General features: G+C 71.0%; 113 protein-coding genes and 2 pseudogenes (2 of these 115 cut by a window edge). 56 read left to right on the forward strand and 59 right to left on the reverse strand.

Translation table 11 applies throughout. The annotated features are described in order from the left end of the window. The 3 genes from ASE14_RS09960 to purF form a co-directional block, all read left to right on the forward strand. Positions 1-148, forward strand: the end of a protein-coding gene (locus tag ASE14_RS09960; protein ID WP_056654198.1) for a hypothetical protein. The gene continues 464 nt to the left of window position 1, outside the view; the window shows 148 of its 612 coding nt (coding positions 465-612); the start codon falls outside the window, past its left edge; the stop codon is at positions 146-148. 130 nt (positions 149-278) lie between these two features. Continuing rightward, complete coding sequence (locus ASE14_RS09965; RefSeq protein WP_056654200.1) at positions 279-710, forward strand: hotdog fold thioesterase; 432 nt, start codon at positions 279-281, stop codon at positions 708-710. Positions 711-833: 123 nt separating this feature from the next. Further along, entirely contained in the window at positions 834-2,291 is a 1,458-nt protein-coding gene (gene purF / locus ASE14_RS09970) for an amidophosphoribosyltransferase (RefSeq protein WP_056654203.1), read from the forward strand. A 51-nt stretch (positions 2,292-2,342) separates the two neighbouring features. Here the strand turns inward: purF and ASE14_RS09975 are convergent, their stop codons facing one another. Genes ASE14_RS09975 through ASE14_RS09985 form a run of 3 tightly spaced genes read right to left on the reverse strand, consistent with a single transcriptional unit; the run spans position 2,343 to position 3,748 of the window. Beyond that, positions 2,343-2,711 carry a potassium transporter Trk gene (locus tag ASE14_RS09975; protein ID WP_235511170.1) on the reverse strand — a complete coding sequence of 123 codons (369 nt, stop codon included), beginning with the start codon at positions 2,709-2,711 and terminating at the stop codon, positions 2,343-2,345. Between the two features lie 53 nt (positions 2,712-2,764). After that, the gene (locus ASE14_RS09980; RefSeq protein WP_056654206.1) at positions 2,765-3,148 is read right to left on the reverse strand and encodes a sterol carrier family protein; all 384 of its coding nucleotides are present in this window, start codon (positions 3,146-3,148) and stop codon (positions 2,765-2,767) included. A gap of 33 nt (positions 3,149-3,181) precedes the next feature. Beyond that, on the reverse strand, positions 3,182-3,748 hold the full coding sequence (locus tag ASE14_RS09985) for a signal peptidase II (RefSeq protein WP_235511177.1): 567 nt from the start codon (positions 3,746-3,748) through the stop codon (positions 3,182-3,184). A gap of 73 nt (positions 3,749-3,821) precedes the next feature. Between ASE14_RS09985 and purD the strand changes: the two genes are divergently transcribed. Both purD and ASE14_RS09995 read left to right on the forward strand, forming a co-directional pair. After that, positions 3,822-5,159 (forward strand): phosphoribosylamine--glycine ligase, encoded by a 1,338-nt coding sequence (gene purD / locus ASE14_RS09990; protein WP_056654209.1) that lies wholly within the window; start codon positions 3,822-3,824, stop codon positions 5,157-5,159. A gap of 7 nt (positions 5,160-5,166) precedes the next feature. Then, positions 5,167-6,117, forward strand: a complete 951-nt coding sequence (locus tag ASE14_RS09995) for a phosphoribosylaminoimidazolesuccinocarboxamide synthase (RefSeq protein ID WP_056654213.1) — start codon at positions 5,167-5,169, stop codon at positions 6,115-6,117. 39 nt (positions 6,118-6,156) lie between these two features. Here ASE14_RS09995 and ASE14_RS10000 read toward each other — a convergent pair whose 3' ends face one another. Then, positions 6,157-6,681 (reverse strand): DUF1269 domain-containing protein, encoded by a 525-nt coding sequence (locus tag ASE14_RS10000; protein ID WP_056654216.1) that lies wholly within the window; start codon positions 6,679-6,681, stop codon positions 6,157-6,159. 215 nt (positions 6,682-6,896) lie between these two features. Between ASE14_RS10000 and ASE14_RS10005 the strand changes: the two genes are divergently transcribed. Further along, positions 6,897-7,751 carry a VOC family protein gene (locus ASE14_RS10005; protein ID WP_056654219.1) on the forward strand — a complete coding sequence of 285 codons (855 nt, stop codon included), beginning with the start codon at positions 6,897-6,899 and terminating at the stop codon, positions 7,749-7,751. A gap of 39 nt (positions 7,752-7,790) precedes the next feature. On the opposite strand, the gene ASE14_RS10010 is transcribed toward ASE14_RS10005, so the two are convergent. After that, the gene (locus tag ASE14_RS10010) at positions 7,791-8,441 is read right to left on the reverse strand and encodes a TetR/AcrR family transcriptional regulator (RefSeq protein WP_056654222.1); all 651 of its coding nucleotides are present in this window, start codon (positions 8,439-8,441) and stop codon (positions 7,791-7,793) included. 211 nt (positions 8,442-8,652) lie between these two features. Between ASE14_RS10010 and kynA the strand changes: the two genes are divergently transcribed. The 5 genes and pseudogenes from kynA to purQ form a co-directional block, all read left to right on the forward strand. Then, positions 8,653-9,510, forward strand: coding sequence for a tryptophan 2,3-dioxygenase (kynA, locus tag ASE14_RS10015; RefSeq protein ID WP_056656126.1), 858 nt, complete (start codon positions 8,653-8,655; stop codon positions 9,508-9,510). Between the two features lie 2 nt (positions 9,511-9,512). After that, positions 9,513-10,496 carry a hypothetical protein gene (locus tag ASE14_RS10020; RefSeq protein WP_056654225.1) on the forward strand — a complete coding sequence of 328 codons (984 nt, stop codon included), beginning with the start codon at positions 9,513-9,515 and terminating at the stop codon, positions 10,494-10,496. Between the two features lie 32 nt (positions 10,497-10,528). After that, positions 10,529-11,752 carry a kynureninase gene (locus tag ASE14_RS10025; RefSeq protein WP_082600812.1) on the forward strand — a complete coding sequence of 408 codons (1,224 nt, stop codon included), beginning with the start codon at positions 10,529-10,531 and terminating at the stop codon, positions 11,750-11,752. Positions 11,753-11,843: 91 nt separating this feature from the next. After that, positions 11,844-12,077 (forward strand): annotated as a pseudogene (gene purS / locus ASE14_RS10030) (phosphoribosylformylglycinamidine synthase subunit PurS); the annotation flags it as partial. Positions 12,078-12,187: 110 nt separating this feature from the next. Beyond that, positions 12,188-12,880: pseudogene (gene purQ, locus ASE14_RS20075) on the forward strand (phosphoribosylformylglycinamidine synthase subunit PurQ); the annotation flags it as partial. Positions 12,881-12,931: 51 nt separating this feature from the next. Here the strand turns inward: purQ and ASE14_RS10045 are convergent. The 3 genes from ASE14_RS10045 to ASE14_RS10055 are packed head-to-tail and all read right to left on the reverse strand — an operon-like array spanning position 12,932 to position 17,245. Beyond that, on the reverse strand, positions 12,932-14,575 hold the full coding sequence (locus tag ASE14_RS10045; protein ID WP_056654235.1) for a GMC oxidoreductase: 1,644 nt from the start codon (positions 14,573-14,575) through the stop codon (positions 12,932-12,934). Next, positions 14,572-15,564, reverse strand: coding sequence for a diacylglycerol kinase (locus tag ASE14_RS10050; RefSeq protein ID WP_082600471.1), 993 nt, complete (start codon positions 15,562-15,564; stop codon positions 14,572-14,574). The genes ASE14_RS10045 and ASE14_RS10050 overlap by 4 nt, the downstream gene beginning before the upstream one ends. 1 nt (position 15,565) lies before the next feature. After that, the gene (locus ASE14_RS10055) at positions 15,566-17,245 is read right to left on the reverse strand and encodes an FAD-binding oxidoreductase (RefSeq protein ID WP_235511180.1); all 1,680 of its coding nucleotides are present in this window, start codon (positions 17,243-17,245) and stop codon (positions 15,566-15,568) included. A 20-nt stretch (positions 17,246-17,265) separates the two neighbouring features. On the opposite strand from ASE14_RS10055, the gene ASE14_RS10060 reads away from it, so the two are divergent. Both ASE14_RS10060 and ASE14_RS10065 read left to right on the forward strand, forming a co-directional pair. Next, positions 17,266-17,862, forward strand: coding sequence for a TetR/AcrR family transcriptional regulator (locus ASE14_RS10060; RefSeq protein ID WP_056654237.1), 597 nt, complete (start codon positions 17,266-17,268; stop codon positions 17,860-17,862). Continuing rightward, positions 17,829-19,433 carry a glycerol-3-phosphate dehydrogenase/oxidase gene (locus ASE14_RS10065; RefSeq protein WP_235511184.1) on the forward strand — a complete coding sequence of 535 codons (1,605 nt, stop codon included), beginning with the start codon at positions 17,829-17,831 and terminating at the stop codon, positions 19,431-19,433. Before ASE14_RS10060 ends, ASE14_RS10065 begins: the two co-directional genes overlap by 34 nt. 106 nt (positions 19,434-19,539) lie before the next feature. Here the strand turns inward: ASE14_RS10065 and ASE14_RS10070 are convergent, their stop codons facing one another. Together ASE14_RS10070 and ASE14_RS10075 are read right to left on the reverse strand one after the other, a co-directional pair. Then, complete coding sequence (locus ASE14_RS10070) at positions 19,540-21,120, reverse strand: amino acid permease (RefSeq protein ID WP_082600473.1); 1,581 nt, start codon at positions 21,118-21,120, stop codon at positions 19,540-19,542. Continuing rightward, the gene (locus ASE14_RS10075; protein ID WP_056654241.1) at positions 21,117-22,541 is read right to left on the reverse strand and encodes a cation:dicarboxylate symporter family transporter; all 1,425 of its coding nucleotides are present in this window, start codon (positions 22,539-22,541) and stop codon (positions 21,117-21,119) included. The genes ASE14_RS10070 and ASE14_RS10075 overlap by 4 nt, the downstream gene beginning before the upstream one ends. 168 nt (positions 22,542-22,709) lie before the next feature. On the opposite strand from ASE14_RS10075, the gene ASE14_RS10080 reads away from it, so the two are divergent. The 4 genes from ASE14_RS10080 (at position 22,710) to ASE14_RS10095 (ending at position 27,374) form a co-directional block, all read left to right on the forward strand. Further along, entirely contained in the window at positions 22,710-24,377 is a 1,668-nt protein-coding gene (locus ASE14_RS10080; RefSeq protein WP_082600817.1) for an ATP-binding protein, read from the forward strand. Further along, on the forward strand, positions 24,370-25,068 hold the full coding sequence (locus ASE14_RS10085) for a response regulator (RefSeq protein ID WP_056656139.1): 699 nt from the start codon (positions 24,370-24,372) through the stop codon (positions 25,066-25,068). Before ASE14_RS10080 ends, ASE14_RS10085 begins: the two co-directional genes overlap by 8 nt. A gap of 269 nt (positions 25,069-25,337) precedes the next feature. After that, a complete protein-coding gene (locus ASE14_RS10090) occupies positions 25,338-25,589 on the forward strand; it encodes a DUF4242 domain-containing protein (protein ID WP_082600475.1) in 252 nt (83 codons plus the stop codon). A 33-nt stretch (positions 25,590-25,622) separates the two neighbouring features. Further along, entirely contained in the window at positions 25,623-27,374 is a 1,752-nt protein-coding gene (locus ASE14_RS10095; RefSeq protein WP_056654252.1) for a BTAD domain-containing putative transcriptional regulator, read from the forward strand. Between the two features lie 138 nt (positions 27,375-27,512). On the opposite strand, the gene ASE14_RS10100 is transcribed toward ASE14_RS10095, so the two are convergent. Both ASE14_RS10100 and ASE14_RS10105 read right to left on the reverse strand, forming a co-directional pair. Further along, entirely contained in the window at positions 27,513-28,985 is a 1,473-nt protein-coding gene (locus tag ASE14_RS10100) for a catalase (RefSeq protein WP_056654255.1), read from the reverse strand. A 171-nt stretch (positions 28,986-29,156) separates the two neighbouring features. Further along, complete coding sequence (locus ASE14_RS10105; protein WP_056654258.1) at positions 29,157-29,606, reverse strand: Fur family transcriptional regulator; 450 nt, start codon at positions 29,604-29,606, stop codon at positions 29,157-29,159. A gap of 120 nt (positions 29,607-29,726) precedes the next feature. Here ASE14_RS10105 and ASE14_RS10110 point away from each other — a divergent pair, with 120 nt between their 5' ends. From ASE14_RS10110 to ASE14_RS10125, 4 genes are all read left to right on the forward strand, one after another. After that, positions 29,727-31,322: an AMP-binding protein gene (locus ASE14_RS10110; RefSeq protein ID WP_056654261.1), complete on the forward strand. Its 1,596-nt coding sequence runs from the start codon at positions 29,727-29,729 to the stop codon at positions 31,320-31,322. An 88-nt stretch (positions 31,323-31,410) separates the two neighbouring features. Further along, positions 31,411-31,935 (forward strand): tetratricopeptide repeat protein, encoded by a 525-nt coding sequence (locus tag ASE14_RS10115; RefSeq protein ID WP_056656142.1) that lies wholly within the window; start codon positions 31,411-31,413, stop codon positions 31,933-31,935. 69 nt (positions 31,936-32,004) lie between these two features. Then, positions 32,005-32,433: a hypothetical protein gene (locus ASE14_RS10120; protein ID WP_157372930.1), complete on the forward strand. Its 429-nt coding sequence runs from the start codon at positions 32,005-32,007 to the stop codon at positions 32,431-32,433. Between the two features lie 86 nt (positions 32,434-32,519). Then, positions 32,520-33,200, forward strand: coding sequence for a DNA alkylation repair protein (locus tag ASE14_RS10125; RefSeq protein ID WP_056654267.1), 681 nt, complete (start codon positions 32,520-32,522; stop codon positions 33,198-33,200). A gap of 21 nt (positions 33,201-33,221) precedes the next feature. Here the strand turns inward: ASE14_RS10125 and ASE14_RS10130 are convergent, their stop codons facing one another. After that, positions 33,222-33,536: a hypothetical protein gene (locus ASE14_RS10130; RefSeq protein WP_056654270.1), complete on the reverse strand. Its 315-nt coding sequence runs from the start codon at positions 33,534-33,536 to the stop codon at positions 33,222-33,224. A 105-nt stretch (positions 33,537-33,641) separates the two neighbouring features. Continuing rightward, on the reverse strand, positions 33,642-34,175 hold the full coding sequence (locus ASE14_RS10135) for an adenine phosphoribosyltransferase (protein ID WP_056654273.1): 534 nt from the start codon (positions 34,173-34,175) through the stop codon (positions 33,642-33,644). Between the two features lie 181 nt (positions 34,176-34,356). On the opposite strand from ASE14_RS10135, the gene ASE14_RS10140 reads away from it, so the two are divergent. From ASE14_RS10140 to ASE14_RS10160, 5 genes are all read left to right on the forward strand, one after another. Continuing rightward, the gene (locus ASE14_RS10140; RefSeq protein WP_235511190.1) at positions 34,357-35,217 is read left to right on the forward strand and encodes a MerR family transcriptional regulator; all 861 of its coding nucleotides are present in this window, start codon (positions 34,357-34,359) and stop codon (positions 35,215-35,217) included. Positions 35,218-35,271: 54 nt separating this feature from the next. Next, complete coding sequence (locus ASE14_RS10145; RefSeq protein WP_056654276.1) at positions 35,272-36,099, forward strand: TrmH family RNA methyltransferase; 828 nt, start codon at positions 35,272-35,274, stop codon at positions 36,097-36,099. Positions 36,100-36,203: 104 nt separating this feature from the next. Next, the gene (locus ASE14_RS10150; protein ID WP_056654278.1) at positions 36,204-36,665 is read left to right on the forward strand and encodes a DUF3817 domain-containing protein; all 462 of its coding nucleotides are present in this window, start codon (positions 36,204-36,206) and stop codon (positions 36,663-36,665) included. A 29-nt stretch (positions 36,666-36,694) separates the two neighbouring features. Continuing rightward, the gene (locus ASE14_RS10155; RefSeq protein ID WP_056654281.1) at positions 36,695-37,510 is read left to right on the forward strand and encodes a shikimate 5-dehydrogenase; all 816 of its coding nucleotides are present in this window, start codon (positions 36,695-36,697) and stop codon (positions 37,508-37,510) included. Between the two features lie 160 nt (positions 37,511-37,670). Further along, on the forward strand, positions 37,671-38,651 hold the full coding sequence (locus tag ASE14_RS10160) for a patatin-like phospholipase family protein (RefSeq protein WP_056654284.1): 981 nt from the start codon (positions 37,671-37,673) through the stop codon (positions 38,649-38,651). Positions 38,652-38,739: 88 nt separating this feature from the next. On the opposite strand, the gene ASE14_RS10165 is transcribed toward ASE14_RS10160, so the two are convergent. Next, the gene (locus ASE14_RS10165; RefSeq protein WP_056654287.1) at positions 38,740-39,957 is read right to left on the reverse strand and encodes an MFS transporter; all 1,218 of its coding nucleotides are present in this window, start codon (positions 39,955-39,957) and stop codon (positions 38,740-38,742) included. Between the two features lie 220 nt (positions 39,958-40,177). Between ASE14_RS10165 and ASE14_RS10170 the strand changes: the two genes are divergently transcribed. The 4 genes from ASE14_RS10170 (at position 40,178) to ASE14_RS10185 (ending at position 44,931) form a co-directional block, all read left to right on the forward strand. Beyond that, complete coding sequence (locus ASE14_RS10170; RefSeq protein ID WP_056654290.1) at positions 40,178-41,662, forward strand: DUF222 domain-containing protein; 1,485 nt, start codon at positions 40,178-40,180, stop codon at positions 41,660-41,662. Positions 41,663-41,765: 103 nt separating this feature from the next. Further along, on the forward strand, positions 41,766-44,099 hold the full coding sequence (gene purL, locus ASE14_RS10175; protein ID WP_056654293.1) for a phosphoribosylformylglycinamidine synthase subunit PurL: 2,334 nt from the start codon (positions 41,766-41,768) through the stop codon (positions 44,097-44,099). 32 nt (positions 44,100-44,131) lie between these two features. Continuing rightward, entirely contained in the window at positions 44,132-44,662 is a 531-nt protein-coding gene (locus ASE14_RS10180; protein ID WP_082600480.1) for an NUDIX domain-containing protein, read from the forward strand. 2 nt (positions 44,663-44,664) lie between these two features. Beyond that, positions 44,665-44,931 (forward strand): hypothetical protein, encoded by a 267-nt coding sequence (locus tag ASE14_RS10185; protein ID WP_056654294.1) that lies wholly within the window; start codon positions 44,665-44,667, stop codon positions 44,929-44,931. Positions 44,932-44,945: 14 nt separating this feature from the next. Here the strand turns inward: ASE14_RS10185 and ASE14_RS21420 are convergent, their stop codons facing one another. After that, positions 44,946-45,485, reverse strand: coding sequence for a putative immunity protein (locus ASE14_RS21420; RefSeq protein WP_056654298.1), 540 nt, complete (start codon positions 45,483-45,485; stop codon positions 44,946-44,948). On the opposite strand from ASE14_RS21420, the gene ASE14_RS10195 reads away from it, so the two are divergent. Both ASE14_RS10195 and ASE14_RS10200 read left to right on the forward strand, forming a co-directional pair. Next, positions 45,473-45,730 (forward strand): hypothetical protein, encoded by a 258-nt coding sequence (locus tag ASE14_RS10195; protein WP_056654300.1) that lies wholly within the window; start codon positions 45,473-45,475, stop codon positions 45,728-45,730. The genes ASE14_RS21420 and ASE14_RS10195 overlap by 13 nt on opposite strands. A 63-nt stretch (positions 45,731-45,793) precedes the next feature. After that, positions 45,794-46,021, forward strand: a complete 228-nt coding sequence (locus ASE14_RS10200) for a PLDc N-terminal domain-containing protein (RefSeq protein WP_056654303.1) — start codon at positions 45,794-45,796, stop codon at positions 46,019-46,021. Positions 46,022-46,077: 56 nt separating this feature from the next. Here the strand turns inward: ASE14_RS10200 and ASE14_RS10205 are convergent, their stop codons facing one another. The 12 genes from ASE14_RS10205 to ASE14_RS10255 form a co-directional block, all read right to left on the reverse strand. Beyond that, positions 46,078-46,674, reverse strand: a complete 597-nt coding sequence (locus ASE14_RS10205) for a hypothetical protein (protein WP_056654306.1) — start codon at positions 46,672-46,674, stop codon at positions 46,078-46,080. Positions 46,675-46,834: 160 nt separating this feature from the next. Then, positions 46,835-47,005, reverse strand: a complete 171-nt coding sequence (locus ASE14_RS20555; RefSeq protein WP_157372931.1) for a hypothetical protein — start codon at positions 47,003-47,005, stop codon at positions 46,835-46,837. 247 nt (positions 47,006-47,252) lie between these two features. Next, positions 47,253-48,164 (reverse strand): 23S ribosomal RNA methyltransferase Erm, encoded by a 912-nt coding sequence (erm, locus tag ASE14_RS10210; protein ID WP_235511198.1) that lies wholly within the window; start codon positions 48,162-48,164, stop codon positions 47,253-47,255. A 194-nt stretch (positions 48,165-48,358) separates the two neighbouring features. Then, entirely contained in the window at positions 48,359-48,913 is a 555-nt protein-coding gene (locus ASE14_RS10215) for a hypothetical protein (RefSeq protein ID WP_056654309.1), read from the reverse strand. Further along, complete coding sequence (locus ASE14_RS10220; protein ID WP_056654312.1) at positions 48,910-49,329, reverse strand: hypothetical protein; 420 nt, start codon at positions 49,327-49,329, stop codon at positions 48,910-48,912. The genes ASE14_RS10215 and ASE14_RS10220 overlap by 4 nt, the downstream gene beginning before the upstream one ends. Beyond that, positions 49,326-50,018 (reverse strand): endonuclease/exonuclease/phosphatase family protein, encoded by a 693-nt coding sequence (locus tag ASE14_RS10225; RefSeq protein ID WP_056654315.1) that lies wholly within the window; start codon positions 50,016-50,018, stop codon positions 49,326-49,328. Before ASE14_RS10225 ends, ASE14_RS10220 begins: the two co-directional genes overlap by 4 nt. Positions 50,019-50,069: 51 nt before the next feature. Then, positions 50,070-51,227: an alcohol dehydrogenase catalytic domain-containing protein gene (locus ASE14_RS10230; RefSeq protein WP_056654318.1), complete on the reverse strand. Its 1,158-nt coding sequence runs from the start codon at positions 51,225-51,227 to the stop codon at positions 50,070-50,072. A 9-nt stretch (positions 51,228-51,236) separates the two neighbouring features. After that, positions 51,237-52,091, reverse strand: a complete 855-nt coding sequence (locus ASE14_RS10235) for a phosphonatase-like hydrolase (RefSeq protein ID WP_082600482.1) — start codon at positions 52,089-52,091, stop codon at positions 51,237-51,239. Beyond that, positions 52,088-53,248: a TIGR03364 family FAD-dependent oxidoreductase gene (locus ASE14_RS10240; protein ID WP_056656158.1), complete on the reverse strand. Its 1,161-nt coding sequence runs from the start codon at positions 53,246-53,248 to the stop codon at positions 52,088-52,090. The genes ASE14_RS10235 and ASE14_RS10240 overlap by 4 nt, the downstream gene beginning before the upstream one ends. Before the next feature lie 5 nt (positions 53,249-53,253). Continuing rightward, the gene (gene phnE, locus ASE14_RS10245; RefSeq protein WP_056654321.1) at positions 53,254-55,059 is read right to left on the reverse strand and encodes a phosphonate ABC transporter, permease protein PhnE; all 1,806 of its coding nucleotides are present in this window, start codon (positions 55,057-55,059) and stop codon (positions 53,254-53,256) included. Then, positions 55,056-55,925, reverse strand: a complete 870-nt coding sequence (gene phnC, locus ASE14_RS10250) for a phosphonate ABC transporter ATP-binding protein (RefSeq protein ID WP_056654324.1) — start codon at positions 55,923-55,925, stop codon at positions 55,056-55,058. The genes phnE and phnC overlap by 4 nt, the downstream gene beginning before the upstream one ends. Positions 55,926-55,981: 56 nt before the next feature. Further along, a complete protein-coding gene (locus tag ASE14_RS10255; RefSeq protein WP_056654327.1) occupies positions 55,982-56,908 on the reverse strand; it encodes a phosphate/phosphite/phosphonate ABC transporter substrate-binding protein in 927 nt (308 codons plus the stop codon). A 234-nt stretch (positions 56,909-57,142) separates the two neighbouring features. On the opposite strand from ASE14_RS10255, the gene ASE14_RS10260 reads away from it, so the two are divergent. Continuing rightward, positions 57,143-57,688, forward strand: coding sequence for an OsmC family protein (locus ASE14_RS10260; RefSeq protein ID WP_056654329.1), 546 nt, complete (start codon positions 57,143-57,145; stop codon positions 57,686-57,688). Positions 57,689-57,698: 10 nt separating this feature from the next. Here the strand turns inward: ASE14_RS10260 and ASE14_RS10265 are convergent, their stop codons facing one another. The 6 genes from ASE14_RS10265 to ASE14_RS10290 all read right to left on the reverse strand — a co-directional run bounded on the left by ASE14_RS10265 (position 57,699) and on the right by ASE14_RS10290 (position 61,548). Then, positions 57,699-57,893 carry a hypothetical protein gene (locus ASE14_RS10265; protein WP_056654334.1) on the reverse strand — a complete coding sequence of 65 codons (195 nt, stop codon included), beginning with the start codon at positions 57,891-57,893 and terminating at the stop codon, positions 57,699-57,701. Then, complete coding sequence (locus tag ASE14_RS10270; protein WP_235511215.1) at positions 57,890-58,825, reverse strand: SDR family NAD(P)-dependent oxidoreductase; 936 nt, start codon at positions 58,823-58,825, stop codon at positions 57,890-57,892. Before ASE14_RS10270 ends, ASE14_RS10265 begins: the two co-directional genes overlap by 4 nt. Positions 58,826-58,849: 24 nt before the next feature. Continuing rightward, positions 58,850-59,191, reverse strand: coding sequence for a chorismate mutase (locus ASE14_RS10275; RefSeq protein ID WP_056654337.1), 342 nt, complete (start codon positions 59,189-59,191; stop codon positions 58,850-58,852). Then, positions 59,184-60,449 carry an RNA polymerase sigma factor gene (locus ASE14_RS10280; protein WP_056654340.1) on the reverse strand — a complete coding sequence of 422 codons (1,266 nt, stop codon included), beginning with the start codon at positions 60,447-60,449 and terminating at the stop codon, positions 59,184-59,186. The genes ASE14_RS10275 and ASE14_RS10280 overlap by 8 nt, the downstream gene beginning before the upstream one ends. Beyond that, positions 60,449-60,817, reverse strand: a complete 369-nt coding sequence (locus ASE14_RS10285; protein WP_056654343.1) for a YciI family protein — start codon at positions 60,815-60,817, stop codon at positions 60,449-60,451. The genes ASE14_RS10280 and ASE14_RS10285 overlap by 1 nt, the downstream gene beginning before the upstream one ends. Before the next feature lie 65 nt (positions 60,818-60,882). Further along, positions 60,883-61,548, reverse strand: a complete 666-nt coding sequence (locus tag ASE14_RS10290; protein WP_056654346.1) for a DUF998 domain-containing protein — start codon at positions 61,546-61,548, stop codon at positions 60,883-60,885. A 184-nt stretch (positions 61,549-61,732) separates the two neighbouring features. Between ASE14_RS10290 and ASE14_RS10295 the strand changes: the two genes are divergently transcribed. Next, on the forward strand, positions 61,733-62,212 hold the full coding sequence (locus ASE14_RS10295; RefSeq protein ID WP_056654348.1) for a hypothetical protein: 480 nt from the start codon (positions 61,733-61,735) through the stop codon (positions 62,210-62,212). 108 nt (positions 62,213-62,320) lie between these two features. Here ASE14_RS10295 and ASE14_RS10300 read toward each other — a convergent pair whose 3' ends face one another. The 5 genes from ASE14_RS10300 to ASE14_RS10320 all read right to left on the reverse strand — a co-directional run bounded on the left by ASE14_RS10300 (position 62,321) and on the right by ASE14_RS10320 (position 66,529). Beyond that, on the reverse strand, positions 62,321-63,637 hold the full coding sequence (locus tag ASE14_RS10300; protein ID WP_056654351.1) for an FtsX-like permease family protein: 1,317 nt from the start codon (positions 63,635-63,637) through the stop codon (positions 62,321-62,323). Beyond that, positions 63,634-64,335, reverse strand: a complete 702-nt coding sequence (locus ASE14_RS10305) for an ABC transporter ATP-binding protein (RefSeq protein WP_056654354.1) — start codon at positions 64,333-64,335, stop codon at positions 63,634-63,636. Before ASE14_RS10305 ends, ASE14_RS10300 begins: the two co-directional genes overlap by 4 nt. A gap of 165 nt (positions 64,336-64,500) precedes the next feature. Further along, positions 64,501-65,271, reverse strand: coding sequence for a hypothetical protein (locus tag ASE14_RS10310; RefSeq protein WP_056654356.1), 771 nt, complete (start codon positions 65,269-65,271; stop codon positions 64,501-64,503). Next, positions 65,268-66,173, reverse strand: a complete 906-nt coding sequence (locus ASE14_RS10315; RefSeq protein ID WP_056654359.1) for an ABC transporter ATP-binding protein — start codon at positions 66,171-66,173, stop codon at positions 65,268-65,270. The genes ASE14_RS10310 and ASE14_RS10315 overlap by 4 nt, the downstream gene beginning before the upstream one ends. After that, complete coding sequence (locus ASE14_RS10320) at positions 66,170-66,529, reverse strand: GntR family transcriptional regulator (RefSeq protein WP_056654362.1); 360 nt, start codon at positions 66,527-66,529, stop codon at positions 66,170-66,172. Before ASE14_RS10320 ends, ASE14_RS10315 begins: the two co-directional genes overlap by 4 nt. A 107-nt stretch (positions 66,530-66,636) precedes the next feature. Here ASE14_RS10320 and ASE14_RS10325 point away from each other — a divergent pair, with 107 nt between their 5' ends. Further along, the gene (locus tag ASE14_RS10325) at positions 66,637-67,350 is read left to right on the forward strand and encodes a DUF402 domain-containing protein (protein WP_056654365.1); all 714 of its coding nucleotides are present in this window, start codon (positions 66,637-66,639) and stop codon (positions 67,348-67,350) included. Between the two features lie 28 nt (positions 67,351-67,378). Here the strand turns inward: ASE14_RS10325 and ASE14_RS10330 are convergent, their stop codons facing one another. After that, entirely contained in the window at positions 67,379-68,332 is a 954-nt protein-coding gene (locus tag ASE14_RS10330) for a DMT family transporter (protein WP_157373009.1), read from the reverse strand. Between the two features lie 218 nt (positions 68,333-68,550). On the opposite strand from ASE14_RS10330, the gene lpdA reads away from it, so the two are divergent. Then, a complete protein-coding gene (gene lpdA, locus ASE14_RS10335) occupies positions 68,551-69,951 on the forward strand; it encodes a dihydrolipoyl dehydrogenase (protein WP_056654368.1) in 1,401 nt (466 codons plus the stop codon). 71 nt (positions 69,952-70,022) lie between these two features. Beyond that, positions 70,023-71,021 carry a TIGR00341 family protein gene (locus ASE14_RS10340; RefSeq protein ID WP_056654371.1) on the forward strand — a complete coding sequence of 333 codons (999 nt, stop codon included), beginning with the start codon at positions 70,023-70,025 and terminating at the stop codon, positions 71,019-71,021. Between the two features lie 172 nt (positions 71,022-71,193). Here ASE14_RS10340 and ASE14_RS10345 read toward each other — a convergent pair whose 3' ends face one another. Next, positions 71,194-72,807, reverse strand: a complete 1,614-nt coding sequence (locus ASE14_RS10345) for a cation acetate symporter (protein WP_056654374.1) — start codon at positions 72,805-72,807, stop codon at positions 71,194-71,196. Then, complete coding sequence (locus ASE14_RS10350; protein WP_056654377.1) at positions 72,807-73,181, reverse strand: DUF485 domain-containing protein; 375 nt, start codon at positions 73,179-73,181, stop codon at positions 72,807-72,809. The genes ASE14_RS10345 and ASE14_RS10350 overlap by 1 nt, the downstream gene beginning before the upstream one ends. Positions 73,182-73,388: 207 nt before the next feature. Between ASE14_RS10350 and ASE14_RS10355 the strand changes: the two genes are divergently transcribed. The 5 genes from ASE14_RS10355 to ASE14_RS10375 are packed head-to-tail and all read left to right on the forward strand — an operon-like array spanning position 73,389 to position 77,960. Then, the gene (locus ASE14_RS10355) at positions 73,389-74,600 is read left to right on the forward strand and encodes a sensor histidine kinase (protein ID WP_056654380.1); all 1,212 of its coding nucleotides are present in this window, start codon (positions 73,389-73,391) and stop codon (positions 74,598-74,600) included. After that, positions 74,597-75,343, forward strand: coding sequence for a LytTR family DNA-binding domain-containing protein (locus ASE14_RS10360; protein WP_056654383.1), 747 nt, complete (start codon positions 74,597-74,599; stop codon positions 75,341-75,343). The genes ASE14_RS10355 and ASE14_RS10360 overlap by 4 nt, the downstream gene beginning before the upstream one ends. Next, on the forward strand, positions 75,340-75,744 hold the full coding sequence (locus tag ASE14_RS10365) for a DUF485 domain-containing protein (protein WP_056654386.1): 405 nt from the start codon (positions 75,340-75,342) through the stop codon (positions 75,742-75,744). The genes ASE14_RS10360 and ASE14_RS10365 overlap by 4 nt, the downstream gene beginning before the upstream one ends. Further along, complete coding sequence (locus ASE14_RS10370; protein ID WP_056654389.1) at positions 75,741-77,210, forward strand: cation acetate symporter; 1,470 nt, start codon at positions 75,741-75,743, stop codon at positions 77,208-77,210. The genes ASE14_RS10365 and ASE14_RS10370 overlap by 4 nt, the downstream gene beginning before the upstream one ends. A 9-nt stretch (positions 77,211-77,219) precedes the next feature. Next, positions 77,220-77,960 (forward strand): sulfite exporter TauE/SafE family protein, encoded by a 741-nt coding sequence (locus tag ASE14_RS10375; RefSeq protein WP_082600485.1) that lies wholly within the window; start codon positions 77,220-77,222, stop codon positions 77,958-77,960. 12 nt (positions 77,961-77,972) lie between these two features. Here the strand turns inward: ASE14_RS10375 and ASE14_RS10380 are convergent, their stop codons facing one another. Continuing rightward, complete coding sequence (locus ASE14_RS10380; RefSeq protein ID WP_056654391.1) at positions 77,973-78,617, reverse strand: GNAT family N-acetyltransferase; 645 nt, start codon at positions 78,615-78,617, stop codon at positions 77,973-77,975. Between the two features lie 144 nt (positions 78,618-78,761). Between ASE14_RS10380 and ASE14_RS10385 the strand changes: the two genes are divergently transcribed. Together ASE14_RS10385 and ASE14_RS10390 are read left to right on the forward strand one after the other, a co-directional pair. Further along, the gene (locus ASE14_RS10385) at positions 78,762-78,983 is read left to right on the forward strand and encodes an Rv0909 family putative TA system antitoxin (RefSeq protein ID WP_056654398.1); all 222 of its coding nucleotides are present in this window, start codon (positions 78,762-78,764) and stop codon (positions 78,981-78,983) included. A 159-nt stretch (positions 78,984-79,142) separates the two neighbouring features. Beyond that, on the forward strand, positions 79,143-81,011 hold the full coding sequence (locus ASE14_RS10390; RefSeq protein WP_056654400.1) for an alkyl/aryl-sulfatase: 1,869 nt from the start codon (positions 79,143-79,145) through the stop codon (positions 81,009-81,011). A gap of 99 nt (positions 81,012-81,110) precedes the next feature. Here ASE14_RS10390 and ASE14_RS10395 read toward each other — a convergent pair whose 3' ends face one another. Together ASE14_RS10395 and ASE14_RS10400 are read right to left on the reverse strand one after the other, a co-directional pair. Beyond that, positions 81,111-82,397 (reverse strand): adenylosuccinate synthase, encoded by a 1,287-nt coding sequence (locus tag ASE14_RS10395; RefSeq protein WP_056654402.1) that lies wholly within the window; start codon positions 82,395-82,397, stop codon positions 81,111-81,113. Between the two features lies 1 nt (position 82,398). Further along, complete coding sequence (locus ASE14_RS10400) at positions 82,399-82,959, reverse strand: DUF3151 family protein (RefSeq protein ID WP_157372932.1); 561 nt, start codon at positions 82,957-82,959, stop codon at positions 82,399-82,401. A 72-nt stretch (positions 82,960-83,031) separates the two neighbouring features. On the opposite strand from ASE14_RS10400, the gene argG reads away from it, so the two are divergent. Then, positions 83,032-84,459, forward strand: a complete 1,428-nt coding sequence (gene argG / locus ASE14_RS10405) for an argininosuccinate synthase (RefSeq protein WP_056654406.1) — start codon at positions 83,032-83,034, stop codon at positions 84,457-84,459. 29 nt (positions 84,460-84,488) lie between these two features. Here argG and ASE14_RS20560 read toward each other — a convergent pair whose 3' ends face one another. Continuing rightward, positions 84,489-85,055: a TetR/AcrR family transcriptional regulator gene (locus ASE14_RS20560; RefSeq protein WP_056654407.1), complete on the reverse strand. Its 567-nt coding sequence runs from the start codon at positions 85,053-85,055 to the stop codon at positions 84,489-84,491. A 139-nt stretch (positions 85,056-85,194) separates the two neighbouring features. On the opposite strand from ASE14_RS20560, the gene ASE14_RS10415 reads away from it, so the two are divergent. Beyond that, positions 85,195-86,031 (forward strand): alpha/beta fold hydrolase, encoded by an 837-nt coding sequence (locus tag ASE14_RS10415; RefSeq protein WP_162257727.1) that lies wholly within the window; start codon positions 85,195-85,197, stop codon positions 86,029-86,031. A gap of 281 nt (positions 86,032-86,312) precedes the next feature. On the opposite strand, the gene ASE14_RS10420 is transcribed toward ASE14_RS10415, so the two are convergent. The 3 genes from ASE14_RS10420 to ASE14_RS10430 are packed head-to-tail and all read right to left on the reverse strand — an operon-like array spanning position 86,313 to position 88,411. Beyond that, on the reverse strand, positions 86,313-86,681 hold the full coding sequence (locus ASE14_RS10420; RefSeq protein ID WP_056654410.1) for a nuclear transport factor 2 family protein: 369 nt from the start codon (positions 86,679-86,681) through the stop codon (positions 86,313-86,315). A gap of 55 nt (positions 86,682-86,736) precedes the next feature. Further along, complete coding sequence (locus ASE14_RS10425; protein ID WP_056654413.1) at positions 86,737-87,753, reverse strand: magnesium and cobalt transport protein CorA; 1,017 nt, start codon at positions 87,751-87,753, stop codon at positions 86,737-86,739. A gap of 13 nt (positions 87,754-87,766) precedes the next feature. Further along, positions 87,767-88,411, reverse strand: a complete 645-nt coding sequence (locus tag ASE14_RS10430) for a TrmH family RNA methyltransferase (protein ID WP_056654416.1) — start codon at positions 88,409-88,411, stop codon at positions 87,767-87,769. Between the two features lie 193 nt (positions 88,412-88,604). Between ASE14_RS10430 and ASE14_RS10435 the strand changes: the two genes are divergently transcribed. The 9 genes from ASE14_RS10435 to ASE14_RS10475 all read left to right on the forward strand — a co-directional run bounded on the left by ASE14_RS10435 (position 88,605) and on the right by ASE14_RS10475 (position 101,065). Next, on the forward strand, positions 88,605-90,878 hold the full coding sequence (locus ASE14_RS10435) for an AAA family ATPase (RefSeq protein WP_082600487.1): 2,274 nt from the start codon (positions 88,605-88,607) through the stop codon (positions 90,876-90,878). A gap of 165 nt (positions 90,879-91,043) precedes the next feature. After that, complete coding sequence (locus ASE14_RS10440; RefSeq protein WP_082600490.1) at positions 91,044-92,447, forward strand: Nramp family divalent metal transporter; 1,404 nt, start codon at positions 91,044-91,046, stop codon at positions 92,445-92,447. A 54-nt stretch (positions 92,448-92,501) separates the two neighbouring features. Continuing rightward, positions 92,502-93,161, forward strand: a complete 660-nt coding sequence (locus ASE14_RS10445) for a metal-dependent transcriptional regulator (protein WP_056654419.1) — start codon at positions 92,502-92,504, stop codon at positions 93,159-93,161. Continuing rightward, positions 93,158-94,999: an HSP90 family protein gene (locus tag ASE14_RS10450; protein ID WP_056654422.1), complete on the forward strand. Its 1,842-nt coding sequence runs from the start codon at positions 93,158-93,160 to the stop codon at positions 94,997-94,999. Before ASE14_RS10445 ends, ASE14_RS10450 begins: the two co-directional genes overlap by 4 nt. Positions 95,000-95,055: 56 nt before the next feature. Beyond that, positions 95,056-97,914, forward strand: coding sequence for a tetratricopeptide repeat protein (locus tag ASE14_RS10455; protein ID WP_056654425.1), 2,859 nt, complete (start codon positions 95,056-95,058; stop codon positions 97,912-97,914). 140 nt (positions 97,915-98,054) lie between these two features. After that, entirely contained in the window at positions 98,055-98,852 is a 798-nt protein-coding gene (locus ASE14_RS10460; protein ID WP_056654428.1) for an HAD-IIA family hydrolase, read from the forward strand. 46 nt (positions 98,853-98,898) lie between these two features. Next, a complete protein-coding gene (locus ASE14_RS10465; RefSeq protein WP_056654429.1) occupies positions 98,899-99,420 on the forward strand; it encodes a hypothetical protein in 522 nt (173 codons plus the stop codon). Between the two features lie 248 nt (positions 99,421-99,668). Continuing rightward, the gene (locus tag ASE14_RS10470) at positions 99,669-100,562 is read left to right on the forward strand and encodes a DMT family transporter (protein WP_056654432.1); all 894 of its coding nucleotides are present in this window, start codon (positions 99,669-99,671) and stop codon (positions 100,560-100,562) included. 68 nt (positions 100,563-100,630) lie between these two features. Continuing rightward, positions 100,631-101,065, forward strand: coding sequence for a pyridoxamine 5'-phosphate oxidase family protein (locus tag ASE14_RS10475; protein WP_056654433.1), 435 nt, complete (start codon positions 100,631-100,633; stop codon positions 101,063-101,065). 59 nt (positions 101,066-101,124) lie between these two features. Here ASE14_RS10475 and ASE14_RS10480 read toward each other — a convergent pair whose 3' ends face one another. The 10 genes from ASE14_RS10480 to ASE14_RS21350 all read right to left on the reverse strand — a co-directional run bounded on the left by ASE14_RS10480 (position 101,125) and on the right by ASE14_RS21350 (position 111,150). Beyond that, positions 101,125-101,304 carry a hypothetical protein gene (locus ASE14_RS10480; protein WP_056654435.1) on the reverse strand — a complete coding sequence of 60 codons (180 nt, stop codon included), beginning with the start codon at positions 101,302-101,304 and terminating at the stop codon, positions 101,125-101,127. Between the two features lie 33 nt (positions 101,305-101,337). Beyond that, on the reverse strand, positions 101,338-101,523 hold the full coding sequence (locus tag ASE14_RS10485; protein ID WP_056654437.1) for a hypothetical protein: 186 nt from the start codon (positions 101,521-101,523) through the stop codon (positions 101,338-101,340). A gap of 77 nt (positions 101,524-101,600) precedes the next feature. Further along, complete coding sequence (locus ASE14_RS10490; protein ID WP_056654439.1) at positions 101,601-102,533, reverse strand: nucleoside hydrolase; 933 nt, start codon at positions 102,531-102,533, stop codon at positions 101,601-101,603. 78 nt (positions 102,534-102,611) lie between these two features. Further along, a complete protein-coding gene (locus ASE14_RS10495; protein ID WP_056654441.1) occupies positions 102,612-103,577 on the reverse strand; it encodes a ribokinase in 966 nt (321 codons plus the stop codon). A gap of 3 nt (positions 103,578-103,580) precedes the next feature. Further along, positions 103,581-106,670, reverse strand: a complete 3,090-nt coding sequence (locus ASE14_RS10500; RefSeq protein WP_056654443.1) for a hypothetical protein — start codon at positions 106,668-106,670, stop codon at positions 103,581-103,583. Continuing rightward, positions 106,670-107,242: an orotate phosphoribosyltransferase gene (gene pyrE / locus ASE14_RS10505; protein ID WP_235511218.1), complete on the reverse strand. Its 573-nt coding sequence runs from the start codon at positions 107,240-107,242 to the stop codon at positions 106,670-106,672. Before pyrE ends, ASE14_RS10500 begins: the two co-directional genes overlap by 1 nt. Positions 107,243-107,251: 9 nt before the next feature. Beyond that, positions 107,252-108,676, reverse strand: coding sequence for a threonine/serine exporter ThrE family protein (locus tag ASE14_RS10510; protein ID WP_056654445.1), 1,425 nt, complete (start codon positions 108,674-108,676; stop codon positions 107,252-107,254). Then, complete coding sequence (locus ASE14_RS10515) at positions 108,676-110,031, reverse strand: anaerobic C4-dicarboxylate transporter family protein (protein ID WP_056654447.1); 1,356 nt, start codon at positions 110,029-110,031, stop codon at positions 108,676-108,678. Before ASE14_RS10515 ends, ASE14_RS10510 begins: the two co-directional genes overlap by 1 nt. Continuing rightward, positions 110,028-110,768: a peptidase E gene (locus ASE14_RS10520; protein WP_056654449.1), complete on the reverse strand. Its 741-nt coding sequence runs from the start codon at positions 110,766-110,768 to the stop codon at positions 110,028-110,030. Before ASE14_RS10520 ends, ASE14_RS10515 begins: the two co-directional genes overlap by 4 nt. 259 nt (positions 110,769-111,027) lie before the next feature. Then, on the reverse strand, positions 111,028-111,150 hold the full coding sequence (locus ASE14_RS21350; protein WP_255356079.1) for a hypothetical protein: 123 nt from the start codon (positions 111,148-111,150) through the stop codon (positions 111,028-111,030). A 135-nt stretch (positions 111,151-111,285) separates the two neighbouring features. On the opposite strand from ASE14_RS21350, the gene ASE14_RS10525 reads away from it, so the two are divergent. Continuing rightward, positions 111,286-112,085 carry the 5' portion of a LysR family transcriptional regulator gene (locus ASE14_RS10525; protein ID WP_056654451.1) on the forward strand. It continues 118 nt past the right edge of the window, so 800 of the gene's 918 nt are visible here — the first part of the coding sequence; the start codon lies at positions 111,286-111,288; the stop codon falls past the right edge of the window.

Genomic DNA, 112,085 nt, shown 5'->3' on the forward strand with positions numbered 1-112,085 from the left:
CTTCGAGCTCAACGTCGAGGTCGTGCCGCTCACAGAGCCGGGCGTGTGGTGGATCGGCTCCATGACCGTCGCCGTCACCGATTCGCTGCGGTCGGATGCCTCGGCGTTCGACGACGCCATGCACCCGATCATCGCCGAGCTCGCGTGAGCACTGCGTGTTGAGGAGCGCCCGACGCAGGAGGACGCCACCGAAACCTCGCGTTCGAGCCAGCCGGTTCGAGGCGGCGCTGGCGCGCCTCCTCAACCCACGAGGGGTGGTTGATGCCAGACTCGACGGCATGAGCATCTGGTTCGGCGAGCCCTCATTGGAGTGGGCGAACGCACGCGACGACACCATGATCCGAGCCATCGGCATCGAGATCACCGAGACCACCGACGACTCCCTCAAGGGGCGGATGCCGGTCGACCACCGCACCCGTCAGCCCGGCGGGGTGCTGCACGGCGGAGCATCCGTCGCCCTCGCCGAGACGCTGGCGAGCTGGGGCGCGACCCTCACGGTCGACTCGTCGAAGTACTACTGCGTCGGCATGGAGATCAACGCGAACCATGTGCGTCCGGTCGCCGAGGGCTGGGTCTACGGCGAGGCGAAGCCGCTCACGCGCGGTCGCACCACGCAGGTCTGGGAGATCAGGATCACGGATGCCGCGGACAAGCTCGTGTGCATCTCGCGGTGCACCATGGCCGTGCTCGCGCGGCCGTCGGAGTACTGATTCCGCGCTCGCCTCTGCTCAGCTGAGCACCGGTGTTCACCCAGCCGGCTCACCCGCGCGCGTATGCGAGGATTGATTGTCCTGCTCGGACACTTCCCCCACCTTCGAGGAGCCATCGCTCGCATGTGCGGCATCGTCGGAATCGTCTCAACTGAACCGGCCAACCAGCAGATCTACGACAGCCTGCTGCTGCTGCAGCACCGCGGCCAGGACTCGACCGGAATCGCGACGGCCGACGGCCCCGTGTTCCACATGGCGAAGGCGCGCGGGCAGGTGCGGGAGGCGTTCCGCACCCGCGACATGCGCTCGCTCATCGGCAACATCGGCCTCGGGCATGTGCGCTACACCACGAAGGGCGCCGCGGAACGCGAAGAGGAGGCCCAGCCGTTCTACGTGAACGCGCCGTACGGCATCATCCTCGTGCACAACGGCAACCTCACGAACACGCGCGAGCTGTCGGAGGACCTCTTCCGCATCGACCGCCGCCACGTGAACTCGACGAGCGACACCGAGATGCTGCTGAACGTGCTCGCCACCGAGCTGCAGGGACAGATCACCGGGCTCGACCTCGACCCCGACCAGGTCTTCACGGCCGTCGAGCAGGTGCACGAGCGCGTCGAGGGCTCCTACGCCGTCATCGCGCTGATCGCCGGATACGGGCTCCTCGCGTTCCGCGACCCGTTCGGCATCCGCCCGCTCATCCTCGGCCGCCGCACCGCCGACAACGGCCGCGACGAGTGGATCGTGGCATCCGAATCGCTCGTGCTCGAGTCGGGCGGCTACGAGATCGTGCGCGACGTGCACCCGGGCGAGGCCATCTTCATCGGCCTCGACGGCCAGATGATCTCGCGTCAGTGCGCGAAGAACGCCGTGCTCGTGCCGTGCTCGTTCGAGTACGTCTACCTCGCCCGCCCCGACTCGATCATGAACGGCATCTCGGTCTACGAGGCGCGCCTGCGCATGGGCGACCGGCTCGCGACGACCATCGAGACCCACATGGACAAGGGCGACATCGACGTCGTCATGCCCATCCCCGACTCCTCGCGGCCCGCCGCGATGCAGGTCGCGCAGAAGCTCGGCATCGAGTACCGCGAGGGCTTCTACAAGAACCGCTACGTCGGCCGCACCTTCATCATGCCCGGCCAGGCGGAGCGCAAGCGGTCGGTCAGGCAGAAGCTCAACGCGATGGGCACGGAGTTCAAGGGCAAGAACATCCTCATCGTCGACGACTCGATCGTGCGTGGCACGACGTCGAAGGAGATCGTCGAGATGGCCAGGGCCGCCGGTGCCAACAAGGTCACCTTCACCTCGGCTGCGCCGCCCGTGCGCTTCCCGCACGTCTACGGCATCAACATGCCGAGCCGGCAGGAGCTCATCGCCTTCGGCCGGAAGATCCCCGAGATCGCCTCGGAGCTCAGCGCCGACCACATGATCTACCAGGAGGTCGCCGACCTCCAGGCCGCGATCACCCAGGGCACGTCGATCGACCAGCTCGACCTCTCGTGCTTCACGGGCGAGTACGTCACCGGCACGGTCACCGAGGAGTACCTCGGCTGGGTGGAGCGCACGCAGCTCAGCTGAGCGGATGCCGCGGCGCGGGTACCCGCGCCGGCACCGGCCTCGGGGCGACTGCTACTCGTCCATCGGGTGGATCGTCTCGTGCTCGGCCGTCACGGCCTGCGCGCGGCGCGCGGAGGCCCGGTCGATCACGAGCGCCACGACCGCGCCGAGCGCGACGCCGATCGCGCCGCAGGCCAGCAGCAGGAACCCGAACACCTGCCCCTTGTCGAACTCGTCGTTCGCCGGGAACGCGACCGTGAGGATGAGCGCCACGACGGCGCCGACGAGGGCGCCCAGCGTGAGGAACCGCGAGTATCGCGGAGCGCGTCGCACGGTGACGGTGTCGCGCTCGATCTCGATCTCGAGCGGCGGCACGACCGCTTCCGCACCGGGTTCGGTGCTGCGCTCGTCGGGTTCGGGGGTGTTCGCGGGGTCGGTCACCCCTCCATTGTCCCGCACCTTCGCCGCGACGGCGACGGGAGACCCGGCGAACCTCAGCTGATGACCGGCAGCACTTCGCTGAGATCGGCGCGCTGGCCAGAGGCGTGCACGCGCCCGGCCGCGCGCGCGTCGGCCCACGTGAGCGTGCCCGTCGCGAGGGCGAGCCACGTGGAGACATCCGTCTCGACGACGTTCGGCGGAGTGCCTCTCGTGTGCTTCGGCCCCTCGATGCACTGCACGGCACCGAACGGCGGCACCCGCACCTCGACGGTGCCGCCGGGCGCCTCCTCGGCGAGCAGCTGCAGCGAGTAGCGCACCGCGAGCGCGAGCGTCGAACGGTCGACGGATGTCGCGGCATCCGCGCCCTCGGCGGTCACCGTCTGCACGACGGCCACCGCCGCCCGCCCGATGTCGTCGCCGATCCTCACGCGTGCCATGTGGGCAATTCTGCCACCGACGAGCCGCGGCGGTCAGGCGTCTTGGACGCGCCCGCCCTTGGGCGCGATGCCCATGAACGTCAGGACGAGGATCATCACGGCGCCCGCGAAGATCGCGATGTCGGCGACGTTGCCGATGAACCAGTCGCCGTAGCCGATGAAGTCGACGACGTGGCCGCGGCCGAAGCCGGGATCGCGGAAGAGCCGGTCGCCGAGGTGCGTGACGGCGCCGCCGAGGAGGAGTCCGAGGGCGATCGTCCAGCCGACCGAGCCGACCCGCCAGGCGAACCACGCGACCGCGACCGCGCCGACGGCGGCGAGGATCGCGAAGATCCACGTGTACTCGGTGCCGATCGAGAACGCGGCACCCGGGTTGTAGACGAGCACGAAACGGATGAGGTCGCCGATCACCGGAATGGTGGTTCCGTCGCCGAGTTCGGCCTCGGCCCACCACTTGCTGGCCTGGTCGGCGAGCACCACGAAGGCGGCGATGCCGAGCACCCACCAGAACAGGCGGTGGCCGGATGCGCCGGGCTCCGGCCCGTCGTCGAGGCCGGCCGGGGTCTGCGCGTCGTCGGCGCCGGTCGTGTCTGAGCTCACCCGCACCATTCTCGCAGCACCCGCCCTGCTCGCGACGGCGAAGCCCCGCAGCCCGACGCGGTAGCCTGATCCGGTGAGAATCCTGGTCCTCGGCTCGGGCGCGCGCGAGCACGCCATCATCCTCGCGCTCCTCGATGAGGAGGCCGGCCACGAGATCATCGCGGCGCCGGGCAACGCGGGCATCGCGGCATCCCCCACCTCCTCGGCTCGCGGCAGCGTCACCACCATCGCGCTCGACCCGACCGACCCGACGCTCGTCACCGACTACGTGCTCGACAACGACATCGAGTTCGTCGTCATCGGCCCCGAGGCGCCGCTCGTCGCGGGTGTCGCCGACGCCCTGCGCACCCGCGGCATCGCCGTGTTCGGCCCTGGCAAGGCGGCCGCCGCACTCGAGGGCTCGAAGACCTTCGCGAAGCGCATCATGCAGGAGGCAGGCGTCCCGACGGGCCGCGCGAACCTCGCCGACACCCTCGACGAGGTCGAGGCCACGCTCGACGAGTTCGGCGCCCCCTACGTCGTGAAGGCCGACGGCCTCGCCGCGGGCAAAGGCGTGCTCGTGACCGAAGACCGCGCAGCGGCGATCGCCCACGCCGCCCACTACCTGCAGCAGGGCCCCGTGCTCATCGAGGAGTTCCTCGACGGCCAGGAGGTCTCGCTCTTCCTCCTCTCCGACGGCACGAACGTGCTGCCGCTCTCCCCGGCGCAGGACTACAAGCGCCTGCTCGACGGCGACGCCGGTCCCAACACCGGCGGCATGGGCGCCTACTCCCCGCTCCCCTGGCTCGCCGACGCCGCCGACGGCCGCGGCGGCCGCTTCGGCAGCGAGCAGGCCTTCGTCGACGAGGTCATCGAGACGATCGCGCTGCCCACCGTGCGCAAGCTCGCCGAAGAGCAGACGCCGTTCATCGGGCTCCTCTACGCGGGCCTCATCCTCACCTCGCGCGGCATCCGCGTGATCGAGTTCAACGCGCGTTTCGGCGACCCCGAGACGCAGGTCGTGCTCCCCCGCCTCGAGACCCCGCTCTCCGGCCTGCTCCACGCCGCCGCGACCGGCGGACTCGGCTCGCTCCCGCGTCCGGTCTTCCGAGCGGATGCCGCGGTGACGGTCGTGCTCGCGAGCGAGGGCTACCCCGAGGCGCCGCAGACCGGGCGGCCCATCGAGGGCATCGAGGCCGCGGCATCCGTGCCCGGCGTGCACCTCGCCCATGCCGCGACGGCGATCGGCGCTGCGACCGGTGACGGCACCGACGAGCTGCCGCTCCTCGCGACCGGCGGCCGGGTGCTCAACGTCGTCGCCGTCGGCGGCGGCTTCGCCGAGGCGCGGCGACGCGCCTACGAGGCGCTCGGGCACCTGCGACTCGAGGGCGGCCAGTACCGCACCGACATCGCGGCCCGCGTCGCGGAATAGGGGAACCATGAACGACACGCAGGACTACGCCGGCTGGACCCACGTCTACTCGGGCAAGGTGCGCGATCTGTACGTGCCGAGCAAGCTGCTCATCGACGACGACACCTGGACCGGCGACCCGCTGAGCCTCTCGCCGATCGTGCTCGTCGTCGCGACCGACCGCGTGAGCGCCTACGACCGCGTGCTCTCGCCCGCGATCCCGGGCAAGGGCGTGATGCTCACGAAGCTCACCCGCTGGTGGTTCGACCAGCTGCCCCAGGTGCCGAACCACCTGGCCCACCCGCTCGACGACCGCCTCGAGGCGCTCGAGCTGCCCGACGTGCCGGCCGAGCTCGCCGAACGCGGCACGCTCTGCCGCACGCTCGACATGTTCCCCATCGAGTGCGTCGTGCGCGGCTTCATCACGGGCGGCGGCTGGAAGGAATACCAGGAGACGGGCGCCATCGGCGGCTTCCCGCTGCCCGAGGGACTCCGGAACGGCGACCGCCTGCCCGAGCCGATCTACACGCCCGCGTGGAAGGCCCCGGTCGGCGACCACGACGTCAACGTCTCGTACGAGCGCACCGTCGAACTCGTCGGCGAGGTCGCCGCCGCCCAGCTGCGCGAGCTCTCGCTCGAGATCTTCGCCCGCGCCTCCGAGATCGCCGAGGCCCGCGGCGTCATCCTCGCCGACACGAAGTTCGAGTTCGGCGCCGACCGCGCGACCGGCATCGTGACGCTCGCCGACGAGGTGCTGACGAGCGATTCGAGCCGGTACTGGGATGCCGCGGAGTACGCGACCGCCGCGACGCCCGAGCTGCGCATGGCGAGCTTCGACAAGCAGATCGTGCGCGACTGGCTCGCCGCGAACTGGGACCAGGAGGTCTCCGAGGAGCCGCCGACCCTCCCCCACGAGATCGTGGAGCAGACGGCGGCCCGCTACCGGGAACTGCTCGATCGGCTGGTCGCAGTCGACTGACCGCAGCGGCCCGACCGCGCAGCTCCCGGCTGAGCCGGCCTACGAGGCGATGGCCTTCGCGATCTTGTCGCCGCCCTCGCTGATCGCCTTCTCGAGCTCCTCGTAGTCGTCGCGATCGATGGCCTTGTCGATCTTCTTGCTCGCCTTGGCGAGCGCCGAGCCGATGCGATCGAGGTAGCGGTCGTCGATCACGGCCACGATCGCCGAGGAGCCGACCGGCAGGACCTCCTCGAGGTCGACGCCCATCTTCTTCTCCTCGTGCTTCTTGGCGATCTTCCCGGCGATCGCGCCGACGCCCGCACCGATCGCGGTCGCCGCGAGCAGCGGCGGGGCGAAGAGCCCGACGACGAGTCCGGCGGCACCGCCGATCCAGGCACCGCTGGCGACCTGGCCCGTTCCGTGCTCGTCGACGGCGACCCGGCCGTCGGCGTCGCGATGCATGACCACCGACGACACGATCTCGAGGTCCGCCTCCTGCGCCGCCTTCAGCGTCTCGTAGTCGTCGGCGGCCGCGCCGGCGTCGTCATAGGTCGCCACGTACAGCACCAGGTTGTCCATACCCATGTCTTCGTCCCCTCCGGAAGGCTCCCCGTCGGTCCCCGAGAGCCGTGATGCCTCCATGCTAGGGATCACAGCTCTCGAGCGGCAGGCCCAGTTTCCGGCTGCTCGCGGCGGCACCGGCTCCCGGAATACCCGGCGCAGTCGCGGGGTTATCATTAGTTGTGATTACAACCAATGGTGCGCCGGAAGGCGCGGGACTGCTCGCCGCCGACACCGGCATGGGCGCCGTGACGCTGCGCGTCGGCGACCTCGACGCCATGATCCGCTACTACCGCGACGCCGTCACCCTCGAGCTGCTGAGCCATGACGGCCCCGTCGCGGTACTCGGCCGCGGCACCACGCCGATCGTGATCCTCCAGCACGCTCCCGAGCTGCGCCACGCCTCGCCCCGCGACGCCGGCCTCTTCCACACCGCGATCCTCTTCGACACCCGCGAGGCGCTCGCGACGGCGATCTACGCGATCGCCTCGAAGCATCCGGGCACCTTCACCGGCAGCGCCGACCACCTCGTGAGCGAGGCCTTCTACTTCACCGACCCCGAGGGCAACGGCATCGAGCTCTACTACGACCGCGACCGCTCGCAGTGGAGCTGGGTGCACGGCACGGTCGAGATGGCGACGCTGTACCTCGATCCCAACGAGTACCTGCGCGAGCACCTCACCGAGGGCGGGGCGGATGCCGCGGCATCGGGCACCGGCCTGGGCGACGCCGTCGTGGGCCATGTGCACCTCTCGGTCGGCGACGTCGCGAGCGCCCGCGAGTTCTACGTCGAGCGGCTCGGCTTCGAGACCACGGCGGAGATGGGCGACCAGGCGCTCTTCGTCTCGGCGGGCGGGTACCACCACCACATGGCGATGAACACGTGGAACAGCCGCGGCGCCGGCCGTCGCGGCCTCGCCCTCGGACTCGGCACGGTCGAGATCGTCGTGCCGAGCACCGACGACCTCGGCGCGCTCGACGAGCGGATGTCGCACTACCGGGTCGCGACGCGCGACGACGGCCTCGTGCTCGCCTTCGACGACCCGTGGGCGAACGTCGTCGAGGTGCGCGCGGCCGACCGGCCGACCGGCTGACCCCGCCTGCCGACCCCGTCGGCCGACCTGCCGGCCGCTTCACCGCGAGGCGGGCTTCGGCCCCTTCGCGTGCGACATGTCGTGGAACTCGTCGAACGACTGCCCCTGGCCCGGCAGCGGGGTGAGGCCGGGCCGGGCGCGCAGCCCGTCGAGCACCACGACCAACTGCCTGCGCCAGTACGGCACGTAGGCGACCCCGTACTGGCCGATGGAGCCGAGCATGTCGACGATCACGCTGAGGTCGACGGCGGTGACGTCGGGACGCAGCGACCCCTCGGCGTGCGCTCGGGCGACCACGCTGTCCATCATCGGCGCGAACTGCGCGGCCGGCCGATGGCCGGGGTCGAGTTCGGCGACGCGGATCATGACGGCCGGCAGATGCGGCGACGCGGCGATCCACCCGCCGAGCAGCTCGAGCCAGATCTCGATCGCCCGCCACCCCGTCTCGGCGCCCATGATCTGCGGCGCGAAGTCCTGCAGGTCCGCGACCGCGGCGTCGTAGAGCTCGCGCACGAGCGCGTCGCGATTGGGGAAGTGACGGTAGACCGTGCCGGCGCCGACCCCGGCCCGCAGGGCCAGTTCGTCGAGCGGTGCGTCGATGCCGCGCTCGGCGAAGAGCTGCTTCGCCTCGACGAGCAGTCGTTCATGATTGCGCTTCGCGTCACGGCGGGGCGACAGGGACGAACTCACAGGGTTCACTGTACGCGCGTCCATCGCGTATGATTCGGAGGGTTGTCTCCGTTTACCCGAAGAACGGGGCGACGACCCCTCAGGGGGAGGGGTCACGGCGCGGCGGGCTGCGTGCCGGGTGACCGGCAAGGGGATGCCCGCCGTGTCGGCCCTCCCGCGTGGTTAGGCTGGTGCCGTGACCACTGAGCCAACCGAACCCCGCGAAGGCGCGATCGACGGCGTCGAAGCGAACACCCGCACGATCGAGGCATCCGTCGTCACCGACTTCAGCGATCGCATGAGCTACGGCGGGTACCTCGACCTGCCGACGCTGCTCTCGGCGCAGCGGCCGATCTCGCGGCCCGAGCACCACGACGAGCTGCTGTTCATCATCCAGCACCAGACCACCGAGCTCTGGCTGAAGCTCGTGCTGCACGAGCTCGAGACCGCGCGCGACCTGCTGCGCGCCGATGAGCTCGCCCCGGCGCTCAAGTGCATCGCGCGCGTCAAGCACATCCAGAAGACGCTCACCGAGCAGTGGTCGGTGCTCGCGACCCTCACGCCCACCGAGTACGCGCAGTTCCGCGGCGTGCTCGGCAACGCGAGCGGATTCCAGTCGTACCAGTACCGGGCGGTCGAGTTCGTGCTCGGCAACAAGAACGCGAAGATGATGCAGGTCTTCGAGTCGGATGCCGCGGCGACCGCGATCCTCCGCCACGCCCTCGACTCGCCGAGCCTGTACGACGAGTTCCTCCGCCTCCTCGCCCGCGCCGGCTACCCGATCCCCGCCGAGATCCTCGAGCGCGACGTCACCGAGGCGTGGACGTTCTCCCCCGAGCTCGTACCGGTGTTCGCGTCGATCTACGCCGACACCTCCGAGCACTGGGCCGCCTACGAGACGTGCGAGGAGCTCGTCGACCTGGAGGACAACTTCCAGCTCTGGCGCTTCCGCCACCTGAAGACGGTCGAGCGCATCATCGGCAACAAGACCGGCACCGGCGGATCGAGCGGCGCGAGCTTCCTGCGCCGCGCGCTCGACCTGACGTTCTTCCCCGAGCTGTACGCCGTGCGCACGGAGATCCCGGGCTGACGATGCCCCGGCCCATCGAGCTCGGCCCGCTCGCACGACCCGTGCGGCGCTCGATGAGCGCGCAGCGCCCCGGCGAGACCGGCACGATGCTGCCGCCCCTCATCGACCACCACGTGCACCTCATGATCATCGGGCCCGATGCGCTGCGCGACACCGCGCTCGCGGGCGTCGTCGACCTCGGAGGCCCGCTCGACGCGATCGCGAGCCACGCGCGTCGCGACGGCCTGCCGAAGGTCGCCTTCGCGGGCAGCTTCCTCACCGCGCCGGGCGGGTACCCCGTCGGCCGGCCATGGGCATCGCCCGGCAGTGCCCGCGAGATCGTCGTCGAGGCGGGCGACGAGCGCGCCGCACTGCCGACCGCAGCCGAGACGGCGGTCGGCGAGCAGCTCGCGTTCGGGGCATCCGTCATCAAGGTCGCGCTCAACCGGGCGGCCGGGCCGGTGCTCGACGCCGCCACGCTCGCCGCCGTGGTGACGAGCGCGCACGCCGCCGGCGTTCCGGTGGTCGCTCACGTCGAAGGCGACGGGATGTCGCGGCTCGCGATCGACGCCGGCGTCGACGCCTTCGCCCACACGCCGTTCACCGAGCGGCTCGACGACGAGCTCATCGCACGGGCCGTCGCCGCCGGGCAGTGCTGGATCTCGACCCTCTTCGTGGCGGGCTACGGCGAACCGACCCCCGAGGCCGGGATCGCACTCGACAACCTCGGCCGCTTCCATGCCGCCGGCGGCCGGGTGCTCTACGGCACCGACCTCGGCAACGGCGACCAGCCGCTCGGCGTGAACCCCGCCGAACTCGCGTTGCTCGTGCGCGCGGGGCTCGGGGCAGCCGCCGTGCTGGCATCGCTCACCGACCCGTGGCCGGTCCCCGTCGACGGCGCCGTCGCGACCTTCGTGCCCGGCGAGCCGCCCGCGACCCTCGACGAGTTCCCCGCCTGGCTGGCCTCGGCCTGCCTCTCCCCCGCCGAAGACCTGGAGCAATTGTGAGCCACGACCCGCATCTCGCCTTCGCCCGCCGCATGGATCGCGCCGACGGGCTCGCCCACTACCGCAAGCGCTTCGCGGGCGCGGAGACCGACCTCGTCTACTTCGACGGCAACTCGCTCGGCCGCCCGCCGGTGTCGGCGATCGAGCGCGTCGAGCGGTTCCTCCGCGAGGACTGGGGCGGGCGCCTCATCCGCGGGTGGGACGAGGCCTGGCTGCAACTGCCCACCGAGATCGGCGACCGCATCGGCCGCGCCGTCATCGAGGCGAAGGCCGGCCAGACGATCATCGGCGACTCGACGACCGTGCTGCTCTACAAGCTCGCCCGCGCGGCCGTCGACGCCCAGATCGCCCGCGACCCCGGCCGGCGCGAGATCGTCGTCGACACCGACAACTTCCCGACCGACCGCTACGTGCTCGACGGCATCGCCCGCGAGCGGGGCCTGCGCCTGCGCTGGATCGAGGTCGACACCTCGGCCGGCGTGACGCCGGAGCAGCTCGCCGAGGTGGCCGGGCCCGAGACCGCGCTCGTCGTCATCTCGCACGTCGCCTACCGCTCGGCCTATCTGGCGGATGCCGCCGAGCTCACGCGCATCGCGCACGATGCGGGCGCGCTGATCCTCTGGGATCTCTGCCACTCGGCCGGGTCGGTCCCCGTGAAGGCCGACCTCTGGGGCTTCGACCTCGCCGTCGGGTGCACCTACAAGTACCTGAACGGCGGCCCCGGCTCGCCCGCGTTCGCCTACGTGCGCGACGACCTGCAGGCGGCGATCGCCCAGCCGATCCAGGGCTGGTGGGGCACGACCGACATGTTCGCGATGGGCCCGGAGTACGAGCCCGTTCCCGACATCCGCCGCTTCCTCTCCGGCACGGCCCCGATCGTCGGCATGCTCGCCATGGAGGAGACGCTCGCGATGATCGAGGAGGCCGGCATGCCGGCGCTGCGCGAGAAGTCGGTCGCGCTGACCGAGTTCGCGATCACCCTCGCCGACGACTGGCTCGCGCCCCTCGGAGTGACGCTCGCCTCCCCCGCCGACCCCGAGGAGCGCGGCGGGCACGTGACCTTCCACCACGACGCGATGCGCGAGGTGACCGCCCGGCTCTGGCAGCAGGACGTGATCCCCGACTACCGCGACCCGGGCGGCCTCCGCATCGGACTCTCGCCGCTCTCGACGAGTTTCGAAGAGGTGCACCGGGGCCTCGCGGCCACGCGCGACACCCTGGTGACGGTGCTCACGGAGCGCGCCGGGCTGGCGTAGCCCTCTGCCCGTTCCGCTTGGAGACGCCGGCACCTCGGCGCCCCGGTAGAATCGACCCATCCACACTCTCGACACCGGACGGAGAACCGCGGTGCCCACCATCGTCGTCGACGTGATGCCCAAAGCCGAACTGCTCGACCCCCAGGGGAAGGCCGTCGCCGGCGCCCTCGCCCGCACCGGACGCACCGGGTTCAGCGGCGTGCGCATCGGCAAGCGATTCGAACTGACCGTCGACGGACCCGTCGACGACGCGCTCAAGGCGAGCGTCAAGGAGATCGCCGAGGAGATCCTCTCCAACGGCGTGATCGAGGACGTCGTCGGCATCCACTACGAGGTGACGAACGCCGAACTCGCCGAAGAGGCGTCCGACACGGCGTCCGTGACCGCCGACGGCTTCGGCGCTCCCGCCGGCGAAACGCACTGAGCGGGGTCGTCATGCGCATCGGCGTCATCACCTTCCCCGGCTCGCTCGACGACCGCGACGCCCAGCGCGCCGTGCGCATCGCGGGCGGCGAACCGGTCGCGCTCTGGCACGGCTCGCACGACCTCGAGGGCGTCGACGCGCTCATCCTGCCCGGCGGCTTCAGCTACGGCGACTACCTGCGCTGCGGCGCAATCGCCTCGCTCAGCCCGATCATGACCGAGGTCGTCGCCGCGGCGAACGCCGGCATGCCGGTGCTCGGCATCTGCAACGGCTTCCAGATGCTGACCGAGGCCGGCCTCCTCGAGGGCGGGCTCATCCGCAACGACCACGGCTCCTTCATCTGCCGCGACCAGGTGCTCACGGTCGAGAACACCGCGACCGACTGGACCGGCGAGTTCGAGGCGGGCCAGCAGATCACCATCCCGCTGAAGAACGGCGAGGGCGGCTACATCGCCTCCGATGAGACGCTCGACCGGCTCGAGGGCGAGGGCCGCGTGGTGTTCCGCTACGTCGACGTGAACCCCAACGGCTCGCTCCGCGACATCGCAGGCATCTCCAACGCCCGCGGCAACGTCGTCGGCCTGATGCCGCACCCCGAGCACGCGGTCGAGCCGGGCTTCGGCCCCGACACCGCGGCCGCAATGCGCTCCGGCGTCGACGGGCTCGGCTTCTTCACGAGCGTCGTCAAGCGCGCACTCGTCGAGGAACGGGCGGCCCATCGGGCCGCCCGTTCCTGTTTCCGACTGCGCGTCGCGTCAGCCGCGGCCGAGCAGCTCCTCCTGCGTCGCCCGCTCGTCGGCGGCGCTCCGGCGCGGCCAGTACGACATCGCGCGCTCGGCCATCGCCGTGATCGTGAGCGAGGGGTTCACGCCCGGGTTCGCGGGCATGGCGGTGCCGTCGACGACGTGCAGGCCGGGATGGCCCCACACGCGGTGGTACCGGTCGACGACACCCTGCTCGGGAGTGCCAGAGACGACGGCGCCGCCGAGGAAGTGCGCGGTCAGCGGGATGCCGAACACCTCGGGCCACGAGCCGCGCGCCTCGACGGGCACGCCGCCGGCCGCCTGCATGCGCGCGGCGATCGCCTGGGCCGCGAGGTGCGCGCCCGGCAGGTGGCTCGGGTTGGGCTCGCCCTCGCCCTGGGCGCTCGTGAGCACCGGGCGTCCGAACCGGCGACGGAGCGAGAGCGTGAGCGAGTTGTCGGCCGTCTGCATGACGAGGGCGATGATGCCGCGCTCGCTCCAGCGACGCAGCGAGCTCAGGCGCAGGGTGGTGATCGGATGCCGCAGGGCGCCGCCGACCAGCGCCCCGAGCCGCACGTGGAGCGGACGGTCGCCGGGCACGAGGCCCGTCGCGAGCATGCCCATGAGGTTCGACCCCGGCCCGTACCGCACGTTCTCGACGTGCGTGCGCTCGTCGACGTGGAACGAGGTGGTGATCGCGACGCCGCTCGCGAGGCCGAGCCCCTCGGGCACCGACACCGCGACCGCGCCGTCGAGGGCTTCGGAGTTCGTGCGCGTGAGCCGACCGAGCGAGTCGGAGAGCCTCGGAAGCGCGCCCGCGTCCTTCATGCGGTGCAGGAGCTGCTGCGTGCCCCACGTGCCGGCGCCGAGCACCACCTGCTCCGCGGTCGCCGTGCGGCGATCGCGGCCGAACCACGCACCGCTCCGCACCGTCGTGACCGCGAATCCGCCGCCGGGCAGCTGTCGCACCTCGACGACCGTGCGGAGCGGCTCGATCGTCGTTCCGAGCCGTTCTGCGAGCGCGAGGTAGTTCTTGGCGAGCGTGTTCTTCGCACCGACCCGGCAGCCGACCATGCAGTTGCCGCAGAGCGTGCAGCCGGTGCGGTCGGGGCCCTCGCCGCCGAAGAACGGGTCGGGCACCGTCTCGCCCGGGCGGCCGAACCAGACGCCGACGGGCGCCCGCCGGAACGTGTCGCCGACACCGAGGTCGTTCGCGGCATCCGCCATGATCTGCTCGACCGGCCCCGAGTGCGGGTACTCCTGGACGACACCGAGCATGCGCTTGGCGGTCGCGTAGTGCGGGGCGAGCTCCTGCTCCCAGTCGGCGAGGGCCCGCCACTGCGGATCCTCGAAGAACGCCGGGCCCGGTTCGTAGAGCGTGTTCGCGTAGTTCAGCGATCCCCCGCCGACTCCGGCCCCGGCGAGCACCATGACATGCGGCAGCTTGTGGATGCGCTGCACCCCGAAGCATCCGATCGCCGGCGCCCAGAGGTAGCGCCGCACGTCCCACGAGGTCTTCGCGAAGTCGGCGTCCGCGAAGCGGCGGCCCGCCTCGTAGACGTGCACCCGATAGCCCTTCGACGAGAGCCGCAGCGCCGCGACGGATCCGCCGAAGCCCGAGCCGACGATGACGACGTCGTGGTCGAAGCCGGTCATGCCGCGAGCTCCCCGTCGGGCTCGGGCTCGGGCTCCGCCACGCGGTCCGCGCCTGCTGCGTCGCCGGCAGGGTCCGCCGCGCCGCGCTCGACGGGAACGAGCACCGTGAGCGCGCCGGGCACCACCCGGATGAGCGAACGCCCGGCGCCGACGCGCTCGCCGTCGGCGTAGACCACGAGTCCCGGCGCGGCGACCTCGACGAGCGTGGCCCGCAGCGTCGTCACCTCCGGCCGTTCGACATGCGTGCCGCGCAGCAGCAGCGGGAAGAGGCGCGCGAGTTTCGCCCGTCCGAGCGGCGCGACGTGGGTGACGTCGAGCAGTCCGTCGGCGGGGTCGGCGCCGGGGCAGACCGGCATGCCGCCGCCGTAGCTGCGGGTGCTGCCGACGGCGATGAGGGTGCCCGGCATCGAGCGGACCGCGCCCCCGTCGACCGCGAGCTCGAACGGCATCGGACGCAGGCGCGCGAGTTCGATGAGCAGCGCCAGGTAATAGCGGACGCGCCCGCGCGGCCAGCGCAGGCGATTGGTGCGCTCGCTGACGTGCGCGTCGAAGCCGAGTGCCGCGACGGTGAGGAAGCGAGCGATGCCCGCGTCCGACTCGACCTCGCCGACGTCGATCGCGCGCGGCGTGCCGTGGAGGGCGAGTTCGGCCGCTGCTGCTGCCGCGTCGTGGGCCTCGAACGGCAGGCCGAGTGCGCGCGCGAGGTCGTTGCCCGTGCCGGCGGGCACGAGTGCGATCGGCACGCCCGAACCGACGACCGCGTCGAGCACCGACGAGAGGGTGCCGTCGCCGCCGACCACCACGAGGGCACGCGGCCCGCTCGCGACGGCCTCGCGTGCGAGCCGACGGGTGTCGTCGACCGAGTCGCCGACGTGGACGCGCACCTCGGCGGTGAGCGCTTCGAGGCGTTCGACGGCGCGCTCGGCGGCCGCGGCGCCGCGGCCGCGGCCGGAGCTCGGGTTCACGAGCACGGCGATGTGCCCGGTCATGTCAGCGGCTCCCTGGTTCAGGGTGCGCGCCGGGGAGCGTGCCCGCCTCGAGGAGCGCGCCGGGGTTCATGACGCCCGCAGGGTCGAGCTCGTTCTTCACGGCGCGGAGGATCCGCAGGCCCACCGGCCCGATCTCGCGGTCGAGCCACGGTGCGTGGTCGCGACCGACGCCGTGGTGGTGGCTGATGGTGCCGCCGCCCGCCATGATGGCGTCGTTGACCGAGGCCTTCACCGGCTCCCACGCGTCGAGCTGATCGCCCTTCACCCCGGCGAGGATCGTGAAGTAGAGCGCGGCGCCGGTCGGATAGACGTGCGACACGTGGCAGAGCACGAGCGACTTCGCGCGCTGCGCGGCGAAGCCATCGGTGATCGCGGCGGTGACCTCGCGCTTCAGCCGTTCGAGGTTCGACCAGGTGGTCGACGTCTCGAGGGTCTCGCAGAACACGCCGTGGTCGAGCAGGGCGTCGCGGAGGTACGGCGCGTTGAACCGCCCGTGCACCCACTCCTCGGCGGCGGCGGCGCCTGCGGAGACCCCGCCGGCCTCGCGCAGCACCTGCGCGGTGCGGGCGTGCCGCTCGGCCGCGAGTTCGGCGTCGCCCTCGAAGATCGTCACCGCGCTCGCGCCCTTCGCGAGCGCCTTGCCGATGCGCCCGACCTGGGCGAGCGAGACGCCGGTCTCCGCTTCGTCCGACAGGCGGATGACGGTGGGGCCGGTGCCGAGCTGCGCGACCCGGCGCAGGCCCTCGACGCCCGCGGCGAAGTCCGGGAACGTCCACGCCTCGGCGTGGCGCACTTCCGGCGTACGGTGCACGCGCACCCGCACCTCGGTGATGACGCCGAACGCGCCCTCCGAGCCGAGGAAGAGCCGCAGGAGGTCGGGGCCCGCGGCGGATCCGGGCGCACGGCCGAGTTCGAGCTCACCGCTCGGGGTCGCGACGCGGAGGCCGGTGACCATCGCGTCGAAGCGTCCGTTGCCCGCGGAGTTCTGCCCGGACGAGCGCGCGGCGGCGAATCCGCCGAGGGTCGCGTAGCGGAAGCTCTGGGGGAAGTGCCCGAGCTCGAAGCCGTGCGCGCCGAGCAGTCGCTCGGCCTCGGGGCCAGTGGTGCCGGCGTGGAGCACGGCCTCGCCGCTCGTCTCGTCGAGCGAGACGAGCCCCGTGAGGCGGCGCAGTTCGAGCGCGATCACCGCGTGGTGCGCCCCGCGCTCGGGGTCGAGCCCGCCAACGACGCTCGTGCCGCCGCCGAACGGCACGACGGCGATGCCGCGCGCGCCGGCGATCCGCAGCACCTCGACGACCTGGGCGTGGTCGGCGGGCGACACGACCGCGTCCGGGGCATCCTGCCGACGAGCGCGACGACGGAGCAGGTCGGGCGTCGAGCGCCCGCCGGAGTGACGGATGCGAGCGTCGTCGTCGCTCGCGACATGCGCGTCGCCGACGACCGCGGCGAGCGCGGCTCGATCGGCGAGGTCGAGTGACGATGGAGCGAGTTCGACGTCGTCGAGTGCCACCGCGACCTCGGGCTTCGGGACGCGCCCGAGCCGCATCGGCAGCAGGGTGCGCACGGCGAGCGGCAGCTCCTTCGCCTTCGCGGGGTCTCCCCAGCCGTTCCAGCGCATCGTGGCGGATGTCTCGTCGCCCGGCGTCGTGGCGGAGGGGGCGGTGCCGTCTTCGTCGACCATGCGTTACAGTGTGACACATCATGGAAGATCGTCAAGCAGTCCTGCTCGACCGGCCCGTCTGGGACGAGGCCGAGACGCGCATGCTCGACGCGGCCGTCGAGCTCATCGCTGCGCGGGGTGTGGGCGGAGTGACCGTCGCCGAGGTCGCCCGCAACGCCGGGGTCAGCCGGCCCACCGTGTACCGCCGATGGCCGAGCGCCGATGAGATCGTGCGCGCCGCACTGCTCCGCGCCACCGTCTCGCTCATCGAGCAGCTCTCCGAACCCGCGCAGACGCGGGGCGACATCGTGCGCGACGTGATGCGCTTCTCCGAGCTGTTCCGCACCGACCCGCTCTACGGCCGCCTGCTCGAACGCGAGCCCGAGGTGTTCACCAGGTACACGCTGCAGCGCATCGGCCAGAGCCAGCGGGTCATCCTGCAGTGGCTGGCCGCGGCGATCGAACACGCACAGCGCGGCGGCACGGTGCGCGCCGGCGCACCGAGCGATCTCGCCGTCATGCTGCTGCTCATCGCGCAGTCGGCGATCCTCTCCCACAACACCGTCTCCGACCTCATCGACGAGCCGCATTGGAGCAGCGAACTTTGGCACGCACTCGACGGACATCTCCGCCCCTGACCCCGACCGCATCCTCGGCGCTGAACGCCACCCGTCGCGCCCGCGAGCTCGGCGCACTCGCCGCGAGCAGGGAGCCGGTCGACCTGCTCGTCATCGGCGGCGGCGTCACGGGCGCGGGCATCGCGCTCGACGCGGCGAGTCGAGGGCTCTCCGTCGTGCTCGCCGAGGCGCACGACCTCGCATTCGGCACCAGCCGCTGGAGCTCGAAGCTCGTGCACGGCGGGCTGCGCTACCTCGCCACCGGTGACGTCGCCGTCGCCCGCGAGAGCGCCGTGGAGCGGCACATCCTGATGACGCGCGTGGCGCCGCACCTCGTGCGGAGCCTCCCCCAGCTGCTGCCGTTCGTGCCCTCGGTGACGGCGAAGCAGCGTGCGTTCGGCGGCTTCGGCCTGCGTCTCGGCGACGGGCTGCGCATGCTCGCACGCACCCCGGCCGACGTGCTCGCGCACCCGCGCCGCATCGGGCGCGACGAGGCGCTCCGACTCGCGCCCGCGCTGCGTCGCGATGGCCTGCGGGGCGGCGTGCTCTCGCACGACGGCCAGCTCATCGACGACGCCAGGCTCGTCGTCGCCCTCGCCCGCACGGCCGCCGCGTTCGGCGCCACGGTGCTGACGCGCGTGCGGGTCGCCGATGCGGATGCCGACGGCGCGACCCTCGACGATGCAGTGGGCGGCGGCTCGCTCCGCGTGCGCGCCAGGGTCGTCGTGAACGCCGCGGGGGTCTGGGCGGGCGAGCTCGACCCCGGCATCCGCATGCGGCCGAGTCGGGGCACGCACCTCGTGCTCGATGCCGCCGCGCTCGGGCATCCGACGGCCGCCCTCACCGTGCCGCATCCCGGTTCGATCAGCCGCTTCGTCTTCGCACTGCCGCAGCAGCTCGGCCGCGTCGTCGTCGGCCTCACCGATGAGGAGGCGCCCGGGCCGGTGCCCGACGTGCCGCAGCCGCACGACTCCGAGATCGACTTCCTGCTGCGCACCGTGTCGGCGGCACTCGAGCGCCCGCTCGGTCGCGACGACGTGCTCGGCGCGTTCGCCGGGCTGCGCCCCCTCATCGACACGGGAGGCGACGGCTCGACAGCTGACATCTCCCGCCGGCATCACGTCGCCGTCTCCGAGGCCGGCCTGCTGAACGTGCTGGGCGGAAAACTCACGACGTACCGCGCGATGGCCCGCGACGCGGTCGACCTCGCGTGCCGGCACGCCGGCCTCGCCGACCCCGGCTGCCGCACGGAGACGCTCCCGCTGGTGGGCGCGCCCGGATCGGCGATTCCCGTGGCCGCCGCGCCGGCGCACGCGCGTGCCGAGCTGCCGGCCTCCCTCGTCGCCCGCTACGGCGCCGAGGCATCCGCAGTGCTCGACCTCGCCCGCTGCGCCGACCCGGCCGATCGCATCGCGCCCGGCATCGACGTCACGCGTGCCGAGATCGAGTTCGCGGTGCGCTCCGAGGGCGCGCTCGACGTCGACGACGTGCTCGATCGACGCACCCGCATCGGTCTCGTCGCCGCCGACCGCGAGCGGGCGCACGCCGCGGTCGCCGAGATCGTCGAGGAGGCGACGGCGAGACTCGACTGACGCGCTTTCGAAACGGCGGGCTCTGCCGGCGCGCACGGAACGTCGACGCCTGCCTGCTTCGCAACCGGGAACGTCCCAGTCGGTCCCGTCCGGAGCGCCACCTGCGTCACGAGCCGCGGCGCTTGGACGCCGGTGGCGGGTAGTCGATCGCCGGGCGTTCGGCGACCACGGGGAACGCGCCGGTATGGCCTTCGCGTTCGACGGTGGCTGCGGCGATGCGCCGTCGCAACAGGAACCACCCGATGACCAGGAGCGGGACGAGCACGAGCGTCGAGGCGAGCACCCAGCGCCCGGTGGGCGAGAACGCCATCGTGACGAGCACGAAGGCGAGGAACGCGAGCGTGAGGTACCCGGTGAACGGCGCCCCCCAGAGCCGGAACGACGGGCGCTCGACGAGTCCGCGCCTCGACCACGAGACGAGCTTCATCTGGCACAGGATGATCGTGGCCCAGCCGCCGATGATCCCGAGGGCCGACACCTCCAGCACGATCTCGAACGCTTGATCCGGCACGAACGCGTTGAGCCCCACGCCGAGCAGGGTGACCGCTGCGGTGAGCAGGATTCCGCCGTAGGGCACCCCGTTCGCACTCATCCGCGCGGTGAACTTCGGCGCCGATCCGTTCGCGGCCATGGATCGCAGGATGCGCCCCGTGGAGTACAGCCCAGCGTTGAGGCTCGAGAGCGCGGCGGTCAGCACGACGAAGTTCATGACGGATGCCGCGACCGCCCCGGCCTCGGGCGATCCGATGTGCGAGAAGAACGTGACGAAGGGCGACTCCCCTGCCCGGTACGTCGTGGAGGGGAGCAGCAACGACAGCAGCAGGATCGACCCGACGTAGAACACCGCGATGCGGGCGACCACGGTGTTCACGGCGCGCGGCATGACCTCTCGCGGCTTCTCGGTCTCGCCCGCCGCGGTGCCCACCAGTTCGATCGCAGCGTACGCGAACACGACCCCTGAAATGGCGACGATCGGAGCGACGAGCCCGGCTGGGAACATGCCGCCGTTCTCGGTGATGACCGAGATGCCGGTCGGACCGACATCCGTCTGCCCGTTGAAGATCAGGAACACGACCCCGCCGATGAGGAACACGACCAGCGCGGTCACCTTGATCGCGGCGAACCAGAACTCCATCTCTCCGAAGACCTTCACCGAAACGAGGTTCAACGACAGCACGACGACGAGAGCGATTAGCGCGATCAGCCATTGCGGGATCGCTTGCAGCGGAGCCCAGTACTGGGCCCAGAACTTCACGTAGAGCGATGCGGCCGTGACGTCGACGATCGAGGTGAACGCCCAGTTGAGGAAGTACATCCAGCCGGCGCCGTACGCCATCTTCTCGCCGTAGAACTCGCGCGCGTACGAGACGAACGACCCTGACGATGGCCGGTGCAGTACGAGCTCGCCGAGCGCCCGCAGGATGAGGTACGCGAAGAATCCGCAGACGGCGTAGACGAGGATCAGGGCAGGACCCGAGCTCTCGAGCCGCCCGCCGGCTCCCATGAACAGACCGGTGCCGATCGCGCCGCCGATCGCGATCATCTGGATCTGCCGCGGCTTCAGCGCCTTCTGATAGCCGTGCTCCTCGCCCGAGAAGTCCCGCACGACCACCTCGTCGATGCCGCGACCGTCGGCGTTCCCCCGGTCGGCGACTCGGTCGTTGTCCGGTACGTACTGCGTCGTCATCGGCGGCCGCCGCCGGGCGCCTTCTCATCGTCGAGCTCACCGACGATCGCCGCGATCGCGGCCGTCGACGGACGCTCCTCGCGCTCGACCTCGGCGCGCTCGTCGGGCGAGAGGTGGTCGTCGACGCTCATCGTGGCCTCGTCGAACGGGCGGTCCCCGGCGAGCACGCTGCGCAGCTGCTCCCGGTCGAGCTGCTTCGTCCATGTGCCGACCAGGAGCGTCGCGACGGCGTTGCCCGTGAAGTTGGTGAGGGCGCGCGCCTCGGACATGAAGCGGTCGATGCCCACGATCACCCCGACGCCGTCGACGAGGTCGGGCCGGTGGGCCTGCAGGCCGCCGGCGAGGGTCGCGAGGCCCGCGCCCGTCACGCCGGCCGCGCCCTTCGAGGCGACCATCATGAACAGCAGCAGCGAGATCTGCTCGCCGAGCGCGAGCGGCGTGCCCATCGCGCCGGCGATGAACAGCGACGCCATCGTGAGGTAGATCGCGGTGCCGTCGAGGTTGAACGAGTAGCCCGTGGGGATGGTGATGCCCGCCACCGGCTTGGAGACGCCCGCGTGCTCCATCTTGGCGATGAGTCGCGGCAGCACCACCTCGCTCGACGAGGTCGAGACGATGAGCAGGTACTCGCGGCCCAGATACCTCATCAGCGTGAAGATGTTCACGCGGCTCACCGCCCAGAGCAGCGACCCGAGCACGACCACGATGAACAGCGCGCACGTGATGTAGAACGCGATCATGAGCGTGCCGAGGCCGATGATCGCCGCGACGCCGGTGTTGCCCACGACTGCGGCGATCGCGCCGAACGCACCGATCGGCGCGACCCACATGATCATCGCGAGGATGCGGAACACGAGCGCCTGGATCTGCCGGATCGCGCCGAGGATCGGCGTGCCCTTCGGGCCCATCTTCTGCAGGGCGAAGCCCACGAGGAGCGCGACGAACAGCACCTGCAGGATATTGCCGTCGACGAGCGAGGAGAGCAATGAGGTCGGGATGATGCCGAGGATGAACTCGCTCGTCGTCTTCGCCTCGGTGGTGCCCGCGTCGTACGAGGTGCCGGCGATGCCCAGGCCCTCGCCAGGGTGGATGAGGTTGCCCACCACGAGGCCGATGCCGAGTGCGAACGTCGACATGACCATGAAGTACAGCAGCGCCAGGCCGCCGACCTTGCCGACGGTCGCGGCCTTCGCGATCGACCCGACGCCGAGCACGATCGTGCAGAAGATGATCGGGGCGATCATCATCTTGATGAGCAGCACGAACGCGTCGCCGATCGGCTTCAAGCCCACGGCGAAGTCGGGGGCCACGAGGCCGACCGTGACGCCCGCGAGCACCGCGACGATCACCGCGATGTAGAGGTAGTGCGAGGAGTCGATCCTCCGCCGGGCGGGTCCCCCGGTGCGAGACTGGAGCGCCATTGCCGTCCCTGCCTTCCTTCGTCGGTCATCGCCGGTCGGCGACGAATCGGTGGGTTCGGGCAAGCATGCGACGGCGGATGCCGCGGCATCCGGTTGTGTTCATACTGTTCGCAGCACGGGGCGCAACGCCCGCCTAGGCTGAAACCGAGCAGGCGTTGCGAGGTGGGCATGAAGGCGTGGATCGGCGGTTGGAGCATCGCCACGAAGCTGTTCGTGCTTCAGCTCGTGATGATCGTCGTGCTCGCCGCCCTGGCCGTCGTCTGGATCTGGGCCGACGCCCGCGCCGACGTCGAACGGGACGCAGCGGCCAAGAGCCTCGCCGTGGCCGAGACGCTCGCCGCCGACCCCTATGTCGCCGCCGCGCTCGGCACGCCCGACCCCACGGCGCGGCTGCAGCCCTACGCCGTCTCGGTGATGCACGAGGCCGGCATCGACTTCATCACGATCATGGCGCCCGACCGAGTCCGCTACACCCATCCCGACCCGACGCGGATCGGCCAGGAGTTCCTCGGCAACATCGACCGCGCTCTCGCGGGCGACTCGTTCACCGAGACCTACACCGGCACGCTCGGTCCGTCGGTACGCGCCGTCGTGCCGGTACTCGCCGACGACGGCGAGGTCGTCGCGCTCGTCGCCGCCGGCGTGACCGTCTCGAACACCCAGGTGGCGCTCGGTGGGCGCATCGCGACGGTCCTCCTCGCGGCACTCGCGATGATCGCCATCGGCGCGGTCATCGCGTGGCTGCTCAGCCGCTACCTGCGCCGGGTCACCTGGGGCCGCGGTGCCGAGGAGATGAGCCGCATGTTCTCGTACTACGAGGGCGTGCTGCACTCCATCGGCGAGGGACTCGTGCTGCAGGACCGCTCGAACGCGGTGGTGCTCTACAACGATCGCGCCGCCGAGCTGCTCGGCCTGCCGAGGCGACCCGCGACCGCGACCTCGGCCGTACCACTCGCCCAGCTCGACCTGCCGCGCGCGGTCGCCGACGTGCTCTCCCGCACCGACTCGGCCGTCGACGAGATCGCGATCACGCCGACGCACGTGCTCGTCATCGACCGCGATGTGATCGTCTCGCGCGGGCGCAGCCGTGGCGGCGGGCGCATCGGCACGGTCACGACCCTGCGCGACCACACCGAGCTGCAGGAACTCAGCGGCGAGCTCGAGACGATGACGACGCTCTCGGACGCACTCCGGTCGCAGGCGCACGAGTTCGCGAACCGGCTGCACACGATCATCGCGCTCATCGAGCTCGACCGGCCGGCGGATGCCGCGGCGCTCGCGAGCTCGGAGCTCGCGCTCAGCCAGGCCCTCGCCGACCGGCTCCTCTCCGCCGTCGAGGAACCCGTGCTGCTCGCGCTGCTGCTCGGCAAGGCGGCGCAGGCGAGCGAGCGCGGCATCGCCTTCGAGATCGACCTGCCCGATCGGCTCGAGCCGACCTCAGTGCCCGCCCGCGACCTCATCACGATCGTGGGCAACCTCATCGACAACGCGCTCGATGCGGCCGCACGTACGTCGGCTCCCGCGGTCCACGTCGCGGTCGAGGCGACGGACGCCGCGCTGCGTATCGCCGTGGGCGACAGCGGGACCGGCCCGGGCGAGGGCGACCGTGTCTTCGATCTCGGTGTCACGACGAAGGAGGCGACCGGCCACGGCATCGGACTCGCCCTCGTGCGGCAGGCGGTGATCCGCCTCGGCGGCCGCATCCGGGTGCTGGGCTCGACCTTCGAGGTGACCCTGCCCCTGACCGCAACGCCGACTCCCGCCGCTGCGATCCCGGCCACGACTCGCACCGCGGTCAACGACGCCGACACGAGTGAAGGCGCTGGAGATGCCTGAGACGCTCCGCGTGCTCGTGGTCGAGGACGATCCGATCACGAGCGAGGCGCACGCGGCCTACGTGGGCCGGGTGGACGGCTTCGAGATCGCGGGCATCGCCCGCACCGGGCACGAGGCGATCCGAATGCTGCGCGACGCCCGCGAGGGCCGCATCGCGTCGATCGACCTGATCCTGCTCGACGTGAACCTGCCCGACACCACCGGCATCGAACTCTGCCGTTCGATGAGAGCGGCGAGCATCGAGATCGATGTGATCGCCGTCACCGCCGTACGCGACGCCGCAGTGGTGCGATCCGCTGTGGCACTCGGGATCGTGCAGTACCTCATCAAGCCGTTCAGCTTCGCGGTGTTCGCCGAGAAGCTCGCTGCATACCGCGCCTTCCATGCGCGGGTGAGCTCGGCGCGCGTCACCGACCAGCAGCAGGTCGACGCGTCATTCGCCGCACTGCGCACCTCGTCGGTCGGCGACCTGCCGAAGGGCCTCACCGCCGAGACACTCGACCGAGTACGTGCGGCCGTCAACGAAGCTCCGTCGCACGCGATGTCGGCGGCCGAGCTCGCCGCGGCACTCGAGCTCTCGCGCGTCACCGCCCGCCGCTACCTCGAGCATCTCGCCGACTCGGGTGTCGTCGAACGGGCGAGTCGCTACGGCACCCCCGGACGTCCGGAAGTGGAGTACCGGCGGCGCTGAACGGCCACGAATCCCAAGTGGCCGCGTGTCGCACCCGCATCGGGCCCGTCACCGCCGACCGCGAGCGGGCGCACACCGCGGTCGCCGAGATCGTCGAGGAGGCGACCGCGCGACTCGGCTGAATCACGCCGCCGACACACGAACGGCGAACCCCTCAGCGCCGGCTCGACCGAATTCCGCCGTCAAACGCGGCGTCAAACATCCCTGCGATGTGATGTCTTCACGGATCGACGAGACGCGTCGGCCGTGACAGGAATGAGCACAACATCATGACGCTATTCATGGATGTCCACACGATCGACGGCGGAGTGTCGGAGGCCGATGTCGCCGGTGCCCACCAGGCCGACCTGGCAACCCAGAATGCGCACGGGGTCAACTACCTGCGCTACTGGGTCGACCAGGAGGCGGGCAAGATCTTCTGCCTGGTCGACGCCCCCGACGCGGATGCCGCCAACACCGTGCACCGTGAGGCGCACGGCCTCGTCGCCGACGAGATCTACCCCGTCCACGAACACTCCTGACCACTGATCGGGGAAGTGCGAGACCATGAGGACATGGCGACGATCACCGATCGTCCGAGTCTGACCGTCCAGCTCCTCGGCCGCCCCCGGATCACCCGGGGTGCGGGCGAGGGGTATGAGTTCCGCAGCCGCAAGAGCTGGGCGGTTCTCGCGTACCTGGTCTTGAGCGAGCGAGCCCCGAGCCGCATGCAGCTCGCCGGACTGCTGTTCGGAGAGGCGGACGATCCGGCTCGGGCGTTGCGCTGGTGCCTCGCCGAAATCCGTCGAGCGCTGGGAGACATCGCCTCGATCGAGGGGGATCCGGTGGCACTGACACTGCCGCCGGATGCCGTGGTCGATGTCGATGTCCTCGTTCGCGGCGTCTGGTCCGAAGCGGTCGTGCTCCCCGGAATGGGCGCCGAACTGCTCGACGGCCTGGCCCTGCGCGACGCCGGCGCGTTCGAGACCTGGCTGATCTCGCAGCAGCGGCACGTGGCCGCGGTCTCCGAGGCCGTGCTGCACGAGGCCGCATTGGGTTCGATGTCCGCGGGCGATCTGAACGCGGCCCTCGGCTACGGCGTCCGGGCGGCCACCATGAGCCCCCTCGACGAGAATCATCAGGCCCTGCTGATCCGGCTGTACCGGCTCGCCGGGGACGATGAGGCGGCCGCGCGCCAGTACGCGCTCTGCCGGGAGCTGTTCCGGCGAGAACTCGGCGTGGCACCCGGGCCGGCCGTCGACGCGGCGCTCCGCGAGCGCGTGCAGGCCGAGCCGGCGAGTGTCGACGACGCCGCGATCGCCGCGCTGGCCGAGGCCGGCTCGGCCGCCGTGGCGGCCGGCTCCATCGCAGCGGGCATCGAGTCGCTCGGCACGGCGGCCAGGCTGGCCGACCAGACGGGCGAGCCGCGACGGCGGGTCGCTGCGCGGCTCGCGCTGGCCGAGGCCCTCATCCACGGGCTCGGCGGCCTCGACGAGCCGGGTCTGGCCCGCCTGTACGAAGCCGACGAGATCGCGCGAACGCACGGGCTCCGGGCGGCGGTGGGCGAGATCCGAGCCGAACTGGGCTACGTCGACTTCCTCAGGGCCCGTTACGACCGGGCGGAACGCTGGCTCGGCGATGCGCTGAGCTTCGCCGACGACTCGCTCCCGGTGCAGGCCAAGGCCACCACCTACCTCGGTTCGGTGGCGAGCGACCGGGGCGACTTCGATCGCGCGCGCGAGCTCCTCGGATCGGCGATCGAGATGTCCGACTCGGCCGGCGAAGTCCGGCGCCAGTCGTTCGGTCTCGCGATGCTCGGGCGGGTGGCCCTGCTCACCGGGCTGCCGGATGAGGCCGAGACCTGGCTGACCCGGTCGATCGCCGTGGCGCAGCACGATCACTGGCTGGCGGTGCTGCCCTGGCCTCAGGCGATTCTCGGTGAGGTGAAGCTCGTGCAGGGCGACCTCGACGGCGCCGCAACGGTGCTGGACCAGGCCTTCGCCCGGGCGTGTCAGCTCAGGGACCCGTGCTGGGAGGGGATGTCGACGCGCGCCCTCGCCCTCGTCGCCGAAGCCAGAGGCGAGACCGATCGGGCCTTCGCGATCATGGTCGACGCGCGCGTGCGCTGCAACCGCCTCGCCGATCCGTACGTCTGGCTCGAGGGGTACATCCTCGAGGCGCTCGGCGAGCTCGGTCGCCGGCACGGGCATCCGCAGACTCCGAGCTGGGTCGAGGCGTTGGACCTGCTGACCGATCGGACGCGGATGTGGGTCGGGCGCCGCTCGAGGCGGGACGCGCCACTCGACGCGAGGCATCCGTCGAGGTGACATCTCTGGTCGGGTCGCATCCCGCCGATCCGACCGGTTGTGTCACCTCGATGCCCGGCCTCCGCCGCAGCGAAGACCGAGCGGGCCCGGACGCCTCGTCGAGGCATCCGGGCCCGCAGGGCTCGTGCGAACAAGCGCCTACGCCGCGGCATCCTCGCCGGCGAAGCCCTCGCGCAGGGCGGCGCCGAGGTCGGCGTCGACGTTCGTCCAGTACTGGAAGAACCGCTCGCGGATCTCGTCGATCGTGATCGAGCGGGCCTGGCCGGCCAGCGTCGCCTGCAGGCGCAGCTTCGCCTCGGCCGAGTAGACCTCGCGGTAGAGCGTGCCCGCCTGGCCGAAGTCGCTGTCGTCCGAGCGCAGCGTGTACGCGGCGCGCACGAGCTCGCCGTCGCTCTCCCAGCCGCCCTCGGCCGCGGCCGCGGCGGACGCGACGGGCCCGCCGAACGAGTTCGGCGCGTAGACCGGGGTGGTCGGCGCGTTGAATCCGTGACGCTGGGCGCCGTCCTGCGAGTAGTTGGCGACGGATGCCGCGTGCGGCGCGTTCACCGGAATCTGGTTGTAGTTCGTGCCCACGCGGTAGCGCTGCGCGTCGGGGTAGCTGAACACGCGCGCCATCAGCATCTTGTCGGGGCTGATCGCGATGCCGGGAACCGTGTTCGCCGGCGAGAACGCGGCCTGCTCGATCTCGGCGAAGAAGTTCTGCGGGTTGCGGTCGAGCGTGAGGGTGCCGACCGGGATCAGCGGGTAGTCGGCGTGCGGCCACACCTTCGTGAGGTCGAACGGGTTGTACCGGTAGGTCTTCGCGTCGTCGTAGGGCATGACCTGCACGTGCAGGTCCCACTTGGGGTGGTTGCCCGCCTCGATCGCCTCGTGGAGGTCGCGGCGGTAGTAGTCGGCGTCGGCACCGGCGATCGCCTCGGCACTCTCGGCGTCGAGGTGCAGGTCGCCCTGCTGCGAGCGGAAGTGGTACTTCACCCAGAACTTCTCGCCCTCGGCGTTGATCCACTGGTAGGTGTGCGAGCCGTAGCCCTGCATCTCGCGCCACGACTTCGGGAGGCCCCGGTCGCCCATGAGGTAGGTGACCTGGTGCGCCGACTCGGGCGACAAGGTCCAGAAGTCCCACTGCATGTCGGCGTCGCGGAGGCCCGAGCCCGGCAGGCGCTTCTGCGAGTGGATGAAGTCGGGGAACTTGATGCCGTCGCGGATGAAGAACACGGGGGTGTTGTTGCCGACGATGTCGTAGTTGCCCTCGGTCGTGTAGAACTTCAGCGAGAAGCCGCGCACGTCGCGCCAGGTGTCGGGCGAGCCCTGCTCGCCGGCGACGCTCGAGAAGCGCAGCAGCGTCTCGACGGTCGAGCCGGGCTGGAACACCGCGGCACGGGTGTAGGCCGAGACATCCGCGGTCACCTCGAAGCTGCCGAACGCGCCGCCGCCCTTCGCGTGCACGATGCGCTCCGGGATGCGCTCGCGGTTGAACTGGGCGAGCTTCTCGACGAGGTAGCGGTCGTGCAGCACCGTCGCGCCGTCGGCGCCGATCGTGAGGGAGTGGGCGTCGCTTGCGACCGGGGTTCCGGTCTGCGTCGTGGTGGGCGTCGTGGTGGGTTCCGACATGGCGTCCTTCTCTCTGTTTCTCTTCGTTCTTTCTCTGGGATCGCCGGCCGAGGCCGACGGGGCGCAAGTAGGGAGCGCCCGAGTTTCAGGCGCGCCGGATCGACCCGGCGCGGGGTGTGGGGTGCGAGTCACGGGACTCGGGACGGAGACGCCGGTGCGACCGGCGTCGGCTCAGCTCAGCGCGCCGCTCGCGCTGCACTCGGGGCAGAGGCCCCAGAAGGTGACCTCCGCGGTCGCGATGCGGAAGCCGTGCGTCTCGCTCGGCGTGAGGCAGGCGGCTTCGCCGACGACGCAGCCGACGTCGAAGACCTTGCCGCAGCTCGTGCAGACGAGGTGATGGTGGTTGTCGCCCGTGCGCGTCTCGTACAGCGCGGGCGAGCCGGCCGGCTCGATCCGGCGGAGGAGTCCGGCGTCGGTCAGGGCGCCGAGCACCCCGTAGACGGCCTGCCGAGACGTCGTCGGCAGCAGCTCCGCGACGCGAGTGTGCACGTCGTCGGCATCGAGGTGCTCGCCGGCGTGGAACGCATCGAAGACCGCGAGACGCGACTCGGTGACCTTGAGCCCCGCGCCGCGCAGCCGGGCGGCGGCCCGCTCGCGTTCGTCGGTGGCGTTCGAGGTCATGACTCGAGCCTATCGGTTGTCTTGACTTTGTCAAAACAACCGATAGCGCCGGTCCGCTCTTCCCCCGGCCGCGCGAATGCCGCATGATGGCTTGACCCGCAGATCGAAGGAGATCGCCGCATGGCCCGGAGCACGTACCCCGACCTCACCATTCCCGACACGTCGATCTACGACTTCCTCTTCGGCGGTCTCACCGACGCCGACCTCGATCGGGTGGCGCTCATCGACGGCATGAGCGGCGCCGAGACGAGCTACCGCCAGCTCGTCGGCCAGATCGGGCTCCTCGCCGGGGCGCTCGCGGCCCGCGGCGTGGGCGTCGGCGATGTGGTCGCCCTGCTCTGCCCCAACGTGCCCGCGTTCGCCACGGTCTTCCACGGCATCCTGCGCTCCGGCGCCACCGCGACCACGATCAACTCGCTCTACACCCCCGACGAGATCGCGAACCAGTTGACGGATGCCGGTGCCACCTGGTTCTTCACCGTGTCCCCGCTCCTCCCGGGCGCGAAGGCCGCTGCGGCACGCCTCGGCATCGCCGACGACCACCTCGTGGTGCTCGACGGAGCCGAGGGCCACCCGTCGCTTCGCGACCTGCTCGGCGAAGGGCGCCCGGCCCCCGAGGTCTCGTTCGACCCGGCGACGCATCTCGCCGTGCTCCCCTATTCCTCGGGCACCACCGGGCGCCCGAAGGGGGTCATGCTCACGCACGCGAACCTCGTCGCGAACATCGAGCAGGCGCGCGGCTCCATCGGTCTCGTGCCCGACGACCGCGTGCTCGCGGTGCTGCCGTTCTTCCACATCTACGGCATGACGGCCCTCTTGAACTACGCCCTCAAACTCAGGGCCGCACTCGTGACGATGCCGAAGTTCGACCTCGTCGAGTTCCTCCGCATCATCAGCGAGCACAAGGCCACCTGGGTGTTCATCGCCCCGCCGATCGCGGTGGCGCTCGCGAAGCATCCGCTCGTCGACCAGTACGACATCTCGAGCGTTCGGGTCGTCTTCTCTGGCGCGGCTCCGCTCGACGGCGCCCTCGCCGAGCTCGTCGCCGCCCGCATCGGCTGCACGGTCGCCCAGGGCTACGGCATGACCGAGACGAGCCCCGTCACGCACGTGATCCCGACCGACCGCGACGACATCGACCGCTCGACCATCGGCTTCCTGGTGCCGAACACCGAGGCGCGCCTCGTCGACGTCGAGACGGGCGTCGACGTCGAGACGCCCGCGGCCGGCGGCACGAGCGAGCCCGGCGAACTGCTGATCCGCGGGCCGCAGGTGATGCAGGGCTACCTCGGCAATGCGGCGGCGACCGCCGAGATGCTCGACGACGAGGGCTGGCTGCACACCGGCGACATCGCCACGGTCACCGCCGACGGCGTCTACCGCATCGTCGACCGGCTGAAGGAGCTCATCAAGTACAAGGGCTACCAGGTGGCACCGGCCGTGCTCGAGGCGGTGCTGCTCGGTCACCCGGCGATCGCCGACGCCGCCGTCATCGGCGTGCTCGACGCCGACGGCCAGGAGGTTCCGAAGGCCTTCGTCGTGGTGCAGCCGGGTGCCGAGCTCGATGCCGAGACCGTCATGGCGCACGTCACCGCGCACGTCGCGCCGCACGAGAAGGTGCGCGTCGTCGAGTTCATCGAGGTGATCCCGAAGTCGAGCGCCGGCAAGATCCTTCGGAAAGACCTGCGGGCGCGCGAGCAGGCGGCCACCGCCTGAGCCGTGAGCGAGCGGATGCCTCGTGCTGCGGTGGGCGCGAGGCATCCGCTCGCTCGCGCGCTCGCCCGACGACCGCGATGATGGAGCGATGACCGCCACGCTCTCCCCCGAACTCGAAGCGACGCTGCGCGAGATCTTCGATCGCCGCAACCGCGCGAACATGCAGCCGACGATCGACGAGTTCCTCGCCGTGCTCGCGGCGCACCCCGGCGACCCGTACGTGCTCTACGAGGTCGGCGGCTCGTACGACACCGCGGGCGAGGAGGAGACGGCGCTCGGCTACTACGAGCAGGCGCTCGCGGCGGGCCTCGCGGGCGACCCGCTGCGCCGCTGCCTCCTGCAGTACGGCAGCACCCTGCGCATCCTCGGCCGGTTCGACGACTCGCTCGCCGCGCTCGACCGGGCGCTCGCGGAGTACCCCGACTCCGACTCGGTGCGCCTCTTCCACGCGCTCGGCCTGCACGCAGCGGGTCGCAGTGACGCCGCCGTCGGCGAGCTGCTCGCCTTCGCGGCAGACCGGGTTCGCACGCCCGACGTGCTGCGCTACGAGGCGGCGCTGTACGGCAACGCCGGGTACCTGATCGGGCTCGACGAGAAACGCGGCCGTGCGTGATCTGACCGCATCGACGGGAATTTCACCTGCCCTGCCGGCGCTCCGCGCGCCGGCAGGAAGAATGGACACATGAATCAATCTGCTGGAGTGCCGGACGACGTCGATCGCGCGCTGGCGGAATCGATCATCTCGTTCGCCGCGGGCGGCCACCCCGTCGAACGGACGATCCAGGCGACGTGCTCGTGCGGCGGCCGGACGTTTCAGGTGCTGTTCGACGACGAGGTCGGGGTGGCGGCCAGAGTCTGTGCGGCATGCGACGACGAGATCGGAATGCTCGACTCCGATGACCACCTCGACGAGGTCGAGGAGGTGCAGATCGCGACGTGCACCTGTGGAGGCCGGCGCTTTCGGGTCGCCGTCGGCTTCGCATTCGCGGACGATGGCGAACTCCGGTGGGTATCGATCGGCCTCTCGTGCGTGAACGACGGCATTGCGGGTGTGTACGCCGACTGGAAGATCGACTACGCACCGTCCCGTCACCTGCTCGACGCCGTCTAGGACGCAAGCCCGTCGGCGCAGGCGGCCCGCTGCGGCTGCCGACGTAGGCTGGAACGAGCACGAGCCGAGCACGCGAGGAGACCGACATGGCGACGACGTCCGCTGCCGCCGTCGGTCAGGTGATGGCCGACCTCGCCGCCCTCGAGGACCCGAAGATGCGGGCCGTCAACGAACGACACGGCGACGATCACGGCGTGAACCTCACGAAGCTGCGCGCGGTGGCCAAGCGCCTCGGCATCCAGCCCGAGCTCGCCCTCGAACTCTGGGCGACCGGCGACACCCCGGCCCGCCTCGTGGCGCTTCTGATCAGCCGCCCCAAGCAGTACAGCGCCGCCGAGCTCGACGCCATGCTCCGCGAGGCCCGCGTGCCCAAGGTGCACGACTGGCTCGTCAACTACGTCGTCAAGAAGAGCCCGCACGTCGAAGAGCTCCGCGTCGCCTGGTTCCACGACGCCGACCCGATCGTCGCGAGCGCCGGGTGGGCGCTCACCACCGCGCGCGTGGCGAAGTCGCCGGAGGGGCTCGACCTGCCCGGCCTCCTCGACCTCATCGAGGCGCACATGAAGCAGGCGCCCGATCGGCTGCAGTGGGCCATGAACGAGTGCCTCGCGAACATCGGCATCCATCACCCCGAGCACCGCGACCGCGCGCTCGCCATCGGCGAGCGCCTCGAGGTGCTGAAGGACTACCCGACCCCGCCGAACTGCACGTCGCCGTTCGCGCCGATCTGGATCACCGAGATCGTGCGTCGCCAGACCGGCGGCTGACGAGACGACTCGTCGGCCGGCTCAGCGGTCGGTGCGGCGCTCGAGCGGCTCCGGCAGCACCCAGCGCTTCGGCCGCTCTGCGTCGGCGAGCCGCGAACGACCGCGGAGGTAGAACATCACGAGGGATGCCGCGATGAGCGAGGTGCCGAGCGGGATCACGAGCGTGTTCAGCAGGTCGAATGCGAGCAGCCCGAAGTAGAGCACCGTCTGCCCGGGTTCGGTGTTGAGCCAGGCGGTCGAGTAGAGCACCGGCTGCACGAACGCGGCCAGGACACCACCGGCGAGCGCGAGTCCGATCCCCCACCAGAGCGTTCGCTTCGGCATGCTGTCCGGCATCGGACCTCCTCGTTCGGTTGGCACACGCTACCAAGGAATGTCCGCGATGAACATGGCGGTTCCGCGGGGCACGGATGCCGCGGCATCCGCTCGCCCGACCGGCGCTCAGTACTGCAGCAGCGAGAAGATCTCGTAGCGGTCGCCGAGCGCCTCGCGGCCGCCGAGGCCGTCGAGCTCGAGGGCGACCGAGATGCCGGCGACCTGCCAACCCGCTCGTTCGACGAGACGCGCGGCGGCGCCGACGGTGCCGCCGGTGGCGAGCACGTCGTCGACGATGAGCACCCGCGTGCCGGGCGGCAGCTCGCCCTCGTGCACCTCGAGCGCGGCCGTGCCGTACTCGAGTGCGTAGTCCTCCCGCAGTACCGCGCGCGGCAGTTTGCCGGCCTTGCGGATGGTGAGCACGCCCGCCCCGCAGATCGCCGAGGCGGCGCCCGCGATGAGGAAGCCGCGCGCCTCGACCCCGCCGATCACGTCGAACCGGCCGGCGAACGGCTCGGTCAGGGAGGTGCCGAGCGCGTGCAGCGCCTGGCCGCTGGCGAACACCGGGGTCAGGTCGCGGAACGTCACGCCGGGTTCGGGGAAATCGGGGATCGACGCGATGAGGCTCGAGACGAGCTCGCGTGCAGACTGCTCGGTCACCGGCCAAGGCTATCGCGGCACCTGGGCGTCACCGGGCCGGAAACCGGCTGCCCTCGCGGCCGAGTGGTTCGCGAATCGGACCGGATTCGTGTGGGCCGGTGCGCGAATCGGTCGAGTGGGAGGATCGAGTGGAAGCGCCGGCATCGGCGGCGGAGGCGCGAACGCGGGAACGGAGCCGAGCATGGAAGTGAATGCACCCCAGTCGATGACACCGTGGCTGCATGTCGAGGTCGATGCACCACCTCTCGTGCCCGTCGCGCAGGAACTGACGGTCGGTGAGGTCGCTTCACTCGTCGGCATCAGCGTACGGACGCTGCACCACTGGGATTCCGTGGGCCTGGTCGAGCCTCACGGCCGCACGGCCGGGGGGTACCGGGCCTACTCGGCGACGGACGTGGAGCGAATTCACCGGGTGCTGGTCTATCAGGAACTCGGATTCAGTCTCACGAAAATCGCTTCCCTCCTGGACGATCCCGCCGTCGATGAAACCGCACAGCTTCGCCAGCAGCGGATCCTGCTCGAGGAGCGAATCGGCAGGCTGAGGCAGATGGCGGAAGCGGTCGACCAGGTCTTGGCCTCACGTGCGGCCGGGGCGACGCTCACCGCGCAGCAGCAAGCGGAGATCTTCGGTCGAGGATGGCGAGAAGACTGGGCGGAGGAAGCACGGCAGCGCTGGGGCACCTCTGACGAGTGGGGGCAATTCGAGCGGAATGCGATGGCGCTCACCGAGGCGGACCGCAAGCGGATGCAGGACGACGGTGAGGACCTGTACCTCGAACTGGCCGAAGCGAAGCGCTCCGGCGTGGTGCCGGGCAGCGACCGAGCCGACCTTTTCGCGGAGCAGCATCGGGCGATGGTCGGCCAGCTCTTCGACTGCACCCATTCGATGCAGGTCTGCCTCGGACGGCACTACGTCGGCGACGAACGCTTCAGCGCGTATCTCGACGACGTGGAACCGGGTCTCTCCGGATGGCTTGCGGAGGTCATCAATGCGAACGCTCGGCGCAATGGCGTCGACCCCGACCGCGCCGTGTGGGAGTGATCTCGACGCGCTCACCTTGACCCTCACGTCGCGTCAGGCTGCACGCTGGTGCGCATGGCGACAGCGACGAATACGAGAGCGACACGTGCACAGGCGACTGCGCAGCGCATCGACAGCGCACGCCACCCTGCCGCCCGGCGCATCGCCGACGTGCTGCGCAACCGCTCCGAGAAGCCCCAGGTCTTCGTGCTCGACGACCTCGAGAACATCGAACAGGCCGTCGCGTGCGGAGTCGAGCTGGACAGTCTGTACGCCACCGAGTCCACAGTCGCGAACGGACCTCACAGCTTCGTCGGCGTCGATCCCGATGTGCCGGTCCACATCATCGACGATGCGGTGGCGCGGAGCCTGTTCGGCGGGCAGAAGCACTCGCGCATCTTCGCGCTCGCGCACTCACCACGTTCGCCGAAGCTCGTCGACCTGATCTCGACATCGGGCGACATCATCGTGCTCGACGGGGTACGGCTCGTCGGCAACATCGGCGCGATCACCCGAACCGCCTGCGCGCTCGGCGCCGCAGGCGTCATCCTGCTCGAGAGCGGCCTCCGCACGACCTTCGACCGTCGCCTGATCCGCGCCAGCCGCGGGCTCGTGTTCGCAACACCCGTCATCCTCGCGAGTCGCGCGGAGTGCGCTGACTTCATCCAGCGAGAGCAGCTGCGCGTTGCCGCCCTCTCAGCGGATGCCGTCGAAGCGTTGAGCTCGATCGGGGCCGTGGCGAGGCGCCTCGCGATCGTGCTGGGGGGTGAACGCGATGGAGTGTCCTCCGAGCTCGACGCCCTGACCACCCACCGGTATGCGATCCCCATGACTCCGAACGTCGAATCCCTGAATGTCTCGGTCGCGGCGGGAATCGCCCTCTACGAACACCGAACCTGGTAGCAGCGGGGCCGGCGGGGCGGCCGTACGAATCAATCGTTCGTTCGATGCCTCCGCTCAGGGGCGGCTGCGAGGATGGAACCATCCCCCGAACTCTGGAGATCTCCGTGTCACCGAAACGCCTCTACCGCGCCCTCGCCTTCGCCGAGGCCGTCACGTGGACGATCCTGATCGTCGCGATGATCCTGAAGTACGCCGCCGGCGTCGAGTGGGCGGTGCTGGTCGGCGGATCGATCCACGGTTTCGTGTTCCTGTCGTACGCCCTCACCGCGGTCATCGTCGGTGTCAACCAGCGCTGGAACATCGGCCGCATCGCCTTCGCCGTGCTGACCGCGATCGTGCCCTACGCGACCATCCCGTTCGACCTGTGGCTCGTGCGCAAGGGCCACCTCGAGGGCGACTGGCGCCGCGAGAAGACCGACCACCCGGCCGACTCGAACTGGGTCAACGGCCTGCTGCGCTGGTTCCTCGCGCGCCCCGTGCTGCTCATCTCGCTCGCGGTCGTCGGCATCGTCGTCGTCTTCGCGGGCCTCCTCGTGATCGGCCCGCCCGGAGGCCGCGAGGCCTGAGCCTCGCTCAGGGAGCGCAGAATGGTGACATGCCCATCCTCAACAAGGACATGTCGGTCTGCATCTCGCTCGCGGGCCGTCCGTCGAACCTCGGCACTCGCTTCCACAACTTCCTCTACGACGAGCTCGGCCTGAACTTCGTCTACAAGGCGTTCACGACCGACGACATCGAGGGCGCCGTGCGCGGCATCCGGGCGCTCGGCATCCGCGGATGCTCCGTCTCGATGCCGTTCAAGGAGGCGGTCATCCCGCTCGTCGACGTCGTCGAGCCCTCGGCAGCAGCGATCGAGTCGGTCAACACGATCGCGAACGACGGCGGCGTGCTCACCGCGTCGAACACCGACTACGAGGCGATCGCGCAGCTCATCGCCGAGAACGCGCTCGACCCGGCGCAGCGCGTTCTCGTGCGCGGATCGGGCGGCATGGCGAAGGCCGTGGTCGCGGCGTTCCGCGGTGCCGGCTTCGACGACGTCACCGTGCTCGCGCGCAACGCGTCGCTCGGGCCGGCGCTCGCCGGGCAGTACGGCTACGCGTGGCTGTCCGACGACCCCGAGCCCGGCGCCGACGTCATCGTGAACGTCACCCCGCTCGGCATGCAGGGCGCGGATGCCTCGGCGCTCTCGTTCTCCGATGGGCACATCGCCGCGGCATCCGTCGTGTTCGACGTCGTCGCCTTCCCCGCCGAGACGCCACTCGTGACGGCCGCTCGCGCGGCCGGCAAGCTCGTCATCAGCGGTGCCGAGGTGCACGCGATGCAGGCCGCAGCGCAGTTCGAGCGGTACACGGGGGTGACGCTCACGCGCGACCAGATCGAGCGGGCCGCTGCATTCTCGCGGGTGGAGTAGCCCCATCGCGTGCTAACGTCCGAGTGATCGTATCGAGCAGCAGGAGGTGACACCCATGAACGCAGTATCCGCACTGGGTGCTCCCCGCAGGCCGCGATTCCGCGACTGAGGTAGTCGAAACAGGGAGCGCCCGACCGGCAATTCGCGAAAGGCGACTCCCATGAACACGACACCTTCTTCATCTTCTTCCTCTTCCTCGTCTGCGGCTCCGCGCGTCGGCGCGACGACCACGTCCGATGGCGACTCGAACACGCGAGCCCTGGTGCTCGCCGGCGCCGGAGCGGCCGGCAATGCATGGCAGCTCGGACTCATCGCCGGCTTGGCCGATGCCGGCGTCGACGTCACCGTCGCCGACCTCATCATCGGGACCTCGGCAGGATCGACGGTGGCGGCCCAGATCACCAGCGGGACGCGGCCGGCCGAGCTGTACGCCGCGATCCTCGCCGAGGTGCCTCCGCCACGTGCCGGGGCCGGATCCGGATCCGGATCCGGATCCGACCGTGCACGCACCGGGCAGCTCTCGGGTCCGGCGTACATGGACTGGTCGAACGAGATCATCGGTGCTGCCGACGGCGCGGCCGACATGCGCCGCAGGATCGCCGCCGCAGCACTCGAGAAGGATGCATCCGACGGTTCGGGGACGAACCGCTGGCGCGACATCGTCGCGGCTCGGCTTCCCAGCCGCCACTGGCCGAAACAGCCCGTGCTGATCCCGGCGCTCGACGCACGAACCGGTGAGCCGGTCGTGTTCGACCGCCACAGCGGGATCGACCTGGTGGATGCCGTCGCCGCCAGCACCTCGGCGCTGACGCCGTACCGCATCGGCGAGCGCCGATACCTCAACGGCGGCTATCGACGCAGCTCGAACGCCGACCTGGCTGCCGGATACGGGCGGGTACTGGTGCTGGAACCATTCGGCGGCAGGTCGCGGACGCCGCTGGAGTGGGGCCTGGATCTCGCAACCCAGGTCGACGAACTGCGCGCGGGCGGCAGCAGGGTTGAGACCGTCTTCCCGGATGCCGGCGCGGGCGACGTGTTCAACGCGAATGCGCTGGACCCATCGACGCGCCTGCCGGCCGCACGAGGAGGCTACGACCAGGGCCAAGCCCTCGCCGAGCGGCTCTCGACGTTCTGGAAATGACAGCCTGGAGCTGACGGGCTGGCGCTGACGGGCTGGCGCTGACGGGCTGGCGCTGGCGGCCTGGCGCTGGGAGCGTGGCGCTGACTCCCTACTGGTGCACGCGGTTGACGAGCGCCGTCCAGACGAGGGCGATCGTCGAGCACGCCAGCAGCGCCACGAACACCCACGGCAGGCCGCCGAGCCCGATCACGCCGAACAGGATCGCGCCGAGGAGCGCGCCGCCGCCGATGCCCGTGTTGAAGGCCGTCGTGTAGAACGACGCAGCGGCATCGCGGATGCGCGCCGACGCCGAGTGCAGCAGGCGCGTGTTGAGCATCGGCGGAAGGGCGCCGAACGCGGTGCCCCACAACAGGAAGCACGCGATGCCGACGCCCGGCACCTGCGGGAACATGGCCAGACCCGCGACGCCGAGTGCGGTCGCGACGAGCGCCACGGCCAGGCCGACCGTCGGGCGGCGGCCGAGCACGGTGCCGGCGAACAGCAGGCCGACCGCTCCCGCGATGCCGTAAGCAAGCAGCATGGGGCTGATCGCGCTCGGATCCATGCCCATGACGTCGGTGATGAACGGCGCCACGTAGGTGTAGAACGTGTACGCGCCGACCATCGTGACGGCGGTGATGAGGCACACGACGAGCACCGGCACGAAGGTGGCGTCGCTGCGCAGGCGGAGGGGCGCGGCATCCGCTTCACCGGCGTGGTGGCGAACCGTCGGCAGGAACCGCCAGACGAGCAGCGCACCGAGCAGGGTCAGCGCGCCGATCGCGGCGAACGCGAGACGCCAGCCGAAGGCCTGGCCGAGCGCGGTTCCGAGCGGCACACCGAGCACGAAGGCGAGCGAACCGCCGGCGACACTGATCGACACGGCGCGGGCGAGCTGCTCCTTCGGCACGAGGTGACCGGCGTAGGCGCCGACGACCGACCAGAAGAGGCCGTGCGCCGCACCGCCGAGGATGCGGGTGGCGAGCACCGTGCCGTAGTTCGGGGCGAGCGCCGTGAGCACGCAGCTGAGGGCGAGCACGGCGAGCGTGATGACGATGAGCGTGCGCCGCGGCACGCGCTTCGTGAGGCTCGAGAGCGGCACAGTGAGCACGACGACGGTCGCCGCGAAGACGGTGACGAGCAGGCCGATGAGCGGCTCGCTCACGTCGAGCTCGCGGCTCATGTCGGGCAGCAGGCCGGTCGGGATCATCTCGATCGTGACCGAGAGGAAGACCGCCGCGGCGAGCACGAGCAGGCCGAGCCACGGGAAGGGCGGCGCGACGGCGGGAGTGGAGGACGTGGAATCGACGGGAGTTGACGGCGTCATGGGATACCTGAACGAAGGGCGTTCCCCGCGGGCGCGGGGCGGGGCTCCGCGAGCGCTACGGCGGGTCGACTGCGCGCTGATGTGCGCGCCCAGGGCCGTCGGGAATGCGACGACCGCGACCATTCTATCCCGCCGGCGCTTCGCGGCGACGAGTGGAATCGAGTACTCCACATTCGAACATTCCTTCGAATTCGTGTCGGATTTCCGCTAGAATCGAGCCATGTCCAGCGCTCCCGCCGCCCTCCTCGAACTCGAGGCCGCGTGTGCAACGGTGATGCGGGACTGGGCCGGAGCGCTGCTCACCGCGTCGCGTGAAGCCGAGGCCGACATCACGGCGATGAGCGGCGACGGGCTCGTGCGCACTACGGAGGCGCTGGCCGCACTCGCCCGCAGGGTCGAGGCACTGCAGGCCCGGTGCGCGGCCGGCATCGCCGAGCGCTCGCGCGGGCTCGACGACGACGATCTGGCGCGAAAGCACGGCTTCGCCTCACCCGAGCGGCTGATCGCGCAGACGACGGGCGGCCGCTACAGCGATGCAGCGCGCCTCGTCGCCGTCGGCCAGGCCACGAGCCACCGCGCCTCGTTCACGGGCGAGGCCTTGCCGCCGAGGCATCCGCACGTCGCCGCGGCACTCGACGCCGGAACGCTCGGCGTCGCCGCGGCCGAGGTGATTCGCCGCTTCCTCGATCGCCTGCCGGCCGCCGTCGCGCACGGCGACGTCGACGCCGCAGAACAGCTCCTCGTCGACCGGGCGCCGGCGGTCGGCGTCGACGGCCTGACCCGCTTGATCACGCAACTCGAGGCACACCTCGACCCCGACGGCGTGAAGCCCCGCGAAGACGAGCTGCGTGCGCGGCGCGGGCTCTCGATCTGGCAGGACGCCGCGGGCATGATCAACCTGAAGGGCGCGTTCGACCCGGCCAACGGGGCACCCATCAAGCTCGCCGTCGAGGCACTCGTCGGGGCCGAGCTGCACCGGGCGCGCGATGCGAAGCGCGGCTTCGGCGAGCACGCAGGCGGCGAGGGGGCGGGCGGCGCTGGAGATCCGCTGTTCGTCGAAGAACGCACGATCGGGCAGATGAACGCCGACGCGCTCGCCGACATCGCCCGGCTGTCGCTCTCGAGCACTTCGGCTCCCCCTGCGCTCCGCGGAGCGATCGTCGTCGCGCGGGTCGACGTCGACTCGCTCGTGAGCGGCCGAGGGCACGCGAGCATCGACGGTGTCGACCAGCCCGTCTCGGCCGCAACGGCCCGTGAGTTGGCCGAGACCGCGGGGGTCGCCCCGCTCCTCATGCGGGGCGGCAGCGAGCCGCTCGACCTCGGCCGGGCCGCGAGGCTCTTCTCCGCCGCCCAGAAGATCGCCCTCGTCGAACGCGACGGCGGGTGCGCCTGGCCCGCATGCCGGCGCCCGCCGTCGCATGCCGAGGCGCACCACATCGCATGGTGGGGCCGACACGAGGGCCGCACCGACGTGTCGAACGGCATCATGCTCTGCAGCTTCCACCACCATCGGGTGCACGACGACGGGTGGGGCATCCGCATCCACGACGGCCGCAGCTGGTTCATCCCACCGGTGCACCTCGATCCGGCACAGCGACCGAGACCGGGCAATTCGGCGAGCGACCACCTCATCGCCCAGCTTCCCGGGCCGAACCAGTTCGCCGAAGACCCGGTCGCCGCCCGCGCGCGCGGCGCCGCGGCGTAGGTGCGCACGCGGAGAGGGAGCCCTGCCACGGCCGGTAGACTTCTGGGGTCAGGCATCCGCCCCGCGGCATCCGCTCGCCGCCGTTCTCTGGAGCTCGCCACTCGTGACCACTGAAGCCACCGCCAACACCGCTGTTCCCACGACTCCGGTGCTCGACACCGTCGAGGTCGCGGCGACCACGCCCGAGAAGGAGCAGCCGTACGCCGCGCTGGGCCTGAAGCCCGACGAGTACGAGCGCGTCCGCAACATCCTCGGCCGTCGCCCCACGAGCGCCGAGCTCGCGATGTACTCGGTCATGTGGAGCGAGCACTGCTCCTACAAGTCGTCCAAGATCTACCTTCGCCAGTTCGGCAAGAAGGTCACGCCCGAGATGAAGAAGAACCTCATGGTGGGCATGGGCGAGAACGCGGGCGTCATCGACGTCGGCGAGGGCTGGGCGGTCACGTTCAAGATCGAGAGCCACAACCACCCGAGCTACATCGAGCCGTTCCAGGGCGCCGCGACCGGCGTCGGCGGCATCGTGCGCGACATCATCTCGATGGGCGCCCGCCCGGTCGCCGTCATGGACGCGCTGCGCTTCGGCGCCATCGACCACCCCGACACGGCACGCGTCGTGCACGGCGTCGTCTCGGGCATCAGCTTCTACGGCAACTGCCTCGGCCTGCCGAACATCGGCGGCGAGACCTGGTTCGACCCGGTGTACCAGGCGAACCCGCTCGTCAACGCGCTCGCGGTCGGCGTCATGCGCCACGAAGACCTGCACCTCGCGAACGCCAAGGGCGCCGGCAACAAGGTCGTGCTCTTCGGCGCCCGCACGGGCGGCGACGGCATCGGCGGCGCGTCGATCCTCGCCTCCGACAGCTTCGACGAGGGCGGCCCCACCAAGCGCCCCGCGGTGCAGGTCGGCGACCCCTTCGCCGAGAAGGTGCTCATCGAGTGCTGCCTCGAGCTCTTCGCCGGCGACCTGGTCGAGGGCATCCAAGACCTCGGCGCCGCGGGTATCTCCTGCGCGACCTCCGAACTCGCCTCCAACGGCGACGGCGGCATGGCCATCGTGCTCGACGACGTGCTGCTGCGCGACCCCACGCTCACGCCTGAAGAGATCCTGATGAGCGAGAGCCAGGAGCGCATGATGGCGATCGTGCGCCCCGAGAAGCTCGACGGCTTCCTCGAGGTCGTCAAGAAGTGGGACGTCGAGACGAGCGTGCTCGGCGAGGTCACCGACACCGGCCGCCTCAGCATCATGTGGCACGGCCAGGAGATCGTGAACGTCGACCCGCGCACCGTCGCCGTCGACGGCCCGGTCTACGAGCGCCCCGTCGCCTACCCCACCTGGATCGACGCCCTGCAGGCCGACACGGCCGCGAAGCTCGACCGCCCGGCGACGCCGGAAGAGATCCGCGCGCAGTTCCTGCAGCTCGTCGGCTCGGCGAACCAGGCGGATGCCGCGTGGGTCACCAACCAGTACGACAAGTACGTGCTCGGTAACACGGCGCTCAGCTACCCCGACGACGCGGGCATGGTGCGCGTCGACGAGGAGTCGGGCCTCGGCGTCTCGGTCGCGACCGACGCCAACGGCCGCTACTCGCAGCTCGACCCGCGCCAGGGTGCGAAGCTCGCCCTCGCCGAGGCGTACCGCAACGTCGCCGTCTCCGGCGCGGTGCCCGCCGCCGTCTCCGACTGCCTGAACTTCGGCTCCCCCGAGAACCCCGAGGTCATGTGGCAGTTCTCCGAGACCGTCGAGGGCCTCAGCGACGGATGCCTCGAGCTCGGCATCCCCGTCACGGGCGGCAACGTCTCGTTCTACAACCAGACCGGCGACGTGCCGATCCACCCGACGCCCGTGATCGCCGTGCTCGGCGTGATCGACGACGTCGCCCGCCGCATCCCCTCGGGCTGGCAGGACGACGGCCACAACATCTACCTCCTCGGCGACACCGCGCTCGAGCTCGACGGCTCCGCGTGGGCCGGCGTCGTGCACGGCCACCTCGGCGGTCGCCCGCCGGCCGTGGACCTCGCCGGTGAGAAGCGCCTCGCCGAGCTGCTCAACGCGGCGGCGATCGAGGGCCTCATCGACTCGGCGCACGACCTCTCCGACGGCGGCCTCGCGATCGCCCTCGCCGAGGCGGTCGGCCGCTTCGGCCTCGGCGCTCGCGTCGTGCTCGACGAGGTCGCCGGCGACGCCGGCATCGACCTCGCCACCGCGCTCTTCTCCGAGTCGACGGGCCGCGTCATCGTGACGGTGCCGCGTGAAGACGACGTGAAGTTCCGCGGCCTCTGCGAGGGACGCGACTACCCGGTGCGCCGCATCGGCGTGACCGACGCCACCTCGGGCGCCCTCGAGGTGCAGGGACTCTTCACGGTGTCGATCGATGAGCTGCGCGGTGTGAACCGCGCGCCGCTCGCCGACGCGTTCGGACCCATCGTCGGGTACTGAGAACACGAGCCCGACGAGCGGATGCCGCGGCCATGACCGATGACGTGACACCGGTAGGTGCCGCAGCCGCGGCGCCCACCGAGTCGTACACCGAGGCGTATGCGGCATCGCACGGCCGCTTCGCGATCATCCCGGCCGCCTACGTGGTGCTGCGCCGCGGCGACGAGGTGCTGCTGCAGCTCCGCCGCGGCACCGGCTACTTCGACGAGTACTGGGCGTGCGGAGCCGCGGGGCACGTCGAGCAGGGCGAGTCGCTGCTCGCCGCGGCGGCCCGCGAGACCCGTGAGGAGCTCGGCGTCGAACTCGACGAGACGGCGCTCACGGTGCTGACGGTCATGCACCGCACCGGCGGCGCGCCGCACCGGGCGATCGAGGAACGCATCGACGTGTTCGTCAGCGCGCGCGAGTGGCGGGGCGAGCCGCGCCCGATGGAGGACAAGGCGGCCGAACTCGGCTGGTTCCCGCTCGACGCCCTGCCCGACCCGGTCGTGCCGCACGAGCTCGCCGTGCTCGAGGCGCTGCGCGACGGCCACCTCTCCCCCATCACGCCGTACGGGTTCTGAGCGTGACCCCCGAATCGTGGCCGCTCGCCCTCGTCTGGGTGCCGGTCGCGGCATTCGCGCTCGTGATCGTGATCGGCATCGTCGTGAGGTGGATCCGCGCGCCGCGTGGCATCCGCTCGCGCCTGCGGCACGCCCTCGGGCCGCTCATGAGCGCCGGCGAGAAGTACCAGGAGCTGCACACGGGCCAGCGGGGCCTGCAGGACTCGATCATCGAGTCCATCCAGGAGCAGGAGTCGCAGGGCTCGGAGCGCGGCACGGGTGACGCGTAGAACGCAACCTCGACCTAGGTCCGGCTCCTCAGGGAGGCATCGAGTGTGCTCATGATCTGCGAGAGTCTGCCGCTCCCGGCCGGTGCGAGCGGGTACCGGTTCAGCACATCGAGCAGGGTGGGGCTCGCCCGCCGAACCGCTGCGTCGATCGAACCGACTGCCGCGTTCTCATCACCGCCCGCCTGCAGTTCGGCAACCCGTGCTGCGCACGACGCCGCACGCAGGATGTGGCCGACTTGCGTCGCTTTCGCGATCGGGTGAAGGTACGACGCCGCGGCCGCATCCCCGCACGCCTGTGCCGCGAGTCGAGCTGTTTCGCTCGATGCTTCCTTCGACGCCCGGTGCGCGGCGAACGCTGCCGTCCGTTGGAGGTTGGTTCGTGGTCCCCCGTCCGCGAAGCTCAGCGCTGCAGCCAGAGCTGCACGCGGACGTGAGTCGCCCGGCGCCTCGGCTTCGAAAGCCGGCAGTATCGTGTCGGCGGCCTCTGCCGCGAAGCGGGTGACGACGCGCAGCTCATCCATCGTGAGAACGAAGTCACCGGGTGCTGTTGCCATCCTCCGATTCTCGTACGTGCATCGGAGCAGCCTGCACCATCACGGTCGACGGCTCGCCCGTCGCCGAGGGGCGCATCGACCGCACGATGGGCGCGGTCTATTCACTCGCCGGCGAGACGGCGGATGTCGGAACAGACGCGTTCTCGCCGGTCACCGATGACTACGACCCATGGGACAACGCATTCACGGGCACGATCGACCGACTCGTCGTGAAGCTCACCGAGCCTGCATCTGGCGGAGCCTGAGGGGTAGCCTGTCGACCACAGGTCGGCACGCACTCGTACGACCCCGGCGAACGGAGCAAGACGGTGGACGGCATCTTCGGCTGGAATCTCCTCGCGATCATCGTCGGTGTCGGCTACCTCGCCGTCATCGTCTGGGTCGTGTCACAGATCCTCCGGTCCGACGAGCTGAACGAGCTCGAGCGCTGGGTGTGGGTGATCGCGGTGATCTGCTTCCCCCTCGTCGGCTCCATCGTGTGGTTCGCCGCCGGGCCGCACCCCTTCGGCATCCGAATCAGCCGCGACCTCCGGTAGCCGACAGCCTCCGCAGCTCCTCGACGCGGACCTACATTCGACTCAGCTGGTCCGGGCTATCCGAACTGCCGGAGGGCTGCGCTGTACGTGTCGACGTCGGAGCGAGTCGCATCGGTCGTGAGGAGCGTGTGCTCTCCGATCGTCCTCGCGAACTCACCGCGGCACGGAATCGTCACGATCTTCGTAAGACCGCTCCGCCATGCGACGGTCAGAGCATCAAGCGACCGGCGCTCGGGCTGGTCCTCGAACGACGTGTGGGGACGCGCGACCCGCTCTCGGAATCTCGAGGCGGTCCAGGCCTGATACAGCTCGTCGAGGCCGGCCCCACCGAACCGGTCACGCCAGGATGGGCCGGTGATCTGTGCGATCAGGTCCGCTCGTTCGGCGGAGTTGTCGGCCGTGCTGCGAACGGCGTCCAACAGTCCAGGATCACGCTCCTCGCCCGCGTGGCGGAGAACGGCTGTCCAGATGTCCGGCCAAGCTGCTTCCCAAACTCCGATATCGAACTCCTCGTCGTCGTTCATCGGCAAGCCGGGTGAGTCGACGAGCAGCGGCGGATGATCATCATTTCGGCGAGGCTGCAGTCCCCAAGCTTCGCGAATCCAGAGCAGCTCGACCAGCGAGACGGGATTGTCGTCGACGGTGATCATCATGTCGTGTGGCCAAGGATCGCCGGGAATGGGTACAGATGAGCGCACAACTGCCTCCTGAACGTTTCGAACCACCGACCGTCACACGACCGTCTCACACGGCGGTCCCGAGCGCCATCACTTCGTGAGCTCGTTGGGGATCCCCAAAAGGAAAACATCCGCCTCACCCGAGACCCTCGGGAGCCGAGCGCACCCCCGCCCAGAGCGCTGCCCACTGCGGCCCGGTGAGCCGGCTCGGCAGCACCTCGGCGGCGACGCCCATGGAGCGCAGCAGCGAACGAGACCGCTCCGCTGACACCGGCCGCGAGGTGCGGCGGAGAAAGGGCGGGGGCACCGGAGTCATCCTCTCGCAGGCGGGCTTCACCGGAGGATGGAGCCTCTACCTCAAGGACGGCCGGCCGAAGTACGTCTACAACTGGCTCGCCAGGGAGGAGTACTCGGTCGAGGCATCCGCACCGCTCTCACCGGGTGCGCACTCGATCGTGTTCGAGTTCGACTACGACGGCGGCGGCCTGCACCAGGGTGCCACCGGTCGCATCACGGTCGACGGCTCGACGGCGGATGTCGGAACAGACGCGTTCTCACCGGTCACCGACGACTACAGCCCCTCGGTCGCCGCGCACCCCCGCCCAGAGCGCGGCCCACTGCGGCCCGGTGAGCCGGCTCGGCAGCACGTCGGCGGCGACCCCGACGGTGCGCAGCAGCGCAGCGGCACGATCGGCGCTCAACGGCCGGGAGGTCCGGCGCAGGATCTGAGCGAGCCCCCGGCCACGGCCCCGGTACACCTCGGCGACGAACGCCTGGTAGACGCCGCGGTCGGCGGGTGCGACGAGCGGCTCCTGCCGCCGCTCGATCGTGAAGACACCGCCGTCGACCGACGGTGCCGGCTTGAACGCACGCGCCGGCACGCGCTCGTGCAGCCGGAACGAGAACCACGGGTCCCATTGCGCGGTGAGCAGGCTCGAACCGCCGACGCCGCAGCGCCGCCGCGCCACCTCCCACTGCGTGAGCAGGATCGCATCGGTCCAGCCTCCCCGAGCGAGGAGGGAGCGCATGATCGCCGTCGTGAGGTGGAAGGGCACGTTGCCGACGACCGCGTGCTGATCGGAGGGATACCGCCACGCGAGGGCGTCGGCCTCCACGATCGTCACATGGGGATCGTCCCCGAACTCACGACGGAGTGCGTCGGCTCGCCGACGGTCGATCTCGAGCGCGGAGAGCGGCCGGCCGAGCGCCGCGAGTTCGCGCGTGATCGCGCCGCTGCCGGCGCCGAGTTCGACGATCGGGCCGCGTGTGGCGGCCGTCAGCGCGACGAACCGGTCGACGACGCGGCGGTCGACCAGGAAGTTCTGGCCGAGCTCGTGGCGGCCGCCGGCCGCCGGCGGCCGGGCGAGCGCCGAGGCCGGATTCGATGCCCGGTGGGAACGGGCGGATCGACCGGAACGGGAAGCAGAAGAAGAGAACGGAAGAGAGGAAGGGATGTGTGTACGCAATGAGAACTCCGCTGGCGAGGATCGTCAGCCGGGCGCGCCGAAGCGGCACCGCGGCCAGGGTCATTGGCCGAGGCGGAGGGACGGATGAAAGGTTCGGTCGCTCCGCCTCAGGCGGTGCGGGGCCGAATGATCATTGCCGTGTAATTGCAGGACACGATCGTCGACCCTAGCAAACGAGCCCCGATCGCGGAAGCCTAGGCGCCCGACGGCGGGTTCGCGAGCAGTTCGACCCGGTCGGCGAGGTAGCGGTCGAGCGGCGTGAGCGCGTCGGGCTGGGCCGGGCTCCAGCGCACGAACAGTTCGTCGCCGACGACCACGAGCGGGCCGGATGCCCCGGACCGAACGAGTTCGGCCGGGTCGACGGGCGACGCGTCGAAGTTCACGGTCTCGCCCTCGGCGAAGCCGCCCTTCACCGCGGCGGCCCGATAGGCGCGCTGCTCGGCGATCGCCGCGGCGGGCGTGCTCCGTCGCGCAGGGCGCTCGGCGCGCACCACACGGCCGGTCGCGAAGAGCCGGCCGTCGGCGTCGACGAGCAGCACCCCGAGCCGCCAGACGCGACCGAGCGGGGTCATCCGTGCAGCACGCGGGATGCCGAGGGTGCGTCGCTCGGGCACGTATTCGGCGAGCGCCTCGTCTCGGGCGGCGTGCCGGCCGAGTTCCGCTGCGGCAGCCGACGCGGCAGCGGCAAGCGCCTGCAGGACGGCCGGCTCGGCCGACGCGGCAGGCCCGGGCGCCGCGGCATCCGTCATCGCGATCGCTCGATCAGCTCGAGCAGGGCGAGGCCGTACGCCTCGGCGACGTCGGGATGCTCGAAACGGCGGCTCTGGCCACCGAGCTCGATCTCGACCTCGAACGCGTCGTCGAGGCGCCGGAGCGCACGGAACGCCCCGCGCAGCAGCTCCCGCAGCTGGTCCTCGCGAGGCAGCCACACCGCGTCGCCGACCGAGACCGAGTCGAGCGCCCACTCGGTCGTGCCATTGAAGCCGAGGATCGTGTCGGTCGGGAACTCCTGCGGCTCGATCGTCATCTCGCTGACCGTGAAGACCTCGGCCTCGACCTCGGCCTCGACGGACCCCGGCACATGGAGCTGGAACCGGTCGCCGGACTCCGGGTTCCACGCGAGCCCGGCCTCCCGCAGTGCGAGTGCGAGCTCGCGACCGATCACGGCGCGCTCGCCGGCACCACGACGCTGTAGTCGGCGTCGACGAGGATCGGCATGTGATCGGATGACCCGCGCGCGAGCGTCTCGACGCCGGCGATGTCGAGCCCGACCGAGGTCGCCAGATCGAAGTGCCCCCGGAAGAACTTGTACCGCGTGTAGGTGCGCTTGTCGCTGAGCGTCAGGTCGTAGCCCGAGTCGCGCACCTTCTCGCCGAGGCTCTCCTTGAAGATCGGGTAGTTGTAGTCGCCGACCATGAGCGTCGGCAGGCCCGGGCCGAGGAACTGGAGTTCGCCGAGCGCCGACTTGATCTGGTGCCGTCGCAGCGAGTTCAGCGCCGTCAGCGGCGCGGCGTGGAACGAGGCGACGATGAGCTCGCGCTGCGCCTCGTTGTCGAAGAGGCGCACGCCGATGAGGCGTTCGTGGGCTGGCTGCAGCAGCCGGTCGTGCAACGACTTCTTGAGCGCGAACGCCTGGATGCGCACAGCTCGGAACCGCTCGGCGTCGTAGTACAGCGCGAGGCCGAGCCGGTTGCGCTGGGTCGCGTCGGCGAGCTGCAGGTCGTGGATCTGCTGCGGCAGGTCCTGCGTGTCGCACTCCTGCAGGCACAGGATGTCGGGCGAGTAGCGCTCGACGATGCCGACGAGCTCGCCGCTCGCCCGGTGCTTGCGGAGGTTGTAACTGATCACGCGCATGATTCGATCAGCCTACGTCTCCCAACTCGTGAGGGGCCCCGGAATTTCCGATCAGATCGGCCGGCGGCCCGGCGCCACCCCGACCCGCACATGCAGGCCGGTCGCGGCCTCCTCGAGCGCGAGGTCGAGTTCGGTGAGCGGATGCGTCGCACCCACGAGTTCGTCGAACGGCAGCGACTGCCACGAACGTTCGAGGAACTCGACGGCGCGCTCGAGCTGCCCGGCCGTGTAGTTGTGCACCCCGGTCACCGTGACGAGCCGTCGCACGACGGTCTCGGGGTCGAGGCTCACCTCCGACCCCGGTGAGACGCTGCCGACGAGCACGGCGACACCGCCGACCCCCACGACGTCGAGCACCGTGCGCACGGCCGCGGCGGTGCCGGATGCCTCGACGGCCACGAGCACCTCGCGGAGCCCTCTGGCTTCGAGACCGGCGAGCACGGCGTCGAGACGTTCGGGCGAGGCGCCGCGGGCGAGCGGGTCGGCAGCGACGGCGCCGAGTCGGCGCACGAACTCGCGCCGCGAGGCATCCGGATCTGCGACGACGACGACGGCGCCGGCCTCGATGGCCATCGCCGCGACGGAGAGTCCGATCATGCCGGCCCCGGTCACGAGCACGAGGGCGCCGTCGAGATCGACGGTCGCCGCGGCGGCGTCGAGGGCGGCGACCGCCGTCGCCGTCGCGCACGACGCGGGCGCCGCGATGGCCGCGGGCAGCGCCTCGGTGACGCGCACAGTCGCGGTGCCGGCGCGCAACTGCACGTGCGTGGCGAACCCGCCCGACAGCTCCCAGCCGCGGTGCACGCGCTCGTGCCCGTACTTCGCGAGCGTGCGGCACTTCTGCGTGAGGCCCCGTCGGCACCGGTCGCAGTCGCCGCAGCTGACCGTGACCGACCAGACGACGCGGTCGCCGAGCCCGAGCAATTCGCCGTCGGCCCGCACCGCGCCCTCACCGACGGCGACGACCCGCCCCACCTGCTCGTGCCCGAGCACGAGCGGGGCGGGCGCGGAGCGGTGACCGCTCACCGTATGGACATCGGAGCCGCAGATCGTCGCGAGTTCGACCTCGACGAGCGCCTCGCCTTCGGCGAGCCGCACCCCCGGCGCCGCGAGCGCCTCGTGCGGTCGGCCCGGTTCGTACCAGACCATCGCCACGGGCGAGGGTTTCACGATGACGTCGAGCTCGCCGACCCGCACGACGGTGTGCATCGCGGGCCCCTACTCGCCGCGGAGGCCGAGCAGCGCGGGCAGCTCGACGATGCTGTCGATGACGGCGTCGGCGCCGGCCGCCTCGAGCGCGTCGCGGTCATGGGCACCGCTCAGCACGCCGACGACGAAGCCGGCGCCCGCGTTGACGCCCGACTCGACATCGCTCACAGTATCGCCGACGACGACCATCGCGTCGACCGCGCTCGCGCCGGTGCGCAGCAGCGCGGTGAGCGGCAGGTCCGGGTGCGGACGGCCCCGGCCGGCGTCGGCCGGCGACAGCACGAGGTCGGCGAGCTCGTGCCAGCCGAGCGCGTCGATGATCGCGTCGCGGGTCTCCGGCGAGAAGCCGGTGGTGAGCACGACGGATGCCCCGGCGCCCCGCAACTCCCTGATGACGTCGGCCGCACCCGCGATCTCGGCGACGCCCTCGCTCGCGACGAGCTCGGCGTACGCCCCCTCGAAGGCCGAGTTCGCACGCTGCGCTGCATCCTCATCATCGTCGGCGAGCACCCGGAAGACCTCGATCTTCGACTGGCCCATCGTGTCGCGCACGTACTCGAGCGCGCTCTCGAAGGCCTCGCCGGTGGCGATGCCGCTGCGCTCGGCCGCGAGGGCGAACGCCCGCTCGACGACGCCGTCGTCGGCGACGGTCGTGCCGGCCATGTCGAGCACGATGAGCTCGATGTCGCCGGAGTCCTCGTCGTCGAAGTCGGCGTCGTCTTCGTCTTCGAGGTCGTCGAGTCGTTCGTCGAGCTGATCGGCGGAGAGCGCACGGAGGTCGACCTCGCCGGTCTCCGTCTGCTCGACCAGTTCGTCGCGCTCGGCGAGTTCGTCGGCGGAGAGGCCGGTGGTGGTGGAGGTCATGATGCGCCTTTCTGCAGGGTGGTCGTGAGTGCCGGGTGTTCGCCGGTGAATCCCGCGACGACGTGGTCGGCGAGCCCGAGCCCGGTCGTCATGCCGATGCCGGTGGTCGCGCTTGCGAGGTGCACGCCGGGCTCGACCTCCTCGATGAGGAAGTCGTCGGGTGCGCTCGCATAGACGCCCTGCCACCGCTCGACGACGCGCAGCTCGTCGATGCCGAAGAGCGAACGGGCCTCGGCGACGAGCGACTCGAAGGCGAACTCGGCCTGGAAGGGCGTCACCGTCTCGCCGCGCGAGTGGGTGTCGCCGACGATGAGGGTGCCGTCGGGCAGCCGCGTGTACATCTGGTTCAGGTCGAGGGCGGCGAGGTCGGGCCGCTCGGCGTGCAGCCGCTCCCGAAGAGCGGCCGCAGCCGGAGTCGCCGAGAAGGCGCCGTAGCGCACGAGCGACCACCCGGTGAGGAGCGGTGCGGTCAGCGGCATCCGCAGTTCGGCGGAGACCCGCATCATGTCGAGCGCGCAGCGCACGATGCCGTGCCGCTCGGCGACCTCGGGGTAGAGCAGGTCGATGTCGTGGTTCACCGCGACGACGACGCGGCCGACGTCGATCGGGCCGCGGCTCGTCTCGACGCGGCCGGGGCGCACGGCGCCGACCGCGGTGCGGCGACGGAACTCGACGCCCCCGCGCTCGAGGTGCGCCGCGAGCGCGGCCACGGCCTGGCGGGGGTTCGCCTGCAGGTCGCGCGGAAGGAACGCGCCGCCGACGGCCGTGCCCGGGGCGAGCGGCATCCGCTCGTCGGCCTCGGCGGCCGTGAGCAGCTGGACCTCCTCGCCACGAGAGGCGGCGAGATCGCGGAGCACGGCGAACTCGTCGTCGCGGCGGGCGGCCACGAGGGTGCCCGATTCCCGCAGCCAGACGCCGGCGTCGCGGGCGAGGCCGAGCCACAGTTCGCGCGAGGCGAGGGCGAACTCGCGGGCGAGCCCCGCCTGCGGTGTGAAGCACAGGTGACCGAAGTTGCGCACGGATGCCCCGGAGGGCTCGCTGCCCCGCTCGATCACGACGACCCGCTGCCCGCGCCGGTGGGCGGCGAGCGCGGCGCCGAGGCCGACGATGCCCGAGCCGACGACCGCGACGTCGAAGCCGGCCGCGCCGGCGCTCATCGGGCTCATCGGAACACCCGCCGCATCCACATGGCGAGGCCCTCGACGATCAGCACCGTGACGAGGATCATCAGCACGATCGCGGTCACGACCGCGTAGTTCGAGCCCTGCCCGGCGTTCAGCAGGTAGTAGCCGATGCCGCCGCCGCCCACAATGCCGAGGATCGTCGCCGCGCGGATGTTGGTGTCGAGCAGGTAGAAGCTGTGGCCGATGAGCGCCCGCATGCCCTGCGGCAGCGTCGCCGAGGCGTACACCTGCCCGCGGCTCGCGCCGGTCGCGCGCAGCGCCCGCTCAGGGCCGGACTTCACCTCTTCGAAGGAGTCGGCGATGAGCTTGCCGAGCAGGCCGATGCCGCCGAAGGCGAGGGCGAGCGTGCCGGCCTGGCTGCCGAGGCCGGTGATGACGATGAGCACGATCGCGAGGATCACCTCGGGGATGCCGCGGATCACGACGAGCAGCAGTCGCATCGACGTGCGCACCGCGGCGTTCGGGGCGACGTTGCGGGCGGCGAGCGAGCCGACGAACACCGAGACGACGAAGGCGAGCAGGGTCGCGGCGAGCGCGATGCCGATCGTCTGCAGCATCGCCCCGAACATCGTCGCGGCGTCGTAGTTGCCGAAGCTCGGCGGCCAGAACTGCACGGCGATCGCCGGCACCTTCGCCCAGAAGGTGATGAGGTCGCCCCACTGGATGTTGCACACGAGCACGCTGCCGACGACAACCGCGAGGGCGATCCAGCCCCACACGGTGTTACGGATCCGCACGGCGTCCCACGGGCGGCGGAGCGCCGCTTCGAGCTGTGCACTCCCGCTGGTCGAGGAGCGCCCGACGGGGGAGGACGCGTCTCGAGACCCCGCCGGCTCTGCACCCGCGGTGGCGCTGCGCGTGCCCGAGACATCCGCTCGCCGGCGTGCGTTCTGCACGCCGCGCACGACCCGGTCGCCGAGGCCCCGACCCGACGGCGCCCCACCGAGCATGGCCTGGCGCACGACGCTCGAGATGATCTCCATCACGACGCACAGCACGAACATCACGATCGCGATGCCGAGGCCGAGCGAGTAGTTCAGCGACTTGAAGGCGAACGACATGTCGTGGCCGAGCCCGACGACGCCGACGTAGCCGAGCACGACCGATCCGCGCAGGTTGATGTCGTTGCGGTGCAGCACGGTCGCGACCCATGACGGCAGCACCTGCGGCAGGATGCCGCTCGTGAACTCCTGGAGCTTCGAACCGCCGGCGGCGCGGATGGCGCGGCGCGGGCCCTCGTCGATCTGCTCGATCGCGTCGGCGAAGAGCTTGGAGATCATGCCGACCGAGTGGATGCCGATCGCGAGGATGCCGGGCAGCGAGCCGAGCGAGAACATGAGCACGAAGACCATCGCGAGCACGACATCGGGGATCGCGCGGGTCAGCACCGTGACGAAGCGGCCGAATGCCTGCCAGCCCGGCCCCGGCGTCGTGTTCGACGCGGCGAGGTAGGCGACCGGCACCGAGATGACCGCGGCGAGCAGCGTGCCGCAGAGCACGAGGCCGATCGTGAGGGCGGTCAGGTAGAGAAGCTCCCCCGGCTCGGGGAAGGTGATCGGGCCGACGCGGGCGAAGAACCGCTCGGCGTTGCCCCAGCTCTCGATCATGCTCGGGATCGAGATGCCCGAGTCGGCGAGGGCGATGACGGATGCCACGACGATCGCGCCGAGCGTCAGTGTCGCCGCGATCCGTTCCGGCGAGAGGCGGCGACGGGGCGCCCGTTCGGCGATCGAGGGTGATGGCGGCGGAGCCGACGGGGTCGGCGTCGCGGTGGCGAGGCTCATGTCCGCAGCGCGCCGTCCGCGAGGCGGGTCTCGGCGGCGGCGTCGGCCGCGGCATCCGCCAGCTCGACCTCGATCGCCTCGAGTTCGGTGGTCGATGTGGCGACCCGGCCGTAGATCTCCATGACCTCGGCCTTGGAGAGGCCTTCGGCGGGCGTGTCGAGCACGACCTCGCCGTGGCGGAGCCCGACGATGCGATCGCCCCACGAGAGGGCGAGGTCGACCTGGTGCAGGCTGCAGACGACGGTCAGGCCCGCGTCCATCGCGATCTCGCGGATGAGCGACATGACCTGCTCGCTCGACTCGGGGTCGAGCGAGGCGACCGGCTCGTCGGCGAGGAGGATCTCGGGGTCCTGCATGAGGGCGCGCGCGATGGCGACCCGCTGCTGCTGGCCGCCCGAGAGGGTGTCGGCGCGCTGGTAGGCACGGTCGAGCAGACCGACCCGGTCGAGATGGCCGAGCGCCGTGAGCTTCAGACGCCGCGGGTAGCTCCAGAGCCCGAGCCGTGGCCCGCGCAGCTCGGAGAGCGCGCCGGTGAGCACGTTCTCGAGCACCGTGAGCGAGGGCACGAGGTCGAACTGCTGGAAGACGAAGCCCATGCGGCTGCGAAGGGCCCGGAGGTGCCGCCCCGTCAGGCGCGGCACCTCCTGGCCGAGCACGCGCACGGAGCCTGCGGTCGGCGTCTCGAGCCCGTCGAGGTGCCGCAGCAGCGTCGACTTGCCCGAGCCCGAGAGCCCGAGGAGCACCACGATCTCCCCCCGCGCGACCGTGAGCGACGCCCCTTGCAGCGCCACGGTGCGGCCGAACTCCTTCGTGAGTCCGGAGACCTCGATGACGACTGGATCCTCGTTGCCGGCTGGCGTGCTCATGGGGTGCTCCGTGTTCCGTGTTCGTGCGTTCTTCGACCCTGGTCAGTACCGGGGCATCAGCCCTGGCACTGCTCCGCGTTCGTCTTCTCGCAGATGTCGCGGATGGTGTCGTAGTACTCGTCGTCGACGGGCGACGTGGCGAAGAACACGCTGCGGAACGCGTCGGTGTCGGCGCTGTCGATGCCCGAGGCGATGATCTCGTCGATCGTGACCTCGCCGAGGATGTCGGCGAGCTGGGTACGCAGTTCCTCGGGCAGGGTGTCGGAGACGACGATCGGGGCGCCGGGCACCATGGTCTCGGCGATGATCTCGACCTTGTCGCTCTTGGCGACCTCGCTGTCCTCGGCGAAACCGGCCTCGCACTCGACGCCCTCACCGGTCTTGGTGACCGAGACGTCGTGCTTGCCCGCGAACACCGGCGTGACGTCGGCCTCGGGGTCGATGCCCTCGTTCAGCAGGTTGTAGCTCGGGAAGAGGTAGCCCGAGGTCGACGACGGGTCGACGAAGCAGACCTTCTTGCCCTTGAACCCGGCGAGGTCGGTGATGTCGCTGCCCTTCGGCACGATCGCCTGCGAGAAGTAGCCGGGCTCCTGGCCCTCCTCGGTGATGATCGAGGAGATCGGGGTGATCGCGGCGCCGTTGTTCGTCGCGGTCACGTAGGTGAACCCCGAGAAGGAGGCGACGTCGATCTTGCCGGCGATGGCGGCTTCGATGAGCGCTGCGTAATCGGTGGACTCGTGGTACTCGACCGTCTTGCCGGTCTCCTGCGCGATGTAGTCCATGAGCGGCTGGTAGTTCGTCTCGGTGTCGACCGAGTCGGGCACGACGCCGAAGACGAGGGTGTTCTCGTCGACGGCGAACTTCGCCTCAGCGGCATCAGCTGCGGAGTCGTCGGCCGCGGAGGGCGACGAACATGCGGCGAGGCCGACGGCGAGCAGGGCCGCCGCGGCGATCGCGGGCCAGGCCTTGGTGTTGAGCTTCATCGGAAACCTTTCGTGACCGCTGCGCCCGGTGCAGGCGCATGCTGTGTGTTCCGTTGGCCCAACGTAGGCAGCGGCCGCCAACGCCGGGCGGCGGCATGGTTACCGGCAGGTGAACCGCGCACGGCGTTCTCGGACGGCGCGCACCCGCGCCCGACTCCTCGTCGTGTGACGATGCGTTGCGCCAGGTGACGCCGCGGCGAGCAGCCGCCCTCCGCCCGCCCGTATCGTTCGGACATGACCCTCCTGGACGACACCGCCACGACCGCTTTCCCGCCCGCAGAACGCGCGGAACGACTCGCCGCAGCCGGCGCTTCGTGGGCCGACCGCATCGAGCGCAACCCCGACGCAGCCCACCTCACGTACACCGTGACCGGCCGCGGCACCGGCGCTGTCGCGAGCGCGATCACCGCCGGCCGCCACCGCTTCGAGGTCGACGAACCCGCCGCCCTCGCCGGCGACGACGTCGCCGCGAGTCCGGTCGAGTACGCCCTCGGGGCGCTCATCTCCTGTCAGATCGTGGTCTACCGGCTGTACGCCGGCGCACTCGGCATCCAGCTCGACGACATCGAGATCACGGCAGAGGGCGACCTCGACGCGCGCAAGCTGTTCGGCATCGACGAGTCCGTGCGCGCGGGCTTCAACCAGGTGCGCCTCACGGTGAAGCTGCACGGCCCCGAGAGCGACGAGCGCTACGAGACCCTCCGCGAGACCGTCGACGCGCACTGCCCGGTGCTCGACCTCTTCGCGAACCCGGTGCCGACGACTGTCGTGCTCGGCTGAGCGGGACGCGTCAGCGGCGGATGCGCGCCGGACCCATCGCGGCTCCGAGGCCGACGATGATGATGCCCGCGAAGAGCCAGCCGTAGCGGGCCGAGACGACGCCGACCAGGGCGAGCACGATGCCGACGGCGACGACGATGCGCGAGAGGATGCGCCGGAACTTCGGCCGCGCGAAGAGCGGCGGTCGCTCCGCCGGCTCGCTCATGCCCTGACCCTGAACTCGGTGCCGGTGGCGTCTTCGGCGAACGCCCAGAAGCGGGCGCCGATCGCGGCATCCGTCGAGGTGCGCGTCGGACGCTGCAGCGTCGGCTCGCCCTTCGTCGACCAGCGCGGGCCCCAGAACTGGCCGCCCTCGACGCCGGGTGCCGTGAGCGCGTGCAGCGTCACCTCGGCGCCGCGATGCTTGCCCTGCGCCCACGCCGCCTGCAGCGCGTCGGCGAACCGGCCGCCGGCCGTCGGCTCGTTGACCCCCGGCACGCGCGGGGTCCTGCCGCTGATGGAGTAGCCCGGGTGGGCGACGAGGCTCGAGACCGGTACCGGTCGAGTGGGCACGGTCGCCGCCCGCAGTCGCCGGTCGAGTTCGAAGGCGAGCACCTGCGCCGCGATCTTCGACTGGGCGTAGGCCCGCCAGAAGTCGTAGCCGCGCTCGAGCTGCAGGTCGTCGACGCGGAACGTCGAGAGCCGGCTCGACAGCGAGCCGAGCGCGACGATGCGCGCGCCCGGCGCGAGGTGCGGCAGCAGCCGGGCGAGCAGGGCGAAGTGGCCGAGCACGTTCGTCGCGAGCACGAGCTCGTTGCCGTCGGGCGATTCGAGCCGCGCGCCCGGCGTGTGCACCATGCCCGCGTTCGTCACCACGCCGTCGAGCGGCGGCCGGTGCAGCAGGCGGGCGGCGCCGGCCCGAACCGAGTCGAGCGAGGCCACGTCGATGACGAGCGGTTCGACGGATGCCTCGGGGCGCGCGCCGCGGATCGCGGCCATCGCCGCCTCGAGCCGCTCGGGGCTGCGCCCGACGAGCACGACGTGCGCGCCCGCGCCGGCGAGCCGCGCCGCCGTGAAGAAGCCGAGCCCGGCGTTCGCGCCGGTCACGAGGTACCGCTTGCCCGCTTGCGACGGCATGGCCGTCGGGTACCAGCTCACCGCGCTGTGCTCACAGTTCCGGGCTCACAGTTCGTCGACGGTGCCCGGCGCACCCGCGCCGTTGGCGAGCTCCTCGTGGTGCTGGATCACCTCGGCGACGACGAAGTTGAACCACTTCTCGGCGAAGGCGGGGTCGAGGTGCGCGTCGATCGCGAGGTTTCTCAGCCGGGCGATCTGACGCCGCTCGCGGTCGGGGTCGCTCGGCGGCAGCCCGTGGGTCGCCTTCAACCGGCCGACCTGCTGCGTGAACTTGAAGCGCTCGGCGAGCAGGTGGATGAGGGCCGCGTCGATGTTGTCGATGCTGGATCGGATACCGAGCAGCTCGCTCATCGCGGCATCACGTTCGTCGAAGGACCCGTCACTCATGCTTCGAGCGTACTTCCATCCGCACGGCCCGGTCTTCCAGGTACTGCTGCTCGATGAGGTTGCCGGTCATCGCCGCGGCGGCCCTGAACTCCTCGCCGGCGAGCTCGTGGTCGCCTGCGCGTCCCAGGAGATGAGCGCGGACCGCACGCACCCGGCCGCTCACGAGCGGGTCCTCCGAGAGGCCGTGCGCCCGGTCGAGGTCGCCGAGCAGGGCGAGCCCGCGCTCCGCGCCGTAGGCATGGGCGACGGCGACCACCCGCGAGAGTCGCACGGGAGCGGTGGGTTCGAGCTGTTCGAGCCCGAGGTAGAGCGCGGCGATCTGCGGCCAGTCGGTCTCGGCGGCTGAGGCGGCCTCGACGTGCACGGCGGCGATCGCGGCCTGCAACTGGTACGTCCCGACGCTGCGGCGCCGCCACGCATGCTCGATGAGCGACTGTCCTTCCGCGAGCAGGTCCGCATCCCACCGGCCGCGATCCTGCTCGGCCATCGGCACGAGTTCGCCCGAGGCATCCGTTCGCGCCGCCCGTCTGGCCTCGGTGAGCAGCATCAGTGCGGTGAGCCCCTCGGGCTCCGGCTCGTCCGGCAGCATGCGCTGCAGCATCCGGGACAGCCGGATCGCCTCCTCGGCGAGGTCGCGACGTCCGAGCTCGGCGCCGGAGCTGACGGTGTACCCCTCGTTGAAGACGAGGTAGAGCACCCGCATGACGGCCTCGATCCGGGAACGGCGGTCGCCGTCGGGCGGCAGCTCGAACCGCGCGCCGGCCTTCCTCAGTTGCTGCTTGGCGCGGCTGATGCGCACGGCCATGGTCGGTTCGGAGACGCCGTAGGCGTGCGCGATCTCCGCCGTCGTGAGGCCGCCGACGGCGCGCAGGGTCAACGCGATCTGCGAGGCCGCGCTGAGCGCGGGGTGGCAGCACAGCACGAGCAGGTGCAGGCTGTCGTCGTGGTCGACGACCGCCGGTCCCGGCGCGGTCGGGTCGAAGAGCGAGGGGTCGGATGCCGCGGCCTCCTCCTCCCGGCGATGCGCCGCCTGCTCGGAGCGCAGCAGGTCGATCATCCTGCGGTAGGCGACGCGGATGAGCCAGCTGCGCGGCTCGGTTGGAACGCCGTCGGCCGGCCACTGCCGACTCGCGGCGATGAGCGCCTCCTGCACGGCGTCCTCGGCCACGTCGAAGCGGCCGAAGCGTCGAACGATCGCGCCGAGCACCTGCGGCGCCTCGGAGCGCAGCAGGTGCTCGATCGCCCGGTCGCCGGGCATCAGGCGAAGTCGTCGCCCATGATCGGGCGGATCTCCATCGGTTCGCCGAGCACGGCGACCATTCGGCTGACGATGTCACGCGCGCGTTCGAGGCTCGCGACGTCGATCACGGCGAAGCTCGCGAGCACCTCCTTCAGCTCGGCGAACGGACCGTCGGTGGCGACCACGCCAGACTCGGTCCTGCGCACCGTGGTGGTCACAGCGGGGTGGCCGAGCCCTTCGCTCGTCACGAACTCCCCGGTCTCCCGCAGTTCGGCTTCGAACTCCTGGTAGGCGGCGAAGGCGGCGAGCGCCTCCTCGGTCGGGGCATCGGCGGTCGCCGCATCCCAGCTCGCGGCCGGGGTGTAGCTCAGCACGAGGAACTTCATGATGTGTCCTTTCAGACGGCGCGGTCGACGCCACGCTATTCGAATCGATGATGGGGATCGAGGGGTCACGCGGCCCGTCGGAGTCTCAGCGCGACCACCGTCGTCCATGTGAAGGCGACGACGCCGGTGAGCGCGACCTGCACGCTCGCACTCTCGGGGGTGACGGGCAGCAGCAGCACCAGGGCGGTCACGCCGTTGCCGATGGCGGGCCACAGGGCCCGGCGACGGATGTCCCGCACGAGGAGCACGATGCACGCGACCGCGAGCGCCGTGAAGGCGAGTGCAGCCGCGGTCGAGTGCACGACCGAGTGCCACGACATCGAGACGACACCCTCGGGTGCTCCGGCTGGAAATCCGAGCTGCGGGTCCATGATGAAGAAGCCGGCGGCAATCAGCCCGGCGCCGAAGATGCCGATGAACAGCGGTGCCGCCCGCCGGCCGAGCCCGTCGACGACGACCCGGCGGTGCACGATCGCGAGGGCGATCACGCCGAGGCCCGTGAGCACGAATGTCGCGATCTGGATCCAGCCGAGCGCCCCGGTGGAGAGCTGACTGATGGGGTGCACCCGCAGATCGAAGCCGGGGCGGGTGAGCATCTGGATGATCGCCGAGGCGTAGAAGAGCGGGCCGGCGAGCGCGGCGGCCACGGCGAGGCGGCGAGTGGACTCGCGGCGAGCGCCGGTCGGTGCAGCGCTCGACGTCGAGGCGTCGTTGCGGATGTGTGCGGTCATGATGTCCTCCCGATGGGTTCGAAACGGTGTTGTACCGCTACCTCGGAGCGGCCGACGCCGCCTTGACATCACCGGAGGAACTTCTTCGAACGAAACTCCTCGGCTCGGATGTCAATGACGCGATCCCGGCTCCGAGGTATCCGTGACGGCGCCGACCGAGGCACCGCGAACGAGAGGAACGACCATGAACGACCACATCGCGCAGGATGTCACCGCGAGCGACATCGACGCCGCCGGCCTCGGCGAGCAGCCCGAGCCCTCGCCCGAGGTGCGCGCGCTCGACCGGCTCGTCGGCACCTGGACGCTGACCGGTGGCGCGGAAGGCACCGTGCGCTACGAGTGGATGCCGGGCGGGCACTTCCTGCTGCAGCACGTCGAGCTCACTCAGTTCGGGGAGCGGATCACCGGCCTCGAGGTCATCGGCCGGCTGCACCCGTTCGGCGAGCCGGTCGGCGCCGACGTCGTCTCGCGCTTCTACGACTCCGCGGGCAACACCCTCGACTACGTCTACGAGCTCATCGGCGACGTGCTCACGATCTGGGGCGGCGCGAAGGGCAGCCCGGCGTACTTCCAGGGCACGTTCAGCGCAGACGACCGGGTCGTCGACGGGGCCTGGGTCTACCCGGGCGATGGCGGCTACCCCTCGACGATGACGCGCGCCTGATCGCCCCTTCCGTGGGTTGAGGAGCGAGCGAAGCGACTGTCTCGAAACCGCTCGTTCGATCGAGGGGGTTTCGGGACGGCGCCGGCGCGCTCCTCAACCCGCAGGAGCTCAGCCCGCCGCCGCCCGCTCGAGCATCGGCTTCGTCGCGAGCAGGCCCAGCCACACCACGCCGATGCCGGAGGCGAGCACACCGGCGATGACCGCGAGCGAGAGCGGCGCGACGATGATCGCTGCGCCCGTGAGGGGCAGCATCACGACGGCTGCGGTCACCGCGGAGCCGATCGCGGTGATGCGCAGCGGCGACATGACCGCTCGGCGCCGCGCCGTGTCCATGGTCGGCGTCGGCATGCCGAGCATGTCGAGCGAGCGGTAGAGCTCGCCGCGGTCGAGGATGCCGGCGGCCTGGTTCACGCCGACCGAGCACGCGACCATGAGGAACGAACCGACGACCGTGATCAGGATGCCGGTGCGGATGTCGGCGAACAGCTGCATCGCCTCGACGTCGCCGGCCTCGCCGAACGAACCGAGCAGCGCGATGCCGGTGCCGGCGAAGACGGCCATGAAGCTCGTCATCGCGACGCCGGAGACCTGCCGCCAGGCCGCCTTCGGCGACTCGAGCACGGAACGGGCGGCGAGGAGGCGGGCCGGCGTCTTCGCGCGTCGCGCCTGCGACTGCGCGACGAGGCGGATGACCCACGGCCCGATGAGGTTCAAGACGGCGATGGTGCCGCCGAACGCCGCACCGAGCATCGCGAGGATGACCAGCATCGAACCCGCCACCTGCAGCACGCTCATCATGAGGAACGCGATCGCGATGACCGCGATGCCGATGACGATGCGGAGCCAGTGCAGCTTCGGCGCCTCCTGCTTCGTGCGCACGCCGAGCGGCGAAATGACGACCTGCCGGAGGCCGAGCACGGCGCTTCCGGCAGCGAGCAGCGCGACCCCGGCGACCACGCCGGCGAGCGCGGGCACGCCGAGCAGCACGCCGTCGATGCCGAGCGCCTCGCCGCGGAACGGGATGAGCGCGATGAGCGGCACGAGCGCGAAGTAGAGCACCACGCCGGCGAGGGCGCCGGCGACGGCGAGTACCACGGACTCGAGCACGGCGAGCGCCGACACCGTCGCGGGGGTGGCGCCGAGCAGCCGCAGGGTCGCGAGCCGGTCGTCGCGCCGACGGGCCGAGAGTCGGGCTGCCGCACCGCCGAGCGAGGCGAGGGGCACCACGAGCAGCACGAGGGCGACGACCGCGAGCGCCTGGTAGGTCACGCCGAAGTCGTCGGTCCACGTCCAGAACGTCTGGGCGCCGCCGAGCACGGTCAGGAGCAGCGACGTGACGATCGCGAAGGCGGTGACGGGCAGGAGGCTCGCTGCGGCACCGGAGGTGCCCGGTCGGGCGAGCAGCCACGCGACGCGGGCGATCACGCGGTCACCCCTGGCACCCGCTCGCCGACGATGCGGCCGTCGCGCATGTCCACGATGCGCGAGCAGCGGCCTGCGACATCCGCGTCGTGCGTGACGACCACGAGCGTGCGGCCCTGGCCGGTGGTGGAGTCGAGCAGCGCCTGCATGACCTCGGCCGAGGTGGCCGAGTCGAGCGCACCGGTCGGCTCGTCGGCGAAGACGACGGATGCCCCGGTCACCTGCGCCCGCGCGATCGCGACGCGCTGCGCCTGGCCGCCCGAGAGCTGGCCGATGCGGCGGTCCTCCATGCCGGCGAGGCCGAGGGCCGCGAGCCACCCGCGCCCGTACTCCTCGGCGCGGGCGCGCGGCATGCCGTTCAGCATGAGCGCCAGCGCGACGTTCTCGACCGCGGTGAGCTCGGGAATGAGGAGCCCCTGCTGGAAGACGAAGCCGTACGCCTCGCGGCGGAGCCGCGAGCGTTCGCGCTCCCCCAGCGCCGTGACCTCGACCCGCCCGGCGCCGGACTGGAAGCCGACCGTGCCGGCGTCGGGTCGGGTGATGCCGGCGAGGCAGTGCAGCAGCGTCGTCTTGCCCGACCCCGAGGCGCCCATGATGGCGATCGCCTCCCCGGTGCGCACCTGGAGGTCGACGCCCGCGAGCGCGTGCGTCTGGCCGAATGACTTGCTGAGGCCGGATGCCTCGATCACGAAGGAACTCATACCCTCGAGCCTGCCCGGGCGGCCCGGTGCGGCGCGTCGGTCGCGCGTCGTATTCACGCGACGGCGCCGTCATCCTCCCGGATGACGGCCTGCCCCTGCGCAGACGGATGCGGCGCGGCATCCGACCCCCATCGGATGCCGCGCCGCGGCTGTGAACCCGCTCGATCAGCGGGGCGTCGCCCGCCGGATGACGAAGTAGCCGACGATCGCGGAAACCACCGCGAGGGCCAGCACCACGCTGAAGACGCCGGCGATGCCGATCGCGGCGAACCATGCGAACAGCGACGGCCACGAACCGGCCAAGGTGATCGCAGCGATCGCGACCAGCAGCAGGGCGATCGTGCTGAACAGGAGGATCATCATGCCGCGCATGCGCCAGCGCATGTAGACGGTCGTGATGCTCGCACCGATGAAGAGCACGAGGAGCTGCAAGGCGAAGCTCGTGTAGAAGTCGAGCAGCCAGTTCTGCCCGTACCAGAGGGCATCGAACATGTGCGCGCCGAGCCACCAGCCGTCGGTGGCGATCTCGATCTGCACGAGCGTCGCGATCGCGACCGCGTACATGACCGCGGTGAGCACGAACATGAGCGAGGTGCCGAGCCAGTAGTCGCGGCGCGTGGTGCCGAACCCGAGCGCGAACGAGAACGTGTAGGCGATCGCCTGCACGCCGACCGCGACGAGGTACCACTGCGGCGAGAGCACGGCCCAGCTGTAACGCATGTTGTCGAGGTCTTCGGTGGTCACGTCGCCGCCGGAACCCGCCCGGATGATGAGCGTGATGATGATCGAGACCGCCCATGCGGCACCGAGGATCATCCACGGGATGCCGAAGAAAATCGACGGGTTGACGGTGTGCAGGCGCACGATGCGCCAGATCTCGTGAGCCCGCGAGCGGGCTTCGGTGCGCACGACGGGTGCGGTCGCGACGGCGGTCATGCTGCGGCCTCCTGTTCGGTCGAGCCGGCGAGGTCGGTGCCGGTCATGTGGACGATGAGCTGCTGGAGCGAGACGGGCGCGAGCTCGAGGCCGAGTTCGGCCGCCTGGATGCGGTCGCGCTGGTCGAGACGACCGTCGATCGTGACGGATGCCAGTCCGCCGAGGCCGTCCCGTCCGATGACGGGCCGGTCGGCGACGAAGGACTCGACGACCGCCCGGGGCCCGGCGACGGTGGTCGCGGAGCCGCGCACTTCGTCGGCATCGCGGTCGAGGAGGATTCGTCCCTGGTCGATGAGGATCACGTGCTCGAGCAGGTTCGCGACCTCGTCGATCAGGTGGGTCGAGAGCACGATCGTGCGGGGGTGCTGGGCGTAGTCCTCGAGCAGCCGGTCGTAGAAGATGTGCCTGGCGACCGCGTCGAGACCGAGGTAGGGCTCGTCGAAGAACGTGATCGGGGCACGTGAGGCGAGTCCGACGATGACGCCGACGGCCGAGAGCTGGCCGCGGGAGAGCTTCTTGATGCGCCGTTTCACCGGGAGGCGGAAGTCGGCGACGAGCTGCTCGGCGAACGCGGCATCCCAGTGCTCGAAGAACCACGGGGCGGACTTGAAGACGTGCGCCGGCGTGAAGTCCTCGGGGTAGCGCTGCGACTCCGCGATGAAGCACATGCGGCGCAGCACGTCGGCGTGCTCGGCCGGCTCGCGGCCGAAGACCTCGAGCCGCCCGGCGTTCGCGAAGAGCTGGCCGGTGAGCAGCTGCATGATCGTGGTCTTGCCAGCGCCGTTCCGGCCGAGCAGGCCGTAGATGCGGTTCTCCTCGAGGGAGAAGTCGACCGCGTCGACGGCCGTGAATGAGCCGTAGCGCTTCGTGAGGCCGGTGGCGCGCACCACTGTGCCGGTCATGATTGGATCCTTTCCGCGCGGAGCATGCCCGCGAGTTCGTCGATGCCGATGCCGAGCTTCTCGGCCTCGATGATGAGTGGTCTGAGGAATTCGGCGGCGAAGCCCGCCCGCCGGCGTTCGACGAGCCGTTCGCGGGCGCCGGTCGTCACGAACATGCCGATGCCCCTTCGCTTCTCCACGATGCCGTCGTCGACAAGGCGGGTCACCCCTTTCAGTGCTGTGGCCGGGTTGACGCGCAGGAACGCGGCGAACTCGTTCGTCGAGGGGATCTGGCCGCCTTCCGGCAGCGACCCGTCGATGATGTCGTTCTCGATCTGTTCTGCGATCTGGATGAAGATCGGACGCGATTCGTCCATGCCCGCCCTTTACTGCAAGAACCTTGGTTGGTTCATTACTTGTGTAACTAACCAACCATGCTCGCGTGCGGGTGTCAACCCCTGAGTTCCACGAGTAGGCTCCCGGGATGACGCTCAGAGACGATGCGACCGCCGATGCACCGCAGACGCCCTCCGGGAACGCGAGCGAGCCCGCCCCGTTCGAACGCGGCACGGCCGTCGCGATCCGCGGCATCCACTCGTACGGGCAGCACGGCACCATCGTCGGGTTCGCGGTCGCCGGCATCGTCGTGGCCGACTCCGACGACCTGACGGTGGTCTGCACCCCGGCCGGATCGGCGGTACGCGCCAGGGGCGGATCGGGAAACGGGCCGAACGGCCGACTCGTGCTGGCCGACGACTGGAACGGCACGCACGATGCACGCCCCTGGGACGGCGATGCGGTGGTGCGAGTGCACCGCCGCGGCGAGCCGTGGTCCGTGTGGCGCTGGCACGACGGCCGCGACTGGAGCAGCGTGTGGTACGGGAACCTCGAGGAGCCGTGGCGCCGCTCCGCCGTCGGTTTCGACACGGAGGACTGGACGCTCGACGTCGTGGGCGAGGGCGACCCGATCGACGGGCCCTGGGAGGTCGGGTACAAGGACGAGGACGAGCTCGCGTGGCTCCTCGAGGTCGGGGCCATGTCGTCTGGCGAGGCGGAACGCGCTCGCCTCGCCGGGGAGCGGCTGACCGCCATCGCGCAGGGTGCGACGTGGCCGTTCGACGCCGACTGGACTCCGTGGGTGCCCGACGAGGCGTGGGGCGCCGTTCCGATGCCGGTGGACTGGCGCCGACTGAACTGAGCGAGAGTCTCGATACGCTTCTTCGTCGCTACTCGACCGGCCGTCGCTCCTCGACCGACGCGAGCCGCGCGCGGCGCGGCAGGCGCAGGCGACCCTGCGCGAGCAGGATGCCGAGGAGCACGAGCACGGCCCCGATCGGCTCGTGCCACGAGAAGCGCTCGCCGAGCAGCAGCACCCCGAGGGCCACGCCGACCACGGGCGTGACGTAGGTCACCGTCGACGCGTTGGTCGGGCCCCAGGCACGCAGCACGTTGATGTTCCAGATGTAGGCGAGGCCCGTGCCGAGCACCCCGAGAGCGAGCAGCGAGCCGACGATCGCGAGGTCGAGCTCGACCGGCTGCCACGCGATCACGGGCGTCAGCACGAGCATGATCGCGCCCGCGATGCCGATGTTCAGGAATGCGAAGGTCGCCGGCGCGATCGGCCGGGTGCTCAGGAACTTGCGGGTGTACCCGAAGGTGAAGCCGTAGCAGACGGCCGCACCGAGGCACGCGAGCTGGCCGAGCAGGCTCCCGGTGAGTGCCGCGTACTGCCACGGCCCGATGATCACGACGACGCCCGCGATGCCGACGATCACGCCCGCCCACTGCGCGGCGGCGAGCTTCTCGACCCGGAACGCGAGCGTCGCCATGAGCGCCGTCGTGATGGGGGTGACGGCGTTGTAGATCGAGGCGAGGCTCGACGAGACGTGCAGTTCGGCCCAGGCGAAGAGCATGTGGGGCACGACGCATCCGCTGATCGCGATGACCGCGAAGTGCAGCCACACGATCGGCTGCCTGGGCAGCACCGGGCCGCGCTCCCCCGTCGGCGTCGCCACGCGCGGGCGCATGAGGAGCACGATGAGGCCGAGGGTGAGGCCGCCGAGCACGAGCCGCGACCACGCCACCTGCGTGAAGCCGACGCCCTCGAGGGCGACCTTCATGAACAGGAAGCTGGCACCCCAGATGACGCCCATGCCGAGGAACTGCAGCCACGTCGACAGCCGGTTCGGCTGCGACGAAGCTGATGCCGCGGCGGCCGTGCCGGCCGGGGCGCTCGGGGTGGTGCTGGTGCTCACCGGTCGAGCGTACGCCCGGCCACCGACCCGCCGTCAGGCCCGCCGGGGTGCATGTCCGGAATCCGCCGAAGGACGGCAGCCGCGGCATCCGCTGCCCTCGATGCCCTCCCGCTCCAGGGGGCTGCGAGCCTAGGCTGAACGCCATGACCAGCCATTTCGATGTCGTCGTCCTCGGCGCGGGTCCCGGCGGCTACGTCGCCGCGGTGCGCGCCGCCCAACTCGGTCTCCGCGTGGCGGTGATCGAGGAGAAGTACTGGGGCGGGGTGTGCCTGAACATCGGGTGCATCCCCTCGAAGGCGCTGCTGCGCAACGCCGAGCTCGCCCACATCTTCACGACGCAGGCCGCCACGTTCGGCATGACGGGCGAGGTGAGCTTCGACTACGGCGTCGCCTACGAGCGCAGCCGTCAGGTCGCCGAAGGGCGCGTCAAGGGCGTGCACTACCTGATGAAGAAGAACGGGATCACCGAGGTCGACGGACGCGGCACGTTCCGCGATGCGAACACCATCGACGTGGCGAAGGCCGACGGGTCGACCGAGACCCTGACGTTCGACAACGCGATCATCGCGACCGGCTCGCGGGTGAAGCTGCTGCCCGGCGTCGAGCTCTCGCCGAACATCGTCACGTACGCGACGCAGATCATGGACCGCGACCTCCCGCGTTCGATCGCGGTCATCGGGGCCGGCGCGATCGGCATGGAGTTCGCCTACATCGTGCGCAACTTCGGCGTCGACGTCACCATCATCGAGTTCCTCGACCGGGCGCTGCCCAACGAGGACGTCGACGTCTCGAAGGAGATCACGAAGCAGTACCGCAAGCTCGGCGTGCCGATCCTCACCTCGACGAAGGTGCAGACGGTCACCGACAACGGCTCGTCGGTCACCGTGGCCTACACCGGTGCCGACGGACAACCCGGATCGCTCGAGGTCGAGCGCGTGCTCATGGCCGTGGGCTTCGCGCCGAACGTCGACGACTTCGGCCTGGAGGCCACCGGCGTGGAGCTCACCGACCGCAGCGCGATCGGCATCGACGAGTTCATGCGCACCAACGTGCCGCACATCTTCGCGATCGGCGACGTGACCGCGAAGCTCATGCTCGCCCACGTCGCCGAGGCGATGGGCGTCGTCGCGGCCGAGACCATCGGCGGCGCAGAGACCATGGAACTCGGCGACTACCGCATGATGCCGCGAGCCACGTTCTGCGCGCCGCAGGTCGCGAGCTTCGGGCTGACCGAGCAGCAGGCGCGCGACGAGGGGTACGACGTGAAGGTGTCGACCTTCCCGTTCTCCGCGAACGCGAAGGCGCACGGGTTGGGCGACCCCACGGGCTTCGTCAAGCTGATCGCCGACGGGAAGCACCTCGAGCTGCTCGGCGGGCACCTGATCGGGCCGGATGTCTCCGAGCTGCTGCCCGAGCTGACCCTCGCGCAGAAGTGGGACCTCGGCGCCCTCGAGCTCGGCCGCAACGTGCACACCCACCCCACGCTGTCGGAGGCGCTGCAGGAGGCGTTCCACGGCCTCGCGGGCCACATGATCAACATGTGATCGGATGCCGCGGCGCCACGCTTCGGCGTTGCGCCGCGGCATCCGCTCGATTCGACTGAGATCATCAGCGCATGTCGTCAGTGGCAGGCCTGCTCATCCCGGCGAACCGCCGCAACCCGGCGGTCGAACTGCTCGACCAGCTCGACCTCGATCACGGCGACGTGCGGGCGAAGCGCACGGGGTTCATCATCATGCTCGTGCTGTCGGCGATCATCGCGATCGCCGGCATCATCGGGGATTCCACGGCGACCGTGATCGGGGCCATGATCATCGCCCCGCTCTCGACGCCGATCCTCGGCATCGCCGCCGGCATCGTGACCGGCAGGGCCTCGCTCGTCGGCCGCTCGGTGCTCTGGCTCGCCGGGGGCATGGCCGCCGTCATCGTGCTCGGCGTGCTGCTCTCGTTCACCGTGCCCGACCCCCAGCAGCTCACGACGAACCCGCAGGTCACGAGCCGCACCGCGCCCACCCTGATGGACCTGCTCGCGGCCTTCGCGACGGGCCTCGCCGGGGCGTTCGCGATGTGCCGGCGCGACCTCAGCAACATCCTGCCCGGCGTCGCGATCTCGATCTCGCTCGTGCCGCCGCTCGGCGTCGTGGGCGTGAGCCTCGGCCAGGGGCAGTTCGAGGCGGCGTTCGGCGCGTCGATGCTGTTCCTCTCGAACGTCGTCGCGCTCATCATCGCCGGGTCGCTCGTCTTCACCCTCGCCGGCTACCCGCGCGACCCCGAGGCCGTCGTCGACGCGAACCGCCGTCGCGCGTACACGATCGTCGGCGTGCTCACCGCGGTGGTCGCGATCCCGCTCGTCGTGAACTCCCTCATCATCGCCTTCGTGGCCTCGTGGACCGTGACCCTGCACTCCGTCACGAACGACTGGCTCGAGGGCACGAAGGGTGCCTCGGTCACGGGCGTCAGCTGGAACGGGCTCCAGGCCACGGTCGGCGTCGAGAGCCCCGGCGGCGAGCTGCCACCGCTCGAGACGTACCGCGACGACCTCGCCGGCAAGCTGCCGTCGTACATCTCGGTGAACCTCGACGTGAAGTCGGGCGCCCAGGTCGACGTGCGCTGAGCTGTTTCGAGACGGCGCTGGCGCGCCTCCTCAACCAACGGGATCGGGCGGATGCCGCAGCGTGCTGCTGCGACATCCGCCCGTTCCATCGACGACGCGGCACGGGCAGGCATTCCCGCCGCGTCGAAGTGGTTCCCGGCGGCGGGTGGGACTTCCCGCCGCCGGGAGGTTCTCAGTGCTGGGTCGCCTTCTCGGCTCCGACACCGGTGAGCGAGCGCACCTCCATCTCGGACTGCTTCGCGGGGTCCTCCTTCTGCTTGTCGAGCACCGTGCCGAGCCAGCCCAGGAAGAAGGCCAGCGGGATCGAGACGATGCCCGGGTTCGAGAGCGGGAAGATCGCGAAGTCGATGGACTCGGTCTTCAGCATCGAGGTCTCGGAGCCCGAGACGACCGGCGAGAAGATGATGAGGATGATCGCCGACGCGAGGCCGCCGTACATGCTCCAGAGCGCGCCCTGGGTGGTGAAGCGCTTCCAGAAGAGCGAGTACACGATCGTTGGCAGGTTGGCGGATGCCGCGACCGCGAACGCGAGCGCCACGAGGAACGCCACGTTCTGGCCGTTGGCCCCGATGCCGCCGATGATCGCCACGATGCCGATGATCACGACGGTACGGCGCGCGACCTTGACCTCGGCGCCCGGCGCGGGCTTGCCCTTCTTCACCACGCTCGCGTAGATGTCGTGGGCGAAGGAGGCCGCCGCCGTGATCGTGAGCCCGGCGACCACCGCGAGGATCGTCGCGAACGCGATCGCCGAGATGAGGCCGAGGAGCAGCGGGCCGCCGAGTTCGAACGCGAGCAGCGGGGCTGCCGAGTTCGGGCCGCCGGGTGCCGCCGCGATGACGTCGGCGCCGACGAGCGCAGCTGCGCCGTAGCCGAGGACGAGCGTGAACACGTAGAAGATGCCGATGAGCCAGATCGCCCAGACCACCGACTTCCGGGCCTCCTTCGCGGTGGGCACCGTGTAGAAACGCATGAGCACGTGCGGCAGCGCCGCGGTGCCGAGCACGAGGGCGAGGCCGAGCGAGAGGAAGTCGACCTTCGCGATCTCGGAGACCCCGTACTTGAGGCCCGGGTTCAGGATCTCGGGGTTGCCCGTCGCCGCAACCGCGTTGTCGAGCAGCGTCGAGAAGTTGAACCCGTTGATCGCGAGCACCCAGACCGTCATCACGCCGGCGCCGGCGATGAGCAGGATCGCCTTGATGATCTGCACCCAGGTGGTGCCCTTCATGCCGCCGATGAGCACGTACAGGATCATGAGCGCGCCGACGACGGTGATGACGAGCGCCTGGCCGAGCTGGTCGCCCACGCCGAGCAGGAGCGAGACGAGGCCGCCGGCTCCGGCCATCTGGGCGAGCAGGTAGAAGAAGCAGACGACGAGCGTCGTCGTCGCCGCGGCGATGCGCACGGGCTTCTGCTTCAGCCGGAACGACAGCACATCGGCCATCGTGAACTTGCCCGTGTTGCGGAGCAGCTCGGCGACGAGCAGCAGCGCCACGAGCCAGGCGACGAGGAAGCCGATCGAGTAGAGGAACCCGTCGTATCCCGTGATCGCGATGGCACCGACGATGCCGAGGAACGACGCCGCCGAGAGGTAGTCGCCGGCGATGGCCGAGCCGTTCTGACCGCCCGTGAACGAGCGGCCGGCGGCGTAGTAGTCGGCGGCGGTCTTGTTGTTGCGGCTCGCACGGAACACGATGATCATCGTGATCGCGACGAAGGCGCCGAAGATGGCGATGTTCAGCCAGGGCTCGCCGGGCGAGGCGCTCGCGGCTTCGAAGTGCAGCATCAGCGGGTCGCCTCCTCGGTCGTGAACGTCGCGCCGGTCTCGATCTCCTCGCGGATCTCCTCGGCGACGGGGTCGAGCTCCTTGCCCGCGTAGCGCACGTACCAGGTGGTCACGGCGAACGTCGTCACGACCTGCAAGAGGCCGAGCAGGATGGCGACGTTGACGCTGCCGAACACGGGCGTCGACATGAAGTCGTGCGCGTAGCCGGCCAGCAGCACGTAGGCGAGGTACCAGACGAGGCACGCGGCCAGCACGGGGAAGACGAACCTCCGGTGCTTCGAACGCAGTCGCTGGAACTCTTCGGATTGTTGCACCGCGCGGTAGTCGACGGGTGGGGCCGTCTCGGTCTCCGCGCTCAGGGCTTCGTTGCCCATGGCGAGTCTCCTTCAGGGGGTCGTGCCGGGCTCTGGGCCAGGCTGCTGCCGGTTGCAGTGGGGCAACTCTCGCGCGCCCGCATTCCGGCGTGGGGCGGCTGCCGTTCGTCGTCGCCGAACGGCGTACACGGTGCGACGAACGGCAGGTGGGCGACGACGAACGAGCGTCGGAGGGCGCGGTGGATGCGAGCGGTTACGCTGTCGTGCATGCCCGAGTCGATGCTGCTCGCCGCCGCCCTCGGCGTGGTCGGCGGGGCGCTCGCGGTCGGGCTCGTGGTGTTCCTGCGCCGCATCGTGCTGACCTCGAAGGAGCTCGGCACCGACGCCGAGCAGGCGACCTACCAGACCCTGCACCTCGCCTCCCAGGCGGCGAAGCACCTGCGCGGCGGCATCGACGAGCTCGACGCGGCTCGCGCGGGCAAGCACCTCCGCGCACTGCTCGGCTGCGACAGCCTCGCGATCGTCGATCGCTCCGGCACCATCGCGATCGACGGCGACGAGGCCGTGCGACCCGTCGCAGAGCGGCTCGCCGCCGCGGCGATCGCCGGCGGCCGCCAGCAGGTGCAGCGCCGGATCCCGATCGGGGCATGGGAGACGGATGCGGTCGTGGCTCCGATCCTCGGCAGCACCGGCCCGCTCGGCGCGATCGTCGCCTTCGCCTCCCCCGTGCGATCCGGCCTCGTGCGCGCGACCGGCGAGGTCGCCGACTGGGTGGCCGCACAGGTCGAGCTCGGCGAGCTCGACGCCTCGCGCGCGGCACTCGCCGAGGCCGAGGTGCGGGCGCTCCGTGCACAGATCAGCCCGCACTTCATCTACAACTCGCTGAACGCGATCGCCTCGTTCATCAACACCGACCCCGCGCAGGCGCGCGAGCTCGTGCTCGAGTTCGCCGACTTCACCCGCTACTCCTTCCGCCGCCACGGCGACTTCACGACCGTCGCCGAGGAGCTGCGGTCGATCGACAGCTACCTTCGGCTCGAGCGCGCGCGCTTCGGCGAGCGCCTGAAGGTCACACTGCAGATCGCGCCCGAGGTGCTCTCGACCGTGGTGCCGTTCCTCTCGATCCAGCCGCTCGTCGAGAACGCGGTGCGGCACGGCCTCGAGTCGAAGGAGGGCGGCGGGCGCATCACGATCACGGCGGCCGACTCCGGCGCGTTCGCCGAGATCAGCGTGGAGGACGACGGCGTCGGCATCGACCCCGAGGTGCTCGCCGCGGTGCTCGCGGGCGGCCCCGCCGACGCCGAGCACGTCGGGCTCCGCAACGTCGACGCACGCCTCCGCCAGGTCTACGGCGACGAACTCGGCCTCGTGGTCGAGACGAACGTGGGCGCCGGCACGCTCGTGCGCATGCGGGTGCCGAAATCGGGGCCGCGACGCCCCTCGTCGGCCGGAACCCCCGATGGGAGACTTGAGCCATGATCTCCGTGCTCATCGCCGATGACGAGCAGCCCGCGATCGACGAGCTCGCGTTCCTGCTCGGGCAGGACCCGCGCATCGGCGTGATCCACCAGGCCTCGTCGGGTGCGGAGGCGATCCGCCTGCTCACGCGGGAGCCCGTCGATGCCGCGTTCCTCGACATCCACATGCCGGGGCTCACGGGATTCGACCTCGCCAGGGCGCTCGCCCGGTTCGAGCACCGCCCCGTGCTCGTCTTCGTCACCGCCGATGAGGAGGGCGCCCTCGAGGCGTTCGACCTCGCCGCGGTCGACTACCTGCTGAAGCCCGTGCGCACGGAGCGGCTGCACCGCTCCGTCGGCCGCATCGTCGAGGCGCTGAAGGCCGCGTCCGCGAGCCAGACGACGCACGGGACATCCGCCGAACCCGAGATGATCGCCGTCACCCTCGGCGGCACGACCCGAATGATCCGCCGCGACGACGTGCGCTACGTGCAGGCGCAGGGCGACTACGCGCGGCTGCACACCGAGGAGGCGAGCTACCTCGTGCGGGTGCCGCTGAGCGACCTCGAGCGGCAGTGGGCCGATGCGGGCTTCGTGCGGGTGCACCGCTCGTACCTCGTGTCGCTCGCGCACCTCAGCCGCATCCGGCTGGGCTCCGACCACCCGAGCGTCACCGTCGGCCAGGCCGAGCTGCCCGTGAGCCGGCGGCTGCTGCCCGCGCTCCGCGACCGCCTCGACCAGACGGTCATCCGTCCGAGGCCGTGAACGAGTCGTCGAGCGGGCGAGCGGATGCCGCGGGGCCGCCGCCCCGGGTCCGCGTCACCGCTCCCCGACCGGGCGGGGGCGCGGCATCCGCTCGCCCATCGCTGCCGCACGGCGGCGGGCCGACGAGCGACATCGCGGGCGTCTACGTGCGCTCGCTCATCCGCTCGCAGCTGCGGCTCGCGGTCGTCTTCGCCATCGGCTTCGCGGTGGCCACCGCGCTCTTCGTACTCGCCATCGCGCTCGTGCCCGCACTCGACTCGAGCTTCGTGTTCGGGGTGCCGGCGTCGTGGCTGCTGCTCGGCGCCGGCGTCTACCCGCTCGCGCTGACGGTCGCCGGGCTCTACGTGCGCGCCGCTGCGCGCAACGAGGCGCGCTACCGCTCGCTCACGGAGGCGGAGTGAACCCCGTCATCGGCTACGTCGCGATCGCCGCCGTGGCCCTCGCCTCGGCGCTCATCGGCTTCTACGGGTTGCGGGTCTCGCGCACGACGAGCGACTTCTACGTCGCCTCGCGCACCGTGCGTCCGTGGTGGAACGCGTCGGCCATCGGGGGCGAGTACCTCTCGGCGGCGTCGTTCCTCGGCATCGCGGGGCTCATCCTGCTCCAAGGGTCGGGCGGGCTGTGGTTCCCGATCGGCTACACCGCCGGATATCTCATGCTCCTGCTCTTCGTGGCGGCGCCGCTCCGCCGCTCCGGCGCCTACACGATCCCCGACTTCACCGAGGCGCGCCTCGAGTCGACGTCGGCCCGGCGCGTGACCTCGACGCTCGTCATCGTCATCGGCTGGTTCTACATCGTGCCGCAGTTGCAGGGCGCGGCCCTCACCGTGCGCATCACCACGGGACTCCCGTCGTGGGTCGGCTCCGTCGCGGTCGCCGTACTCGTCGCGGTCATCGTCGCCGCGGGCGGCATGCGCTCGATCACCTTCGTGCAAGCCTTCCAGTTCTGGCTGAAGCTCACTGCGATCGCGGTGCCGGTCGTGGCGCTGCTGCTCATCGTCGGCGGCGGCGAACCGCCCGCCCAGCTCACGCCCGCCGAGGCGTTCCCTCCGGCTGCCGGCCCGGGCGACCTCGACGTCTATCGCACGGTCTCGCTCATGGTGGCACTCCTCCTCGGCACCCTCGGGCTGCCGCACGTGCTCGTGCGCTTCTACACGAACCCCGACGGCGTCGCCGCCCGCCGCACGACCGTCATCGTGCTCGCCCTGCTCTCGGTGTTCTACCTCTTCCCGACCGCGTTCGGCCTCCTCGGGCGGGCCTTCGCACCCGACCTCGCGGCGCCGGGCGAGGCCGACGCGCTCATCCTGCTGCTGCCCGGCCGGCTCGTACCGGGCATCTGGGGCGAACTGCTGACGGCTCTCGTCATCGCCGGCGCCTTCGGCGCGTTCCTCTCGACGTCGTCGGGGCTCGTCGTCTCGCTCGCCGGCGTGATCAGCCAGGACCTGCTCGGCGGCAGCGTGCGCGGGTTCCGCATCGCCGCCGTCGCCTCCTCGCTCATCCCGCTCCTCGTCGCCCTCACGACCGAGTCGGCGGGCCTCGCCGGCAGCGTCGGACTCGTCTTCGCGTTCACCGCGTCGACCCTCTGCCCCATCCTGATCCTCGGCATCTGGTGGCGCGGCCTCACCGCGCGGGGCGCGGTCGCGGGCATGCTCACGGGCGGCGTGCTCTCGGGGGTCGCCATCCTCGGCGGCCCGGTGCTCTCCGCAGCGCTCCCCGCGCTCCGCCCGTTCCTCGAGCAGCCCGCGGCGTGGACGGTTCCGGTGGCCGTGCTCGTGACGGTGCTCGTCTCCCGCGGCGACCACCGCGGCGTCCCGCGCGGCACCGACGCCTTCCTCACCCGCCTCCATGTTCCGGAGGCCCGCAGGTAGACTCGCCCGGTGCTCCTGCCCGTCGCCGTCTCCGTGCTCGTCGGCGCACTGGCACAGCGCGTCACCGGCATGGGCTTCGCCCTCATCGCCGCACCGGCGCTCGTGATCCTGCTCGGCCCGTTCGACGGCGTCGTGCTCGTGAACCTCTGCGCCGTGCTCTCCTCGCTCCTCATCCTGCCGCGGGTCTGGCGGCACATCGAGTGGCGGCGATTCGGATGGCTCGTGGTGCCCGCCCTGGTCGGCACCGTCGCCGGAGCGCTCGTCGCGGCACGCCTGCCGGGGCCCGTGCTCCAGCTCGGCGTCGGCGTGCTCGTCGTCGTGGCGCTCACGGTGTCGCTCATCGTGACCCGCACCGACCACGTCGCGACGGGTCGCACTCCGGCGATCATGGCCGGCGCGGCATCCGGATTCATGAACGCCTCGGCCGGCGTGGGCGGCCCGGCGCTCAGCGTCTACGCCGTCGCGACCCGGTGGCCGCAGGCCGGCTTCGCCGCCACCGCCCAGCCCTACTTCGTGGTCATCGGCGTGGCATCGCTCGTCGGCAAGCTCGGCGCCACCGGATGGGCACTGCCCGAGCTCGAGCCGGGCGCGTGGCCGTTCGTCATCGGGGCGCTGCTCGTCGGCCTCGGGCTCGGTGAGCTGCTGCACCAGCGCATCCCGCACCACGCCGCACGCCTCGCCGTGATCGTGATCGCATACGCCGGCGGCGCGGCCGCGATCGTCGACGGCGCGCTGAAGCTCTGGGGCTAGCCGGACTCGTGGCTAGCGCCTGACGTCCACCTCGACGGGCCGGTCGCCGAACGCGGCGAGCCGCCCTTCGAGGCCGGCCCGCACGGCCGGCCACTCGTCGATGATGACCGAGTACACGGCGCTGTCGCGCCAGCTTCCGTCGGCTCGGGGCTTGTCGCGTCGCATGATGCCGTCGAGCTTGGCCCCGAGCTTCTCGATGGCGGCGCGAGACCGCGCGTTGATCGCGTCAGCCTGGATCTTCACGCGGCCGAAGCCGTTGCGGAACGCGAGGTCGAGCAGCAGCAGTTTCACCTCGGGGTTGACCGCCGAACCCCAGACTCCGGGATCGTAGGCGGTCCACCCGATGTGCGCCGACTCGTTCGGCAGGTCGAGGTCGCCGAGCTTGGTCGCGCCCACGACGCGACCGTCATCGGGGCCGCCGCTCACCCGCACGGTCCATGGCAGCACCGCCTCGCCGCCCGAGTAGTACGAGCGCGCGAACGCGTCGTAGGCATCGGCATCGGCGGGCAACCCCGCCGGCCCGCCGCCGTACCCGCCGGCGAACACCTCGGGCCTGCAGAGTGCCCGGTACAGCTCGGGGATGTCGGCGGTGTCGAACGGGCGCAGGCGGATGAATCGGCCGACGAGTTCGTCGGTGGCAGGGCGCGTCGCGGTCACTGTTCGAGTGTGCCATGCGCCGGTGACGCGCACGTGACCGGTCGGCGACGGGATGGGTCGTCCCGTGCCGCAGACCTTCCCCTCGACGGGCCGCGCCCCTACGATGACGGGAGCAGGACCAACGTCGAAGGAAAGGTGGGGGCCATGAGTTCTCTGGACGACATCACGAAGAAGGCGCAAGACTTCATCGAAGACAACAAGGACAAGATCTCCGACGCGCTCAACAGCGAGCAGGCCGAGGACATCAGCGACAAGCTGCTCGACGGCGTCACGGAGGCCGCGAAGAAGGTTGTGCCCGAGGAGCACCACGACAAGGTCGATGGTGTCCGCGGGCACGTCGACGGGGCCATCGGCACCGAGAAGTAGTCGTCACGGAACGAAGGGGGCGGATGTCACTGGCATCCGCCCCCTTCGTCGTCGGTGCGCACCTCGGCCCGCCGACGCATCCGCACCGCCCTTGCGTGCAGCTGGTCGCGTTGCCACGATGGCGGGAGACGATCTTCGCCGATGAAGGGGGATTCATCCATGGATCACAAGCCGGCTTCGGACACCATTCGGGCCCAGCAGGCCGCGGCGCTCGCACAGCTGCCGTTCGACGACGCGCGGGACTTCGACGACGCCGACCGCGGCTTCATCGCCGCGCTCGAGCCCGGTGTGGTGCGGAACGATGCCGGTGAGATCGTGTGGGACAACGACAGTTACGCCTTCCTCGAGGGCGAGGCGCCGTCCACGGTGCATCCGAGCCTGTGGCGGCAATCGCAGCTCGTCGCGAGGCAGGGACTCTACGAGGTCGTCGAGGGCATCTACCAGGTGCGCGGGCTCGACCTCTCGAACATGACGATCGTCGAGGGCGACACGGGCGTCATCGTGCTCGACCCGCTCATCTCGACCGAGACCGCCGCCGCCGCGCTCGCGCTGTACCGCGCGAACCGCGGCGATCGCAAGGTCGTCGCCGTCATCCACACCCACTCGCACGTCGACCACTTCGGCGGGATCTTCGGCGTGACGACGCAGGCCGAGGTCGACGCCGGCATGGTGCAGATCATCGCTCCAGAGGGCTTCGTCGAGCACGCGGTCGCCGAGAACGTCTACGCCGGAACGGCGATGGCGAGGCGCGCCGGCTACATGTACGGCGCCGCACTCGAGCGCGGGCCGCAGGGCGCCGTGGGCGCGGGCCTCGGCCAGACCACGTCGACCGGTGTCATCGGCATGATCGTGCCGACGCTCGAGATCACCACGACCGGCGAGACGCACACCGTCGACGGCATCGAGATCGAGTTCCAGATGGCGCCCGGCACCGAAGCGCCGTCGGAGATGCACTTCTACTTCCCGCGGTACCGGGCACTCTGCATGGCCGAGAACGCCACCCACAACCTGCACAACCTGCTGACGCTGCGGGGTGCCGTGGTGCGCGACCCGCACGTGTGGTCGCAGTACCTGACCGAGGCGATCACCCGGTTCGCCGACCGCACCGACGCCGTCTTCGCCTCGCACCACTGGCCGACCTGGGGCCGCGAGAACATCGTCGGGTTCCTGTCGGTGCAGCGCGACCTCTACGCCTACCTGCACGACCAGACCCTGCGTCTCGTCAACCGCGGGTACACCGCCGCCGAGGCAGCGGAGATGTTCGAGATGCCGCCCGCGCTCGAACAGGCCTGGAGCACGCGCGGCTACTACGGCTCGGTCAGCCACAACGTCAAGGCGATCGTGCAGCGCTACCTCGGCTGGTTCGACGGCAACCCGGCCCGGCTCTGGCCGCACCCGCCGGCAGCGATCGCGACCCGGTACGTCGACGCGATCGGCGGCATCGACCGCGTGGTCGAGCTCGCGCAGGCCGCATTCGACGGCGGCGACTACCGTTGGGCGGCGACCCTGCTCGACCACGCGGTCTTCGTCGACGAGCACCACGAGGCCGCACGTGCCCTCTATGCCGACACGCTCGAGCAGCTCGCCTACGGCTCGGAGAACGGCACCTGGCGCAACTTCTTCCTCTCGGGTGCGACCGAGCTGCGCGTCGGCAACTTCGGCACGCCGACGAAGACCTCGGCGCCGTCGATGCTCGCCCAGCTCAGTCCTGAGCAGCTGCTCGACGCCATCGCGATCAAGGTCGACGGCCCGAAGGCCTGGGACCTCGACCTGTCGTTCGCGATCGAGCTGACCGACCTCGACCGGCGATTCCGGGTGACACTGCGCAACGGCGTGCTGATCTACCTCGAGGACGGCGCGGGCGACGTCGCGCTCACGCTCCGGCTCACGAAGGGCCGGCTGCTCGCCCTGCTCGGCGGTGACTCGACCTCTGCCGGCGTTGAGACCGACGGCGACGCATCCGTGCTCGACCGGCTCCTCGGCGTCATCGACCCCGGCGACGACGCGTTCGACATCGTCACGCCGTAGCCGACGGCGACGACACGAAGGGGGGCGGATGTCACGGACATCCGCCCCCTTCGCCGTCGGCCGCGCCGGAGCCCGGCTCGCGGGCGGGCGGGCGGGCGGTCAGCCGAGCAGGTCGTGCAGCGTGACGATCTCTTCGCGGCCGGGGCCGACGCCGATCGCCGAGATGCGGGAGCCGCTCATCGCCTCGAGTTCGCGCACGTACGCCTGGGCGTTCGCGGGCAGGTCGGAGAACTCTCGGGCACCCGAGATGTCTTCGGTCCAGCCGGGGAACTCCTCGTAGATCGGCTTCGCGTGGTGGAAGTCGGACTGCGAGACGGGCACCTCGTCGAAGCGTTCGCCGTCGACGTCGTAGGCGACGGCGACGGGGATGCGCTCGATGCCGGTGAGCACGTCGAGCTTCGTGAGCACGAAGTCGGTGACGCCGTTGATGCGCGCCGAGTACCGGGCGATCGGAGCGTCGTACCAGCCGGTGCGGCGCTTGCGCCCCGTCGTGGTGCCGAATTCGTGGCCCTGCTCGGTGAGGAAGTCGCCCCACTCGTCGAAGAGCTCGGTCGGGAAGGGCCCGGCGCCGACGCGGGTCGTGTACGCCTTGATCACCGCGATGACCCGGTCGATCCGGTTCGGCGCGATGCCGGAGCCCGTGACCGCGCCGCCGCTCGTCGCGTTCGACGAGGTGACGAAGGGGTAGGTGCCGTGATCGACGTCGAGCATCGTGGCCTGGCCGCCCTCGAAGAGCACCGTCTCGCCCGCGTCGAGGGCGCGGTGCAGCAGCAGCGCGGTGTCGGTGACCATCGGTCGGAGCCGCTCGACGTAGCCGAGCAGCTCGTCGACGACCTCGTCGACGCCGATGGCGCGTCGGTTGTAGATCTTCACGAGCAGGTGGTTCTTCTGGTCGAGGGCGCCCTCGACCTTCTGCCGCAGGATGTTCTCGTCGAACAGGTCCTGCATGCGGATGCCGACGCGGTTGATCTTGTCGGCGTAGGCGGGGCCGATGCCGCGACCGGTCGTGCCGATCTGCCGCTTGCCGAGGAATCGCTCCGTCACCTTGTCGAGGGTGCGGTGGTACTGGGTGATGAGGTGGGCGTTGGCCGAGATGCGCAGCTTCGAGACGTCGACGCCGCGCGCCTCGAGGCCCTCGAGCTCCTCGAAGAGCACCTCGACGTCGACGACCACGCCGTTGCCGATGACCGGCGTGACCCCCGGCGTCAGGATGCCCGACGGCAGCAGGTGCAGGGCGTACTTCTCATCGCCGATGACGACGGTGTGCCCGGCGTTGTTGCCGCCGTTGAACTTGACGACGTAGTCGAGGCGCGAGCCGAGCAGGTCGGTCGCCTTGCCCTTGCCCTCGTCGCCCCACTGTGCACCGATCAGTACGGCTGCGGGCATGTCAGTCCTCTCCTGCCGCGTCGGGCGCGGCGGGTTCGGCGACTGGGTCGCCGGTGTGCGTGGCGACGGATGTCGCGTGGTCGAAGGTCTCGTCGGTGCCGCTGTCGTGGGCGCTGACGATCGTGATCAGTTGGGTCGGGGTGAACTCCGACGCGATGCGCGCGGGCGCCTCGGGGTCGGCGATCGCGAGTTCGTCGGCGAGGCGGCCGGCCCGATCGTCGAGGCCGAGGGCCTCGGCGGCGCGTCGCTGGGTGTCGAGGGCGCGCAGGTAGGCGCGGTTGGGCTCGTCGGACCACGAGACGGGGTCGCCCGACTGCCAGCCGCCGGCGACGAGCTGCTCGCGGGCGAGGTCGGCGGCGACGGAGGCGAAGGCGAAGGACTCGATGGCTCGGCCTTCGGAGTCGGCGAGGTCGGCGAGTTCGGTCCAGGCGAGCGGCGACGACGGATGCCCCGCCACGACCGCTGCGACGGACGCGCGGTCGCCTTCGGCGAGCGCCTGCCGCACCTCGGGTTCGTCGGCGAGTGACGCCTCCGGCTCAGGTGCTGATTGGTCTGCAGTCACACTCCACCTTATCGCGGGGGCCCTCGGAGCCCGAGGAGGCCCGAGGTGCCCGTCACAAGTAGGCTGGAGGGCATGTCGAAAGTCCTCTCCAGCCTGCCCGTCGGCGAACGCGTCGGCATCGCCTTCTCCGGCGGCCTCGACACCTCCGTCGCGGTTGCGTGGATGCGCGAGAAGGGTGCAGTGCCCTGCACGTACACGGCCGACCTCGGTCAGCCCGACGAGCCCGACGTCGAGGCCGTTCCCGGCCGCGCCATCGAGTACGGCGCCGAGATCTCGCGCCTCGTCGACTGCCGCGCCGCGCTCGTCGAAGAGGGACTCGTCGCGCTGCAGTGCGGCGCCTTCCACATCCGCTCCGGCGGCAAGGCCTACTTCAACACGACACCTCTCGGCCGTGCGGTCACCGGCACGCTGCTCGTGCGCGCGATGCTCGAGGACGGCGTCGACATCTGGGGCGACGGCTCGACGTACAAGGGCAACGACATCGAGCGGTTCTACCGCTACGGGCTCATGGCCAACCCGCGCCTGCGCATCTACAAGCCGTGGCTCGACGCCGACTTCGTCACCGAGCTCGGTGGCCGCGCCGAGATGAGCGAGTGGCTGCAGCAGCGCGACCTCCCCTACCGCGCCTCCGCCGAGAAGGCGTACTCGACCGACGCGAACATCTGGGGCGCGACGCACGAGGCGAAGGTGCTCGAGGAGCTCGACGCCGGCATCACGACCGTCGAGCCGATCATGGGCGTGAAGTTCTGGGACGAGTCGGTCGAGATCGCCACGGAAGACATCACGGTCCGCTTCGAGCGGGGCCGCCCGGTCGCCCTCAACGGCGTCGTGTTCGACGATGCCGTCGACCTCGTGCTCGAGGCGAACGCCATCGGCGGCCGCCACGGACTCGGCATGAGCGACCAGATCGAGAACCGCATCATCGAGGCGAAGTCGCGCGGCATCTACGAGGCCCCGGGCATGGCCCTGCTGCACATCGCCTACGAGCGCCTGCTCAACGCGATCCACAACGAGGACACGATCGCGAACTACCACAACGAGGGCCGCCGCCTCGGGCGCCTCATGTACGAGGGCCGCTGGCTCGACCCGCAGTCGCTCATGCTCCGCGAGTCGATCGTGCGCTGGGTCGCGTCGGCCGTCACGGGCGAGGTGACGCTTCGACTCCGCCGCGGCGACGACTACACGATCATGAACACGACGGGTCCCGCGCTCAGCTACCAGGCCGAGAAGCTCTCGATGGAGCGCGTCGGCGACCAGGCGTTCGGCCCCGAAGACCGCATCGGCCAGCTCACGATGCGCAACCTCGACATCGCCGACTCGCGCGCGCGACTCGAGCAGTACGCGCACCTCGACCTGGTGGGCGGCGCGACCGCCGCCCTCGTCGGAGACCTCTCGGTCGGCGATGCGGCGCAGATCCTCGCGGGTCCGGCCGAGTCCGAGCTCGAGGCCGCGACGGATGCCGCGAACGAGGCTTCGGCGTTCGATCTCGGCACCGACTGACAGCCCGGCATTCGACGAAGCGGCCGCCCTCACATCGAGGGTGGCCGCTCCGTCGTCATGCCGATGAACTCTTCGATCGCGGCCTCGGCCGTGTCGACGGCATCCGTTCCACTCAGCTCACCGGTGATGACACGGGCCGAGAGCCCGTCGGCCAACGCGATGAGGCTGCGGGCGATGAAGTCGAGCCTGGTCGACGGCACGACGGCCGAGAGGTTCTGCGCCAACTCGCGCTCCTGCCCGGCCTTGGCCGCTCGCAGCAGCGCGGCGAGTTCGTCGTCGCCGACGGATGCCGCGAGGTAACCGTGCCAGACGACCACGGCGTCGCGTGCCGGTACAGAGGTCGGGATGGCGTGGGAGACGAGATGGCGGATCGCCTCCAGCGGTGACAGGTCGGCGGCACTAAACGCGGTGGCGGAGCCCTCGATCATCGCCGCCGCGCTCGCGCGGACGAGGTCCTCCTTGGTGGGGTGGTAGTGCTGCACGAGGCCGACCGAGACTCCGGCAGCCTCTGCGACGGCGCGGAACGAGACACCGGCGATTCCCCGCTGCAGGATGCAGTGCCAGACGCCGTGGATGATGTCGATGCGTCGGTCCACCCGGGCCTTCTTCCGTCTCGGTGCGCGTCTTGCTACTCTGAACAATACGATCGTATTGCAAACTGGAGGCACCGTGCGACTCGGAACGTTCCGCACCGAACATGGCCGGGCGCGGTTCATCGCCGCCTACGAAGCTGCGATGGCTGAGCTCGAGACGCCCGACCGCGTCGCCGATGTGCCGACCTCGTTCGGATGCGTCCGCTCATACACCTGGCACGGCGACGACACCACTGCGCCGCCGCTCGTGCTCCTGCCGGGCAAGACCGCCGGCGCGCCGATGTGGGCTGAGAACCTTCCCGGCTTCCGCGAGACCGGACGGACGATCATCGCGTTCGACGCGCTCGGGGACGCCGGCCTTTCGGTGCAACGCGTCCCGATCCGCACGCCGGCGGACCAGGCGCTCTGGCTCGACGAGGCGATCACCGCACTCGGCCACGACCTGGTGCACACGGTCGGGCACTCGTTCGGCGGCGCGACCGCGGCGAACCACGCGGTGCGGCATCCGCAGCGGCTCGCGTCGCTCACGCTGCTCGAACCGGTGTTCACGTTCGGGTGGCCGCCGCCGTCGCTGTTCGGCTGGGCGGCGCTGGCGACCCTGCCGGTGCCGCAGCGTTGGCGCGAGCACGCACTCGCGTCGATCGGCGGAGTGTCGCCTGAAGAGGTCAGAACTGCCGGGCCGACGGGCACGCTCATCGCCGTCGCATCCGAGACATTCGTCAGCAGGCTCCCGACGCCGCGGCCCCTCACCACCGCCCAGATGCAGATGCTGCGCATGCCGGCGTACGTCGCGATCGCCGGAAGTCACTCGCTCGCCGGCGGCACGCCTGCGGCGACCCGCGCCGAAGCGCGCCTGCCGAATGCCGCCGTCGAGATCTGGCCCGACACGACGCACTCGCTGCCGATGCAGGTGCGCGAACCCCTCTCCGCACGCCTGCGCTCGTTCTGGAGCACGGCGGATGCCACGGCGCCCGTGTGAGGCGACGCGCAGAATCGCGAGGCACCGCGTACGTCGCGGAGTCGTGCACGTTCGGGAGATCACTCGGGCGAGCCGTCCCCCCGGGCGGCCCACCCGAGCGCGTCGATCGCTTCCCCCTGCTGATCGACCGCCGAACCGGGCTGAGATCTCAACCCGGTGCACGCTTCTCGACGTGAAGCGCATCGCGCACACCTGAAGGGTAGGCCGATGCCGCGCGGACGGCGTACCCCAAACCGGGGGACGCGGCGCCCGCCGCTGTGCGTCCGGCGGGAAACCGCCGGTCAGGCGGCGGTCTGCTGGTGCGCAGCCACCCGCCACGCGCCGCCCTCGATGAGGTAGGTCGTCGACATGCGCAGGTTCACGGTGTCGCCGCCGCGGCGGGCCTCTGCGCGGTAGACGAGGATGCCGGCGCGTTCGCCGAGCCGGATCACGGCCGGTTCGTGCAGGTGGTACTCGTCCCACGGCGGAGCGCTCCGCATCGCCGTGAGGATCTCGTCGCGCCCGAATGCGGCGCCGTCGACGATCATGAGGGCGTCGCGGGTCATCGCACGCTGGTAGTGCTCGCCACCCCGACCCTCGACGATCGCCCGCCATCCGGCGTGTTCCTCGTGCATCAGTCGGGCGGGCAGATCGTCAGTGATCTCGGTCATGCCCCAACGGTAACCGCGATCGGATGCCGCGGGAAGAGCCGGGCGACCTTCAGATTCAGAGCCAGCCCTTGCGCTTGAAGATCACGTACAGCGTGCCGGCGAACCCGAACATGAGCACGAGGGCGAACGGGTAACCCCAGGCCTGGCCGAGCTCGGGCATGTAGGTGAAGTTCATGCCGTAGATGCCCGCCACGAGCGAGGGCGCGAAGATGATGGCCGCCCAGCTGGAGATCTTCTTCGACTGCTCGCTCTGCGCGAGCGCGGTCTCGGAGAGCGTCCTGGTCTCCTCGTTCTGTCGCTGCGCGACGAGCGTGGAGTGCACCTGCAGCGCGTTCTGCAGCAGCTGCCGGAACGTGTCGCCGCGCTCGACGATGCGGATCACGTGGTCCTTCACATCGCGCAGGTACCGCTGCAGCTCGAGGTCGACGGCGTACTTCTCGAATCCGCGCTCGAGCGCGTCGAACATGCCGACGAGCGGCCGGGTCGCGCGCTGGAACTCCATGACCTCGCTCGCGAGGTCGTAGATGCGCCGGGTGACCACGGGGTCGCCCGAGAAGAGCTGCTCCTCGATCTCGTCGATGTCGTTCTCGAGCCCAAGGTCGACCGGCGAGTATTCGTCGACGACCTCGTCGAGCACGGCGTAGAGCACCGCCTCCGGCCCCTTCGCGAGCAGTTCGGGCAAGGCTTCGAGCCGATGACGCACCCGCGAGAGGTGCGGCGCCTCCGCGTGGCGGATCGTGATCGCGAAGTCGGGGCCGATGAACACGTGCAGCTCGCCGAACTCCACCTGCTCGACATCGTCGAGATAGCGCGCCGGGCGCAGCACCACGAAGAGCGTGTCGCCGTAGCGCTCGAGCTTGGCGCGCTGATGGCCCTTGCGCGTGTCCTCGACGGCGAGCGTGTGCAGGCCGAACTCCTGGGCCAGCGTGTCGAGCTCCGCATCGGTGGGCCGGTAGAGCCCGATCCACGCGAAGCCGCCGTGCTCGGCGCGCAGTTCGAACGTCTCGTCGAGGGTCGCCGGAGTCGCGACGCGCGTGCCGTCGCGGTAGATCGCGTTGTCGATGACCGTCATCGGCCCAAGTCTGTCAGGCCGAGGGCACGGCGTGCGAGAGCACCCACGAGTGCATGGCGATCGCGGCCGCCGCGCTCGCGTTGAGAGAGCGGGTGGAGCCGTACTGCGTGATCTCGACGATCGCGTCGGCGGCGGCCGTCGCCTCGGGCGACAGCCCCGGCCCCTCCTGCCCGAAGAGCAGCACACAACGCTCGGGCCAGGCGAACGCCTCGATCGGCACGGCGCCCTCGACGTTGTCGACGGCGATGACGGGCACGGATGCCTCGTGCGCCCACTCGGCGAAGGCCGCGACATCCGGGTGGTAGACGACGTGCTGGTAGCGGTCGGTGACCATCGCGCCCCGCTTGTTCCAGCGCCGGCGGCCGATGATGTGCACGGTGTCGGCGGCGAACGCGTTGGCACTGCGCACGATCGAGCCGATGTTCATGTCGTGCTGCCAGTTCTCGATGGCCACGTGGAACGGATGCCGGTGCTCGTCGAGGTCGGCGACGATCGCGTCCATGCGCCAGTACCGGTACCGGTCGATGACGTTGCGCGTGTCGCCCAGCTCGAGCAGCTCGGGGTCGAAATGCGGTTCGTCGGGCCACTCGGCCTCGCCGCCCGGCCACGGGCCGACGCCGTGGGTCGGAGCGGACTCTGGAGTCGATTCGGCATCCACCCTGCAAGGGTACGGCCCGATGCGTGCGCACCTGGCCGCATCGTGGTCCGACTCCTCCGGTTCCTCGCCAGTGAGGCTGACGGGGATGATCCCTTCTCCCGGATCGGTTCGTCGGATCGGTAGTATCTGAAAACCGACGCAGCGCGTTCGGGTGTGCGTTCACTGCTGAACTCGGTCGATGGGGAGACAAGAGATGGTGACCGCTGAACGCGAGCTCAGGGACCTGATCCTCGAAGTCAAGACCACAGGTCCTGACTTCGATCGCGGCTTCGTGCACCGCGAGGACCTCATCGAGAGTGTCAGGTCCGGTCCGTCCCGGCTGGTCACCGTCACCGCGCCCGCGGGCTACGGGAAGACCTCGTTCCTCGCCGAGTGGCGACAGCGCGAAGACCGCGCCACCGGCTGGCTCACGCTGAGCAGCGACGACGACGACCCCGCAGCACTCATGCGTCTCCTGACCCGTGCCTGCTCGCCCTTCACACCCGTCGCCGCTTCACTCGACGACCAGATCTCGACCGCCGATCGTGGTGTGCTCGGCCGGATCGCACCGGTGCTCGCGCGCGCCCTCTCCCAGTGCGAGCAGCCGTTCGTGCTCTTCATCGACGACACCCACGTGCTGGGCGCCCTCGACTCGATCGACGCGCTCAACGTCGTGCTGGCAGGCGTGCCGGCGCGCTCCCAGGTCGTGCTGGCCAGCCGGCACCGGCCGACCTCGTTCGCCCGCGGACGCGTCGCAGCATCAGCGGCCCACGTCACGGCGGAAGATCTCCGCATCGATCTCTCCGGGGCTGCCAGGATCGCCGAGGGTGCAGGCGCACAGGTCTCCCCCGAGATGCTCGGGAGCTGGGTCGAGCAGAGCGGCGGCTGGGCGGCGGGCCTGCACATGTGCGCTCTCCTGTCCCGGAGCAGGCCGTTGGCATCGATCGGGGGCCAGGATCTGCTCGCCGACTATCTCTACCGCGAGTGCGTGCGCGAGCTGCCCCACGACATCCGCCGGTTCCTCGTCTCCACCTCCATTCTGACGTCGCTCGTTCCCGCGATGTGCGATGCGGTGCTCGAACGCTCCGATTCCGCGAGCGTCCTCCGTGATCTCGAAGCGCGTCAGCTCTTCATCACCGCGGATCCCCAGCGCCGCTCCTATCGACTTCACCCGTTGTTCGGCGAGTACCTGCAGGCCGAACTCCATCTCGACGCCGGTTCGACGGTTCCCGACCTGCACCGGCGGGCATCCGGCTGGTGCCAGGAGCATGGCCTGCTCCCGGAGGCGATCAACCACTCGATCGCAGGAGGTGATTTCGCGAGTGCCTCCTCGCTCGTGGCGCTCGCTGCGCTCAATACGTATACCGCAGGCGAAACGACGACCCTCGGGCGGTGGATCGAGCAGATCGGCGACGCGAACCTCCTCGCCAACCCGTTCGCCGTCGTGGTCGTCACGTGGTATTCGCTGCTGTCCGGCACCGACGACGCCGCGCAGAAGTGGGCGTCGCTGCTCGACAGCATGCCGGACGGCGCCCCACGGGTCGATGGCATCGATCTTTCGTCGGCGAAGGCCATGGTGCGAGCCATCACCATGAAACGCGGAATGCGGGAAGCCCTTGCAGACGCCGAGTTCGGTGTTCAGGCTGAGGCCGTCGAAAGTCCGTGGCGTGATCCCGCGCTCCAGATCCTGGGAAGCACGCTCCTCCATACGGGACACGAGACCCGCGCGCGCGAAGTCCTGCGGGAGGCCATCCACACGGCGGAGGCGCACGGCAACCCCGCCACGATCGTCATGTGCGAGATCGAACTCGCGCAGCTCGCCATCGACGGTGACGACTGGGCGACGGCCGACGCGCACGTGCAGCGAGCACTCGACACGATACGGACAGGCAACATCGACGGCTACATCATGTGCGCCTATGCGCATGCGGCCGCGGCCTATTCCGCGCTGCACGCCGGGCGGCGCACAACCGGGCAGAAGTTCCTCGCGCTGGCGATGTCCGAGCGCGGCCGGTGCGGAAGTGCGGTGCCCCTGATCAGCATCCCCACCCGTCTCTTCCTCATCCACGCGAATCTGCAGATGGGCGATATCGAGGCCGCCCGGATGCTGTCACGCGAGATCAACGAGATCCTGCCGCCGCGCGCGGGCCGTGAGGCGTTGGACGCTCGCGTGGCTGCGGCGGTACTCGCCATCGATGAGAAGGACCGCCTCGGCCGACACGCTGCGTCGACGGCACTCACGGTTGCCGAGCAGCGCGTCCTCCCCTACCTCCAGACTCACCTCACCCTCGCGGAGATCGGGAAGCGGCTCTACGTCTCGAGGAACACCATCGGCAGCCACGTGTCCTCGATCTTCCGCAAGCTCGCGGCATCGACCAGGGCGGAGGCCGTGGAGAACGCAACCGCTCTGGGGCTGCTCGGCGGCCTGAGACCCGCATCGTTCGAAGAGCATGCGTCGGTGAGAACGGCGCCGAACTCCGTCATGTGAAGCCCTGAGGTGGGTGACGAGCGTGTGCTCCCGCCGATCACCGGACTCGAGCCGCCGGTCGTCACCGCAGTGCGACAGCTGCGGCTCGCTGGCGACGACGGCAAACCTCACGAATGCGGGCGCGCAGGACTTTTCGGTGCGCCGAAATATTGATAGGTTTTCGGTATGCCGAAAACGCTCGACGATGAGACCACCACGAACGGACCCACGCCCGACGGCGCCGCCGACGAGCGACGCGGGCGCGCGGCATCCGTGCCCCGTGTGGCCTGGCTGATCGGTCCGGCGCTCGTCGCTGGCGTCGCCTACCTCGACCCCGGCAACGTCGCGAGCAACATGACCGCCGGGGCGCAGTACGGCTACCTGCTCGTGTGGGTCGTCGTGCTCGGCAACGTCATGGCCTGGCTCATCCAGTACCTCTCGGCGAAGCTCGGCATCGTGACCGGCCGGAGCCTGCCCGAGGTGCTCGGCGGCCGGATCCGCAACCGCTGGGGCCGTCGCGCCTACTGGCTGCAGGCCGAGCTCGTCGCGATGGCGACCGACCTCGCCGAGGTGATCGGCGGCGCCGTCGCCCTCAACCTGCTCTTCGGCGTGCCGCTCGTGTGGGGCGGGCTCATCACCGGCGCCGTCTCGATCGGGCTGCTCGTGCTGCAGTCGCGGCGCGGGCCGCGCACCTTCGAGTTCGTCATCATGGGGCTGCTCATCATCATCGCGATCGGCTTCACCGTCGGTGTCTTCGTGGCCCCGCCCGACCCGGCCGGCCTCCTCGGCGGGCTCGTGCCCCGCTTCGCCGACGCGAACTCGGTGCTGCTCGCCGCGTCCATCCTCGGCGCCACGATCATGCCGCACGCGATCTACGCGCACTCCGCCCTCAGCCGCGACCGCTTCGTCACGCGCCGTGCCGCGTCGCTGTCGACCTCCCCCGCAGCGGCGACGCCGAAGCCCGCGTGGCACGGCTTCGGCATCAGCCGCCGCTCCGAGGCCCCCGCGCTCCTGCCCGGCACGGCGACCGACGTGCCGACCGGGCTGCTGCTGCGCGCGACCCGCTGGGACGTCTCGATCGCCATGGCGATCGCCGGCACTGTGAACCTCTGCATCCTGCTGCTCGCCGCCGTCAACCTCGCGGGCGTCGAGGGCACCGACAGCCTCGAGGGCGCCTACGCCGCGCTCGGCGTCGCACTCGGGCCGGTCATCGCGACCCTCTTCGCCGTCGGCCTGCTCGCCTCGGGCCTCGCCTCGACCTCGGTCGGCGCGTACGCGGGCGCCGAGATCATGCACGGGCTGCTGCACATCCGGGTGCCGCTGATCTTCCGCCGTCTCGTGACGCTCATCCCCGCGCTCACGATCCTCTGGCTCGGATTCGACCCGACCCTCTCGCTCGTGCTCAGCCAGGTCGTGCTCTCGTTCGGCATCCCCTTCGCCCTCGTGCCGCTCGTGGCGCTCACCGCGAAGGCCGGCGTGCTCGGCCGCTGGAAGAACCACTGGGCGACGACGACCGCCGGCATCGCGGCATCCGTGTTCCTGATCACGCTGAACGGCGTGCTGCTCTGGCTCGTGTTCACGGGAGCCTGACGCCCGGGCGGGGCGCCCGGCGATGCGGGTGTGGCGCCCGATAGTCTGGGGCCGATGCCCAGCAGCAAGAACCCCGCGATCGAGGACTACCTGAAGACGGTGTATTCGCACACCGAGTGGCAGCCCGACCCCATCACCCCGTCCGTGCTCGCCGGAAAACTCGGCGTCGCCCCGTCGTCGGTGACCGAGATGGTGAAGAAGATGGCCGCGCAGGGCCTCGTCTCCCACGTGCCCTACGGCGCGGTACGGCTCACCGAGGCCGGCGCCGTGCGTGCGCTGGCCGTGGTGCGCCGCCACCGGCTCATCGAGACGTGGCTCGTGCAGGAGATGGGCTACGGCTGGGACGAGGTGCACGACGAGGCCGAGATCCTCGAACACGCCATCTCCGACCGCCTGCTCGAGGCCATCGACGCGCGACTCGGGCGACCGCTGCGCGACCCGCACGGAGACGCCATCCCCACTGCGGACGGCTCGATCGCCGCCGAGCCGTTCGTGCGCGCCGACGAGGCCACCGACGGGCATCGCGGACGGGTGATCCGCATCAGCGATCGCGACCCCGGCCTGCTGCGAGACCTCCAGTCGGCCGGCGTGCACCCGGGAGTGGTGCTCGAGATCGAAGCCGTCGACGACGATGCGAACGCGCGGGTGCGGATCGCCGGCGAGACCCACGAGCTGCCGAACGGCGCAGCCAGCGCGATCTGGCTGTCCGCGTGACGGGCGGGCAGGCGCCCGACGTGCGCCCGTTCCTCGTCGACCTGCGCGGCGTGGTCGACCTCCTGAGTCGCCACATCTACTCCGGCCCGCACGTGTTCCTCCGCGAACTCATCCAGAACGGGCGCGACGCCATCACCGCTCGCACCGAGCACGAGGGTCGCCGGGATGCCGCGTGGGGCGTCCGCATCCACCCGCCGACGGCCGGCGAGCCGGCGCTCCGCTTCGAGGACGACGGCGTCGGCCTCACCGCCGACGAGGTCGGCGAGCTGCTCGCCACGGTCGGCCGCAGTTCGAAGCGCGACCTGTTCGACCTGCCCCGTGCCGGGTTCCTCGGGCAGTTCGGCATCGGCCTGCTCAGTTGCTTCATGATCGCCGACCGCATCGTCGTGCGCTCCCGCTCCGCACGCGGCGGCGAGCCCGTCGAGTGGGTCGGCAGCACCGACGGCACGTTCACGGTGCGGGTGCTCGAAGGTGCAGAGGCATCCGGAATCGCCGTCGGCACCACCGTCTCGCTCGTCCCGCGCGCCGACGAGGCGGAACTCTGCACGCCGACGAGCCTTCGGGAGCTCGCACGCCGCTACGCCGAGTACCTGCCGATCGCGATCCTCGTGGGCACCGGCGACGGGCGCTTCGACAGCGTCGGCCGGCCCGCCGTGTTCGCCCTCACGGGCGAGGCGCGCACCGGGGCCCTGGAGGCCATCGCGGAACTCGGGCGCGAGGTCGTCGGCGCCACACCGTTCGACGTCATCGAGGTGCACTCCACGGCCACCGACACGCACGGCACCGCCTACGTGCTGCCGTTCCCGCCGACGCCGGGCGCCCGCCAGGCGAACCGCGTCTACCTCGGCGGCATGCTCGTCGACCCGCGCGCCGACGAGCTGCTGCCCGATTGGGCCTTCTTCGCGCGAGCGGTCGTGGATTCGAACGGACTGCGGCCGACCGCGTCGCGCGAGCACCTCATCGAGGACGAATCGCTCGAGGCGACCCGAGGCGAGCTCGGCGCGGCGATCCGCGCCTGGGTGATGCGGCTCGCGGTGGAGCGCCCCGCCCGCCTCGCCGAATTCGTCGGCATCCACCACCTCGGGCTGAAGTCGCTCCTGCTGCACGACGACGAGCTCGCCGGCTTCATCACCCGCTGGCTCACGGTGGAGACCTCGGTCGGGGTGATGACCATCGACGAGCTCGTGCGGGCCCACCCGCACGTGCGGTTCACCGAGACCGTCGACGAGTTCCGGCAGATCGCGGGCATCGTGCCGGCGTCGCGCGCCGTGGTCAACGGCGGCTACGTGCACGAGGCCGACATCCTGCGCCGCCTGCCGCTGCTCTTCGACGGCGTCACGGTCGAACGGGTGACCGTCTCGAGCGAACTCGACTCGCTGGACGTGCCGCCGCTGGCCGATCGCGCCGTCGCGCTCGCGCTCGAGGACCGCGCCGGCGCCGTGCTCGCCGAGGTCGGTTGCGAACCGAGCGTGCGCCGCTTCGCGCCGGGCGACCTCGCGAGCCTCTACCTCGCCGACGCCGAGGTGCTGCGGTCGATCACCCGCGGCGCAGCACGCGACCTCACCGGCCCGCTCTGGAGCGGCGTGCTCGGCAGGATCGACGAGAGCCTGCCGAACCTCGCCGGCGGTGGCGCCGCGGGCGCGAAGCTCTGCCTCAACTGGGACAACGCCCTCGTGCGCACTCTCGCCGGCGACGTCGACGATGCCGTGTTCGACCGCACCATCCGGTTGCTCTACGTGCAGGCGCTGCTCGCCGGCCATCGACCACTGCGCGCGAGCGAACGGGCCATGCTGACCGATGCGCTCACCGACCTCGTCGCGCTGAGCCTCGCGCGCTGAGCCGGGTACGCCCGCTCCGAGCCAGACCTCCGATCACCGACCGCTAGGGGAGAACCGTGTCCGAAACCATCCGTATCGACGAACTGCTCGAGCAGGTCGACCAGACGCCATTCGGACCAGAGGAGCGCGCGCTGATCGACGACGCGATCGCGCTCGCGGTCGAGTCCGGCGACGAGTTCTCCGAGTACCGCGCGCGTATGCGCCTCGCGTCGTCGGCCAACATGACCGGCGACACCGATGCGCTGCTGAGCTCCTTCGCCTGGTGCCTCGGCAAGCACGACGCCGACGCGGCCCGCTTCCCGGCGAAGCCGGACGACAGCGCCGCCGACCTGCTCTGGCAGTACAAGTGGATGGCGGGAACGCTCTCGGCGAGCCCCGCGTTCCCGGCCGCCGACATCCGCGCCGTGCTCGACGACATGCAGTCGCGCTACGAACGTGCCGGCGTCGGCCAGAGCGGGGTCGCGATGGCGCGCTTCGGTGCGGCGTACGCGAACGGATGGCTCGACGAGGCCGCAGCCGCATACCGCGTGCTGACCACCATCGAGCGCGACGACTACAGCCACTGCGACGCCTGTGTGCGCAGCGAGAGCGCGGCCTACCTCGCCGCGACCGGACGCGCGGACGAGGCCATCGCCCTCTACGAGGAGATCGTCGATGGCGGGTTCAGCTGCGGCGAGGAGCCGGAGCACGCCCTCTCCGACGCGCTGCTGCCGTACCTCCGCGCCGGCCGACTCGACCGGGCGAAGTCCTTCCACCTGCGCAGCTACCGCGACGCCCGCGGCAACGCCGACAACATCGGCATCATCGCGAACCACCTGGTCTTCTGCGCGATCACCGGCAACGAGGCCCGCGGCCTCGCGATGCTCGAGCGCCACATCGCCTGGATCGCTCACGACCGGCTCAACCAGCGCGGGCAATTCGGTGCGCTGGCCGCGACCGGGCTGCTGCTCGACACCGTCATCGACGCCGGACACGGCGACACCGTCGTGCGCGGCGCCGACGCCGCCGAGCTCGAGCCGTTCTTCGGCTCGCACGACGGCCCCTGGACCGCAGCGGAGCTCAGCCCCGTCGCGTGGGCCGCCGCCGCCGCCATCGGCGATGAGTTCGACCGCCGGAACGGCAACTGCCACCTCGCCGACCGACTGGAGGCCACGCGCGCGCTCCGCGCCGAGCGCTACGACGTGCCGATCGCCGGCGAGGCGTTCGCAGCGCCCGCGCCCGTCGCAGCAGCCGAGCCGGTCGACGCCGCCGGGTGGCTCGACCGCGCCCGCGAACTCGCGGTGCTCGGCGAGATCGACCCGGCACTCGCCGCGGTCGACCGCGGGCTCGCCGCGATCGACGCGGACCCGGTGCCCGAGCACGGTACCGCCGAGGCATCCGTCGCGAACGCCCGACGGGCGGAGTTCATCGGCATCCGCCTCGGCGTGCTGGCCGCCTCGCAGCGGCTCGACGAGGCGGAGCAGGAGCTTCCCGCCCGCATCGCCGCCGTGCGCGCGACAGGCGACGATGCGCACGCCGATGCGCTCGCACGCCTTGGCCTCCTGTTCACCGGAGCCGCCACGGCGGCCGACCTGCCGGTGCTCGAGCAGGAGCTCGGCGCCGCGCTGCAGGCGGGCGCCGACGAACTCGCGGCCCGCATCGCGCTGCGCATCACCGCGGTCCGCGCCGAGGCCGGTGACCTCGAAGCGGCCGGCACGGCGGCCGACACGGCCATCGCCGTGCTCGACCGGACGACCGAACCCGATTCGGCGCTCCTGGGCGCGGCGTTCCAGCTGGCGGCCTACCTCGCGGCACAGGGCGACGATCCCGCGACCGCACTCCCCCTCCTCGACCGGGCGACCACCGTCGAACCGACGCGGGCCCGCCGAGCCGAGTCGCACCGGCTCCGTGCACGGCTGCTCGCCGGCAGCGGCGACCTCGAGGGCGCCCTGGCCGCGTCCGAAGCGGCACTCGAACTCGACCTCGCCATCGACGCGAGGATGCGCGTCATCGAGGACTGCCAGCTCTCCGCCGCGATCCTCGACGACGTCGCGCGGCCCGACGACGCCGTCGCGAGGCTCCGCCTCGCGGTGCAGCACGCCGAGCTCGCGGAGTCGCCCGGGCTCGTCGGCGTGCGCTACGGCCTCGGCCGGCAGCTCCTCCGCGCCGGTCGCTCCGGCGAGGCCGTCGAGCTGCTCCAGGGGGTCTTCGAAGCCGAGGATGCCGCGGGAGCCCCGCCGGCCGCCCGCGCCGAGACCCTGCACCTGCTCGGCACCGCGCTTCGCGGCGAAGAGGAGTTCGGTGCGGCATCCGGTGCCTGGCACGCGGCCGCCGAGCTGTTCGAGGAGGCCGAGGCCTGGCCGGGCGCCGTCGCCGTGCTGCTCGACCTCGGCCGGCTCTTCGCGGGTCTCGGCTACCCGGAGGAGGCGATCGAGGTGCTCGAACGCGCCGTCGCCGATGCCCGCCGCGACCCCGAGACGGTCGCGTCGCTCGCGGATGCGCTGCACCTGCTCGGTCAGGTCAGCCTCGAACACGGCGAACCGACCGGCCTCGACCGGCTCGACGAGGTCGCCGCGCTCGCTCGCGAGCACGGCGCCGACTGGTTGCTCGCCGACGTGACGGACTCGCGCGCACGCGGCCTCGCCTCGCTCTCCCGCCCCGAAGACGCAGTGTCGACCGCGCTCACCGCGGCCGAGCTCTTCGAGGCCGCCGGTGCGACCCGACCCGCGGGCGGGTCGATGCTGTTCGCCGGCCGCGTGCTGCAGTCGGAGGGCCGGCACGAGGAGTCGCTCGTGCTCATCGGCCAGGCGATCGAGCGGTTCGACGGGCAGGCCGACGCCGTGTCGATCGGCCGGATCGCCCTCGCCGACTCGCTCGAGGCCCTCGGGCGTCTCGGCGAGGCGGCAGAGGCCCGGCGGCTCGCCGAAGAGGTCTGACCGGTCTCGACCGACCGCCGCGGTGCGCCACGACCGGTGCACCGCGGCGAGCGGCGCCGCCGCGAAGCGCGCCCGGGCGGCGCGGCTGCGCGACATCCGCCCGACATCACGCCGTGACCTGCGCACCCTAGGCTGGGAGCATGTCACGACGTGAAGAAGTCGAGTGCTGGCTGACCGACATGGACGGCGTGCTCGTGCACGAGAACCACGCGCTGCCGGGCGCAGCCGAGCTGCTGCAGCAGTGGGAGGACGCCGGCACGCCCTACCTCGTGCTCACGAACAACTCGATCTTCACCGCGCGCGACCTCTCCGCACGCCTCCGCTCGTCGGGCCTCAACGTGCCCGAGGACCGCATCTGGACGAGCGCCCTCGCGACGGCCGACTTCTTGAAGTCGCAGCTGCCGGGCGGCACCGCGTTCGTGATCGGCGAGGCCGGCATCCTCACGGCGCTCCACGACGCCGGGTTCGTGATGACCGAGACCGCGCCCGACTTCGTCGTCGTCGGCGAGACCCGCAACTACTCGTTCGAGGCGATCACGAAGGCGATCCGCCTGATCGGCAACGGCGCCCGATTCATCGTGACCAACCCCGACGCCACCGGCCCTTCGGCCGACGGCCCCCTGCCCGCGACGGGCGCGATCGCAGCGCTCATCACGAAGGCCACGGGCAAGGAGCCCTACGTGGTCGGCAAGCCGAACCCGATGATGTTCCGCTCGGCGCTCAACAAGATCGGGGCGCACTCCGAGAACACCGCGATGATCGGCGACCGCATGGACACCGACATCGTCGCGGGCATCGAGGCGGGCCTGCACACGATCCTCGTGCTGACCGGCATCAGCGACCAGGCCGAGATCGAGAAGTACCCGTTCCGGCCCGACGAGATCCTCGGGGGCGTGGCCGACCTCCTCGTGAAGACCCCGGTCGAGACCGAGCTCTAGGGTTGCGATCAGCCTCCAGGACCGTGCCCGAGACGAGGAGATCATCATGATCGAGCTGACCGACATCGACTACGACGACGACGGCGAACTCGTCGCCGCGGCCGTGCTGCCGGGCGAGCGTCACGTCGCCGTGCTGTTCGCGGGCGACGACGAGCCCGTCGAACAGGCCGAGATGCGCGCCATCGCCGAGCGGGCGCTCAGCCGACCGACCGCCGACGACCTCTCGCGCATCGACGACGAGGTCGTGCACGAGCTCACCGACTCGGCCTACGAGGGCACCGGTCATGCGGTCACGGCCGACGACTACGACCTCCTCGCGCGGGAACTCGAGCTACAGGGCGTCATCGTCACCGCCGACGCCACGCTCGTGCTCATCTACGAGGCGCCGAGCCAGTACCCCGACATGGTCGTGTACTGCCAGCTCGACGAGCAGCTCGCGATCGACGACCTGAGCGTCGCGGAGGCCGACGGGGACGACGACGCCGACGGGGCCGAGACCGTCGAGTTCGATTCCGTCGAGGCGCTCCTCGACTCCATCAGCGCCGAACCGCCACGCGACGCCGACTAGACGATCTCGGGCTCCGCCCGACGCTTCACCTCAGGCCGAGCCCCGGGCTCGCCCGCGAACCCGGATGCCTCAGTGCCTGCCCTGATCAGAACTCCCGGGCGAACCCCGACGCAGAGCGCCGGCCGCGTCCGTAGCGTCGCACGGGTTGCGTCCGGCTCTCCACAGAGAACGACCGGTTCCCCTGCACAGCGAGCACCGCCCGGCGACCCCGGGCCCGTTGACCCTACTCGACGAATGCGGCTCGACCCATGCGAACCTCCCGAACGACTCTCCGCCGTGCCCTGCTCGGGTTCGGCGTGCTCCTCATCGCCTCGACCTCGGTCCAGGTGTCGGCCGTCATCTCGCACGGCATGTTCGATCGACTGGGCCCGCTCGGCGTGAGCGGGCTGCGCTTCGCGATCGCGGCGGTGCTCGCCGCCGCAGTCATCCGCCCGCGACTGGCCGGCAGGACTCGGGCCGAATGGCTCGCCCTCCTCGCCTACGGCACCTCGATCGCGGCGATGAACGTGTGCTTCCACGTGGCGCTCGAGTTCGTGCCGCTCGGGGTCGCGATCACCGTCGAGTTCCTCGGCCCCTTCCTTCTGGCCGCCCTCGGGGTGCGGCGGCTGCGCCTCGTCGTCTTCCCGCTGCTCGGCCTCGGCGGAGTCGCCCTCATCGCCCGCCCGACGCCCGACGTGAACCCGATCGGCCTGATCGCCGCCGGCGTGGCGGGCGTCTCGCTCGCCTCGTACACACTGCTCGCCGAGCGCATCGGGCGCACCACGCCCGCCGATCGTCCGCGTTCCAACCCGCTGCACGACCTCACGATCGCCGTCGTCGTGGCTGCGGTGCTCACGGCGCCGTTCGGCGTCGCCGCGCTGCCCTCGGTCGAGACGGGCGATCTCGCACCGCTCGGCGTCGCCGCGGTCCTCGGCGTCCTGATCGCGTTCGGTTGCGACATGCTCGCAGTGCGGCTGACCTCCGCCCGCACGGTCGCCGTGCTGTTCTCCTTCGACCCGGCCCTCGCCGCGATCATCGGCATGCTGCTGCTCGGCCAGCTCCTCGATCCGCTCACCATCGCGGGCATCGTGCTGGTCTGCGTGGCCGGAGCCGCGACGATCCATCTCGCGAGCTCCGTGCAGCGGCCGGCAGCCGACGGCTGACCCATCGGCAGCCGACGGCTGACCCATCGGCGCTTGCCGCCGGGGCCGAACGGCGACACACTCGAGGCATGGACGACGAAACCGATGAACGTCCCCCGACCACGCACCTGTCGGAGGACGAATGCTGGCAGCGCATCGCCGATGCGCCGTACGGTCGTATCGCGGCGACCGCAGCGGGACAGATCGACATCTTCCCGGTCAACCACGCGGTCGACGGTCGCACGATCGTGTTCCGCACTGCTCCAGGCACGAAGCTGCTCGAGTTGACGATCCACGGCTCGGTGGCGTTCGAGGTCGACGGCGCGAGCGCGACGGAGGCGTTCAGCGTCGTGGTCAAGGGCGTCGCAGCGGAGTTCGACCATCAGGGCGAGGTCGCCGCGGCGGAACGGCTCGGCATCACCCCGTGGGCGCCGGAGCCGAAGGATCGCTGGGTGCGGATCACACCGACCGAAGTGCACGGCCGCGCCTTCGAGCGGCCCCGGTCGGTGGGATCCGCCGGCTGAGGGCTACGGCATCTGCTCGTCAGTCGCGGCGGTCGCGCTCAGCTCGGTCGCGCTCGGCTTCAGAAGCCCGACCAGAAGCGGCCCTGCTCCTTGCCGCGCTCGACGTCGATCATCGCGTCGGCGGCCTCCCGGTCGGCGCCGCGTCGTTTCTCGGAGTGCCGCCGCAGCGAGAACACCCACTGCGTCACGCCCCACAGCACGGCGATGCCGACGATGCCCAGCCAGAAGGTCCAGTCCACGGTCGTCCCCTTCTCGATGCCTCAGACGATACCTCAGACGATCCATCCGCCGTCGCGACGGCCCTGATCCTTGAGACGTTCGGCTTCGGCCTTCGCCGCGTCGCCGTCGGGCTGGGCGCCGAGCCGCTTGCCGGTGACCCGGAGGATCACGATGGCGAGCACCGACGCCGCGGCGACCACGATGATGACGACGATCCCGATCCAGACGGCCGAGTCCATGGCTTCCCCCTCCCGATACCGGTCACCCTACGCACCGTCGGAAGCGCCGGTCAGGCGATTCCGGACGTTCGGCCGGGCTACGCGAGCCGGGCGACGGATGCCGCGACGCCCGCCCAGAACCGGTCGACGTCGAGGCCGACCGCGACCCACGCGTTGGGCTCCCGCCCGAGCATGCCGTCGAGGTCGACGCTCGTCGCGCCGGCGGTCTCGATGCCGAGGAGCTCGACGTCGAGGCGGGTCCGGCGCACCTCGACGCACCCGGGGTCGGCGAGCACCGCGACGGCGACGGGGTCGTGCAGCGGCCCGTCGGGCATGCCGAAGACCTCGTCGTTCATGCGGCAGAAGAAGTCGAAGAGCTCCGCGCCGAAGTCCGCCGTGGCGGTGCCGAGCGACGCGATCTGCTCGCGCACGCCGGAGGTGACGAGCGCGAGGTGCGTGACGTTCAGGCCGACCATCGTGAACCGCACGCCGCTCCGTACGACGAGGTCGAGCGCCTCGGGGTCGACGAGGGCGTTGAACTCGGCGTACGGCGTCGCGTTGCCGCGCTCGGTCGATCCGCCCATCCAGACGATCTCGCGGATGCGGCCGGCGAGCTCGGGCCGATCGCGCAGCAGGATCGCGACGTTGGTGATCGGCCCCGTCGCGATGATCGCGACGGGCTCCGCCGACGCCGTGAGGGCGTCGGCGATGAGCTCGGTCGCCGAGCGCGGATCGAGCGGTACGGTCGGTTCGGGCAGTTCGGGGCCGCCGAGTCCGTTCTCGCCGTGGATCCACTCGGCGGTCTGCAGCGGTCGCACGAGCGGGCGGGCAGCACCGGCCGCGACCGGCACGCCGGTCACCCCGGCGACCGACAGCGCGATCCGGGCGTTGCGGGTCGTGTGCTCGAGCGGCACGTTGCCGCCGACGGTCGTGACGGCGACGAGGTCGAGCGCCGGATGCCCCGCGGCGAGCCACAACGCGAAGACGTCGTCGTGCCCGGGGTCGCAGTCGATGATCACGGGGATGGGCATGCGGGTCTCGTTCTCTCGTCGGGTCGGCAGGCGGTCGGAGGTAACCGGCTCAGGGGGGTGCGCGGCTTGCGCGGCCGCTCAGTCGGCGACGCCGGCCTCCGCGAGCACGACGGCGCGCGGCGAATAGGAGTCGACCGTGCCGCGCACCTGCACCGCGAGGGCACCGGCGGCGACCGCGATGGCGAGGGCCTCCGGCAGTGGCCGTCCCTCGGCGATGCACGCCGCGAGTGTGCCGGTGAACCCGTCGCCGGCTCCGGTCGTGTCGACCGCGGTCACCTGCGGCGCGGCCACGACCCACGAGCCCCTGGCGTCGGCGGCGACGGCACCGGCCGCGCCGAGCGTCACGACCACCGAGCGGGCGATGCCGCCGGCAGCGGATGCCGCGAGGGCGCGCCACTCGTCGAGGGTGGTGCCGGCCGGGGCATCCGTGCCGATGCCGACCGCCCGCGCCTCGTGCTCGTTCAGCACGAGCGGGTCGGCGGCGCCGAGCGTGGCGGCGGAGACCGGTGCCGGCGGCGCGAGGTTCAGCACGAAGCGGGTGCCGAGTTCCGTCGCGACGGCCGCGAGGCGATCGATGGTGGCCGCCGGGAGCTCGCCCTGCGTGAGCACCACGGTCGCGGCGGCGACCCGCTCGCGCGCCGCGTCGACGACGGCCGGGGTGAGCGCGAGGTTCGCGCCGCCGGTGACGATCACGGTGTTCTCGCCCGAGTCGGCGACGGTGATCTGGGCGACGCCGGTCGGGGCATCCGGACTGCGCTGGATCGCGTCGGTCGGCAGGCCCAGGCGTTCGAGGGTGTCGCACGCGAACGCGCCGCTCGCGTCGTCGCCGATGCAGGCGACGAACTCGACCGGAACGCCGGCGACGTGCGCCGCGACCGCCTGGTTCGCGCCCTTGCCGCCGAGCGCCACCTGGAATCCATGCGCGCGGATCGTCTCGCCCGGCGTCGGGAACGCGGCGACGTAGCTCGTCGAGTCGACGTTCAGCGAGCCGATGACGACGACCCGGCCGCGCGAGTCGCCGGCGCCGTCGTCATCCGGGGCCATGTGTCAGACCGTCGGGCCGGGGCCGTTGATCGCCGCGGTCAGCGGCTCGCCGCCGGCGCGATTCGCGAAACAGTAGTAGTTGCGCTGGCCGTCGGCCCACTGCTCCTCGGTGACGGGGAAGCTACCCTGCACCTGCAGGTCGGGGATGCCCGCCACGAGTGCGGGGTCGAAGACGCCGACGGCCCGGCACAACGCCGGCATCTGCTCGGCGAGGGCGGCCTCACCCGGGAAGGGCGCCGCCTCATCGCCCGGCAGCGTGCCGCGATACACGAGCTGGGCGGCATGCGGCGCCGCGCAGTCGACGACGGTGAACTCCTCGGCCCAGACCGAGTCGAACGGGTCGATGCACTCGCCGCCGAACAGGGTGTTCCACGCGTGCACGCCGGCGGGCTGCGGCGCGGTCGGTTCGACGACCGGCGTTTCGGAGGAGCTCGCGGACGGGCCTCCGCTCGCCTGCGCCCCTCCCCCGCCGGAGAGCTGGGTGCCGAGGTAGTAGAGCCCTGCGAGCACGAGCAGCACGACGAGTCCGCCGGCGACCCAGATCAGCGTGCGCTTGGTGCGCTTGTCGCTCGCCGGGGTCTTGGGTGCTCCCCCGCCTGCCCCGCCGGTGCCGCCGGGGCCGCGACCTGACCCGCCGTTGCCACCCGCGCCGCCGTTGCCTCCGGCGCCGCCGGCGCGCTGCGGACCGATGCCGCCGTTCGCCGGGCCGGTGATCGGCGTGGTCGCGAAGCCGCCTGCCGCCGGCGAATCGGCCGGGGCGGCGAACGGGTCGTTCGCTGCACGCCGGCCGCCGAACGGGTCGTTTCCGGTCGACGTGGCGGCGGAGCCCCCGAAGAGCGCGCTCAGCGAATCGTCATCGGATGCCTCGAACGGCTCCGGCCGCACCGACGTCGCGTCGGCGAGTTCATCGCTGCTGAACGGCGCGGTGTCACCGGGGAACGACCACTCGGGCTCGACGCCGGCGGGCTCGGGCTCGACGCCGGCGGGCGCGAGCTCTGGCCCATCGCGCCGGTCGTCGGTGTCGTCGAAGCTACCGGCCGGCACTGATGCCCCGGCTGCCGCCTCCGCCAGGAAGGCGGTCGCGACCGCCTCAGGGCTGTCTTTGGGGTCGGTCGCCGTCGGGTCGGGCGTCAGGTTCCAGAAGTATCCGGTCTCGGCCATCTCGCGTGCAATCGACGAGTCGTCGTCATCGACATCGGGTTCGAGGTCGGCGGTGCCACGGCCGAAGAACCGGCCGCGGATGCCCGATGCCTCGCGGTCGTCGTCTGCCGCGGGTCGATCGTCGGCGTCGTCGTCGGCGTCATCCGCCTCGCCGTCGAAACCGAGCCCGAGTGCGTCGAGACCCGACGAGACGGGCGCCGTCGGCGGGTTCGCGGCGGAACCACCGGATCCAGCGCCGGCCGCAGGCGGTACGGCGCCGCGGTCCCGCGGAGCGGCGCCGCCGAGCGAGGCGAGCAGGTCGTCGACGGGGGCCGGAGGCTCGCGTGTGGGATCGTCGTCGCCACCGGAGGCCGAGGCGAAGGCGGGGAACGGCGTGGTGTTGAACGCACTCGCCTCGCGCACGGGAGCACCGATCGTCGCGTTCTCCTGCTCGCGGGCGCTGCCGCGAACCTCGAGGAACGGGAAGCCGCTGCGGGCATCGGGCTCGGCTTCGGCCGGGGCGGTGCGCTCCGGCTCCTGCCGGGGTGTCGCGGGCGCAGCTTGCTGCACCGGTACGGCGCGCGTCTCGGTGAGGGCGGCGAACGGGTCGGTGGTGTCGGCGGCGAACGCGGCGAACCGGTCGCGCTCGGCACGTGGCGGGGCCTCCGGCTCCGCGGGCAGGGCGGGCGCGACCGTGGGGATCGATGCGGCCGGAGCAGGCGGAGCGGCTGGAGCGGGCTGCGCGGCCGGAGCGGACTGCTGGAACGCGGGCTGCTCGGGCTCGTTGAGTGCGGCCCACAGCTCGTCGTCGAACGGTGCGGCCGCGGGTGCCGGAGCGGGAGTGCGCGGGCGACGATCGTCCCAACCGGCAGGAGCGGCGGGCGGCGCGGTCGGATGCACCGGCACGACCGGTTCCGCTGCTGCGACCGGCTCGGCCGGAGTCGGTGCCGGAGTCGGAACCGGAGTGAAGGACTGACGCGCAACGGGCGGCGGGGCGAATCCGGCGAACGGCGATTCGGCGGCCGGCGCTACGGGCGGGGCCGGGGGCGCAGCGGGCGGGGCGACCGGCGCAGCGGGCGGGGCCGCCTGAGCAGCCGGCGGGGCCGCGGCGGGCGCCACTGGCGCAGCGGATGCTCCGTCGCCGGCGCTCGACGGTTCGGAGAGGCTGCGGAACGCCGCCCGGATCGCGTCCTCCGACTCGAGCTCGTTCGCATCCCAGGTGAGTGCGAACGGCGCGGTCGGCGTCACCGGGCCGGGAGGAGTCGCGAGCGCAGCGGGCTGGGCCATGGTCGGAGGCAGCTGCGCGGGCGTTTGCGGCGGGAGGGGAGCCGGCGCGGCAGATTGCCATGCGGCGGCGGGCACCGCGGGAGCGGCGGGAACCACTGGTGCAGCGGGCGGCCACGCAGCGGCGGCGGCCGGTGCGGCCGGTGCAGCGGCGGCAGCAGGTGCGACCGGTGCGGCGGGCGGCCAGGCCGGGGCAGCGGGCGGCGCGGCCGGAGCGGTCGGCGGCATCGTGCCGACCGGCGGCTCGACCTCGGTCAGGTAGACGGGAGCGGCGGCCGGCGGTTGGGGCTGGCTGACGGCGAACGGCGGGGTCCACGTCGGCAATGCGCCCGGCGCTCCAGGCGCAGGGGCTGCGGGTGCGGGCGGCATCGGGGCGGCCGGCGACTGCGCGGCCGGCGATCCGACGACGGGGAGCGCGCGGGTTGCGGCATCCGGTTCAGGGGCAGGCGCTTCGGAGAACCAGTCGAGCACTTCTTCACGGCGCGGAGCCGGAGTGCGCGGCGCAGCGGGCGATGCCGGAGCGATCCGCTGCACCGGCTGAGCCGGCGATGCCACGGGGGGTGCGACGGGCGGCGGCTGGACATCGCGGCGCGACACATCGCCGCCCGCCAACTGGGCGAGCAGCCAATCGGCTCCGTCGCCTCCCAGGCCCTGCCCGTCGCCGCTCATCAGGCCAGCCCCAGGTCTTCCAGCCCGATGGCGTACAGGTAGGGCACGCCCTCGGCCTCGATGATCTCGCGGGCACCGGTCGCCCGGTCGACCACGACGGCGACGCCGACGACTTCTGCGCCGACCTTGCGGAGCGCCTCGATCGCCTTGATCGGCGAACCGCCGGTGGTCGAGGTGTCTTCGAGCACGATGACGCGCTTGCCGGCGAGGTCGGGTCCTTCGACCTGCTTGCCGCGGCCGTGGTCCTTCGGCTCCTTGCGCACCACGAACGCGTCGTAGGCGAGGCCCTGGGCCGCGCCCTGGTGCAGGATCGCCGAGGCGATGGGGTCGGCGCCCATGGTCATGCCGCCGACGGCGACCACGTCGGGCACGTCCTTGATGAGATCGATCATGACCTGTCCGATGAGCGGGGCCACTCGGTGGTCGAGGCTCACCTTGCGGAGGTCCACGTAGTACGTGGCCTTCTTGCCGCTCGTCAGGGTGAAGTCCCCGTGGAACACGGCGTCGGCCGTGATGAAGTCGATCAACTGTGCGCGCACGGCGTCGATGGGCTGAGGCTCTCGGAGGGTCACCCGAATACTCTACGACCCGGTTGCCTGAGAGGAAGGGGCGGATTTCTCAGCGAGGGGCGGCGGCACCGGGGCATCCGCTCGCCCTGCAGGCGATGGATCGCGGCGTCGGCCGCCCCAGAACGAGCGGGGCGTGCCCGGCAGGAGGCGGGCCCAGAACGGCGGAGTCTCCTCCTCGGTGAGCGCCGCGGGCACGTCGATGTGGAAGTCGGCGATCTCCTCGGCACCCAGGTGCACGACCCGGTAGAGGGCGGTGCCGATGAGCACGCCCAGCGCGATCGACATGATCGAGATGAGGGCGTCCGCGAAGTCCTCGTAGCCGCGCGAGGTGCCGATCGCCTCCGTCAGGCCGACGAGACCGGCGGCGCCCGGCACGAGCAGCCAGAACGCCGGGAGGAACGTGAGCTGCGACGGTGCGCCGTGCCGCAGGGTGGCGATCCACAGCACGACGGGCGTCATGGCGAGGGCGCCGATGAACCCGCTCACGGACGCGCCGATCAGCGCGCCGCCGACCACCTGGCCGGAGTAAGCGACGAGCAGCACGAGCAGCACCCAGCCGAAGGTGCGGGGCGGCGCGGAGAAATGCAGGTAGTTGCCGATCGCGAAGAGCAGCACCCCGAACACCGCGGTCCACCACGGGAAGCCGTCGCCCGAGTCGAGCGGCACGTAGGAGGAGCTGCCGACGCCGACGAGCGTGCCCGCCGCCAGGATGCCGAACGCGAGCAGCGAGAGCTGCACGAGCCCGAACACGAGTCGAGAGGCGCCCGCGAGCATCTGGCCGGCTGCGAGCTCGACGACCGCGGTCGTCAGCACGCCGCCGGGAAGGAAGGTCGCGAGCGGGGCGATGAGCAGCCTGATGGGGTCGCCCACCGCGAAGTACGGGGCGATGAGGAAGACGGCGGTGGCGCAGGCGAACGCCGCGAACACCGGGAAGACGATCTGCAGCGTCGGCGAGCGCACGAGCTTGGCGACGCCGATGAACGCGCCGAGCACGAAGGCGACGAGCGCGCCCTCCCACGTCGGCGCGAGCAGGAGCGCGAGCCCCGTGGTCAGCACGGCATGGCCGAAAGTGCGCACGACCCAGCCGTGCGACGGCTTCATCGCGCCGATCTCGTTCAGGCGATTGATGCCGTCGAGCGGGGCGATCTCGGCGCGCTCGGCTGCGTCGATCAGTCGGTAGAGCGCCGCAATCTGGTCGAAGCGGAACGAGGCGTTCACCGAGGACCGGATCGCGACCCTGCCCGAGTCGCCCGCGCCCGTCTCGATGAGGATCACGGTCGGCAGCACGACGATGTCGGTGTCGTCGCGGCCGTAGGCGCCCGAGATCTTCACGAGCGCGTCGCGGATCTTGTCCGTCGAGTCGGCGGCCGCGTTCATGCCCTCCGCGAGCCCGAGGAGGAACCTGCGGAGGAGTGCCTGGTCGGCCGCCTCCGCCATCAGACGATGACGAAGGAGAGCGCCACGCCCACGAGGATCGCGACGACGACGTAGACGAGGTTCGGCAGCTGGAACGAGTGGTCGAAGACGAACTTGCCCATCTTGGTCGTGCCGGTCTGGTCGAAGGCGACCGTCGCGACCTGGCTGCCGTTGGCGGGCAGCGTGTAGATGCCCATCGCCGCCGGCCAGAGCCCGACGAGGAGCGGTGCCGGCAGGCCGATCGTGATGCCGATCGGCACGATCGCGTTCGTGGCGCTCGACTGGCTCGTCGTGAGCATCGCGACGAGGAAGAGCGCCAGCGCGAAGAGCAGGGCGCCGAGGAATGCCGACGACCCGGAGACGAGCGAGCCCAGCCCGTCGACGATGAGCGTGTTGTTCGCGGCGACGAAGGTGTTCGCGAGCCACGCGATGCCGAAGAGGGCGATCGCGCCGACCATGCCGGCCGGGAAGGTCGACTGCTTCGGGACATCCGCTGCCTTGACCTTGCAGGTCACGAAGATGAGCGCCGCGATGACGCCCATGATGACCTCGATGATGACCGTGATGCTCACGCGCACGGGGTCGCCGTCGTCATTGGTGCCGATCACCGGGCGGAGGCCCTCGAAGAGGCCGAAGAGCACGATCACGCCGACGCCGGTGAGGAAGATCGACGCCGAGAGCACGGCGCTGCGCGGCAGCTTCTTGTCGGCGTCGACCACGACGGCGGGCTTGACGAGGTGCTCGGCGAGACGGCGCTGGAACTCGGGGTCGTCCTCGAGCTCCTTGCCGTGCTTCACCATGACGAGCGCGGCGATCCCGAGGCCCACGATCGAGGCGGGCCACATGATGAGCAGGAGCTTGCCGAGGTCCACGCCCTGCGGCGCGAGCAGCACGACCATCGACGCGGTGGCCGCGGAGACCGGGCTGCAGAGGATGCCCACTTGCGAGGCGACCGCGGAGACCGACAGCGCCCGCTCCGGACGGATCTTCTGCTGGTACGAGACGTCGTAGATGACGGGCAGCAGCGGATAGAAGATGTTGCCGGTGCCGGCGCCGACCGTGAAGAGGAACGACATCGCAGGCGCCAGGAAGACGACCGACCTCGGCCGCTTCTTGATGACCTTCGACGCGACCGAGACCATCCAGTCGATGCCGCCGGCCGCCTGCATGACGGATGCCGCGGTGATGACCGTGATGACGATGAACACGGCGTCGACCGGGGCGTTGCCCGGCGCTTCGCCGAACACGAAGACGAGCACCGCGACACCGACGAGGCCCCAGACTCCGAGGCCGATCCCGCTCGTGCGGGTGCCCATGTAGATCGCGAGGATGACGACGATCAGCTCGGCGACGAGGATCCAGACGTTGTCGTTCACGACGAGGGGCCCTTCACGATGGGGCCGGTACTCGCGAGCACCTGAGTCGGGAGCGGCGTCTCGACGATCCGGCCGTCGATCGCCTCGACCTTGAGGGCGAGCGGGTCCTCGACGGGACTGATCGCGGTGACGAACTCGGAGCCCTCGAAGTGCAGCGACTGGAGGTTGCCGACGGCGTAGCCCGTGGCCAGCTCGCCGCTGAGGAGCGAGGCGTGGAACAGCGGCTGGCGCTGGTCCTCGGCGTCGTAGTGCGGGCAGAAGCTGCCGTGCAGGAAGCCGAGGCCCTCGGGCAGCACCTGCAGGGTGGGCCCGTAGCTGTCGGTCGTGCCGCCCTCGAACCAGCAGATGCCGCCGGCGGAGCCGCCGGTGAAGACCGTGTTCGAGTTCGGGTCCTCCCACATCTCGCGCATGATCTCGTCGAGGCCCTGGCGCTTCCAGACGTCGAGCATGTTGGCGGTGTTGCCGCCGCCGACATGGATGACGTCGAAGCCCTTCACGAAGCCCGCGAGGTCGTCGACCGCCCGGTGGAAGAGCGGCAGGTGATGCGGTGCGCAGCGATCGGAGTCGTACGTCGTGTAGAAGCTCACGATGTACGCGGCGTCATCGCCGGTCGCCGTGCCGACGAAGAGCACGCGTGGGCGCTCCTTGCCCGTGAGCTTCAAGATGTAATCGTGCGTCGGGTCGGCCCGACGCTCCATCATCGCCTTGCCTGCGCCGGTCGCGACCACATGCGCCATCGATCCCCCTCGCGTCGTACCCCTGGGCACACGCTAGCGGCCCTTCGGCACACGCTAGCGGCAGATCGGCGGCGGTGTCGAGCAACACGGCGGCCGTGTCGCAGGGGCTGTCGCAGGGCGTATCCGTGCGCATCGGGATCCCCCCATCGCATCCCGATACGCACGAAGAATACGCACGAAGAAGGGCCGCCCCGCGGGGTGTCCCTCCCCCGCGCGGCGGCCCTGCATCCGGGGAACGGACCCCCGGGATTCGCGGCTCCTAGACGGTGCGCGCGAACGTCTCTCGCGGCTGACGACGGTAGCCGTCACGAGCGGTGACGACGATCGAGCCGATGACGGCGACGACGGAAACGGCGCCGAGGAGCACGAAGATGCTGAGCATGGTGGATCCTTTCGAAGTACGAGCGGGTGATCGAGCGGCCGATGCCCCATTGCACGTGTTCGACACCTCAATTGAATCGCGAATGATAGTGCAGCACAAGCTTACGATTCTACAATGAGGATGTAGGCTGGCTACATGGACGTACGACGATTGGACCTCCTGCGAGAGCTCGCGGAACGCGGCAGCGTGACCGCGGTCGCCGAGGCCACCGGCCGCACGCCGTCGGCGGTGTCGCAGCAGCTCAAGGTGCTCGAACGCGAGGCCGGCATGCCCCTCACCGAGCGCAGCGGCCGCGGCGTCGTGCTGACGAGCGCCGGACACGCCCTCGCCCGCAGCGCGGCCGACGTCGCGATCGCCCTCGAACGCGCCACCGCCCTGTGGGACGAGTTCCGCAACCACCCGAGCGGCGAGGTCTCGCTCCTCACCTTCCCGACGGTCGGCGCGACGCTCCTGCCCGCCGTGCTCACCGACCTCGCCGAGGTCGCCGGGCTCGTCGTGCACGCGACCGACCTCGACCCCGAGCTCGCCGAGTTCGCCGACCTCACCTCGGACTTCGACATCGTGCTCGCGCACACCATGCCCGGCGTGCTGCCGTGGGGCGGCCGCGGGCTGAAAGCCGTGCCGCTCCTCACCGAGCCGCTCGACATCGGACTCCCCGCCGACCACCGTCTCGCCGGGCGGGCGCACCTGACCCCCGCCGACCTCGTCGACGAGACGTGGCTCGGAGTGCCGCCCGGTTTCCCGTTCGAACGCATCCTGCACGCGATCGAACAGCAGGCCGGGCAGCGCGCGAAGGTGAGCCAGCGCTTCAGCGACATGCGCATCATCGAGGCGTTCATCGAGGCGGGCCTCGGCATCGCCTTCGTGCCGCGGTTCACGAGCGGCACCATGCCGGATTCGATCGTCTTGAAGCCGCTGCGCGGCGTGGCATCCGC

The organism is Agromyces sp. Root81 (genome assembly GCF_001429165.1).
In the GTDB taxonomy this organism is placed as follows: Bacteria; Actinomycetota; Actinomycetes; order Actinomycetales; family Microbacteriaceae; genus Agromyces.

Bases quoted from the DNA above. Each gene is read 5' to 3' on its own strand.
- ASE14_RS09965 (WP_056654200.1), top strand. From the start codon at position 279: ATGAGCATCTGGTTCGGCGAGCCCTCATTGGAGTGGGCGAACGCACGC.
- purF (WP_056654203.1), top strand. From the start codon at position 834: ATGTGCGGCATCGTCGGAATCGTCTCAACTGAACCGGCCAACCAGCAG.
- ASE14_RS09980 (WP_056654206.1), bottom strand. From the start codon at position 3,148: ATGGCACGCGTGAGGATCGGCGACGACATCGGGCGGGCGGCGGTGGCC.
- ASE14_RS09995 (WP_056654213.1), top strand. From the start codon at position 5,167: ATGAACGACACGCAGGACTACGCCGGCTGGACCCACGTCTACTCGGGC.
- ASE14_RS10000 (WP_056654216.1), bottom strand. From the start codon at position 6,681: ATGGGTATGGACAACCTGGTGCTGTACGTGGCGACCTATGACGACGCC.
- ASE14_RS10005 (WP_056654219.1), top strand. From the start codon at position 6,897: ATGGGCGCCGTGACGCTGCGCGTCGGCGACCTCGACGCCATGATCCGC.
- ASE14_RS10020 (WP_056654225.1), top strand. From the start codon at position 9,513: ATGCCCCGGCCCATCGAGCTCGGCCCGCTCGCACGACCCGTGCGGCGC.
- ASE14_RS10025 (WP_082600812.1), top strand. From the start codon at position 10,529: ATGGATCGCGCCGACGGGCTCGCCCACTACCGCAAGCGCTTCGCGGGC.
- ASE14_RS10045 (WP_056654235.1), bottom strand. From the start codon at position 14,575: ATGACCGGCTTCGACCACGACGTCGTCATCGTCGGCTCGGGCTTCGGC.
- ASE14_RS10050 (WP_082600471.1), bottom strand. From the start codon at position 15,564: ATGACCGGGCACATCGCCGTGCTCGTGAACCCGAGCTCCGGCCGCGGC.
- ASE14_RS10055 (WP_235511180.1), bottom strand. From the start codon at position 17,245: ATGGTCGACGAAGACGGCACCGCCCCCTCCGCCACGACGCCGGGCGAC.
- ASE14_RS10060 (WP_056654237.1), top strand. From the start codon at position 17,266: ATGGAAGATCGTCAAGCAGTCCTGCTCGACCGGCCCGTCTGGGACGAG.
- ASE14_RS10070 (WP_082600473.1), bottom strand. From the start codon at position 21,120: ATGACGACGCAGTACGTACCGGACAACGACCGAGTCGCCGACCGGGGG.
- ASE14_RS10075 (WP_056654241.1), bottom strand. From the start codon at position 22,541: ATGGCGCTCCAGTCTCGCACCGGGGGACCCGCCCGGCGGAGGATCGAC.
- ASE14_RS10080 (WP_082600817.1), top strand. From the start codon at position 22,710: ATGAAGGCGTGGATCGGCGGTTGGAGCATCGCCACGAAGCTGTTCGTG.
- ASE14_RS10085 (WP_056656139.1), top strand. From the start codon at position 24,370: ATGCCTGAGACGCTCCGCGTGCTCGTGGTCGAGGACGATCCGATCACG.
- ASE14_RS10090 (WP_082600475.1), top strand. From the start codon at position 25,338: ATGACGCTATTCATGGATGTCCACACGATCGACGGCGGAGTGTCGGAG.
- ASE14_RS10095 (WP_056654252.1), top strand. From the start codon at position 25,623: ATGGCGACGATCACCGATCGTCCGAGTCTGACCGTCCAGCTCCTCGGC.
- ASE14_RS10100 (WP_056654255.1), bottom strand. From the start codon at position 28,985: ATGTCGGAACCCACCACGACGCCCACCACGACGCAGACCGGAACCCCG.
- ASE14_RS10105 (WP_056654258.1), bottom strand. From the start codon at position 29,606: ATGACCTCGAACGCCACCGACGAACGCGAGCGGGCCGCCGCCCGGCTG.
- ASE14_RS10110 (WP_056654261.1), top strand. From the start codon at position 29,727: ATGGCCCGGAGCACGTACCCCGACCTCACCATTCCCGACACGTCGATC.
- ASE14_RS10115 (WP_056656142.1), top strand. From the start codon at position 31,411: ATGACCGCCACGCTCTCCCCCGAACTCGAAGCGACGCTGCGCGAGATC.
- ASE14_RS10120 (WP_157372930.1), top strand. From the start codon at position 32,005: ATGAATCAATCTGCTGGAGTGCCGGACGACGTCGATCGCGCGCTGGCG.
- ASE14_RS10125 (WP_056654267.1), top strand. From the start codon at position 32,520: ATGGCGACGACGTCCGCTGCCGCCGTCGGTCAGGTGATGGCCGACCTC.
- ASE14_RS10130 (WP_056654270.1), bottom strand. From the start codon at position 33,536: ATGCCGGACAGCATGCCGAAGCGAACGCTCTGGTGGGGGATCGGACTC.
- ASE14_RS10140 (WP_235511190.1), top strand. From the start codon at position 34,357: ATGGAAGTGAATGCACCCCAGTCGATGACACCGTGGCTGCATGTCGAG.
- ASE14_RS10145 (WP_056654276.1), top strand. From the start codon at position 35,272: ATGGCGACAGCGACGAATACGAGAGCGACACGTGCACAGGCGACTGCG.
- ASE14_RS10155 (WP_056654281.1), top strand. From the start codon at position 36,695: ATGCCCATCCTCAACAAGGACATGTCGGTCTGCATCTCGCTCGCGGGC.
- ASE14_RS10160 (WP_056654284.1), top strand. From the start codon at position 37,671: ATGAACACGACACCTTCTTCATCTTCTTCCTCTTCCTCGTCTGCGGCT.
- ASE14_RS10165 (WP_056654287.1), bottom strand. From the start codon at position 39,957: ATGACGCCGTCAACTCCCGTCGATTCCACGTCCTCCACTCCCGCCGTC.
- ASE14_RS10170 (WP_056654290.1), top strand. From the start codon at position 40,178: ATGTCCAGCGCTCCCGCCGCCCTCCTCGAACTCGAGGCCGCGTGTGCA.
- ASE14_RS10180 (WP_082600480.1), top strand. From the start codon at position 44,132: ATGACCGATGACGTGACACCGGTAGGTGCCGCAGCCGCGGCGCCCACC.
- ASE14_RS21420 (WP_056654298.1), bottom strand. From the start codon at position 45,485: ATGGCAACAGCACCCGGTGACTTCGTTCTCACGATGGATGAGCTGCGC.
- ASE14_RS10205 (WP_056654306.1), bottom strand. From the start codon at position 46,674: ATGATGATCACCGTCGACGACAATCCCGTCTCGCTGGTCGAGCTGCTC.
- ASE14_RS10215 (WP_056654309.1), bottom strand. From the start codon at position 48,913: ATGACGGATGCCGCGGCGCCCGGGCCTGCCGCGTCGGCCGAGCCGGCC.
- ASE14_RS10225 (WP_056654315.1), bottom strand. From the start codon at position 50,018: ATGCGCGTGATCAGTTACAACCTCCGCAAGCACCGGGCGAGCGGCGAG.
- ASE14_RS10230 (WP_056654318.1), bottom strand. From the start codon at position 51,227: ATGCACACCGTCGTGCGGGTCGGCGAGCTCGACGTCATCGTGAAACCC.
- ASE14_RS10235 (WP_082600482.1), bottom strand. From the start codon at position 52,091: ATGACCTCCACCACCACCGGCCTCTCCGCCGACGAACTCGCCGAGCGC.
- ASE14_RS10240 (WP_056656158.1), bottom strand. From the start codon at position 53,248: ATGAGCGCCGGCGCGGCCGGCTTCGACGTCGCGGTCGTCGGCTCGGGC.
- phnE (WP_056654321.1), bottom strand. From the start codon at position 55,059: ATGAGCCTCGCCACCGCGACGCCGACCCCGTCGGCTCCGCCGCCATCA.
- phnC (WP_056654324.1), bottom strand. From the start codon at position 55,925: ATGAGCACGCCAGCCGGCAACGAGGATCCAGTCGTCATCGAGGTCTCC.
- ASE14_RS10255 (WP_056654327.1), bottom strand. From the start codon at position 56,908: ATGAAGCTCAACACCAAGGCCTGGCCCGCGATCGCCGCGGCGGCCCTG.
- ASE14_RS10260 (WP_056654329.1), top strand. From the start codon at position 57,143: ATGACCCTCCTGGACGACACCGCCACGACCGCTTTCCCGCCCGCAGAA.
- ASE14_RS10265 (WP_056654334.1), bottom strand. From the start codon at position 57,893: ATGAGCGAGCCGGCGGAGCGACCGCCGCTCTTCGCGCGGCCGAAGTTC.
- ASE14_RS10275 (WP_056654337.1), bottom strand. From the start codon at position 59,191: ATGAGTGACGGGTCCTTCGACGAACGTGATGCCGCGATGAGCGAGCTG.
- ASE14_RS10280 (WP_056654340.1), bottom strand. From the start codon at position 60,449: ATGCCCGGCGACCGGGCGATCGAGCACCTGCTGCGCTCCGAGGCGCCG.
- ASE14_RS10285 (WP_056654343.1), bottom strand. From the start codon at position 60,817: ATGAAGTTCCTCGTGCTGAGCTACACCCCGGCCGCGAGCTGGGATGCG.
- ASE14_RS10290 (WP_056654346.1), bottom strand. From the start codon at position 61,548: ATGACCGCACACATCCGCAACGACGCCTCGACGTCGAGCGCTGCACCG.
- ASE14_RS10295 (WP_056654348.1), top strand. From the start codon at position 61,733: ATGAACGACCACATCGCGCAGGATGTCACCGCGAGCGACATCGACGCC.
- ASE14_RS10305 (WP_056654354.1), bottom strand. From the start codon at position 64,335: ATGAGTTCCTTCGTGATCGAGGCATCCGGCCTCAGCAAGTCATTCGGC.
- ASE14_RS10310 (WP_056654356.1), bottom strand. From the start codon at position 65,271: ATGACCGCCGTCGCGACCGCACCCGTCGTGCGCACCGAAGCCCGCTCG.
- ASE14_RS10315 (WP_056654359.1), bottom strand. From the start codon at position 66,173: ATGACCGGCACAGTGGTGCGCGCCACCGGCCTCACGAAGCGCTACGGC.
- ASE14_RS10320 (WP_056654362.1), bottom strand. From the start codon at position 66,529: ATGGACGAATCGCGTCCGATCTTCATCCAGATCGCAGAACAGATCGAG.
- ASE14_RS10325 (WP_056654365.1), top strand. From the start codon at position 66,637: ATGACGCTCAGAGACGATGCGACCGCCGATGCACCGCAGACGCCCTCC.
- lpdA (WP_056654368.1), top strand. From the start codon at position 68,551: ATGACCAGCCATTTCGATGTCGTCGTCCTCGGCGCGGGTCCCGGCGGC.
- ASE14_RS10340 (WP_056654371.1), top strand. From the start codon at position 70,023: ATGTCGTCAGTGGCAGGCCTGCTCATCCCGGCGAACCGCCGCAACCCG.
- ASE14_RS10345 (WP_056654374.1), bottom strand. From the start codon at position 72,807: ATGCTGCACTTCGAAGCCGCGAGCGCCTCGCCCGGCGAGCCCTGGCTG.
- ASE14_RS10350 (WP_056654377.1), bottom strand. From the start codon at position 73,181: ATGGGCAACGAAGCCCTGAGCGCGGAGACCGAGACGGCCCCACCCGTC.
- ASE14_RS10355 (WP_056654380.1), top strand. From the start codon at position 73,389: ATGCCCGAGTCGATGCTGCTCGCCGCCGCCCTCGGCGTGGTCGGCGGG.
- ASE14_RS10360 (WP_056654383.1), top strand. From the start codon at position 74,597: ATGATCTCCGTGCTCATCGCCGATGACGAGCAGCCCGCGATCGACGAG.
- ASE14_RS10385 (WP_056654398.1), top strand. From the start codon at position 78,762: ATGAGTTCTCTGGACGACATCACGAAGAAGGCGCAAGACTTCATCGAA.
- ASE14_RS10390 (WP_056654400.1), top strand. From the start codon at position 79,143: ATGGATCACAAGCCGGCTTCGGACACCATTCGGGCCCAGCAGGCCGCG.
- ASE14_RS10395 (WP_056654402.1), bottom strand. From the start codon at position 82,397: ATGCCCGCAGCCGTACTGATCGGTGCACAGTGGGGCGACGAGGGCAAG.
- argG (WP_056654406.1), top strand. From the start codon at position 83,032: ATGTCGAAAGTCCTCTCCAGCCTGCCCGTCGGCGAACGCGTCGGCATC.
- ASE14_RS10415 (WP_162257727.1), top strand. From the start codon at position 85,195: ATGGCTGAGCTCGAGACGCCCGACCGCGTCGCCGATGTGCCGACCTCG.
- ASE14_RS10420 (WP_056654410.1), bottom strand. From the start codon at position 86,681: ATGACCGAGATCACTGACGATCTGCCCGCCCGACTGATGCACGAGGAA.
- ASE14_RS10425 (WP_056654413.1), bottom strand. From the start codon at position 87,753: ATGACGGTCATCGACAACGCGATCTACCGCGACGGCACGCGCGTCGCG.
- ASE14_RS10435 (WP_082600487.1), top strand. From the start codon at position 88,605: ATGGTGACCGCTGAACGCGAGCTCAGGGACCTGATCCTCGAAGTCAAG.
- ASE14_RS10440 (WP_082600490.1), top strand. From the start codon at position 91,044: ATGCCGAAAACGCTCGACGATGAGACCACCACGAACGGACCCACGCCC.
- ASE14_RS10445 (WP_056654419.1), top strand. From the start codon at position 92,502: ATGCCCAGCAGCAAGAACCCCGCGATCGAGGACTACCTGAAGACGGTG.
- ASE14_RS10460 (WP_056654428.1), top strand. From the start codon at position 98,055: ATGTCACGACGTGAAGAAGTCGAGTGCTGGCTGACCGACATGGACGGC.
- ASE14_RS10465 (WP_056654429.1), top strand. From the start codon at position 98,899: ATGATCGAGCTGACCGACATCGACTACGACGACGACGGCGAACTCGTC.
- ASE14_RS10470 (WP_056654432.1), top strand. From the start codon at position 99,669: ATGCGAACCTCCCGAACGACTCTCCGCCGTGCCCTGCTCGGGTTCGGC.
- ASE14_RS10475 (WP_056654433.1), top strand. From the start codon at position 100,631: ATGGACGACGAAACCGATGAACGTCCCCCGACCACGCACCTGTCGGAG.
- ASE14_RS10485 (WP_056654437.1), bottom strand. From the start codon at position 101,523: ATGGACTCGGCCGTCTGGATCGGGATCGTCGTCATCATCGTGGTCGCC.
- ASE14_RS10490 (WP_056654439.1), bottom strand. From the start codon at position 102,533: ATGCCCATCCCCGTGATCATCGACTGCGACCCCGGGCACGACGACGTC.
- ASE14_RS10495 (WP_056654441.1), bottom strand. From the start codon at position 103,577: ATGGCCCCGGATGACGACGGCGCCGGCGACTCGCGCGGCCGGGTCGTC.
- ASE14_RS10500 (WP_056654443.1), bottom strand. From the start codon at position 106,670: ATGAGCGGCGACGGGCAGGGCCTGGGAGGCGACGGAGCCGATTGGCTG.
- ASE14_RS10510 (WP_056654445.1), bottom strand. From the start codon at position 108,676: ATGGCGGAGGCGGCCGACCAGGCACTCCTCCGCAGGTTCCTCCTCGGG.
- ASE14_RS10520 (WP_056654449.1), bottom strand. From the start codon at position 110,768: ATGGCGCATGTGGTCGCGACCGGCGCAGGCAAGGCGATGATGGAGCGT.
- ASE14_RS21350 (WP_255356079.1), bottom strand. From the start codon at position 111,150: ATGCTCAGCATCTTCGTGCTCCTCGGCGCCGTTTCCGTCGTCGCCGTC.